The organism is Pseudomonas sp. S11P7 (assembly GCF_023195435.1).
GTDB classification, from domain to species: domain Bacteria; phylum Pseudomonadota; class Gammaproteobacteria; order Pseudomonadales; family Pseudomonadaceae; genus Aquipseudomonas; species Aquipseudomonas fluorescens_G.
In genome coordinates this window covers 4,165,434-4,274,615 of the sequence record NZ_JALPKS020000002.1, presented here as the reverse complement: position 1 = coordinate 4,274,615, position 109,182 = coordinate 4,165,434, and the positions used below count along the sequence as shown (strand labels likewise).

Sequence of the window (109,182 nt, the reverse complement as noted above, 5' to 3'; positions counted from 1 at the left end):
TGAAGGTCACGCGCGTTGATCATGACGACGACAACTTTGAGATGACCTGGGCTGGCCACGATTTTATTGAAGCCAACTAGCCGGCGATTAGCACCAGCCCTCTGTACCCTTTTCAAGCCTCGGCATCCGCCGGGGCTTTTTCGTTTCTGGAGTATCGGATGGACCCTACTGACCTCGGCCCAGGCACAGCTACCTGGCTGGGCGGTACCGGAACCGTATTGCTGGGCGCCTTCCTCTGGTTGCGCAAGTTCCTCTCGAAGGATGCTGCAGACCGAGCGATGGACAACGCCGATATCGGCACCGTCCGCCGCCTCAACGAACTCCTCGACTCAGAGCGCACCGCCCGGAAGGAAGCGGAGGCCCGTGCCGATCAGTTCGCCAAAGAGCGCAACGAGCTCGCCGCTGCGGTAGGTCGGATGGAGGGCAAGATTGAAGCCCTCACCAGTCACGTCGCACAGCTCACCGCAACGGTAACCTCGCAGAGCGAAGAAATCGCCCGTCTGCGTACCAAGCTGGGAGGCATCAACTGATGGACAGATGCGCAATGGAGTTCATTGCTCGCCGCTGGTGGCGCCGGGCTGAGATCTGGGTGATCGCCGCGCTGCTGCTCGCCGGCGGCCTGATCCTCGGTTACCAGGCTGGCGTGTGGTCAGCCAGCAGTGAGCAGACGAAGCAACTCGCCGAAGTGCGCCGCGCTTATGACGCTGCATTGGGTAAGCGTGACGTCCGGCTGAATAGCCTTGCCGAGAAGACACAAGACGCCGCAGTAAAGGTGCAAGAGGCATCGAACTCAGCAGTCCAGGCAGCCGACACGGCGAGCAAGGCAGCGGAGAAGGTCAACGAAGCCGTCGAGCGGCAAACACCATAGGTCGCGACACGTTTCGCGAGGGTGCAAATTGTGTCGCTACACGTAGGAATGTGGTTAGGCAGATCCGCGGCAGTCATGAATCACAGTACATCCGGTAGAGCTTTGTTAGTTCGCGCCTGTAAGCCTTTTCGTTGTACCTACGATGCAGCTTGTTGATTACCGATAGGACATCGGCGGCGACCATTACCGGATCGCGGTCGGATCTTCCCGCCCATTCACGGGCTGCTTGCACTACTTGATGTGCATCGACTTCACCGGCCATCTGCCGCGTCCTACTGCATGAATAGACAGACACCATAGACCAAGTAGAGCGTGAGGACGACGGGCCGCTCGAGTTGATCGAGACGCATGAGGCTACTTTGGCGAACGCATCCCCTTGGCACCATCTGTACAAGACGAAGCGCTGGTATCGATTGCGCTGGCACCAGCTGCAGGCAGAGCCAACCTGTCGCATGTGCCGAGCAATGGACGTTGTCGAAGCGGCCAACACCGTCGACCATGTCAAACCTCACAAGGGTGATGAGAGTCTGTTCTTTGATGCGTCGAATCTCCAGAGCCTGTGCAAGCCCTGTCATGACAGCGCCAAGCAGAGGCAGGAGAGGACCGGCATCCTGCCAGGGCACGACGTGGCAGGCATCCCAGTCGATCCGAATCATCACTGGAACCGCGATTGAGCGAATCCATGACGGGATCGGCTGAAGCACGTCAGTGCCCCCTAGGGGGAGGTCAAAATATGAGGTTTTTCGCCACATAGGACCGCCCTCGACCCTCTTCTTCATCTCTAACCCGGAAAACGCCGCCAAAACACAACGCGGCACGATTGAGAAAACCTATGACAGCCAAGCGCACCCGCTCCGATAGCGCGACATCGGCGGTTGCTGCTATGCAGGCCGCAGCCGCCGGGCCGCTGAAGCCACCCAGTTTCGTAAACATCCGCAAAGCCGACAAGCCGTTTTGGGATTCCATTGTGCGCGCGCGCACGCGAGAGAGCTGGACCGATTCCGACCTGGTCCTAGCCGGCAACCTTGCCAGATGTCTGTCTGACATTGAGCGCCTGCAGAAAGAGATCGATATCGAGGGTGATGTTCTGACCAATGATCGCGGTACTCAGGTGATCAATCCCAAGCACAACCTTCTGGAAACTTTGAGCCGTCGCGCCGTCGCCTTGAGTCGGACATTGCAAGTGCATGCCCAGGCCACTCAAGGCGAATCGCGCGACCAAGGCAAGAAGGCGACCAAGCAACGAGCAGCCGAGAAGGTGCTGGCGAATCAGGACGACGATGATCTGATCCCGAGAGCGATGCACTGATGGCGGCCCGGCGCAGAACGCGCGGTGAAAAAGTCATCGCGTTCATCGAGAAATATTGTCGTGTCCCGGAAGGCAAGCACGTTGGGCAGCCGCTGGTGCTGGATGACTTCCAAAAGGATTTCATCCTGGCCATCTACGACAACCAGGCCGGCACCAGCACGGCGTATTTGAGCATCGCCCGAAAGAACGGAAAGACCGGCCTGATCGCCGGGATTCTTCTGGCCCATTTGGTTGGTCCCGAGGCAGTGCTCAATACGCAGATCGTCTCTGGCGCAATGAGCCGAGATCAAGCTGGGGTCGTGTTCAAGCTGGCTGTGAAGATGATCCAGCTGAATCCGGATCTGAAAGAAATCATTCACATCGTCCCGAGCAGCAAACAACTAATCGGGCTTCCGCTCAATGTTGAGTTCCGTGCGCTTGCGGCAGAGGGCAAGACGGCGCACGGGCTGTCGCCAGTGCTGGCGATCCTTGATGAGGTAGGCCAGGTTCGAGGTCCCCAGAGCGATTTTATCGACGCGATAACAACCGCTCAGGGTGCTCACGATTCGCCACTGCTGATCGCAATCAGTACGCAGGCCGCGCAAGACAGTGACCTGTTCAGCATCTGGCTCGACGACGCCGAACGCTCGCAAGACCCGCACATTGTCAGTCACGTTTATCAGGCGCCGAAGGACTGCAAGCTCACTGACAGGGAAGCGTGGCGCGCGGCCAACCCGGCATTGGGGACGTTCCGCTCCCTGGAAGATTTGCAGAAACAGGCCGACAGGGCGAACCGAATGCCGGCGTCCGAGAACACTTTCCGCAACCTCTGCCTGAATCAGCGAGTGTCGACGGTTTCGGTGTTCGTTTCCAAAGGGGTGTGGGAGTCATGCGGAGGCGACCCGGATTCGCCGGACGGCCTTGATCTCTACGGTGGCCTGGACCTGTCATTCAGGACCGACCTTACCGCACTTGTCCTGATCGGCAAGCGCGACGGGGACTGGTGTGCGTGGGCGTTTTTCTGGACGCCGGAAGTTGGTTTGGCGGATCGCGCGAAACGCGACCGGGCGGCGTACGAGGTCTGGGCTCGCGAGGGATTGCTGATCACCACTCCGGGCGCCACCGTCGACTACGCGTTTGTTGCTGCAGACATCGCGCGAATCCTTGGCGAGCTGGGCGGCGACCTGGTGTCGCTCGCTTTCGACCGGTACCGCATCGACCTTTTCAAACGGGACGCTGAGGCGCAGGGCGTGTCGTTGCCGCTGGTCGAGTACGGCCAAGGCTTCAAGGATATGGCCCCGGCAATTGACGCGCTGGAGTCAGAGCTGCTGAACGGCCGGGTCCGGCACGGCATGCACCCAGTGCTGACGATGTGCGCGGCCAACGCGGTGATTCAGAAAGATCCGGCTGGCGGCCGCAAGTTCGCAAAGGACAAAGCTACCGGTCGCATCGACGGAATGTCAGCGCTCGCGATGGCGTTCGGCGCCACCCTGGGCGCTCCGCAAGAGAGCAAGGGCAGCATCGACGATTACCTCCAAAACGGATTTTCCGGACTTCTATAGGTTCAATATGGCGTCTCGCTGGTACAACCCAATGAGCTGGAGTTTCTTTGGCTTCAACGATCCCAAGACGGGCGAATACGTTGAAGTGCAAACGGACATCGGCGGCCAGACACGTTCTGGAGCAGTGATCACCCCCAAGAAAGCCATGGCAATCCCCATTGTCTGGTCCTGCATCAAGATCCTCAGTGAGACGGTTTCAGGGCTGCCTTTGAAGTTGTTCGAGGATCAGCCCGCCGGGCGGATTCTTGTGAAGGAAAACAAGCGTGCGTTACGGATTTTGGCCAAGCCAAACCCGTACATGACGATGCTGAACTTCATCAAGGCAGCCGTGGTGAACATGGCTCTGCGTGGCAACGGCTATGCGCTGATCGAGCGCGCTGACAATGGCGACTTCATCGGCCTGGTGCCGGTCGGCGCTGATGCCGTGGAAATCGATACCGAGGACGATCTGCTCTACTGGGTGACCCTCAACGGGAAGCGCTTCCCTGTCTCGCCTCAGAACATGCTGCATTTCAAGTTGTTCAGCGCTGATGGAATCTGCGGCCTTTCACCGGTTGAATTTCACAAGGAAGCCATGGGCCTGGCCAAGGCGGCACAGGACTGGTCAGCCCGCTTTATGCGAAAGGGCGGCTTCACCGGCGGTTACGTCATTTACGAGAACTTCCTCACCTCTGAGCAGCGCGACCAGGTGCTGAACAAATTTCCGAAGATCCGCGACGGAGACGTCGAGGACATCGGGAAAATGGGGTTGCTCGAAGGCGGCCCGACCATCGTGCCTGCTGGTATGACCCAGAAGGACAGCCAGTTCATCGAGTCCCAGCAGTTCCAGGAAGAAGCGCTCGCCGGCATCTGGGGCGTTCCGCTTTACCTGGCCAACCGCGCAGGCAAGACCTCAATCATGGGATCGAACCTGGAGCAACAAACCAGCGGCTTCATTACGTTCGGCTTGAGCCCCTACATCAAGGCTATCGAAGACGAGATCAACGACAAGCTGTTCGCAGGAACTGCCTTATTCGTCGAGTTCGTTGTCGAGGGGCTGCTGCGCGCAGATAGCGCGGGCCGGGCCACTTACTACAAGGGCGCCCTCGGCGGCTCCGGCGGCTCTGGCTGGATGACCATCAACGAGGTCCGCCGCAAAGAAAACCTTCCTCCGCTGGCTGGCGAAGAATACGACCGGGTCACCCGGTGGGAGATGCAGACCAATGTTCAGCAAGATTGAAGTGCCCTTTGAAGTAAAGGCCAGTGATGACGCCGGTAACTTCGAGGGATATGCAGCGGTGTTCAACAATGTTGACTTGGGTGACGACGTAATTCTCCCGGGCGCATTCACCAAGGTAAAGACCACTCGCGGCGGCCGTCTGAAGCTGGCGCTGTTTCACGACCTCACTCGACTGGTGGGTTCCGCAGACTTTACCCAAGACAGCCACGGGCTTTACATCAAAGGCAAAGTCAACTTGGCAGTGAGCTATGCCCGCGATGCTTACGAGCTGATGAAAGAGGGCACGCTCGACAGTATGTCGATCGGCTTCAACACGATCCTGGCGGCATACGAAGAGCGGGAAGGCCGGACCATCCGCATCATCAAGCAGGCAGAACTCTGGGAAGCATCTTTGGTGCCGTTCGGGATGAACCCAGAGGCGCAAGTGACCGACGTTAAGTCGGACATCAGAATTTTTGAGAAGGCCCTGCGCGATCGCATGGGCCTTTCTCAGAAGGAGGCGGCAGCAGTCGCCTCGCTCGGCTACTCCGCAGTGCACCGTGATGGTGGAACTGAGGCCACGGCGATCGTGGAAGGGCTGAAATCACTCTCCACCACTTTTGACAATTTTTTTAAGGTGTCGCCATGACCGATCCAATCCAAGAAGTAAAAGCCACGCTCGAAACTCAGTTGAAGGACGGCTTCACTGGTTTGCAGAAAAAGTACGACGCTGTTGCCGATGAACTGCAAAAGGGCAACACCGTCACCAGCGCGATGAAGGCTCAGATCGAAACCCAGAAGGGCGAAATCGAACGTGTCATCGAGCAGGTCCAGAAGCTGGAAGAAAAGGGCATCAAGCTGCGCAGTCAGCCCGGCGAGGCCAAGAGCTTCATCGACCTGGTCAAAAACGACGATGCTTATAAATCGTTGCAGGCGAAGAGCGTTTCCCTGGCCGATATCGAAGTGACCAAATCCGACATGGCCAGCATGAAGGAAATGAAGGTCACCAGCGCCGGTATCGTTGCGCCGAACTATGACCCGGTCATTCAGCCTGGAATCCGCCAGGAGCTGCGCATCCGCGATCTGTTGACCACCGTTCCGGTGTCCGGCCAGAACTACACCTACTTCAAAGAAAACCTGCACACCCGCGGCGCCGCACCAGTGGCGGAAGGTGGCTTGAAGCCAACCAGCAATGTGACCTTCACGACCCAGACCGACCGGGTCAAAAAGATCGCCGTCTGGATGCCCGTGACCGACGAGGCGCTGGACGATGTTCCTCAGCTGATGGCCTACCTGCAGGAGCTTCTGCGCTACGACCTCAAGCTCGAGGAAGAGCGTCAGATCCTGAAGGGCGACGGCACCGGTGAGAACCTGAACGGCCTGATGACCCAGGCCACCGTGTACAACGCGGAACTGACCAAAGCTGGCGATACCGCCATCGATCTGGTACGCCGCGCGATCTACCAGGTTCGCAAGCAATCGATGCTGTCCGCAGACGGCATTGTGATGACCGAGCTCGATTGGATGAACATTGAGCTGCAGAAGGATGGCGAGAACCGCTATCTGTTCGCGAACCTGCAAGGGTTGGTCACCCCGGTTCTGTGGGGGCGCCCGGTAGTTACCTCCGACAGTGTCGATGAGGGTGATGCCGACACCGGTGGCGAGTTCCTGGTGGCGAACTTCGCTCGCTCGTCGGTGCTGTTCGATCGCATGTCGTTCCTGTTCAAGATGGGCCTGATCAACGATCAGTTCATCAAGAACGAACGCGCGCTGCTGGTTGAAGAGCGCCTCGGCCTGGGCGTGCGCCGTCGTGAAGGTTTGGTCAAAGGCCGCTTCACCGTCGCGGCCTAACACCCGCAGCGTTCGATGGCCGGCCTTTGTGCCGGCCTTTTCGTTTCAGGAGGCAAGATGAAAATCAAAGCATTGTGGGGATTCGCCGGTAACGCGACGTTGCTGGGTGCCGACTCGAGTTCGGTGAGGGCTGGCCAAGTGTTCGACGAAGTCGATGATGAATACGGCCATACCCTGATTGGCAAGGGGCTGGCGGAGGAAGTCGACGGTGATGGCAAAACGAAGACTTCCGCGCCCAAGCAATCGAAGGCAACGGCCCCGAAAGAGAACAAGTAAATGATCGATCTGGCACGCGTGAAGCTCCACCTGCGAGTAGACGGCGACGACGAGGATTCGCTCATCACCGGTTACCTCGAGGCCGCAAAGGCGCACGTGGCCATGCACTGTGATCGCGAGCTCGTCGAATCGGCGCCGACCGGTCCTGAGCAAATGGCGTTCACCCCGGACGTCGAGCAGGCGGTACTGCTGCTCGTTGGGCACTGGTACGCCAACCGCGAGGCCGTGGTGATCGGCACTATCTCATCGGCTGTTCCGCTGGCCGTTGACCGACTTCTCTGGCCAAGGAAGCGTTTCTGATGAGAGCAGGCCCGATGCGTCACCGGTGCGCCATCCATAAAGAGGTGCGCACCCCGAACGGTTCCGGCGGCTTCAAAGTCGTCTGGACTGAAGTTGGAAAACTGTGGGCTGAGATAACCATCCCGACCGGGCGAATTGCACCGGTGGCCGAGCAGCTGAAGGCTGTGGTCACCGCCGAGATCCGCGTCCGGCCAAGGGCCGATGCCGTCGCAGGAAATCGCATCGTGCACACGGCGAAAGGAATCACCACCACCTACCTGATCGGCGCCGCGCTGATCGACAACGAGCACAGCATGCTCCGGCTGCTCTGCTCAAACGTCCCCAACCCTTGAGGGTGAATTTATGAAAGTTATTGCACTGGGTGCCTTGTCGGGCGCCACTGGCGATCGGGAAAAAGGCGAAGAGTTCGTGGTCGACGCCAAGCTCGGCGCCGACCTCATTCAGCGCGGGCTGGTGACGCCAGTAGCTGAGGCTGCTCCAGCGGATAAACCGGCCAAGGCCAAGGAGTAACCCATGGCCGCCCGCCGGTCGCGCATGTCTGGCGATTTCAAGTTGCGCAAAACGCTGCGCAACATCCACGCCACGATGGATAACGAATTGGTGGGCGTGATGCGGGAAGGCGCCGACCAGATCCTGGCAACGATGAGGCAACTCATTCCGAAAGACACCGGCGCCGCTTCCGCTGCGTTGAGGGTGTTCGTCTCCAAGAGTGGTCTAAATGCCGAGATCGGCATCCGAGGCAAGCGTGACACCCAGCGCTTCTTCTATCTGCGCTTCCTGGAGTACGGGACGAAGGGGTACAGCGGCACGCTATACCGTCGAGCGGACAGTAACGCCGTGGGCGGTGAGCACACCAACAACCGCGACAAGTCCAAGCTGTCCGGTCGGCGCAACGCATTGCGCGCGCGCGACACGAAGAACAAGTCCGACGGCTCCACGTTCTACGGCAAGTACCCGGACATTCCGGCCCGGCCGGCTCATCCATGGTTGCGACCAGCCAAGGACGTGAACCGCGAATTCGTGCTGGCCAACATCCGCGCCGCGGTATCCAGGACGCTGCGCAAAGCCAGCATGGGAGCGGGCAATGAGTGATCCGTCTGTTGCTCTGCAGGAAGCGGTATTCGCCAGGCTAGAAACTGAAGTTTCATGCCCGGTCTACGACGGTGCGCCGATGGACACCGACATGCCGTATGTCTCGATCGACCGCGAGATATCCACCAACACCTCACCGATCGCCGGGCGCAAGCGTCAGCAGCGCCTGATCTATCTGTCGGTCTGGTCAGACGCGCATGGCCAGGCCGAGGTAAAGCGGATCATCGGCGAGGTCGTTTCAGCACTGGACGAGCGCCGCCTGCCTCTGGCTGTTGGCCGGGCAGTATCGGTCAGGGTTGAGCAAGCGGACGCGCAGCGTGACGCCGACGGCGTGACGTACCAGGGATCGATCACGGTCCGCGTCATCACCACCCATTAAACCCAACACCGGCCGCACCGCGGCTTTATCCAATGTGCCTTTGGAGGATTACCCATGGCCGATGACAACCTCAACACAGCCGCCGGCTGCCGATTCTCGCTGGGCACCAAGTCCGGCGCCACGACCGAAACGGATTACAAAGCTGACACCTACGTCGAAGTGGGCGAGATCGAAGACCTCGGCGAGTTCGGCGACACCTTCAGCTCGGTGACCTTCACCTCGCTGCGCGACGGCCGGGTTCGCAAGTACAAGGGCACCGCGGACGCTGGCGACATGACCCTGACCGTAGGCCTCGACAATGGCGACGCCGGCCAAGCAGCGCTGAAGGTCGCGCACAAGGACCGCAGCAAGGGCGATTACAACATCAAGATCACCCTGAACGATGGCGACCCCGACGCAACGCCAGCGGTGCTGCCGACCACGTTCTACATGCGTGGCAAGGTCATGAACAACACCGTCGCCGCTGGCGCCGCTGACAACGTGGTTCGCCGCAACGTCACGATCGGCATCAACTCCGACATCCTCGAAATCCTCCCGGCGGCCGTTGCGCCGTAACCTGAGGGGCTTCGGCCCCGCTTTCCAAGGATCTGACGCATGAGCAAAACCCTCTACGGTACCGTTGAAGTCGAGCTGGATGGTGAGACCTACACACTGAAACCCACGCTTGAGGCCGTTCGCGCGATCGAGGCGCACTTCGGCGGTCTGCGCGGCGCGTCCCAGGCAATCAACGCGCTGAGCGTCGACGGCTGCGCGGTGATCATCGCCGGCGGCGCTGGCTTGAAGGGCAAGGACGCTGAGGCTGTCGCCGAACAGGTCTGGCAGGCCGGCGTTCTGGAAGTGTCAGTCCAGCTCAACGCTTACCTGGTGGCGCTGTACAACCCGCGCGGTACCGCTCCGGGAAAGACGAAGCCGGCGGCGGCGTAAGCGCTGTCGAGGATGGCAGCTACGTCGACCGGCTGTATGCAGTAGCCACTGGCTGGCTCGGCTGGTCGCCGGATCTGGCCTGGCGCACGCCCATGCCGGAGCTGTTCCTGGCCATGGACGCCAAACTCGAATGGACGCAAATGACCAACCCCTTCGGCGGCAAGGCTGCCGGGAAGAAGGAGAAGCCGAAGCCATCGACCGTTGCGGCGAAGTTGCGCCAGGCGCTGACGGGGCGGCAGGCTGCATGATTTGGTATCAAGAGCTTATTTGATAGGCTATCGGTTTGAATGGAGGCAAACCTGATGCAAGTTCTGATTGTCTTGTTGCTCTTGGTCATAGCCGTTGCTTTGGCGCCGGGCTTTTTCCTTGGACTTGCCGCACTGGTGTTGTCTGCTGGCAACGTAGTTCTGTTTTCGCTGACTTCGGTCGCGATCATTCTGGTGGCCGTCTACGTTTGGCAAAGGCGCTCGAGCGATCCAGCCAGACTACAGGCGAAGGAGGAACGCCGGATCCGAAAGATCACTGATGCAGCCAACAGGAAGAATTCCAATCAGCGATGACTTCCGAACTAATTACAAGATAGAACCCGCGACGGCGGGTTTTTTATTGCCTGGAGAAAAGCATGGCAGATACCGACGTACACGGGATGCTTGTTCGCATTGAGGCCACCACGGCGCAGTTGCGTCAGGAGATGGCTCGGGCGGATTCAACCGTCGGTCAGTCTGCTGGCAAAATCGACAAGAGTTTGGGGCGTATCGATACAGCATTTGATCGCGCGGGAGAGAGCGCCCAAGGCGCAGCGGGCGTGATCAAGAACGCCTTGGCAATCGCGGTAGGTGCCGCGTCGGTTGGCAAAATCATTGAAACTGCTGACTCCTTCAGCCAGATGTCCGATCGGATCGGCATGGCAACCGGCAGCGTCAATGAATACAACCTAGTACAGGATCGCCTTCTCGAAACGGCCAAGCGTACCTATCGGCCATTGGCTGAAGCCCAAGAGCTGTACATCCGAACGTCAGATAGCCTGAAGTCGATGGGTTATAGCACCAGCCAAGCGCTGGACGTGATGGACAGCTTCAGTTTCCTTTTGGTAACGAACTCTGCATCGGCGGACAAAGCCAGCTCGGCAATTGATGCATATTCGAAAGCGCTTCAGACCGGCAAGGTGGAGGCTGATGGGTGGCAGGCAATCCTCGCCGCTATGCCGACCGTGGTCGATACGATTGCTAAGTCTACCGGGAAGACAGCAGAAGAGATTCGCAGTTTGGGTGCCCAAGGTAAGCTGGCACTCGACATCCTCACCGAGGGATTGCAGAAATCGGCTCACGCCAACGGCTTGCTGGCTGACAGCATGGGCGTCGCTGTGCGCGATGCAATGCAGAACCTCAATAACGCGTTTTCGGTGTACGTGGGCCGGCTGAACGAGACCACTGATGGCACTGGAGTACTGGCCAAAGGTATCGGCGCGCTTGGGGATAATTTCGAAGTTCTCGCGGACATCGCTGGTGTTGTAGCTGTCGGTGCTCTGGCGGGTTATCTACGTCAACTCGCTGGATCTGCAGCAGCCTCAATTTCTGCGACCAAGGCTGCCGTTGCTGATGCGGTAGCGCGCAAGGCCCAAGCAGCCGCTGTTCTGCTTGCGGCCCAAGCCGACCAACAAAAAGCACAAACTTCCGTTTTTCTTGCAGAGAAAGAGGCAATTGCCGCGAGGGGCACAGCCGTGCAAGCGCAGATGTCGCTGCAGCTCGCCGAAGCAAGAATGGTGGAAACCCGGGCAACCAATGCTGTAGCCGCAGCTCAAGTTGCCGCAAGTCGTGCCTCTCTCGGTGTAATGGGAGTCCTTGGTGGACCTGCGGGTATCGCGGTGTTGGCGATTGGAGCCGCCACTGCGTTTCTCACGCTGCGCGACAACACGAGCGTACTCGAGAAGAAGCTTGGTGATCTCGGCGATCCCATTGATAAGCTGGTTGAGAGGTTCAACAAGCTCAACAGGGCAACGCAGTCTGTCACGCTCAGGGAGTTGAAAGCGTCCATCGAGGAAGCCGAGGGCGACCTGACTACGGCTGCCGGATCAATTGCTTTTGAGTTTCAGAGCAGTCTGACAAATGCCGGTCTCGCTGGCGCTTCCGGCTTCATGGGGGGATCGCTCCGCTACCTGCCGAGTTTCAGTCGGCAATGGACATCATCAAAAAGGCATCGAGTGATCAGTCTGCTGGAATGGTTGTCGACTGGAAGGCTGTAGCTGAACAGGTCCGAGAAATTCCCGGTGTGACTGCCGAGATGGTCGACGCTTTGGAAGAAAGCGGCGGTGCAGCAGCGGAAAAGGCCGCGCTGATTGCGCAATTGAAAACCGCACTGGCTGAGCTCACCGGCGAGACAGACGCTAATACTCGAGCGGAGCGTGAAAATGCTGCGGCCCGGGCTGGCGCAAACGAGGCCGGGCAAAAGTATCTTGATCAGTTGCTTAAGCAGCTGGCGTCGGCTCAGGACAAGACCAGTCTGGAAGCGGCAAATCGGTATATCGCCGAGAACAGTCTGCTTACAAAGGAAATGGTCGTTGCAATTCGCTCAGCTGCAGCGGCGAAGGACGCCCAGAAAGCATCTGATGATGCGGCCGCCAAAGCCGCGCGGAAGAACGCTACCGAGAGCACCTCTGCCGCCAAGCAGCAGCTCAAATCGTTCGATACTGCCGAGGAAGGCTACAAGCGCCAAATTGAGCTGATTAACACCACCGGTGACAAGCAGAAGGACGCCACCGAGGTTCAGAAGCTTTCGTTCGAACTTCAGGAAGGAAAGCTGGGCAAGCTCAGCGAGGCGCAGAAGAAAAAGCTGATGGGCATGGCGGCAGAGCTGGATGCTCTGAACAAGCTGAAGAAGGCCAACGAGGACGACCTGAAGCTGACCGCGTTCAAGAACGCGCAGGGGCTGACAACTCGTACGTCAAAGGACGGCTACGAACAGGAACTCGCCGGCGCCGGCATGGGCGACAAGGCGCGTGATCGAATGCGCGCCGACCTGGCAATGCGCCAAAAGTATGCGGCTGATGTCAACGAATTGGTAAAGCAGCGCAACAGTGGGGAAATCACCCCTCAGCTGTACAAGGATGAAACGGCGGTGTTGCAGGCCGAGTACGACAAACGATTGCAGTATCAGCAGGACTTCTACGCGGCCACCGATGAGCAGCAAGCCAATTGGATGAATGGCGTCAACGAGGCCTGGGCGAACTACGCGGACGCTGCCAGGGACTACTCGCAGATCGCTGCCGATGTGACCTCTACCGCGCTGAGCACCGGGACCAGTGAACTGGGCACCTTCTTCTCTGACGTGGCGAGCGGTGCTGAAGACGCCGGCGATGCGCTGGGGGATATGGTCGGCAACTTCGCGAAGTCGATGCTGAAGGCGCTGGGCGACATGGCGGCGCAGTGGCTGATCTACCAGGGCGTGCAAATGCTTGTCGGTAAAACCACGCAGGCGAGTGCCGCAGGCACGCTCGGCGCGAACGCCGCGGCCATGTCGTTGCAGGCTGGTCTGAACGCTTATGCCGCGACAGCCGCGATCCCGATCATCGGCCCGGCCGCTGCGCCGGCGGCGATGGCTACCGCTCTGACAGTAACAGGCCCGCTTGCTTCCGCCGTTGGCATGACCGCCATGGCTGGCGCTGGCTTCATGGAGGGCGGCTACACCGGTGACGGTCGTCGGGATGAGATCGCCGGACCGGTTCACCGTGGCGAATACGTGTTCAACGCAGACGCGACAGCGCGTATTGGAGTGGGCACCCTGGAAGCGTTGAGCAACGGGAAGGCCGCGTTGGTCGGGCAATCCGGCTCGAGCACCGGTAGTGGTTCGCCCGCGTCGGCGCCGGCGCCCATCATTTTCAACGCGCCAGTGACCGTTCAGGCTCAGCCAGGCATGAGCAATCAGGAAGCACAGGCGCAGGGCGATTCGATTGGTGCTGCGCTTGAGGCTCGGATGGGGCAGTTTCTTGATCGGGAGATGCGCCAAGGCGGGCGACTCTGGAGGCGAGGTTGATGGCCGAGGAATTTATCTACGATGTCGAGGTGGGCGCCGATGGCGACGTCTCTCAGCGGACCTGGGAAAACGAGTTTGGCGACGGTTACGTGCAGGCTGGCGGCATCGGCATCAACACGAAAAGCCAGGTCTGGAATCTCACGCACACCGGCTCGATGGAGCAGGGGGAGGAGCTGCCGCTGATCTGGGCGTTCCTCGATCGGCATGAAGGCTACAAGTCTTTCCTCTGGACGCCACCAGGTGGCGTCCGTGGGCGGTACCGGTGCAACGGATATAAACCCCGCTCTGTTGGCCCCGGACTATTCACTCTCACTTTCGCCTTCAAGCAGGTCTACACCCCCTGACTGAAAGCAATGACTGACCCCGTCCCGTGCGGGGTTTGTTGTTTCTGGAGTCCCATGAATTACAACACCGATATTCAAAAGCTCGAGCCGGGCAACCAGATCCGGCTGTTCGAGCTCGACGCTACACGCCTGGGTGCGAACCTCTGGCGGTTCCACGGTCATGCACAGGAAGGCGACATTGTCTGGCAGGGGCAGCTTTACTCGCCGCTCCAAATCACGGCCAAAGGTTTCGACATTCGCGGCGACGGGCGCCCCGCGGCGCCGACGTTGCAAATCGCCAACGAGCTTGGCGGCGTGCGCGGCGCGATCACTGCCCTGTGCTTGCAATTCCGCGACCTCGCCGGCGCGAAGTTCACGGTAATCGAAACCTTCCGCCATTACCTGGACGCGGCCAACTTCCCCGACGGCAACCCCACCGCAAGCAATCAAAGCCGGAAAAACATCTGGTACATCGAGCAGAAGACCGAGGAGACGTTCGACTCTCTGACTTTCTCGATGTCCAGTCCTACCGACATGGAAGGGCAGATGTTGCCGTCCCAGCAGATCACCAAGCTTTGCCGGTGGGCGTGCCGTGGTGGTTACCGCGGTGAGGCCTGCGCGTACATGGGGGCTGCGATGTTCACCAAGAAAAACGAACCCACCGACAACCCCGCGCTCGACCAGTGCGGCGGGTGGTGGAGCAGCTGCAAGCTGCGTGGCAACACGCGTCGCTTCGGCGGTTCCATGGGTGCAAGCCTTATCGCAAGTTCGAGGTAACCAATGCGTATCAATCAAAAGCTGCAGGACGAAATCCGCGCCCATGCGGAGCGCGCTTACCCGGGCGAAGCGTGCGGGCTGCTGGTGAAGACCGCGACCGGCCGCCAGTACGTGCCGTGCACGAATCGCGCGAAGTCGGAGCGAGAAAACTTTCAGATTGACGAGCGCGACCAGGCCGCCGCCGAGGACCTGGGCGAAGTGCTGGCAATCATCCATAGCCACCCGGACAAGGCGCCCACGCCGAGCATGGCGGACCGGGTCAGTTGCGAGCTTCACGAACTGCCGTGGGGCATCGTCGGCTGGCCTGGCGGTGAGTTCGAATGGTTCAAGCCGTCGGGCTTCGAAGCACCGTTGCTGGGCCGCGACTTCTCCCACGGTCTTCTGGACTGCTGGGGTGCCTGCCGCGATTGGTACGCGCGCGAGGGCGGTTTGCAGTTACCGAACTTTGAGCGTCACGACCTGTGGTGGGAGGACGAGAACGGGCCGAGCCTGTACGAGGACAACTTCAAGTCCGCGGGCTTTTACGAAGTTGAAGAGGCGCGGCGCGGCGACATGCTGGTGCTACAGGTGCCGACGATCGGGCGACCGTGTTTCCACCCAAACCATGCCGCCATCTATCTCGGTGACAACCCGCACTTTGCAAGCGAGCAAGCGCCGGCGCTCGGCGGGTCAGGTCCATTCATTTATCACCACATGCCTGGCCGGCTTTCCAGCCGAGAGGTTTACGGGTGGTCCATGGCCAACCGCGTAAAACTGATCCTGCGACACAGAGACTACCGACCATGACCATGACGACCATCAAACTCGGCGGGGTTCTGGGCAAGCGCTTCGGCCGCGAGTACCGGCTGGACCTCTTCGGCTTCCGGGACGCGATGAGCGCGCTCTGCCAGATGAAGCCGGGCTTCGAGAAGTTCCTACGCACCGCCGAGGAGCGCGGGCTGGTGTTTGCCGTGTTCCTCGACGAACGAAACATTGGCGAAGAGGAGCTCGACTTGCGCGGTGCTGGCGCGAAAGTTATCCGCATCATGCCGATCATTCAGGGCAGCAAGTCGGCCGGTGTGTTCCAAACGATCTTGGGTGTGGCGCTGATCGTGGCCGGCTTGTTCACCGGCGGCACCACCTCCGCGCTCGGCATGGGGCTGCTCGCCACCGGTGCGGCGGTCGGCTTGGGCGGCGTAGTGCAGATGCTGTCACCGACTACCAAAGCCAACACCGCCGACAAGAACGAAGACGGCAACAATCCAAGCTATGGCTTCGGCTCGGCGGTGACCACGATCGCCCAGGGAATCCTTATCCGCTGTTGTACGGCGAGCGTGAGATCGGCGGCGCCGTTGAGTCCGGGGGCATTTACACCCAGGACATTCTTTGAACTGTCATTCAGTTTTGTTCAGGGCGGTGGTGGCTTGGAAGATTGTGTCGAAGTCGAATTAGCCATCGCATCAGCCGGGCTTTCGGGTGTCTGTGCGGGTTTTGGTATTGGCGTAGTGGATTTGACTACCCCTTTCCAGGGCTTTACGACTTTCTCGGCAAGGGATGATCTCGTTGTTACGGTCTCATTATTCTTGGAGTAAACAACCTCTTTTTCTCTTTCCTTGCGCAAACCTTCCTTTACAGAATGTGCCTGTTTTATTCCGGCCAACATTACTTTTGCTGTTTCTGGATTTGTGCAAATGCAGTGTACGTAGTCCAGTTCTTGCACCACCCAAACATCACTGCCGGCCAGTGGCTCCCCGTCTTTATCAGTGGGGTGGATAAAAAATTCTACCGTCATGGTGGCCACGCTCCTGTTCTTGGTCTGCCTGTATATCAAAGGGGCCGCTGAATCAAAAGCTGATTCGGACTTCACTTAATTCAAGCATCAAGTACCACTCAACCCGCTTCGGCGGGTTTTTGCATTATGGAGGGCGCATGAGCGCAGCAGCAAAGAAGTCTTCGCGCACGGCGCCGAGAAAGCGACGCTCTGTCACTGGCAGCAAAGGCGGGCAGTCCAAGCCAAAGCAGCCAAGCATTGCGTCCAACAGCGTTCCGTCGCTGGCCACCGCCCGGCTGGTGTACATCTGGAGCTGGGGCCCGATTGTTGGGCCGGTCGACGGCCTGCGCTCCGTGCGGCTGGACGGGACGCCGATCCAGGCGCAAGACGGGACGATCAATTACCCCGGCGTGAAATGGCAGTTCCGCTCCGGCGAGCTTCACCAAGAGCGCTTGGCGGGGGTCACCGAGTCCAGCAACGAAATAGCTGTAGGCCAAGAGCTGCGCACGTCGACGCCTTGGCTGTATAGCATCAACAACTCCATCATCGACGCCGCGCGCGTGCGCCTGAGCTGGCCGACGCTTCAATCTCAGGACGCCAGCGGCAACATCAACGGTGTACGGATCGACTACGCCATCGATGTTTCAACCGACAACGGCCCCTACGTGACGGTGCTGACCTCGTTTGTCGATCGCAAGAACGTCACCAAGTACGAGCGCTCCCACCGGATCGAGCTGCCGGACGGCAACCAGTGGACGCTGCGGGCGCGCCGGCTCACTCCGGAAGCCAACAGTTCGCTGGTGCAGGACAGCATGTTCATCGAGGCTGTCGCCGAACTGGTCGACAGCGATCAGGAATACCCGCTCACGTCCGTCGGTTGTATTGAGTACGACGCCCAGCAATTTGGCGGCGATATCGCAAAAATCGCTGTGCTGATGCGCGGCCGTATCGTGCGCGTGCCTGCGAACTATGACCCGGTAACGCGCACATACGCCACCGGCGGCACAGGTACCAGTGGTGGGATCTGGGACGGCACCTTTAAGGAGGCCTACACCAACAATCCGGCTTGGGTTTTCTACGACCTGGTGCTTCATCCTTATTACGGGCTCGGCGAGCGCATCGATGCCACGATGGTGGATCGCTGGTCGCTGTACCGGATCGCGCAGTACTGCGACCAGATGGTGCCGGACGGGAAGGGCGGGCAGGAGCCGCGTTTCACCTGCAACCTGTATTTCCAAAAGCAGGCCGAAGCGTACGCAGTGCTGCAGGACTTGGCTTCGATCTTCCACGGCATGGCCTACTGGGATGGCAGCCAGATCGTCGTCAATGCGGATATGCCAGGCGATCCCGTTTTCAGCTACAGCCCGTCGCAGATCCTCAACAACGGTGCCATCAAATACGACGGCACCCGCTGGCGCGATCGGCACACCACGGCAATGGTGTCCTGGGACAACCCGGCGCAGGGATTTGAAACCGACAAGGAGCCGGTATTCGATAACGAAGCGATGAGTGAGCTCGGCTCCGTCCGCGAACTCAGTGTGGACGCGTTTGGATGCACGTCTCTCGGTCAGGCGCAGCGCGCGGGCCAGTGGGCGCTGGTAACTGAGCAACTGCAGACTCGCGGGGCGACGTTCCGTGTTGGTCTTGATGGCGGAATTCCCAAACCCGGCCAAATCATTTCCGTCGGCGATCCGATGCTGGCGGGGCGGGCGAATGGTGGGCGGGTATCTTCAGCGGCTGGACGCGTCATTACTCTCGATCGCGATCTGACTATCCCGACGGGCGCCAGGCTCTACGTCAACCTGCCCAGCGGCAAGTCCGAAGCGCGGGTAATCAGTTCGGTCAACGGCCGGGCAGTCACCGTGGCCGCGAATTACAGCGAAGTGCCAGAGCCGGAGTGCGGCTGGGTGATCGACTTCGACGACCTGAAGGTCATGCAGTTTTATGTCCGCAACGTTACGCGTCCCGAGTGGCATCAGTACCAGCTTGAGGTCATCCAGCATGAGCCGAGCAAGTTCGCGTTCATCGACAACGGTGCCGTCGTCGATACCCGCCCAATCAGTGGCATCCCGATCGGCACACAAGAGGCCCCTGCGCGAGTGCTGATCAGCCAGAACGTGGTGGTGGAGCAGGGTATCGCCGTCACCAGCATGAGCATCGCATGGGACGCCGCACCCGGCGCGGTAGGGTATGACGTCGAATGGCGCTGGGGTGCTCGGGAGTGGATCAAGGTTCCGCGCACCGGAGAGCTGATGGTGGATGTTCGCGGGATTTATTCAGGGCAGTATCTGGCGCGGGTTCGCGCGGTCAGCGCCATGAATGTCTCGTCGGTGCCGACCAACTCCGTGCTGACGGACTTGCTAGGCAAAACCGGCTTGCCGCCGGCGGTCACACATCTGACTGCGACATCTCTGCTTTTCGGGATCGAACTCAAGTGGGGTTTCCCCGCCGGCGCGGAAGATACGCAACGCACCGAGATCTGGTATGGCCCATCGCCGTCTCGAGAGGCTGCGACGAAGCTTGCTGATTTGGCCTACCCGCAGAGCGACTACAGCATGCAAAGCCTGCTTGCGGGCGCCACGTTCTTCTTCTGGGCGCGGCTGGTGGATCGTACCGGCAACGCCGGTCCGTGGTACCCGGAAGGGATTGGCGTGATGGGGCAGGCCAGCTCCAACGCCGGTCCTATCCTTGAGCTGATCAAAGGGCAGATCGGAGAGACCGAGCTCGGGCAGGACATCGTCGACAAAATAGATCTGATCCCAGGACTACAGGAGCAGATCGATGCCCTCGACGGGCTCAAGAGCTACAACCCTGATGACACCTACGAAGAGTACGACCTGGTGGTGCAGGGCAAGCGGATCTATCAGGCCACCGGCCCGGTACCGGTCGGAACTCCACCGCCGAACCCGCTCTACTGGCTCGACGTTGGGCAGACAGTGGAAACGGCGAATGGTCTTGCGCTGCAGGTAGCGACCAACACCACGGAGATCTCCGAACTCGACGGCGTGGTCACCGCTCAAGCCACAGCGTTCGAAGCCCTTCGCGCCTCCTCTCGGGACGATGACGGGGCTGGCGATCTCGCAGACGCGATCAAAAGCCACACCAGCACCGCGTCGCTCGCATCCGAATCGAAGGTTCGAGCCTCCCAAAACGAGGCAATGGCGGGACGCCTGACAACCTTCGACGCCAAAATCGGAGCGAACGCGGCGAACATCACCGAGCTTGAGCAGGTTGTTGTTACTAACCAGCAGGCAACAGCACAGCAACTGATTCAGCTGAGCACAACGGTCGGCAACCAGCAAACGGCGATTGAACAGAACACGTCGATCGTCAATGACGTGAATGGGAAAATCACTGCGAGCTGGTCGGTGAAGATGCAATACAACTCAGGCACAGGGCAGTACATCGCGGCCGGCGTTGGCCTTGGAATTGAAAACGGACCAGCCGGCTTGCAAAGCCAGTTCCTGGTCAGCGCCGACCGCTTCGCCATCGTCAACACCATCGCCGGCGGCGCCATTGCGGTGCCGTTCGCAGTGCAGGGTGGACAGGTGTTCATGAACTCGGCGTTCATCCAGGATGGAACGATTACCAACGCCAAGATCGGCAGCTACATCAGCTCCACGAACTACATCGCCGGCCAGCAAGGCTGGATTCTGAACAAAGACGGCACGCTTGAAATTAACGGCATCGTTCCAGGGCAGGGGCGCTTGGTGATCAACTCACTGAACGTCTCGGTCTACGACGCCAACAACGTCCTGCGTGTTCGTCTCGGCTATCTGGGGTAATCAATGGCGCTATTTGGACTGCGTGTCTTTAACGAGAGCGGTCAGCTCGCTATGGACACCAACAGCTTCACCTACCAGGTGATCTGGCAAGGCGTGATTGATTTCAGCGGGACCGTGCCCAGCTACACGCTGAATATCCCCGGCTTCAATCCAGCCAATTGTGTGTTCATGATCATCCCGACGAGGGCACAGGACGTGCAGCCTTCGGAGAACGACTCGTCGGGAAACATTCGCTCGTACCCTTTCGTGACCACCGCGGTAGGCCAGGTGGTTGTGCTCCCGAAAAACCCGTCATCCAGCGCCTCGACATTGCAGTCGCGGATCGTTTCGAAGGCCTACGCCATAAGGTTCGCGACATGAGCTTCGGATTCCAGAGCATCAATGATAACGCTTTCGTTCAGATCGACTCGGAGGCGCCGCGGCTTTGCATGCTGACGCGAGGATCTTATTCAGGGGTGGCCGCCGCAACGGCCACATTCCCGCGCGCGGTGACCAGCCAAGACCCGCCACTGGTCTTCATCCGGCCGGATCAGACCGGATTGATTCAGGTGCCGTATTCGGTGTGGTTCACCGGTGGTCCGGGTAACTGGACTGGCTTTTCGATGAACGCCTCGAAGGTCAATGAGTCCTTGAGCGGCCAGTATTTCGTCGCAGCATGGGCTTCGATGGGTACGGCCGCTTACGGTCTGCGTCTATGGGATGCGAGCGGAACGCTTTGTTACGACAGCGGCGCGCCCGCTGTGGTTGTGACCTTCGCCGCGGGTGACTGGACTTATCTCGGCGCCGAGCAACTGAGCGTGGGGCAGCGGTACATCTGGGGCATCACCAAGGCGCTTGGCGTCGGTGAATACGTTTCCATCAATCCATTCACCATGACCTGCCATAACAACTCGTCGGGTGGTGCATGCGCACTCGGCGTTGACTACGCCAACGGCCGAATCCTGATGTACAGCCTGGCCTCCAACGCTTGGACCAATCAGGGCCATCGCCCATTCCTCTGCGCCAAATTGCTGGCCTGACCCTTTTATTTCTGGAGATACACAATGCCCTGGTACAAGACGGGAACGGTCTCTGTCACCCAAAATTCCAATGCAGTGATCGGCGCAGGCACGGCATTTATTGCCAACAGCCGTGTCGGCGACGGATTTCGCGGCCCGGACGGGCGCTGGTACGAGGTGACCAATATCGCCAGCAACACCGCGTTGTCGATCGCGCCTGACTACGAAGGTCCTACAGCTACCGGTGGCTTCTACTCGATCATGCCGGTGCAGGGCTACCAGAAGGATCTATCCGACCAGGTGCGCGCCATTCTCAACGACTACGGCGAAAAGCTGGCCTTGCTCGGTACCACCGGCAATTACGACATCTTGCCGGTTGCCAAAGGTGGCACGGGGTCGGAAACGCTGAATTCGGATGTGGTACCAGAAGGCGCAACGAACAAATATTTCACCGGGGCCAGAGTACTGCAGTCGGTGCTGACCGGCCTGACCACTGCAACCTCGGCGGTCATTGCTTCGACAGACACTGTTCTGGCGGCGATGGGCAAGCTCCAGGCGCAAATCACCGGCCGTGCATTGAAGGGAGCCAACAGCGACATCACATCGCTTTCGGGTCTAACGACTGCACTTTCTATTGGGCAGGGTGGTACTGGCGCTAACACTGCTGCAGGAGCTCGTTCAAATATCGGGGCTGCATCAGCCGGAAACAATTCCGACATCATAAATATCACCGGTTTGAATTCGGCGAAAATCAACGGTTCGAACAACGCTAATGCCCAAGGGTTATGGCTCATGTGGAATACCGGAATCGTGGGGGCTTCCGGTACGGCCGACTTTATATGCAACCAAGGGGGAGGTAATGGCGGGTTTACGTGGCGATCCGTAAACATCAACAACACCGTCGGCGGCCCGACGATGTACTACACGTACTCGGGTAATTTGAACGTGCCGGGTGCGGTTTCGCAGGGTTCTGACCGGAGGCTGAAAAAGAACGATGTCGACATTGTCGATGGCCTTGAACGGATCATGCGGATTCGCCCTGTCGAGTTCGACCGTCGGGACTTTCTCGACTCGGAGGACTATCCGCACCATGAAGTAGGTGTAATTGCCCAAGAGCTTTTTGAGGTCACGCCATTGCTGGTTACTCCCGCAGACCCGGAAAATGAGCAGGATATCTGGCGAGTCAATTACACGGGGCTGATTCCGTATTTGGTGTCCGCGATAAAAACCCTGAAGGCCGAAATCGAAGTCCTGAAGTCGAACGCGCAATAAAGCAAGCTGAGTCGCAGAGCCCGCCATCGAGCGGGTATTTTTTTGCCTGGAGAAAGCCATGCCGATCACCCAGCAGCAGTTGCTGCAGATCCTGCCGAACGCCCGCACTCAAGCGGGCGTTTTTGTTTCCGCACTAAACACCGCGATGCAGCATTACCAGATCGTCGGGCCGAAGCGCGCGGCCGCGTTCATTGCGCAGGTCGGTCATGAGTCTGGCCAGCTGCGCTACGTCCGCGAGATCTGGGGGCCGACCGTTGCCCAGCGTGGGTACGAGGGGCGTGAAGACCTGGGCAATACCGTGCTGGGCGATGGTCGGAAGTATTGCGGTCGGGGGCTGGTCCAGATCACCGGGCGGGCGAACTATGCCAAGTGCGGAGAGGCGTTGGGCCTGGACCTGATCAATCACCCTGAGCTGCTCGAGCTGCCGCAGCATGCCGCGATGTCGGCGGCGTGGTTCTGGAAGCAGAAGGGACTGAACGATTTGGCCGATCGGGACGAGTTCAACACCATCACTCGGCGTATCAACGGTGGGTTGAATGGTTTGGCTGATCGGCTGGCGCTGTGGAAGAAGGCACGCGAGGTGCTGGCGTGACCGTGCCGTGGCGGTTGATCGGCGTGCTGGCTCTGGTGCTCGCCGGCTTCGGCAGCGCCTGGCAGTTTCAGGACTGGCGCTACGGCCGGCAGCTCGCCGAGCAGGCCAGACTGCACCGGGAGACGTTGAACCAACTTGTCACGGCCGGCGCCGAGGCGCAGAAGGCCGAGCATGACAAGCGGCTGGCGCTCGAGCAGAAGCTGGCGGCCAGTGAGCAAACCCATTACAGGAAATTGAGCGATGCCCAACGTGACCAGGATCGCCTGCGCGATCGCCTTGCCACTGCTGATCTGCGGCTGTCAGTCCTCATCGATGCGGATTCAGCCAGTGGCTGTGACATGCCAAAAGCCACCGGCGCCGGCGGCGTGGATCATGCAGCCGTACGAGCCCGACTTGACCCAACGCATGCTCAACGAATTATCGCCATCACCGACACCGGCGACCGTGGACTGATCGCGCTGCAGGCGTGCCAGGCTTAGATCAAGGAGTTGAGCCAGAACTAGCCAACTATCATGTTCTTAAACGACTCAGTCAAAAGCAGTGGCACCACTGGAGTTGCCACCGTGACTGCGTCGGAAATTCCGCCTAAAACATTGAGTATTTTTGAGCCGATAGTGGTTTCGCTGATGGCTGACCTATATTCGCTATCAAAAGCACTATGACCAAGCAGCGCATCAATAGATGAAGTTATCGGTATTTCCCCACCGAGACGGTACTCTTCCAGTGCGATGATGACTTTTCTGAGGGATCTAGCGAGGTACTCCCTTACTTTTTGTTCCAGCTCCCCAGATAAAACTTCCTCTATCAACTCATTAAGAGTCTTGATGAAGTTTTGAATCTGTGTGTCGGCTAACTTGTTCGGAGTTTTGAATTCAAGGAGGTCCGCAGCCGACGTCAAATGATCGATTGCCGTAGGGCTGAGATGCGCAATGAAAGTCTCAAATTGTCCGTTCATTTCCTGATGGAGGAAGCCTGTATCAAGAGCCGTCTTCCACGTCTGCGATGCTCTCGCTTGCCTAGGGAAGAGCTCATTAACCAGCAGGAATGCCTCTTCGGACAAGTTCATCACCTTTGCTAGCCGCTCATGCATCAAGGCCATGCTGGTCCCGGAATCAAGTATTTTGCTCCAAGCTTGCCGAGCGGTGATCGTCCTGCTGAGACCTTGAGCCTCGATTAAAACATCAAGGAGGCGCGCTGCCGGGTTTCCATTTTCCATAAAATTTCCGAGATGGATTGAGTGGCTTAAGCTGTCTAAAACTAGCTCACTCCATCCCGGTTTTACTAGGGAAAAATCAACTCAAATGACAGAAGAGTTTTAGACAGAGGAATGCTGAAAGCCACGGAGTACGGGGTCTATGCACTACTCCAGCCCATACTGCTGCATCATCGGAGTGTGGGAGGACAGGTCGGAGACGGCTTTATTCATCGGATTGTCGGGCAACTCGTTAAAAGGTGTAGGGCAAAAGCGCGGCGTCGGCCGGGCGTTTCCGCGATGGACGCAAGGTTACCATGGGCGCTCAATCGGACGCAGGCATCGCGGTCGATTGGCGGGTTTGTTCATCGAAATGTTGCTTTATGCATGATTTATGCAAAACAGCATTTGTCTTCGCAAAAAACTTCAAGCACTATGCGCGTTATGCAAAAACGCAACGTAGCCTCCGTCTTAAGAGCACTGCTCGATCAGCACGGGATCTCCCCCACGGAGCTCCACCGTCGCACCGGCGTGCCTCAATCCACTCTCTCGCGGATTCTCAGCGGGAAGATCGTCGACCCTTCGGATAAACATATTTCGAAGATCGCCGAATACTTCGCCGTGAGCACCGATCAGCTGCGCGGGCGCGCGGACGTCGCAGCGACGGCCAGCGCCGGGCGTGATGGCGTGCATGCGGAACTCAAGGACATAAGCCTGTGGGACGACGACACCCCCGTCGATGATGACGAGGTGTCGGTGCCCTTTCTTCGTGAGGTTGAATTGGCTGCTGGATCAGGAAGATTCGTCATCGAAGAGAGCGAACGCTCTAGCCTGCGCTTCGGCAAGCGCAGCCTGCGCCATAACGGTGTGCAGTTCGACCAGGCCAAATGCGTGACAGTACGCGGCAACAGCATGTTGCCGGTGCTGCGTGATGGTGCGACTGTCGGCGTCAACGCCGGCAAGTGCGGTATCGGCGACATCATTGATGGCGACCTGTATGCGATCAATCACAACGGCCAGTTGCGCGTGAAACAACTTTATCGCCTGCCCACCGGCATTCGTCTGCGCAGCTTCAATCGCGATGAGCACCCGGATGAGGACTACAGCTTCCAGGAAATCCAGGAAGAGCAGATCGTCATCCTTGGCCATGTCTTCTGGTGGGGCATGTACGCCCGCTAAGCCCTTTAGGTTCAACTGAAACCTGCCGCTCGGCAGGTTTTTTTCGCCTGCAGAAATCTCCCCACCCCTCGGCCCGCTTGGGTTTCATGCGTATGCGCAAATTTAATGCATAAATAAATGCATTTGCGCATTGACTGTATATGCATCTATGCATATTCTTGCCACCAAGCCGCTCGACAAAGCGGCTGGCAAGACAAGCTCTTTAGTTCCACAAGAACAGGCAGCGATGAACCGGCCTCAACGGTTCAGAGGGTTGGCAACTGACCCGGGTGTGCAGCGTAAAGCACCAGAAGCAGTTATCCGGCGGGCAGGGACCGCGGTCGGAGAAACAATTTGAATGGACTCGTACCGCGCCAGTAGCGCCGAAAAGTCAACTTCCTTCATGAACACAGGATTTGAAGGAAGGCGAAGGAGCGCATTACTGAAAAGCCTGGCGTGCAAGCGCCGGGCTTTTTGGGAATGCCTGCCGAATCAAACGCGACACCCCTATTGAAAAAAACACAGAACGAGGAATACCCATGAGTCTCTATGCATTGGTTGAATACAACAGAGTCGTCCAGCTAAAAGAAAGTGAAGCCATCCCCGAAGCGCCTGCTTCGCCAACCTCCACCTGGGTTGATGTAACCGGCAGCACGGATATACGGGTGGGCTGGGGGCGACGTTCAACGGCATCTGGACCTTCTCGGCACCCACCGATGAAGAGCTGCGAAACGACGCCGAACAACAAAAATGGCAACTTCTGAATGTCGCCGCCAATTGGCTGTTGATGAACTCATTGCAATTCAAGGTTGATCTGGCCGTGGCCAGCGCAGAAGAACAAGCCCGATTGCTGGCTCACAAGCAGTACTGCATTGCGCTCAGCGACATCGATAAGCAGTCGGGCTACCCGACAAACATCATGTGGCCGGTTGCTCCTTACTGACGCAACCAGTCTGCCGTGAAAAAGCAGACCCATTGCTCAGCCTGGCTCCCTGAGCCAGATGACATAAAACACTTTTCCAGATCTCACGGATGAAAAACAAATGTTGAACAAGAAAATCGCTGCGATTCTCGCTACCTTTGCACTGCTCGGCAGTGCCAACGCACTGGCAGACAATCTGCTTGTGAACGGCAGTTTCGAACAGTCAAGCTGCGGTGCCGGCTGCATTCTGGACACACCGGCAAAAGCCAACGCCATCACCGGCTGGACGACGTTTTTGTCTGGCGCTGAATACTTCAATATGCCCAATGCAATCGGTGGCTCTGTTGCGGCTGATGGCGTAATGATCGTTGACCTCGCCAACTACGTTTACGGCAATGGAGGCGGTATCCAGCAGAACTTTGCAACCACCGCAGGCGCAAAATATCGCTTGACCTTCAGCGCGGGCAACTCTCGGTTTGCCAGTCGTGCCGGGGATGGTGTCGTTCAGGTAAAAGTGGCCGGTCAAACAGCGACCTTCAATACGCCGACAGCGAAAGGTGTTGCCGTTGAGTGGGCCACCATCACCTACGATTTCACTGCAACTACCGCGCAGACCACACTGGCATTTTCCAATGAGCAAAACCCGTATGCCAACTACGCCTTTATCGACAATGTCACTGTCGAAAGGCTTTGAGCTTCGAGCAACGGGCGTTTCGGTGATCTCTCGAAACATGATGGTGAGACCTGTGCGTTGTCGCCTCCCATCCTGCTTACATCAACAAGTTCAGGAGGCGTGACATGACAAACGAGCAACAAGCGTTGGCGGACATGCCAATCTGGCTGGTCATCCTCCTGGCCGTTGTCGGCGGGGTGTCCGGCGAAATGTGGCGCGCGGACAAGGAGGGCGCCCGCGGCTGGTCATTGCTGCGGCGCCTGGCCTTGCGCTCCGGCGCCTGCATGATCTGCGGCGTGTCGGCGATCATGCTGTTGTATGCCGCAGGGCTGTCGATCTGGGCCGCTGGCGCATTCGGCTGCCTGACCGCCATGGCCGGCGCCGACGTCGCCATCGGTCTTTATGAACGCTGGGCCGCCAAGCGCATCGGCGTCTGCGAAGTGCCACCGCGCGATTCACAGTAACCCCCCACTTTTTGACTCGCTGCACGCCGTGCGGCGGGTTTTCGCGTGGACATTCGAAAAGGAGGTCATGCATGCCCACCCCGATCCAGCAGCCTTCGCAGCTATACACGGCGATGGCAACAACCTTGCGCAACAGCGCCGGACTCAACGTACAGGTCGGCCATCAGGAAGATTTCGGCGCACCTGGCGAACAGGCCTGGGTGTTGATCGATTTTGACCGCAATGCACCGGGCGTTCGCGCTGCTGATGGGCGTATCGCCCATGTGCTGACGCTGTCGCTGCAAGTCATCCCGGCGCTTGCAGCCAGTGCCTTCGCTGCCTGCGATCTGATCGCCGTGCTGAAAAATCTGATCACCGACAATCGCTGGGGCCTGCCCGGCGATCAGTGTGATCTGCCGATGAACATCGACGGCTTGCCGTCGATGTTCGGCCAGCAATACAAGGCCTGGACGCTGACATTCGAGCAGACCCTTTATCTGGGCCCGACCCTGCTAGACGACCCGCTGGGCATTCCGAAATTCGCCCGGACCTGGGAGGTCAGCAACATTGACGACCCCGACCAATACACCGCGCTGGAGGCCTGAGCGATGTTCGATGCACTACTGCGCATGCAACTGGGCCCGATCATCGAGCGCCTGGCAGAAATGGAAGCAGACATCGACGACCTGCACCGCCGCGCCGAGAGTTTCTGTCGGATCGGCCTGTGTCAGAGCGTCGATGCCGCCAGCAATACCTGCACGGTCAGCCACGGCGGTTTGCTCACCCCGGCGATCAAGTTCTTCAACCCCAGCGCGGGTGCGCAGAGCGAATCGCGGATTCCGTCGGTGGGCGAGCAATGCCTCCTGTTCAACTACGGCGGCGGCGAAAGCGGTGCGCAGAGCGTGGCATTGTTTGGCTTGAACAGCGACCGCTTTCCACCCACCGCCACGGTGCCGACGCTGACCCGTCGGGTGCACCAGGACGGCAGCGAAAGCGGTTATGACGACGCCACTCACACCTTGCACTGGCAAAACGGCCCGGCCGCGTTCAGCGGTTCTCGCGAGTCACTTGAGCTGAGCATCGGCGCGGCGCGACTGGCGCTGACGCCACAACTGATCAGCCTGCAACTGGGCGCCGTCGGCCTGAGCATCGACGCCTCGGGCGTGCATTTCAGCGGCCCGTTGGTCGACCACCAGGGCCGCGTCATCAGCCCCTGATTCAAGAGCCTTCCATGATCGGAATCGATAGAGACAGCGGGGCCACGGTCGACGACTGGCTGCAGTTTGTGCAGCGCGCGACCCGAGCCCTGACCACACCGCTGGGCACCCGGCAAAAACGGCCCTTGTACGGTTCGCTGATCCCCACGCTGCTCGGGCAGAACCTCGGCGACGACGTGCTGCTGCTGGCGCAGAGTCACGCGGCGCAAGCGTTCTACAACGTGCAGAACGGCATCGGCGATTTTCAACCGCAAGTGATCGTCGCCAGCCGTCAGGGCGCCGGTCTGCTCCTGCGTTTCGCCGGCACCTGGAAAAACCGCCAACAAACCTTCGAGGTCGTGACATGAGCATGTTGATTCCCGGCCAGAACCAATTGGCTGAACCGGCGTTGATCAAGGTCGACGCCTTCGAGGACCTGCTCGCCGAGTTCAAGGCCTTCGTCGTCGAGTACGTCTCGGCGCGCTCGCCGGGCAGCGCGATAAAACTCAAGACCAGCCTGGAGAACGAAAGCGAGCTGCTGACCCTTGCCCTCGAAGCATTTTGCGTACGGTTGCAAACCCACGAACGCAAATACAACGCCCGTATCAAGCAGATGCTGGCGTGGTGGGCGACCGGCAGCAATCTCGATGCGCGGCTGGCGGACATGGGCCTTGAACGGCAGTTGCTCGATCCCGGCGACCCGGCGGCATTCCCACCGGTGCCGGCGCTTTATGAAAGCGACGAGGATGCCCGTCTGCGCTATTACCTGGCACCCCACGCTCCGGCGGCGGGCTCGCGCATGCAGTATCGGCGCGAGGTGTTCACCCTCGGCGAGCGGCCAAAAGTGAGCGTCGAATCCAGCGATGCCGGCGTGGTGAATGTCACGTACACGTTCAACCCGGACGGCCTCGCTGCACAAGTCAAGGATGGCAACGGTCGCCGCACCGCGCCGGGCGAAGTCCAGGTCACGGTGCTTGCACGAGAGGGCGATGGTACCCCGTCCGCAGACTTGCTCGACGGCGTGCGCGCGCATTTTGCGCGGCCGGATGTTCGACCGGAAACCGACCTCGTCACCGTCAAGGGCGCCGACATTCAGCGCTACAAGATACGCGTCGTTGCGAGGATCAATTCCGGCCCTGATTCGGGCCTGACCAAAGTGGCGGCCGAACAACAATTGCAGGCTTACGCCGACAGTTGTCATCGCCTCGAAGGCCGGGTCGATCCGAGCTGGATCGACTACACGCTGCACAGCGCCGGTGCCGTGCAACTGCAGATTCTCGAGCCGCTAGTGCCGATCGTGACCACCGCGTTTCAGGCGCCGTATTGCACGGCGGTCGAAGTCGAGGTGCTGACCTTATGAGTGAACAAATACAACGCCCGACGCTGCTGCCGGCCAACAGCTCGGCACTGGAGCGCGGGCTCGATCTGGGCTTCGGCGCCTTGCTCGATCGCATTGCGCCGCCGTTCCCCGAGTTGATGAACCCCCGCGTGACCCCGGTGGCTTTCCTGCCGTATCTGGCGGCCGATCGCGGCGTCGCCGAGTGGAGCAGCGATGCGCCGCAAGCGGAAAAACGCCTGACCGTCGAACTGGCTTGGCCCACCGCGCGCCAGGCCGGCACTCGCAAAGCGCTGGAAAACGCCGCCAAGGGTTTGCAGCTGCGCCCGGAAATCCGCGCCTGGTACGAACAGACACCGCCCGGCGCGCCATACAGCTTTTCAGTGCGCGCCTTCACGGAACAGCCCTACAGCGAAGCCATCGATGCCCGTCTCGACCGACGTCTGGCCGATGCCAAAAGCGAGCGGGACATTCTCTCGGTGTCGGTGGGTTTGAGCGCGTTCGGCAATCACGTCATCGGCGCCGCGACGTTCTGCGGCGAGCTGACCACGGTTTACCCGGTGTTCATCGAAGGCCTGGAAACCTCTGGCGAGGCGTTCATGGCCGCCGCTTTGTACACCGTCGAAACATCCACTATTTATCCTCAGGGGGCCTGAATGGCTGACTATTACACCCTGCTCACCAACGCAGGGATTGCCTACGAAACGGCGTGCAAGGCCGCGGGTGTGCCGATCAAGCTGACGCAGATTTCGGTCGGCGACGGCAACGGCGCGGTCTACAACCCGGCCGCGACCGCCACCGCGCTGAAACGCGAAGTCTGGCGCGGACCGCTCAATGCGCTGTTCCAGGACGAGAAAAACCCGAGCTGGCTGCTCGCCGAAGTGACCATTCCGCCGGATGTCGGCGGCTGGTATGTGCGCGAAGCGGGGTTGTGGACCGACACCGGCATTCTCTACGCCATCGTAAAATATCCGGAGTCGTTCAAACCGGTGCTGGCGACGTCGGGCTCGGGTAAGGAGTTCTACATTCGCTCGATTTTCGAGACGAGCAATGCGTCCTTGGTGACCTTGTTGATTGATGACACGGTGGTCAAGGCCACGCGTGCCTGGGTCATGAGTTATCTGGCCGAAGAACTCGGCAAGCTCGATGGCAAACAATCGGTGCGGGTCGCGGCCACTGGCAATGTCGTGTTGAACGGCGCTCAACAGATTGATGGTGTGGCGGTGATCGCTGGCGACCGTGTGTTGCTGCCGAGCCAGACCCTGGCCAAGGATAACGGCCTGTGGATTGTTGCCAACAACGACTGGCAGCGCGCGACTGATGCCAACAGCAGCGCCAAAGTCACGCCGGGCCTGACGGTGATGGTCGAGGAGGGCACGGCGAACGGTGATTCGCTGTGGCACCTGACCACCAACGCGCCGATCACCCTCGGCACCACGGCGCTGACCTTCAAGATGCTCGCCGGACGAACCGGGATTGCTGCCGGGACTTATAAAAGTCTCACCGTCGATGAATATGGTCGCGCAACGGCTGGTGCCAATCCTGAAACGCTGGCCGGTTTTGGTATCAAGGATTCGTACACCAAGGCTGAAGTTGAAGCGCTGATTGCCAAGGCCTCGGCGTTGCCGGTGGGGTCGATTGTGGCGTTCCCGGTTGATGCGCCACCACCGGGGTTTCTGGAGCTGGATAACAGCGTCAAGAGCAGCGCGACTTATCCGGACTTGAGCGCTTATTTGGGCGGCAAGTTCAACAAGGGTGATGAAGGGGTTGGTAATTTCCGGCTGCCTGAAGCGCGTGGCGAGTTCTTGCGGGGTTGGGATCATGGGCGGGGGTGGACGCTGGCCGCACTCTTGGCAGCACGCAAACCGATAACTTAAAGGCACACAGCCATTACCTTCCGACAGGTTCCGGCGGTGGGCAAGCGGTTGATCCTAATGGTGAAATACCGTCCGTAGTGTTAAAGGATACCGCCGCGGACTGGGCGCTACGTTCTACGTTCGGAGGCGACAACGCTGAGCTGTCCATCGGAAGCGTCAGGACTTACAACTACGGCTCTGCCACTGAAACCCGCCCCCGCAACATCGCTGTCATGTGGTGCATCAAAGCCTGGAACGCCCCGGTTAATCAGGGAAACATCGACGTAGCAGCATTGGTCAAGGAAGTTTCTCGGCTTGGATCCGCCGTGCCGGTCGGCGCTGTGATGGCCTTTCCTACAGGCATCGTCCCACCTGGATTTCTGGAACTGGATGGCAGTGTGCAGAGTACCGCGACTTATCCGGATCTGGCGGCTTTCCTCGGCACCACTTACAACAAGGGCGATGAGGGCGCAGGTAACTTCCGGCTTCCTGAGTCGCGCGGTGAGTTTCTTCGTGGCTGGGATCACGGTCGTGGAGTCGATGCTGGTCGGGCAGTTGGCACTTGGCAGAAGGGGTCTGAACACATTTTCGACACCGGCACTTCGGTAGCGAATGTTTCAGACAGGAACTCTGTCACGTCACCAGTCACTGCCCTGTCTAATATGGGATACGACACTGTCAGTGCTTCGGATTACCCGGGAGCCGAATATACAGTCTCCACCCCAAACACAAATGCCCCCGTATCAAACAATGACCAGACAGCTTTTGGTGCGACACGCCCGCGTAACTTAGCCGTCATGTGGTGTATCAAAGCCTGGAACGCGCCGATCAATCAGGGAAACATCGATATAGCTGCGTTGGCTGTAATGGCCCAGCAAGCGACTGAACTCAATCAAGGCACGGCGAAAATCGCCACCCAAGCCCAGACAGAGGCGGGCACTGATGACAAAGCCATCGTCACTCCCAAAAAAATGCGCTGGGGATTTTCAATTGGCATTACTGAAAATCTGGGGAGTAGCTACGTGGTATTTCCCACTTGGCTTGGAGGTTTGATCATTCAGTGGGGGATGACGAACGCCATAGCATCCGGTGCGAATTACCTTCAGGCTTTTCCCGTAGCGTTCCCGTTGTATGTGCCAGCAGTGTTTACAACGTATCCCAATGCCGCAGTGGATGCACCGACGGGTTCGACCTATATCGGTCAGGTTCGGGCTCAAAGCAAGGCCAACGTGACCATCCGCAATATTGGACCCACCCCGGCACAATTTTATTATCTGGCGATCGGCCGTTAAGGCAGAGAAACAGTCGAGGGTTAACCATGAAGTTCGCAACATTTAGTGAGACCGGTGAATTGACGGGACGCTATGACACGGCCCTTCACTCAGTCATTCCTGAACAAGCGGTCGAATTGAGCGATGAAGTTTTTCTCGCGACCAGAACCGATCAATCGGGTGAGTGGAGACTGGTAGATGGGCAGGTCGTAAAAGTACCGTTTGCAATAGCGCAGCCGAACTATCCCGACCTCATCGCGGCAACGCGGTTCCTGCATGAAAAGCGCGGTGTCGCTGTAGAGGGGATGAAGGTAGAAACAACCCGTGACAGCCAGGCACTCATCGCCAGTACCGGACTGTCAGCGATTCTCGACCCCGAGTACCGCTGTAACTTCAAAACGCTGGATGGATTCGTCCATATCAACGCAACGCAAATTCTGGCTATTGCCAAAGCTGTCCGTGCTCACGTCCAAGCCTGTTTTGACCGGGAGCTGGAACTGTTGAATGCGCTTGAGTCCGGTACTTACACAGACGAAATGCTCGAGGAAGGCTGGCCCGACACTTCCGCAACCGAGTCAGTCGACGCGCTTCAATAAACGCCCCTGAGTCAGGGGCTTTTTCTTATCCGCGTTAAAACATTCAAAACCCGCCAAAGCCCCTCCCCGAGGGGCTTTCCCGTTTATGGAGAAACGAAAAATGGCAAACCGCCAAACCTACACCGTGCTCGTCCCGTTCCCCACAGGTCGTGGGCACTGGTCGAGCGTCGGTCAAGAGCTGGATCTGCTCGACGTCGAGGCCAGTGCCTTGCACAGCGCCGGGCGTCTGCAACTGAAAACATCTTCCACCCAGGCCAAAAAGGCCGCTGCCAAGAAGGCTGACTGAACATGGCTGAGGTTTTGAACTTCGAGCACAACGGCATTACCGTCAATGCCACCGAATCCCCCGAGGCCATGGGTGGCCTGGGTGACAACGTCATCGGTCTGGTCGGCACCGCGCCGAACGCCGATCCGCTGATTCCGCGGAACGCACCGTTTCGCATCAACAGTTTCACCACCCATGCGCTGCTCGATCCGAGCGGTGCGGAAGAGGGCACGCTGTACCACGCGGTCTACCAGATCCTCAAAGTGGTCAAGGTGCCGGTCTACGTGGTGATCGTCGAAGCGGGCGCGACCCTGGCCGATACGGTTAACGCGGTGATCGGCGGTGTCGAGCCGGCCACTGGCCGCAAGCTCGGTCTGGCTGCGCTGGGCAGTGTCCCGGAAGACCTGACCATCATCGGTGCGCCGGGCTTCACCGGCAGCAAAGCGGTGGCCGGTGAATTCGCCTCGTTCGGCAAGCGCATCAAGGCCCGTGTGGTGCTGGACGGCAAGGACGTTTCGGTGGCCGATCAGGTGCTGTACAGCCAGGAACTTGGCGGTGCAGAACTCGGTTTCGACCGTTGCCTGGTGGTGCACAACATGCCTGCCGTGTACTCGAAAGCGGCGAAGAAAAACGTCTTCCTCGCGCCGTCCAGCCTGGCGATCGCCGCGCTGGCCAAGGTCAAGCAGTGGGAAAGCCCGGGCAATCAGGTGACCTTCGCCGAAGACGTCTCGCGCGTCGTCGAATACAACATCCTCGACACCTCCACCGAAGGCGATCTGCTCAACCGCTACGGCGTCAGCTATTACGCTCGCACTGTGCTGGGCGGCTTCTCGCTGCTGGGCAACCGCTCGATCACTGGCAAGTTCATCAGCTACGTCGGCCTCGAAGATGCGATCAGCCGCAAGCTGGTCAAGGCCGGCCAGAAAGCCATGGCCAAGAACCTCACCAAGTCGTTCATGGACCAGGAGGTCAAACGCATCAACGACTGGCTGCAGACTCTGGTTGCCGACGAAACCATTCCTGGCGGCAGCGTCTATCTGCACCCGGAACTCAACAGCGTCGAGAAGTACAAGAACGGCACCTGGTACGTGGTCATCGACTACGGCCGCTACGCGCCGAACGAACACATGGTTTATCAACTCAACGCCCGCGATGAAATCATCGAGCAGTTCCTGGAGGACGTTCTCTAATGTTTACCAACCGTAATCGCCAGGCCATCGCGGCCACTCTGCAAGGCTTGCCGCTGTCGGCGACCGTAGAGGAATTCACCCCGCCGAAAATCGAATTCGACATGGAAGAAATGCGCGGCGGGCGCTTCATCGTTGAGGAGATGGCCAAGGGCGGTAAAGCGCTCAATGCCAAGCTGACCCTGCAAGGCCTCGGCGCCGAAGTCATGCTCGCACTGGGTGTGAAGCTGGGCGACGACATCCTGCTGAACGTGCGTGAAGCCGGTCAGGATCAGGACGGCAACACCTGGTTCACTTACCACACCGTGGGCGGTCAGCTGAAATCCCTTGAGGAGACCGCAGTGAAAATGGGCGAAAAGCCCAAGACCAATCTGGAGCTGTCCTGCCGCACCTACAACCGCCTGGAAAACGGCGTGCCGGTGATCGACATCGACGTGCGCACCCAGAAGTTCGTGCTCAATGGCGTCGACATCCTCGGTGATGCGCGGCGTGCGGTGCTGATGCCGTAACCCGGCAGCACATCACACACGCACACAAAACCTGTGGGAGCGGGCTTGCCCGCGATAGCGGTGGGTCAATCAACTCAATGTTGGAAGTGCCGACCTCATCGCGGGCAAGCCCGCTCCCACAAGGGATTTCAATAATTCCCAAAGAATCACCAAGGAATTCATACATGTCGTGGATGCCACCCCAACATGAGCTGCTGTCGCCGATCACCGGTGACGACGGTTCGCAAATCGAAACCCTGCAGCTCAAACCGCTGTTCTATGCCGCCCAAAAAGAAGCGCTGGAGCGCGCCGGCGATGACGAAGACGACCAGTTTTTTGAACTGGCACTGCTCGCCACCGGCCTGTCGGTCAAGGAACTCGACCAGCTCAAGCGCCCGGATTACGTGAGCGTTGCGCAGTACGTTCACGAGATGTCGACGCGCCCTGCCTCGTTCTTTCTGGAACAGGTCGAAGACGCCGAAAAGTCTGACGACCCTGATCAAGTGCAACTGCTGCAACCACTTGCCATTACCGGCCGCACCGTGACCTCGCTGAGCCTGGAAATGCCCGCGCTGCGCGCCACCAAAGTGATGAAGAAACTGAAAACGGCCAAGGAACGCGCCGAATTCATCACCGCCCATTGCACCGGCCTGATGATCCCCGATCTGGCCCACCTGAGCGTGCCGGACTGGACGCAATTGCAGGTGCGCATCGACGATTTTTTAAACCAGCCGGCGGCCTACTTTCGGAACGCGACATCGAAGTAATCCTCGATATCGTCCCGCTCATTTACCCGGTAAGTGAAGCGGAGATTCTGGAATGGGACGCCGAAAAGGCGTTGCGCCGCTACGACATAGCGATCACTCGTCTTGGCGTGAAACAGGAGTAGAGCGGCAATGGCAGTGAATCAATTTGCGCTGACGAATGCTGACGACAGCAAGCGCCTCGCGCTGGCCAATATCAGCCTGAGCGCAGCGACGCTGGGAGCAGCGCCCGGACCACTTATCGCCACAGACCAGACGGGCGGCCTGCATCAGGCGTTACTGACGGCCAGCGGCAAGATCAGTCTGCTCACTACGGCGATCGACGCGTTGAACGTGACGCTCGCGGCGCTACGTTCTTTGTCACTGGCGCCCAGTGCTGGAGCGAAGGGTGACTCATCCGGCGCGCACAAAGCCGAGGAAAAAACCTCAGCGAATGCTGAGCTTCCAGCAACCCGCAAGTCGGCGCTGGCAATGGATACGGCGGCGGCCGCACTCAGCAGCGTCGCCGGAATCTCGCGCAAGGATGGCAAGGACGTCGCCCAGTCCAGCCTGATCATGGCCAGCGCCCCGCTAGTAGCGGCGGGTGGCACCACCGGGGTGGATCTGGTCAATGTCGCAAGCGTGGCAGCCAAGGCAGTAATTGGCAGCCAGTACGCCAATGCTTCAGACAAAAAGCTCGAGTTGCTGACCTTTGCCAACGACGTGGCGATCACTGCGGCGGCGTTCAAGCTTCCGGCAATGGAAGTTGCCGAAATGGCGAAGGTTTGGCGGACCTCGATGAAGCTTACGCGGGACCAGGCCGTTGATCTGGCAGACGCGGTCAACCACCTCGGCAAGCTGCCCGGGGATGTCCAGTCAGCCGACATCGGTGCAGTCCTGCAACAGTCGGGTGAGTCAGCAGTAGCCGCCGGCCTGCAACCGGAAAAAGCAGCGGCGCTGTCGGCAGCACTGCTGAACACTGGCACGAAAAAGGAAGATGCCGGCGCTGCGCTGAAAAACATTTCCGATGCGTTGGCTAAAGGCGACCAGGCCTCCGCGGCTGAAGCGGCCGCCTGGCAAGAATTGAAGCTTGATCCCAAAGCTGTTGCGCAAGCCTTGCGCGATACCGATAACCAAGGCACACAACAAGGCGCTGTGCTGACGGTGCTGGCTGCGCTGAACGCCAAACCTGTCGAACAACGCACGGCATTGGCCCGCACGCTGTTCGCCGACAGCGGCAATGCCGCGCTCGCGCTCTCGCAGAACCTGGGACTGGTCAACGAAGCGTTTTTCCAGATAGCGGACAAACGTCAATATGCGACCTCGGCCCCGGGCGATAACTCCTCGGTGAAAGCGTCCGCGCTGGCGCTCTCCAATACTCAACAAGGACAGTTGAACATCAAGAATGCGCGAGAGGAGCGCTTGTCGGTCGCCAAAGGCAACGCACTGGCGCCCGACATCGAGAAACCGGGCGATACGCATTCGACCGATAAGTTGAGTGAGCTGGCCGAAACCTATCCGAAAACCACCGGTGCCGTTTTGACGGCGGCTGAGTGGGCCAAACCAGTGTTCGACTTTGTCCTCGAATCGGTTGCAGATCAACTCAAAGAGCGCTTAGGCAAAGGCATCGTCGATAAAGCCGCCAGCCGTATTCCTGATCGCTGGAAACCGGCTGGATCAGCGAGTGCAGCTGTGAACTCGCTTACTCAAGGGGCGGGCCCCGTCATTGCCAATCGGGCTTCCAGCGCCAGCAACGGGTTGAAGATATTCGAACCGGCGGCATGGCCCAGTGCTCCGCGCCTGGGCGTTGCGGCCGCTGAAATGCGGCCAGTATCACGGATGATGCCTTGGCCGGTGAAGGCGGCAATCGGCGCCGCCGATGTCGTCGAAGGCGTAGCCAGCGGTGACAAACGCAAAATGGCGACAGGCCTGGGTGCCGCTGGCGGTGGCTGGGCCGGTGCGGCCGCCGGTTCCGCCATGGGTGCATCGATAGGCAGCATCGGGTTGGCGCCGGGCATGGTGGTGGGCGGCCTCATTGGTGGGCTCATCGGTGGTTGGCTCGGCTCGGAAGGAGGCAGTTGGCTGGGAGAGAAACTGGTTGCGCCAACACCGGACAAGCTCGCTGCGCCCGAACAAGTCAGTAAAGAACTGACGACTGCTCAGCCTGCAGCGCAGCCGCTGACGTATGCACCGACTGTGCAGGTTTACTGCAGCGATCCCGGCAGCTCGGACAAGATCGGTCTGTTGGTCGCTCAGCATCTGCAAAACCAATTCATGCAAATCACCCCGTTGATGACCAACAACGCCCTCGCCACTCGTCGCGACGCAGCCCTCACCGATGGAGCCGCCACATGAAACAACAAATGGCATTGGGCAGTTTCATCTTCGGCCTGTCGCGCCAATTTGCGTACCACTCGCTGTTGCGCAAGTCCGATGGCGGCTGGACGGAAATCCAGATTCTCACCAGCAAACCGAAATCCAGCCAGACCGGCCAGAAGCCGGAAACCCTGACCATCACCGGCAAATCGATGTACGCCGTGGCCATGGACCGGCTCGATGAGTTGCGCGCCTTGCAGGCACTGCGTGCGCCGTTGCCGCTGATCGATGGCATCGGGCGCAACTGGGGCCTGTGGCGAATCAGCAATATTTCAGAAACCCAAAGCCAGATCATCGATGACGGCACGGCGATGGTCGTCGACTGGGTCATCGAACTGGCGGAGTTCAACAATGCGTAAGGTACGAAGCGTGGCCGGTGATTCGGTGAATTTGCTGCTCTACCGCGAAACCGGACGCAGTGATGACGCTGCCGAAGAAGCCCTGTGGAAACTCAACCCGAGCCTGGCCGAACACGGCCCGGTTCTGCCCGCAGGTGTCTGGGTCGTGCTGCCGGAACTCGACAGCAAACCCGCGGCGATAAAAGCGCTCACGGCCTGGGATTAAGGAGGTTGTATGGCATTGGGTTTTACCCCGGTCGTGCAGATTTATGGTGCAAACGCGGATCTTCTCAACCAGCGTCTGATCAGTTGGGAACACATTGATGCCGCCGGTATCGAGTCGGATCAGCTGACCCTGACCATCGATCTGGAAGGCCTCGAAGGGCTGCCGAACCTCGGCGGGAAAATCGGCCTGCGGGTGGGGTACCTGGAAATGGACGAGATGGTTGACAAGGGCCAGTTCAAAGTCACTCGCCTGACACCGACACTGTTTCCGTTTCGCCTGACCCTGGTGGCCACTGCAGCGCCGTTCAGCAAGGATGACGAGACCGGCTTCAAGCAGCGCCGCACCGCCAGTCATGGCCCGACGACGCTCGGTCAATTGTTCAGCAAACTGGTGTCGCAGCACGGTTTTTCATCGCGTGTCGCTGCGGACGTGTCGATGATCAAGATCGCCCACGTCGACCAGACCAATGAAACTGACATGGGCTTTCTGACGCGGCTGGCAAAGAAGTACAACCTGGTCGCCAAACCTTATGGCGATGCGTATGTGCTGGCGCGGCCCGGTCAGATCAAATCAATCTCGGGGCAGAAACTGCAGGATGTGACGTTGTCGGTGACCCACGACAATCGTCCCGGCGATCACGCCTTCATCAGCGCCACGCTGGAAGAGGCCGCCCGCGAACAGGCCAAGGGCTGCAAGACCTGCTTTGTCGATGCCGTTACCGGCGTTTTGCATTGGATCGAAACGGGACTGGCGCCGTTCAAAACCATCCGCCAGAAGCAACCCAGTGAAGCCGACGCCATTGCCGTCGGAGAAGGCGAAGTGCGCAAGATGCTTCGGCAAAAGTTCAAGTTGAAGATCACCTGCCCGGGCGATCCGCGCCTGGCCGCCGAAGGCCTGCTCCTGCTCGATGACACCTGGCCGGATTTCATGCGCGGGCGCTGGTCGATCGACAAGGTCACCGCCAGCGGCAATCGTGAAACCAGCTATCGCTGCCTGATCGATGCGAGCGGCCTCGATCCCAAGGCTGAATCCAAAGACTGATTTACCACGACCTCACAGCGAGGAAAATCCCTGTGGGAGCGGGCTTGCCCGCGATGGCGGCGTGTCAGTCAACTCTCTTCCGAATGTGCTGGCCTTTTCGCGGGCAAGCCCGCTCCCACAAGGATTCGCAGTGTTCTGCGAGCCCTTATTCTTTCCGGACCCCCCCATGAAGATCACCCCGATCCTCACGCAGTTGCGTGGGCAATGCCCAAGTCTTGCCAATCACATTTCGGTGGGCGCCGATCTGGCCTTGCTGCAAGGCAACGCGGATCTGCCAACACCCTCTGCCCACGTGCTGCCACTGGCCGATCTGGCCGGCAACAGCACGGCCCAAAACCTCACCCGCCAACCGATCCGCGACCGCTTCGAAATCGTCCTCGTGCTTGACGCCAGCGACGCGACAAAAGCGCTGGATCTGTTGCATGAGCTGCGCGCCGAACTGTGGCGCGCACTGGTGGGTTTCAAGCCCGATTTCGACTACAGCGCCATCGTTTATGACGGCGGCGAACTGGTCTCGCTCAACAGCAGCCGCGCGTTTTACCGGCTGCGCTTTTTTGCCGAGTTCCAGCTCGGCCGCAATCTGCCAAGTCAGCCTGCGCAGAGCTGGCATGAACGCGAACTGGACGGCTTGTCGTCCTTTACCGGGGCCACTGTGCGGGTCGATGCGATCGATCCGGCCGACCCCAACCTGCAACGCCCGGGCCCCGATGGGCGCGTGGAAATGACTTTCTCTGGAGACGTAACCCCATGAGCAACCGCATCACTGTGCTGCCGGCCGCCGGCCGCGTCGTACCTGACCCGGAGGCCGGCGACCTGCTGCCGCCAGAAGGCCGTGAAGTGCCCGACAGCGCCTGGTGGCGCCGCCGTCTGGCCGACGGCGACATCACCCTCAAAACCGCAACAGCCAAACCAAAGGGAGCCAAATAATGGCGATCGGATTCAGCAACATCCCGGCGGACATTCGTGTACCGCTGTTCTATGCCGAAATGGACAATTCGGCCGCCAACAGTGCGACCTCGGCCATGCGCCGTCTGATCGTCGCACAGGTCAACGACAACATCGCCCCGAGCGAGGTCGGCAAGCTGGTGCTGGTCTCCAGCGTGGCGCTGGCAAAAAGCATCGGCGGTCAGGGCTCGATGCTCGCCTCGATGTACGAAACTTTCCGCAAGGCCGACCCGATCGGCGAGATCTGGTGCCTGCCGCTGCACAACGCTGAAGGCGCGATCGCCAAGGGCGTGCTGACCCTGACCGGCGCCGCCACTCAGGCCGGTGTGCTCAACCTGTATGTCGGCGGCGTGCGGGTGCAGGCCACCGTGGTCAACGGGGCCACCGCCGCGCAAGCAGCCACCGCGCTGGCGCAGAAAATCAACGCCACCGCCGACCTGCCGGTCAGCGCTGCAGCAGCTGAAGGTGTAATCACCCTGAGCGCCAAATGGACCGGCGACAGCGGCAATGACATCAGCCTGCAATTCAATCGCCTGGGCAAGAGCAACGGCGAAGAAACCCCGGCCGGCCTGACCACTGCGATCACCGCCATGACCGGCGGCGCCGGTGTGCCGGATCAAGTGGCCGCGGTGGCGGCACTGGGCGACGAGCCGTTCGAATTCATCGCGCTGCCGTGGTCCGATCTGTCGACCCTCAACACCTGGCAAGCGGTCATGGATGACAGCACTGGTCGCTGGTCGTGGGCCAAGCAACTGTTCGGTCACGTCTACAGCGCCAAGCGCGGCACCGTCGGTACGCTGGTTGCAGCAGGCCAGGCGCGCAACGACCAGCACATGACCATTCAGGCGCTGGAGCCGGGCGTTCCACAACCGTTCTGGGTCCAGGCGGCGGCACTGGCGGCACGCACCGCCGTGTTCATCTCGGCGGACGCCAGCCGTCCAACGCAAAGCGGCAGCCTGCCGGGTGTCGATCCGGCGCCGGCGAGTGAGCGTTTCACCCTGACCGAGCGGCAGTCGCTGCTCAACTACGGCATCGCCACCGCCTACTACGAAGGCGGTTACGTGCGCATCCAGCGCTCGATCACCACCTACCAGAAAAACGCTTACGGCCAGGCCGACAACTCCTATCTGGACAGCGAAACCATGCACCAGTCGGCGTTCATCGTGCGCCGTCTGCAAAGCGTGATCACCAGCAAATACGGGCGGCACAAACTGGCCTCCGACGGCACCCGTTTCGGCGCCGGCCAGCCGATCGTCACCCCGGCGACCATTCGTGGCGAGCTGATTGCGCAGTACGCCAAGCTTGAGCTGGAAGGCCATGTGGAGAACGCCGAACTGTTCGCCGAGCACCTGATCGTCGAGCGCGACGTGCAGGACCCGAGCCGCGTGAATGTGCTGTTCCCGCCGGATTACATCAACGGTCTGCGCGTGTTCGCACTGCTCAACCAATTCCGTCTGCAGTACGACGACGCGGCTTGATCGCCGCGTTTGACCGTAAGCATTCAGCCCACCTCGCGTGGGCTTTTTTATTTGAAGGGAGTAACACCATGGGTCAACTGATTGCAGGCACCTGCTACGTCAAGGTCGACGGCGCACAACTGACGATCAACGGCGGCTGCGAAGCCCCGCTGATGGCGGTCAAACGCGAAACCGTCGTGCCCGGTTTCTACAAGGAAACCGACATCGCGCCGTCGTTCAAAGTGACTGCGCTGCACACCGCCGATTTCCCGCTGAAGAAGCTGATCGAAGGCACCGACATCACCGTCACCTGCGAATTCAGCAACGGCAAAGTCTATGTGCTGGCTGGCGCCTACCTGGTCGAAGAACCTGTTTCCAAAGGCGATGACGCCACCATCGAATTGAAATTCGAAGGCATCAAGGGGACCTGGCAATGAGCGCCGCCGTGAAGCTTCAGGTTGCGATCGAAGCTCACGGCGAGCCCCTGACCGAACTCGTCCTGCGCCGCCCGACGGTGCAGGAAGTGCGAGCGATCAAGGCGCTGCCGTACAAGATCGACAAGAGCGAAGAAGTCAGCCTCGACATGGACGTGGCGGCCAAATACATCGCCGTCTGCGCCGGCATTCCGCCGTCCTCGGTCAACCAGCTCGATCTGGCTGACCTCAACGCGTTGAGCTGGGCCGTTGCGAGTTTTTTCATGAGTGCGGCGTCGGCGCCATCACCGACCTGATTGCCGTCGCCTATGACCTGGCCTGGTTCTGGAAGGTTGACCCCGAACAGATGATGGCCAGGCCACTGGATGTGCTCCGCGAATCGCTGGAGCACGCGCAACGGATCAATGCGATGCAGCAGGTGCAGTGATGGCAGACGAAGAGAAGAAAACCCCGAAACCGGTGCTGATCACCGGCATCGATGAACTCTCGCCCAAACTCGGCGCCCTGCGCGTGAAGGTCGAGAGCTTCAAGAACAATCTTGAGCAGACCGGCCTCGGCAAACTGGACATCAGTGGTCTGTTCAAGGGCGGCAGCGTGATCACGCCGTTCGTGGAAGGGATCAAGTCGGCGGCGGCGTTCCAAGGCAAATTGAACGAAGTCAGCGACACGGCGAAAACCGTCGAGCTGCCCGCCGCGCCGAAAGCCGCCGCGCAGAACATGAATGTGTTCAGTGCCTCGATGGAAAAGGTCTCGGCCTCGGTCGACGCCGCGCTGGTGCCGGCCGTCGGGGCGCTGGTGGTCGGTCTGGAGCCGATGCTGACCCAGGTCGGCAGCCTGCTCGCCGACAATCCGCAACTGGTCGAAGGCCTGGCGGCGGGGGCTATCGCCTTTTCGGCGATGCAAACCGCAGTGACCGGCGCCACGCAGGTCTTCGATGTGATGAGCATGGTGCTCAAGACCAATCCGATCATGCTGATTGCCATGGGCATTGCCGTGGCGGCCGGTTTGATCGTGGCCAACTGGACGCCGATCAGTGTGTTCTTTACCGGGATGTGGGAGGGCATCAAGAACGTCGGGGCGCGGGCGATGGCGACGTTGCGCTCGGTGCTCGACTGGCGACCGATGGCCGCATTGGCGGCGCTGTGGGAACCGCTCGGCGGGTTCTTTGCGGGCGTCTGGGACAAGGTCAAAGCCGTCACCGCGCCGCTGACGGATTTCTTGCGATCGGTGTTTTCCTGGTCTCCGGCCGGCATGATCATTGAAAACTGGGGGCCGCTGACCGGCCTGTTCGCGGCGATCTGGGACTTGCTCAAGGCCTTGAGTGTGCCGGTGATGGCGTTTCTCAGAAACCTGTTCGACTTCTCGCCGATGCAGATGATTACCGAGGCGTGGGGTGGTGTTGTCGCGTTCTTCGAACCGATGTTCACGAAGCTGCAATCGGCCGTACAAAGTACCCGGGAGATTTTGCGCACGCTGTTCGATTTTTTCCCGATGGACATGCTCACCAGCGCCTGGGGTGGGATTGTCGGGTTTTTCGAACCGATCTGGATGGCGCTGCAAACGTCGGTGCAACGGGTCAGAGGCTTTTTCACTGACTTGTTCGAGTGGTCGCCGCTGGAGCAGATTGCCCAGTATTGGCAGCCGATCGGTGAGGTCTTTTCGGCGATCTGGGGCGTTGTGCTGGCGCTGTCCGCGCCGGTCGTGGATTTTCTGCACGGCCTGTTCGAATGGAAACCTCTGGATCAGATCATCGCGAGTTGGGGGCCGGTCACTGAGTGGTTCGGCGAGTTGTGGCAAAAGCTGCAAACCGTCATCGCGCCGATCAAGGAATTGTTCGACGGCGGCTTTGCCGGTTTGATCGCCAAGGTCACCGGCAAGGTTGAAACGCTGACCCAGGCGCAACGCCAGACCAACACCGAAGGCAAGGGTGAGCTCGCACCGGCATTCTTCGGCGCGAGCCCGGCGACTGCCGGCAATGGCACTTTGCAAAGCGGCTCGTTGCAGCAGGGTTCAGGCGCGCTGATTCAACAAAGTGCAATCAACAACCGCACGCAACTCGAAGGCGGCCTGACCGTGCGCTTCGAAAATGCGCCGGCAGGGTTGCGCACCGAACAACCGCAAACCAATCAACCGGGCCTGGCCGTGGCGTCGCGCATCGGCTATCGCTCGCTGTCGATGGGAGGTTCTCAATGAACTGGCGTGACCGTTTGTTGCCGGCATCCTTTCGCGGTGTCGGCTTCTGGATCGACCAGGCGAAAACCCCGGTCGGTCGCAAGGGGCAATTGCACGAATACCCGCAACGTGACCTGCCGTATTTCGAAGACCTCGGCCAGCAGGCGAAGATTCACGACATCACCGCCTTCATCGTCGGCGCCGATTGCCTGGAGCAGCGCGACAAGCTGCTCAAGGCTTTAGAGGCGGGCAGTGGCGAGCTGGTGCATCCGTGGCTCGGTCGTTTGCAGGTCAAGGTCGGCGAATGCGACATGACCCACACCCGCCAGGACGGCGGGCTGGTGACCTTTGCGCTGAAGTTCTATCCCGACAAACCGTTGCCGTTTCCTACCGCGACCGTCAGTACCCAAAAAGTGCTGTTGGCCAAGGCTGACACGCTGCTCGGGTCGGCGGTGGCACGGTTTGAACAGGCGATGACGCTGATCAAGGCTGCGCGGATCGGCATCGCCAATCTGCGCAATAGCCTGACCGGGGTTTATGAGGTGATCAAGGAACAGCTCAAACCGCTGATCGAGCAGTACCGGCAGATCACCGAACTGGTCAAGGCCGTGAAGGAGTTGCCCAAGGAAGTGGCGGCAGAGTTCAAAGGCTTGCTCGGCGATATCAAGGAGCTGAAGGCGTTCGCGAAGGAGGGTTACCGTGGCGTGATTGCCGACGTGTCGCAACAACTCGAAGCGATTCGCAAGGCCGATGCGCCGAAGATCACCACCGGCAAGGACACCAACGCGGCGGCGCAAGCCATGGCCGATCTGGTGCAGGACACGCTGTTGGTCAAAGTGGCGCAATGGGTGGCGTCGATGCCGGTTGCGAGCCCTGCGGTAAAACTCCTTTCGACCCCTTCGGTGGCGCATCAGGCGGATCGACCGGTGACCCGTCAGGAAGTGCCGGTGACCGAGGAAATGAAAGCGCTGCAGAAAGCGGTCGGGGCGGCGATTGACCCGATGCTCGACAAGGCCGATCCCAAACACCACCAGGCCATCAATGACGTGAAGGAAGCGCTGCTTGCGCATCTCAAGGCCGTGGCGTCTTCGGGGGTGCGACAGGTCAGCAAATCGTTTCAGGAAAGCTTGCCTGCACTGGTGGTGGCCTACCGGCAATTTGCCGATGCCACGCGGGTGACTGAAGTGACACAGAGCAACGCGATGAACCATCCGGGCTTTGCCCCCAACGACGTCAAAGTCTCCAGGGAGTGAGCCATGAGCGAGATGGACAACCATGTCACGCTGACCGTCAACAACTTGGAGTACGGTGGTTGGAAAAGCGTGGAAATCAGTGCTGATCTGGAGCGCCAGTTCCGCACCTTCAAACTCGACATCACCTGGCAGTGGCCGGGGCAGACGGTGGATCAGCGGATCAAACCGGGTGACCCCTGCGAAGTGAAAATCGGCCAGGATCTGGTACTCACCGGCTACGTGTTCAAGGCGCCGATCCGCTATGACGGCCGGCAAATCAGCCTGACCATCGAAGGCAGTTCCAGGACTCAGGATCTGGTCGATTGTGCTGCCCGCAACCTGCCCAGCCAATGGCAGCAGCAGCCATTGCTGAACATCGTTCAGGATCTGGCCAGGGAATATGGGTTGTCGGTGGTTAACGAAATCAGCGAAACCACACGCCTGACCAAACACACGATCGTGCCCGGTGAAACAGCCTTTCAGTCGATCGATCGGCTGCTCTCGCTGCTGCGGGTGTTTTCCACCGACAACGAGCTGGGCCAACTGGTGCTGGCCAAACCCGGCAGTGGCGGGCGGGCCAGTGATGTGCTCGAACTGGGCAAGAATATTCTGTCGGCCAACGCGCCCATGGATTACAGCCAGGTGTTCTCTGAGTACCGGGTGATAGGCCAGCAAAAAGGCTCGGACAAGCAGAGCGGGGCGGCGGTCAGCGAAGTCGAATCGACGGCCGCCGACCTGACCTTCAAGCGTCGGCGCACCACGGTGATCAATGAAGGCACGCAACTGACCTTTGAATTGGCGCAGCAGCGTGCCCAATGGGAAAGCGCCACCCGCATGGGCCGGGCGCAGACCACCACCTATCAGGTGCAGGGCTGGCGTCAGGCCAACGGCGATCTGTGGCGGCATAACACCTTGGTGCGGGTGAAAGATCCGGTGCTGGGTTTCGATGGCGACATGCTGATTTCCAAGGTCACCTATTCGCTGTCGGCGCAGGGCTCGGTAACCACCTTGCAGGTGGCACCGCCGCATACCTTCGATGCTGATCCAACGCCCCCGAAAAAACCCCAGACCTGACACTGGATCCGGCTGACACCACTAGCCCCTGTGGGAGCGGGCTTGCCCGCGATATCGGTGGTTACTGCAAACATTTCTTTGCCTGACACGCCGCCATCGCGGGCAAGCCCGCTCCCACAGGATCCGTGTCGACAAATTCTCCAGGACACCCCATGAGCCTACTGACACGCCTGCTGGCGCGCGGCACTGTCGTGCTCGCCAATTCGGCTTCCAAGCTGCAATCACTGCAAATGCGCCTCACCGCCGGCGAAGTGAACGACGACCTCGAACATTTCGAACCCTACGGTTTCACCAGCCATCCATTGGCCGGCGCCGAAGGTGTCGTCACTTTCATCGGCGGCGATCGTTCCCATGCCATCGCCCTGGTCATCGCCGACCGCCGCTATCGCCTGCAATCGCTCGCCGCCGGTGAAGTGGCGATCTACACCGACGAGGGCGACCGGATTCATTTCAAGCGCGGACGGATCATCGACATTCAAACCGCCACGCTGAACATCCGCGCCAGCAGCGCGGTGAACTTCGATACGCCCGTCATCAACCAGACCGGCAAGATCGTTTCCTCCGGCGACCAGCTCGCGGGCGGCATCAGCCAGATCAACCATGTGCACGTCGGCGTTCAGGCCGGCAACGGTCAGACCGGCGCGCCGGCAGGAGGCAAATGATGCTGATCAGCCCGAACCTGCATGCCGCGTTGACCCGCGCGGTGCTGATCAGTCTGTTCACCTGGCGCCGCGCCGCCGATGACGACGCCCTCGATGACGACGAGCGCTTCGGCTGGTGGGGCGACAGCTTTCCCACCGTCGCTGACGATCGCATCGGTTCACGGCTGTGGCTGCTGCGCCGGGTCAAGCTGACCCGACAGACCCAGATGGACGCCGAATTCTATGCCCGCGAAGCCTTGCAATGGCTGATCGACGACGGCCATTGCAGCGCCATCGACATCCTCAGCGAACGCCTCGACGCCCAGCGCCTGAACCTGCGCACGGTCCTGACCCTGGCCGACGGCGAACGTCTGGACATCAACCCCGATAACAGTTGGCAGGTGATCTATGCCGTTTGAAACCCCTTCGCTGCCGGTGCTGATCAAGCGCACCCAAAGCGACCTGGCCGGCGATTCGCTGCGCCAGTCCGATGCGCAAGTTCTGGCCCGCACCCTCAGCGGCGCCGCGTATGGTCTGTACGGCTACCTCGACTGGATCGCCGAACAGATCCTGCCGGACACCGCCGATGAATCGACCCTTGAACGCATCGCCGCCCTGCGTCTGAACCAGCCGCGCAAACCCGCGCAAGTCGCCAGCGGCAGCGTCAGTTTCAGCGCCACGGCCGGCGCGCTGCTGGACGTCGACACGCTGCTGCAATCAAGCGATGGCCGTACCTATAAAGTCACTAGCGCACGCACCGCAATTAACGGCAGCAACACCACGACAATCGCAGCGCTCGAGGCCGGCAGCCTCGGCAATGCCGACGCCGGGCTGGCGCTGACGCCTGTGCAGCCGATCGCCGGCGTGGTCGGCAATAGCTTCGTCGTCCTGGCGCCAGGCCTCAGCGGCGGCGTCGCGCGGGAAAGTCTCGAATCGCTGCGCTCGCGGGTGATTCGCTCGTACCGGATCATTCCCCACGGCGGCTCGGCCGACGATTACGAAACCTGGGCGCTGGAAGTGCCCGGCGTCACCCGCGCCTGGTGCCGCGGCGGCTTTCTCGGCCCCGGCACCGTCGGCGTGTACATCATGCGTGACGACGATCCACAACCGGTGCCCAACGCCGAGCAACTGGCGCAAGTGCAGGCGTACATCGAACCGTTACGCCCGGTGACCGCCGAAGTGCATGTGCGTGCGCCGATTCAGGTGCCGGTGACCTATCGCCTGAAACTTACGCCGGACACCAGCGCCGTACGTGCGGCGGTCGAAACCCAGTTGCGCGATCTGCACAACCGCGAGGCCGACCTCGGCGAGGATCTGCTGATCAGCCACATTCGCGAAGCCATCAGCAGCGCTGCCGGTGAAACCGATCATGTGCTCAGCGCCCCGGTCGCCAACGTCACCGCCAAGGACAGCGAGCTGCTGACGTTCGGAGGCTGCGTATGGGGGGCATAAGAACCGCCGCGCAATACCAGGCGCAACTGCGCGCCTTGCTGCCCAGCGGCCCGGCGTGGGACCCGGAACGTGTGCCGGAGCTCGAAGAAGTGCTGCAAGGCGTCGCCGTTGAACTGGCGCGCCTCGACGCGCGCGCCGCTGATCTGCTCAACGAGATGGACCCGGCCGGCGTCAGCGAACTGGTGCCGGACTGGGAGCAGGTGATGAACCTGCCCGACCCGTGCCTGGGCGCCACGCCGCTGTTCGACGACCGCCGCCTCGCGGTACGCCGCCGCTTGCTGGCGGTCGGCAGCCAGGCTATCGGCTACTACCTCGACATCGCCAAAAGCCAGGGCTACCCCAACGCCACCATCACCGAACACGAAGCCCCGCGCATGGGCCGTGCCCGTTTCGGCTCGGCGCATTGGGGCACCTGGGAAGCGCAATTCATGTGGACGCTCAACACCGGCGGTCGCCTGCTGCTCGGCCGGCGTTACGGCGCGAGCTACTGGGGCGAGCGCTTCGGCGTCAATCCCGGCTCGGCGCTGGAATGCCTGATTCACCGCAGCGCACCGGCACATACCAAGGTGCACATCAATTATGACTAGGGAGAAATAAGGGATGGATTATCCGAACAGTGTGCCCAGCGCCGGTCTGGTGAATGGCAAGTTTGTCGATGAAAACCCGCTGACCGGAACGCCGGGGTCGTTGATTCCGGCGGATTGGGGTAACGGGGTCACGCTGGAAATTCTCAACGTGATCAATGCCGCAGGGATTACGCCGGACGAGAAGAAATACGATCAGTTGTTGCAGGCGATTCAGAGCGTTGCGGCCAAGGGCTGGAATCTCGATTCGGCATTGCCGATTGGCGCGTTGCCAACCGCTACAGTCGCAACAACAGACGGGCGACTGCCTATCACCCCGACTGCGGTTGCCACCAGTGGCGGTCGGGTATCGATTCTTTCCGGCGTCCTGCTCAGCCTGGGTCAAGAGGTGCTGGCTGGCCAGTTGGGTCGTCTGCGCACGTTTACGACACAAGCCTGGAGCAGTGCCGACCTGTCGCCGAACACGGGTTACTTTTTGCGCGCGCAAGTGGTGGCTGGCGTGCTGACCTTCTATATGCAGCGCGGCACGATTTATGACGCTGCTCCGGAAGGTTTGAAGGGCACGATCAATGGTGCGGCCGGCGGTGGTTTTCAGTCCACGCCGCTGGATCTCTGTCTGGCGTGGGTGGTAACGACCGGCCCCGGTTCGGTACCGATTGTCCGGCCGATCTATAACCGCGGTCGCCTGTCGTGGACACAGACGGTCAACGGCAATGGTGTGGTGTATCTGCCGCTGGACCCGCATGCCCGGGCCGCGCGTCTGGTGGTGGGCAATCCGACGCCGCATCCGACGGGTATTACTGCCGTTACATTTGCCCCAGGGGGATGGTTGGGCGGTAACTACAGTTTTCTGAATCCGACTGTTAATTACGCAAACAATTGGGATGGTTGGGGAACAGCCGGGGCATCGGTGGGGATTTTTACCAGCAATGTCGTCAACGACACGACAGTTTCAACGCTCACGGCGAGCTTCGATCATTCCGAATTGCGCTCGCTGTGGCAGGTTTATCAGGCCGAACACACCTATAGCGCAGGGAACGCCGCCAGTGATGAGTTGTTGTTCGGTATGGGAATAAAAGGTTTTTCGCAGGCTGATTATTCAAATGGCATCGCCATCAATTTTGCCTCCGCGGTGAATGTCCATTTATCGTGGGAGTTGATCCGATGATCATCATTCAAGAACTGCATCAGTTCGAAGATGGCTTGCGGGCAGCGCGACCTTCTCCTGCACATGAGTGGGACGGTGAAACGTGGCAGCTGAATGCGGCCAGAGTTGCCGAGCTGGAACTGCAGGAAGCTGAAAGCCTCTGCAGCAAAATCGACACCGCCGCTGACAGCGCCCGCGCCACACTGGCCGGCGACCCGCTCAAGGCCATGGAATACGCCCAGGCCGCCGCCGACGCGCAGGCTTATCAAGACGCCGGCTACCCGAAAAAGGAAGTTCCGCTGTCGGTCGCAGCCTGGGTCGTCAAAGGCCGCACCGCGAAACAGGCAGCCGAGCAGATTCTCGCCAAGGCCGATCAACTCACCGACCACTTGTTGGGCCTGCGCACTTTGCGCCTTAAAGCCAAGGCGCAGATCCGAGCGAACGCGGGCAAGGGCAAGATCGATCTGGCGCGCAGTGCTGCCGATGATGCGTTAGTGGCGATTCGTGACCTCGTCAGCGGTATTTCCAGCTAGACCCCAAGACTCAGTTCGTCGTCACCCGAGCCCACTTCAACGTGGGCTTTTTTTATTTCGCACACAGACCGCCACGGCGACCGGCCCGACGCGGTTCATGTGTCATTTACCAGAGAAGCAATAACCCATGGACTATCCAAAAAGCGTCCCCAGCGTCGGTCTGGTCGATGGCCGTTTCGTCGATGAGAACCCGGTGGCGGGCACGCCCGGTTCGTTGATTCCGGCGGTGTGGGGCAACAGCGTTACGCAGGAAATTCTCAACGCGATCAAGGCTGCCGGATTGACGCCGGATGAAGCCAGAACCGATCAACTGGCGACGGCGATCGGTGCCTTGGTCGATTTCACCAGACTGAAGAACACCCCGACGACTTTGAGTGGCTACGGCATCACGGATGCGGTGGGACGGCTGTTGGCTGTTCGACAGATCGAGACGGTAGGGATCACGTTGTATGTGCCGAATCCGAAAGCCAAACGCATTCGCGTGCGATTGGTCGGCGCGGGTGGATCTGGCGGTGGTTGCGCGCCGGTGCCGGCCGGCAGCCAGATCCTCGGTGGTGGAGGTGGCTCAGGTGGCTATGCAGAAAGCCTGTATGACGTGACGGCGCAAATGTCCGCCGGGGTGCCCGTCTCTCTGGGGGCGGGTGGTGCTGTCAGCAACAGCACAGGCATGTCGGGAGGCGGCGCATCTTTTGGCGCTTACATGAGCGTTTCAGGAGGCGGCGGCGGGCAAAAGCTCGCCATTGTCGTCACGGGCACATCATCCGGTTTCATTCAAGGTGGCGTAGGCGGGACGGTAACGGGCGGCAATCTTTGCAATGCTCGGGGTGTTTCGGGCGGATTTGGCATGAGCAACGCCAATTGGGGTTTGCTCTCCGGTTGCGGAGCGGCCAGTGCCTTTGACGGAGGCGGTCCGTTCACGGGCTCGAACACCAACGGCAGCGCCGGTATCCGTGGCTCCGGTGGCAGTGGTTCATGCTCGGTCAACGCAACGGCCTCGGTGGTGAGCGGCGCCGGCGGCAACGCTTTCTGCGAAATCTGGGAGTACGAATAATGGCTATTTATGCTCGGGTTGAAAACGGCGTGGTGGTCGAACGGATCGACACCGGTAACTACGCCATCAACCAGTTGTTTGCACCGTCCTTTGTCGAGTCGATGGTTCTGGTTCCGGACGACCAGCAAATCGAAATCGGCGCGCCGCTCGACGCGCTTCCGGCCGCAGATGAGCCAACGTTGACAGCGCAGAATTCGCGGCTCCTGCAGACGTCCACCAGTGCAGAAACCGAATCAGCGCCATCCGCACGCGCCTGGCGCCAGGCGTCGCTGGCAGCGACCGAATGGCTGGTCACGCGCCATCGTGACGAGCAGGCGCTGGGACGCGGCACCCACCTCCAGGCCGCGCAATATCTGCAACTGCTCGAATACCGCCAGGCGCTGCGTGACTGGCCCGGTTCGCCAGGCTTCCCGGCGATGGATTCCCGGCCGGCAGTGCCGCAGTGGCTGACTCATTCGATCGATTGAGTCGTCGCACAATTTCAATCAAGGAGATGAACATTGGACTATCCCAAAAGTGTGCCCAGTGTCGGGTTGGTCAATGGCCAATTCGTTGATGAAGACGTAGTTGCCGCTACACCCGGCTCGCTGATCCCGGCGGCGTGGGGTAATGGTGTGACGCAGGAAATCCTCAATGTCGTCCAGGCGGCGGGAATGACACCCAGCGAGGCATCCAACAATCAATTGTTGGCAGCGTTGCGCAGCGCGGCGCTGTTCACCACCGCTACGCAGTTTGACAGTGGTCGGTCGGTGGCAACCACCGAATTCGTGCAGCGAGCACTGGGCAGCTACGCCAGCGCGCGAGGCATTGCGGGTGCTGCGCAATTGACGGCGGCGGATGTCGGCTGCTCGATCGGACTGGGCGGCAATGCCGCCTACACCGTGACGCTTCCGGATGCCGCTGCGGTACCGAGTGGCGCCACCATCAGCTTGCATTGCCGCAACAGTGCGGCGGTTACGGTGGCCAGTAAAACAGGCACGCAGATCAGCCCTCAGGGGGCGTATCTGGCGTCGATTGTGATGAACAGTGGTGAGAGCGCGAATTTTGTCAGGGAGTCGGGGGTGTGGGTGATGTATGGCACCGCCGGCATCAAGTATTCAGCTGCCTTCGGTGCCCAGATGAATTCGCCGGGTTATCAAAGACTGCCCAGCGGTTTGATTACGCAGTGGGTGGTCGGGGCTTCTGATGCCAACGGCAATATGACGCTATCGCTGCCAATCAGGTTTCCTTCGTCCATTTTGGGTGGCATCGCCAACGAGGCCAATCCGGCTGGCTGGAGTGCCAGCAATGCGACCGTTTGGGCATTGGACGTTGGGGCTTCGACAACATCGGTTGTGGTCGCGCGCGTGAGGAATATCGACCCGACCGGAATAAAGCCGTCGTCGGGTATTTCAGGTCGCGTGTTGGTCTGGGGATATTGAAATGACTATTTACTTTTACGCTCAGACCCTCGGTTTCGACCGGGTCGAAGGTTCGCTGACCGAAGTGCCTGAGGGCGCGGTGGAAATTACCCAGGCGCAATATGCCGAGCTGTTTGCCGGGCAGGCAGCCGGTAAACGCATCAGCGCGAGCGCCACTGGCCAGCCTGTGCTGATCGATCCGCTTATCTCTCCAATCGCCCTCGCCAACCGGGAGCGCGCCTGGCGCAACCAGGTGCTTCAGAGCACCCAATGGCTGGTTTTGCGTGATGCCGAAGAACTGGAGACCGGCGAGGGCACAACCCTGCACGCCGAGGAGTTCAAGCAACTGCTTGCCTATCGCCAGGCGCTGCGCGACTGGCCCGATCAGCCTGAGTTTCCGGATGCGCATTCGCGCCCGATTGAACCTGACTGGCTCGGCGCTCTGATTTTATAAGGAATCAATCGTGGATTATCCGAAAAGCGTTCCCGGCGCGGGCCTGGTCAACGGCAAGTTCGTTGACGAGGACGCCGTCGCCGGTACACCCGGCTCGCTGATTCCAGCGAGTTGGGGCAACAGCGTTACGCAAGAAATACTCAGCGCGATTACCGCAGCGGGGCTGAGCCCGGACGAACAGCAGACAGATCAATTGGCTCAAGCGATTCGGCAACTGTCCAAGCCAGATCCGATGCAACAGTTTCCGGTGCAGGTTTACCGCAGGAATCTGCTGATCAATGGCGGATTTGATATCTGGCAGCGCGGGACAACAAATCAGGCACCGAATGTCGGCGGCTACGTGGCTGATCGTTTCCGTTGTGACTGGAACGGCAATGCTGCGGTGAATATTTCTCGGCAGGATTTCGCGCCAGGCCAATCCGAAGTGTCGGGCGAGCCCGCTTGTTTTTTGCGTTGGCAGCAGACAACAGCCGGTGTCGGTTCCACTGAACACAAAATTTCTCAATATATCGAGTCGGTCAGAACACTGGCCGGTAAAACCGCCACCGTGACCTTTTGGGCGCGCTCCGATGCGGCGCGGCCGTTAAAAGTATTCGTAACCCAGTACTTCGGAGCGGGTGGCTCGGAGCCGGTGATGAAAGCGGTCGAGGTCTTTCAATTGACCACGGCTTGGACCATGTACACGGCCACTTTTCAGGTACCTGTGATCGCCGGAAAAATGCTCGGTGCCAATGATTGTCTGAGGCTGAGTTTCGATCTCCCGCTGAATGTGATTCAAACGGTTGACCTGGCAAGAATTCAGCTGGAAGAAGGGCCGGTTGCTACCCCCTTCGAGATCCGTCCACCTGCGGAAGAGCTGATGTTATGTCAGCGCTACTTCGAGAAGTCTTTTGCCAGCCGTTTGCCTATTCGGGCGAACAACGGCGCAAGTACCTGTATCGCTACGTTCACCCAGGCCGCTGCCGCGAAGTCGCCCCAGTCCGGGATGGCGGTAACCATGCTGGTTCAGAAGCGCGTTCAGCCTACGGTCACGATGTATTGCCCCGGCGAGGCCAGCGGCGAAGTCTGGAATTATTCACTTATAAAAGCATGCACTGGATCCATCGTGCAGAGTGTGACCGAGCGCAGTTTTGCCTTTGGCACAACGACGCCGGTCGACAGTGTTCCCGGACAGATACTGCAAATCGAATGGACAGCTGATGCCGAGCTCTAGGAGAAACCATGAATTATCAATTGACTGGATGCGGCGTACTTAGGCTGAGCGATGCAGCGTATATCCCGCAAGATACAACAAATCGCGATTGGCTTGAGTATCAGCAGTGGCTGTTATCGGGCGGCCAAGTATTGCCGGCCAATGAACCGCCAAACAACCCTGCATTGAACAGCCCTCTGAAAACTCTGGCAAATAAATGGCTGGCACGCAGCAACCGCCAGCCATGATTCAATCGGGGCAATCTAGGGAGGACCAAGCATCATGCAAATAACCGAAAACAACCTTATCGACATCATGCCCAACGCCCGCTCCCAAGCGGGCGTTTTTGTTTCTGCACTCAACAGCGCGATGGCTCGCCGTCATATCGACTCGCCCAAACGTGTCGCGGCGTTTCTCGCGCAAGTCGGCCATGAGTCGGGGCAACTGCGTTACGTACGCGAACTGGGCAACAACCAATACCTGAGCAAGTACGACACCGGCACGTTAGCGCTGCGCCTGGGTAACACGCCGGAGGCTGACGGCGACGGGCAAAAATACCGAGGGCGCGGGTTGATCCAGATTACTGGCCGTTCGAATTACCGCCAGTGCAGTCTTGGCCTGTTCGGCGATGAACGTCTGTTATCCCTGCCCGAACTGCTTGAGCAGCCGCAATGGGCAGCCGAATCCGCGGCATGGTTCTGGGAGCAGAAGGGCCTGAATGAGCTGGCTGATCGTGATCAGTTCAACATCATTACCCGACGCATCAACGGCGGGTTGAACGGCCTGCAGGATCGCCTGGACATCTGGGCGCGCGCGAGGGCGGTACTATGCCAATCCCCGGCCGAATGATCGGCGTTGTTTTGCTGGCTGCCGCTGCTTTTGCGGCAGCCTGGCAAATTCAGGACTGGCGCTACGGGCGGCAGCTGGCCGATCAGTTGCGGTTAAACGCTGAATCCGTCAATCAACAGAACCTAGCCGCCGCTACTGCACAACAGGCCGAGCAGGATAAACGCCTGGCGCTTGAGCAGCGGCTCGCCGCCAGTGAACAAACCCATTTTCGAGCGCTGAGCGATGCCCAACGTGATCAGGATCGCCTGCGCGATCGTCTTGCTACTGCTGATGTGCGCCTGTCAGTCCTTCTCGACGCCGGCGACGTTGCCCAAGGCTGCAACCTGCCAGCCACCACCGGCGCCGGCGGCGTGGATCATGCAACCGTACGCGCCCGACTTGACCCGGCGCATGCTCAACGAATTGTCGCCATCACCGACAGCGGCGACCGCGGACTGATTGCGTTGCAGGCCTGTCAGGCGTATGTCAGAGCGCTGGCGCCTGCACATTTTGAATGATTGTGTGTATTGAAAGAGCAACCGGCTCGTGTACGGTGGTACGCATTCCACACGATCCGGAGTGCGCCGTGAAAGAGATCACCCAACTGGCCGCCGAACTTGGCCGACGTCTGCAAGTGCTCAACGCTCATGTGACCACCGCCGAGTCCTGTACCGGTGGCGGTATCGCCGAAGCGATTACCCGGATTCCGGGGAGTTCGGCGTGGTTTGAAGCCGGTTACGTGACCTATTCCAACCGGCAGAAGACCCAGCAACTGAATGTGCCGGCCGAGCTGTTCGAGACGGTGGGCGCGGTCAGTCGCGAGGTGGTCGAGGCGATGGTGCGTGGCGCGCAGGACCAAAGCCTGGCGCGTTTTGCCGTGGCGGTCAGCGGCGTGGCCGGGCCGGACGGCGGCTCGCCGAACAAACCGGTCGGCACGGTGTGGCTGGCATGGGCAGTGGGCGATGCGGTTTCCAGCGAGGTTAAGCACTTCGCCGGCAACCGTGACGAGGTCCGCCGACAAACGGTGAGGGCCGCGCTAGAGGGGCTGTTGCGACTAGCGGCACGAGAAATCGAAAATCAGGGGTAGGCGATCTTCGAACGCTGTGGAATAATACTGGCTACTTATACAGGTGTTGGCCGTCAGGCCTTATTGATTACGTGAGGACTTTAATGGACGACAACAAGAAGAAAGCCTTGGCTGCGGCCCTGGGTCAGATCGAACGTCAATTCGGCAAGGGTGCCGTAATGCGTATGGGCGATCAGGACCGTCAGGCGATTCCGGCCATCTCCACTGGCTCTCTGGGTCTGGACATTGCACTCGGCATCGGCGGCCTGCCAAAGGGTCGTATCGTTGAAATCTACGGTCCTGAATCTTCCGGTAAAACCACGCTGACGCTGTCGGTGATCGCCCAGGCGCAAAAAGCCGGCGCGACCTGCGCATTCGTCGACGCCGAACACGCCCTCGATCCCGAGTACGCTGGCAAACTGGGCGTCAACGTCGATGACCTGCTGGTCTCCCAGCCGGACACCGGCGAGCAGGCACTGGAAATCACCGACATGCTGGTGCGCTCCAACGCCGTTGACGTGATCATCGTCGACTCCGTGGCTGCACTGGTGCCGAAGGCTGAAATCGAAGGCGAAATGGGTGACATGCACGTGGGCCTGCAAGCCCGTCTGATGTCCCAGGCGCTGCGTAAGATCACCGGTAACATCAAGAACGCCAACTGCCTGGTGATCTTCATCAACCAGATCCGCATGAAGATCGGCGTGATGTTCGGTAGCCCGGAAACCACCACCGGTGGTAACGCGCTGAAGTTCTACGCCTCTGTTCGTCTCGACATCCGCCGTACCGGCGCGGTGAAGGAAGGCGACGAAGTGGTCGGCAGCGAAACCCGCGTCAAGGTTGTGAAGAACAAGGTCGCTTCGCCGTTCCGTCAGGCCGAGTTCCAGATTCTTTACGGCAAGGGCATCTACCTCAACGGCGAGATGATCGATCTGGGCGTATTGCACGGTTTCGTTGAAAAATCCGGCGCCTGGTATGCCTACGAAGGCACCAAGATCGGTCAGGGCAAGGCCAACTCGGCCAAGTTCCTGGCGGACAATCCGGAAATCGCCGCGAAGCTCGAGAAGCAACTGCGTGACAAGCTGCTGTCGCCAGCAGTGATTGCTGATTCCAAGGCTTCCGCTGTCAAGGAAACCGAAGACGATCTGGCTGACGCTGATATCTGATCGCAGCGATGACCACCGTCGTACTCGATACACTCGTCGCAGTGCGACGAACCGCCATGGACCTGCTCGCACGCCGCGAGCATGGTCGAGTCGAGCTGACGCGCAAGTTGCGCCAGCGCGGCGCTGAAGCGGAGATGATCGAAACAGCCCTCGACCGCTTGACGGAAGAGGGACTGCTTTCCGAAGCCCGTTACCTCGAAAGTTTTGTTTCGTACCGTGCCCGTTCTGGCTATGGCCCTCTGCGGATTCGTGAGGAGCTGAGCCAGCGTGGTCTGCAGCGTGCCGATATCGAGCTCGCCCTGCGCGAAAGCGGTATCAACTGGCAGGAGCAACTTCAGGAAACTTGGCGGCGCAAGTTCTCAGGACATCTACCGATTGATGCGAAAGAGCGGGCCAAACAAGGCCGGTTCCTAGCGTATCGGGGCTTCTCGATGGAAACGATCAACCGCTTGTTCAGCGGTCGCGGCATGGATGACTAGAACGATTCAATAAAAAACGGCCCGCTATGAAAATAGCGGGCCGTTTTTTTGCTCTCAAATTGCCTTAGAGGGTTCCCGGTTGCGCTGAGCGGCTTGTGGTTGAGAATGAGCCCAATTTTCCGGCAGGTTGATATAGTCAATCAACTCCCTCAGACGCCCGTGGGTGCGAGCGTTAAAGGCGAACGCCAGCCGCGCCAGATGGCTGAATTGGGCGTCATCGTGCTCTTCGCCGGCATAGGCGTGTTGGTGAAACCGGTCGCTCAGGCACAGATCGGCAAAGGCTTCCTGCATGTGTTCCAGCGCTTGATCGCTGAGTTTGTGATTCATGCGGATCACGAACTGACGTTTGAGCCAGCGACTGGAGTGGAAGTTGCTGTAGAACTGATTGATCTGCTCCACTGCCTCTTCAACGCTATAGACCAGTCGCATGAGTTTCAGGTCGGTCGGCAGGATGTAACGGTTGGCCTCCAGTTGCTGGCGAATGAAATCCATCGCACCCTGCCAGAATGTACCGCCCGGCGTATCGAGCAGCACCACCGGCACCAAAGGGCTTTTGCCAGTCTGAATCAGCGTCAGCACTTCCAGTGCTTCATCCAGCGTGCCGAAACCGCCCGGGCATAGAACCAGCGCATCAGCTTCTTTGACGAAGAACAACTTGCGGGTAAAGAAGAAGTGGAAAGGCAACAGGTTGCCAGTGCCGTCCACGGTCGGGTTGGCGTGCTGCTCGAAGGGCAGGGTGATGTTGAAACCGAGGCTGTGATCGCGACCGGCCCCTTCGTGGGCGGCCGCCATGATGCCGCCCCCGGCACCGGTGATGACCATCATTTCAGACCGTGCCAGTGCGGCGCCCAGCTCACGGGCCATGGCATACAAAGGATGTTCAAGTGGCGTGCGCGCCGAGCCGAATACCGTGACCTTGCGCCGCCCCTTGAATTGTTCGAGTACGCGAAAGGCCTGTTCCAGTTCGCGCAGGGCCTGCAGGGTGATTTTGGCGTTCCAGCGGTTGTGGTCTTCCTGGGCCATGCGCAGCACGGTCAGGATCATGTCGCGGTAGATCGGGATGTTCGGGCTGTTGGGGGAAACGCGGTTGAGTTGTTCTTCGACCTTGCTGATGAGGTCGGGGCCGCTTTCCTGAAAATGACGACTCAAGTGGTCATTCGGTTGGTAAGGCATTCAATGTCTCCTTTGTGCACAGAGCGGTTGGCCCTGACGAGCGGCGTCAGTGCCGCGCTGCAAAAACACACCTCTGGGCAGTTCCTTGGCTGCCGTCAACAGATGATCGGGAATACTCTGAATCTAGACCTTCGCGCAGCATTACGCTGTGACTTCTTTTGTAAGCAACCGAGAATGGCTCAGCGAGAAACGTTACCGCTCGTCCGAACGCCTACCGGGCAGTCAGCTCTCTGATTAACTGATTTACAGGCGTTATGCGACAACTTCGCGGCGATCAGGTGCGCAAGTGACAGGCTATTAAAGGATTTGCGGGTGGCAAGGAGGCGGGACACATGGCCAGAGTAATTCTGGAAATCGATACGCAATTGTATCGAATGTTACTGGCAGCGGCCGAGACCAGTCAGATCAGTCTCGAAGAGGAGTGTTGCCGACGTCTGGCTGGCGGCGAGCGCCGATCCCGGTATCTGCAGGCCTTGCTGGCCGAACTGCGCGCCGAGGATGAACAGCGGCGCGCCAATTCGCGGTGATTACTTCTTCTTCGCCGGGGCGGCTTTCGGGCAGTCGGATTCCTGATAGCTCGCGGAGCCGATCGCCTTGTTGGTTTTAACTTCCGTGAAGTCGTAACGCATGATCGCGCCCTTGGCCATCAACTTGCGGTACGACGGGTTGTTGCACACCGAGGCGCCCAACTGGAAGTACACGGCTTTGGGGTCAGCACGCATCTTGTCGGCGTGGCTCTTTTGTACGCTCAGGTGGTTGATCAACTGAGTGCCTTCGACGGTGTAGCCCTGATCGAGAATGTCTTCATTGATTGCCCGAGGCGTGCCGACGCTGCTCTGGGCGGCGACATTGCGCAGCTCTCTGTTCAGATTCTGCTCACTCAGGGACGCCGCCTGAGCGGTGAAGGACGACGCCAGCAGAATGGCAGCGGTGGGAACGATAAGGCGCAGCATGAAACTCTCCTGGTTCAGTGACTGGTGGTTCGACCCGTCACGTGACTGTGCGTTCAGTGGCGGCGAATTATAGGGGAGCCGGTCGGGAGGGTACAGGCTTGTGCCGCGCGCTCTGGTAAACTGCCGGCCTTTATTGCCCTGCCGAGTGTTGTTCGTGTCGAGTTTCCCTGCCTGCCGGCGTTGCCTGCGATGAATCACGCCCCTAACGCTGTAGCCCGCTTGCGCGACCAGCGTGAAGATGAAGGCATCAAGCCGATTCAGGCCCGGGGCTTTCGCTCCGAGCGTTGCCGCGACTGCCGGGTGATCATCAGCCATTGCCTGTGCGCCTGGCGGCCGAGCGTTGAGACGCGTTCGGCGGTGTGCCTGATCATGACTGGCAAAGAGGTGTTCAAGCCGAGCAACACCGGTTGGCTGATTGCCGATGTGGTGCGCGACAACCATGCGTTCATCTGGTCGCGCACCGAGCCAGACCCGCAATTGCTGGCGCTGCTCAACGACCCGCAGTGGCAGCCGTATCTGGTGTTCCCGGGTGAATACGTCGAGCCGTCGCGGGTGAGCAACACCGTCGCCGCCGATAGCAGCAAGCGTCCGCTGTTCATTCTGCTGGATGCGACCTGGACCGAAGCGCGGAAGATTTTCCGCAAGAGTCCGTATTTCGATCGACTGCCGATCTTGAGCCTGTTGCCCGACAAACTGTCGCGTTACCGCTTGCGCCGCTCGACCCGCAGCGAGCATCTGTGCACCGCGGAAGTGGCAGCGCTGTGCCTGGAACTGGCCGGTGATGCGGATGCCGCTTCGGCGCTGGACGCGTATTTCGACGTGTTCAGCCAGCATTACCTCGGCGCCAAACAGCAACTGGACAAGAACGAGTCGACACCGGCCCATGCCGAGTTGCAGCGCTATATACCAAAGCCGCAGGCGGAGTTGGCGCAATAGTGGCCCATACTGTACGAGCCAGCGGCCGCGCTGCTTGACCACCCCGGCTTCGCTGGGCATGCTTGGCGCCGTTCTGGGTGCGGCCAAGGTTTGAAACGCCGTGTTTGCTGTTGATTGGCGTTGAACGTGCCCCTGTGGATATCGCTTGCGAGCGGCATCTCGAGTTGCTTTGGTCTGACCGGAATGCACCGGCCGGCCATCAAAAACAGGATCATTTGAAAAATGGCCACATACGACATCCTGATTGCCGATGATCACCCGCTGTTTCGCAGTGCCCTGCATCAAGCGGTGACGCTGGGCCTCGGCCCGGATGTGCGGCTGGTGGAAGTGGCGAGCATCGCCGAACTGGAAGCGCGCCTGACCGAAAAGGCTGACTGGGATCTGGTCCTGCTGGACCTGAACATGCCTGGCGCCTACGGTTTTTCCGGATTGGTCCTGTTGCGCGGGCAATATCCACAGATTCCGGTGGTGATGGTTTCGGCGCAGGAAGAAGCTTCGGTGATGGTCAAATCCCGCGAGTTCGGCGCCAGTGGCTTCATTCCCAAGTCCAGCGATCTGAGCGTGATTCAGCAAGCTGTGCGCAAAGTCCTCGATGGCGACGTGTTCTGGCCGCCGCAAGCGTTCGAGGCAGTCAGCGTTTCCGACGAAGCCAAGGCCGCCAGTGATGGCCTCGCCAGCCTGACGCCGCAACAGTTCCGCGTATTGACCATGGTCTGCGAAGGCCTGCTGAACAAGCAGATTGCCTATGAGCTGAGTGTGTCGGAAGCGACCATCAAGGCCCACGTCACGGCGATCTTTCGCAAATTGAATGTGCGCACCCGCACGCAAGCGGCTTTACTGCTGCAACAACTTGAGTCAATTCCTAGCCAGTGATGGCTGGCGGTTTCACGCTTTTTTGACTTTCGTTGATCTAGCTTCCCCACTCCTTTTTGGTTGGTCTCTTCCATATGTCACCTTTCAAGGGCCAGACCGGCCTGAAACGTATCCTCAACGCCTCCGGTTATTCGCTCGATGGCCTGCGCGCGGCGTTCACTGGCGAAGCGGCGTTTCGCCAATTGGTGCTGCTCAATGTCGTGCTGATTCCGCTGACGTTCTTTCTCAACGTCAGCCGGGTCGAACAAGCGGTATTGATCGCTGTGTGCCTGCTGGCGCTGATCGTCGAGCTGTTGAACTCGGCCGTAGAAGCGGCCATTGATCGTATTTCGCTGGAATTGCATCCGCTGTCAAAAAACGCCAAGGACATGGGCAGCGCCGCGCAGTTCGTGGCCTTGAGCATGATTGCGCTGGTGTGGGCGGTAATTCTGCTTTAAGCGATGGTCGGCAAAACGATCTCGTCGCTGCGCTGCACTCCAGCGGTGAATGCGCGGCACAGTTCGAGAAACTCGCGCATCGCCGAGGTCTGGTATTTCTGCTTGTGCCAGATGAAGTAAAACTGCCGGGCCAGGTCCAGGTCCGGCGTCTCCACCGGCACCAGGCTGCCGCGGCGAAACGCATCACGCAGCGCCAGGCGTGAAATGCAGCCAATCCCCAGCCCTGATTCCACCGCGCGTTTGATCGCTTCGGTGTGTTCCAGCTCCAGACGGATATTCAGCGCACTACGGTGGTGGCGCATGGCTTGATCGAAGGTCAGGCGCGTGCCGGAACCCTGTTCCCGCAGAATCCACGCCTCGTGGGTCAGTTCCTCCATGCTCGCACTGCGGCGTTGAGCCAGCGGATGCTGCGGCGCGCAGAAGACCACCAGCTCATCCTCGACCCAGCTTTGCACTTCGATGTCCGGGTGGCTGCAATCGCCTTCAATCAGACCCAGATCAATTTCATAGTGCGCGACTTGTTGCACGATATTGGCGGTGTTCTGCACATGCAGCTTCACCTGGCTTTCCGGGTGGCGCTGCATGAAACTGCCGATCAGCAGGGTGGCCAGGTAGTTGCCAATGGTCAGCGTTGCCCCCACTGATAGAGAGCCGAAACCGGATTTGCCATTGAGCAGGTCTTCGATTTCCTTGGCCTGATCGAGCAGGGCCACTGCTTGCGGCAATAGCTGTTTGCCCAAGGCGTTGAGGCTCAGCCGTTTGCCGGCGCGGTCAAACAGCTGGCAGCTGGACTGGCGCTCGAGTTCGGTAATCGACGTGCTGGCCGCCGATTGCGAGAGGTTGAGCAGACCCGCAGCACGGGATACGCTTTCCTGCTGGGCGACGGCGACGAAGACTTGCAGTTGACGGAGAGTAAATCGCATATCGATATAACCGATAACCCTTATCTTGATAATCCAGTTAACAGATATTGTCGTCGCTATTAGAATGCGATGCAATTGCGCGCTATGGCCTTGGTGGGCCTGCGCAGACCCAATCTCCAGGAGTCAAACGTACATGAGCAACATGAACCACGAGCGTGTCCTCAGTGTTCATCACTGGAACGACACTCTGTTCAGCTTCAAGTGCACCCGCGATCCGGGTCTGCGCTTCGAGAACGGTCAGTTCGTGATGATCGGCCTGCAGCAGCCCAACGGCCGCCCGCTTATGCGCGCTTACTCGATCGCCAGCCCGAACTGGGAAGAGCATCTGGAATTCTTCAGCATCAAGGTGCAGGACGGTCCGCTGACCTCCCAGCTGCAGCACCTGAAGGAAGGCGACGAGATCATCATCTCGAAAAAGCCTACCGGCACGCTGGTTCTTGACGACCTGAACCCGGGCAAGCACTTGTACCTGCTCAGCACCGGTACTGGTCTGGCGCCGTTCATGAGCGTGATTCAGGACCCGGAAACCTACGAGCGATTCGAGAAAGTGATCCTGGTTCACGGCGTGCGTTATGTCAACGAAGTCGCCTACCGCGAATTCATCACCGAGCACCTGCCGCAGAACGAGTTCTTCGGCGAAGCGCTGCGTGACAAGCTGATCTACTACCCGACCGTAACCCGTGAGCCGTTCGAGAATCAGGGCCGTCTGACTGACTTGATGCGCAGCGGCAAACTGTTCAGCGATATCGGCCTGCCACCGATCAACCCGCAGGACGACCGCGCGATGATCTGCGGCAGCCCGAGCATGCTCGACGAGACCAGCGAAGTGCTCGACAGCTTCGGCCTGAAGATCTCGGCGCGGATGCGCGAGCCGGGTGATTACCTGATCGAGCGCGCGTTCGTCGAAAAATAACCTGCGATACCTGTGGGAGCGAGCCTGCTCGCGAATGCGGTCCGTCATCAATGTTGATGTTGCATGACACGACGCCTTCGCGAGCAGGCTCGCTCCCACAGTTGGTTTTTGGGTGTGACAGTAAAAGCCCGCGTTGCCTGAGAAGGCAGCGCGGGCTTTTTCGTTTTCGGGGTTTACGCTGAGGCCGGGATCACTTCCAGCACGCAAATCCGCTCAGGCTTTGGATAATGCCAGCGCACATCCAGATCCCAGAACTGCGCACCGTATTCACGCTCTGGCGCCGGTGTCTGATAGGCCGGGCGCGGATCCTGCGCCAGGCATTGCTCGATCAGCTCAACCAACGGCTCGCCGAGGCGCTGCGCATGGGTATGCGCCTGTTGTAGGGCTGAATCGGTCCACTGCACGTCAATCAGATGCGGCGCGGCGCTGGCGATACTGTTGGCGGCGCCCGGAATGATATCGGCGTAAGGCACATACGGTTTGATGTCGAGCACCGGGGTGCCATCGAGCAGATCGATGCCGGAAATGAACAACCGATCAGCTTCAACTTTGTCGAGTTTCACCACCGATTGGCCAATGCCGTTCGGTCGATGCGTCGCGCGGGTGGCGAACACGCCCATGGACTTGTTGCCGCCCAGCCGTGGCGGACGGACTTTCAGCCGCGGTTTGTCTTCCAGCGCTTGATGAAACAGGAACAGCAGCCAGACGTGGCTGACTTGCTCCAGACCCTGCACGGCATCGCCCTGATCGAACGGCGCCACCAGCTCTAGCACGCCACGGGCGGCGGGGGCCAGCTGTGGCTGGCGGGGGATGGCGAACTTCTCCTTGAAGCAGGAGCGCACGAAGCCGATGGGGGAGACGCTGTAAGTCATGGTTTGCAATCGAAGCGGGGCAGGGTGGGCATGATAACCCGGCAGGCTTCAAGTCTGGTGGTGGCTGGGCTTGCGCTATCGGGAGCAGGCTCACTCCTACAGGAGTTTTCAGTGAACGCAAATTTTGTGTACATCCATGACCTGTAGGAGTGAGCCTGCTCGCGATAGCTTCACCGCCGATCTCAGAGACTGAACCCACCATCCAGCGGAATGATATTTCCGGTCATGTAAGCCCCAGCCGTACTCGCCAGGCTGATTGCCAACGCCGCCATCTCTTCCTCTCGTCCCCAGCGCTTCATCGGAATCAGGGCCGTGTCCTCGGCCAGCGCCTGCTCATCGTTGCCGATATGCTGGGTCATCTTGCTCGGAAAGCGCCCCGGCGCAATCACGTTGACGTTGATGTGCTGGCTGACCAGTTCCCGCGCGAGAATTCGCGACAACTGGTGCAGGGCCGCTTTACTCGGCCCGTAGGCATACGCCTGTTCACCAAACGAAGAAATCCCCGCCACCGAACCGATATTGATGATCCGTGCCGGATTCGCTGCCGAGCCGGCCTTGCGCAACAGCGGCAGAAATTGCTGGATGCAACTGAACACCGACGTCACGTTGAGCTGCATGACCTTCTCCCAGCCCTTGACCGGGTAACTTTCCAGCGGCGCACCCCAGGTCGTACCCGCGTTGTTCACCAGAATATCCAGATGGGTAATTTGCTCGCCCAGGCGCGCAGCCAGTTCCTGCACACCTTCCTCGGTTGCCAGATTCGCCGCCACGCCATGGCAGATGCCCAAGGCGCCAAGTTCTTCAGCGGTTTGATGACAGGCTTCAGCGTCACGAGAGCAGACGTAGACGCGGGCGCCAGCCTCGACAAAGGCTTTGGCGATCATCTTGCCGATACCACGGGTGCCGCCGGTCACCAGAGCGGTGCGGCCTTGCAGGGAAAAGTAGGGATGCATGGCGAGTCCTGAAGATTAGGGATCAGTACACCCTAGTCGTCAGTCGCGAAAAGCGGAGCCATTATTTTTGCAGAGAATGAGGGGCCATGCGGCCAGCTTCGAGTTGCAAGCCACAAGCGGCAAGTTAAAGCGGGGCGGTAACTTGCAGCTTGCAGCTTGCAGCTGCTTTACGCTCTCACGCGAAGCGTGAGCCCTTTGAGGAAATTGCGCAGCAACTGATCGCCACACGGGCGGTAGTTGGTGTGGCCGACCTTGCGGAACAGCGCGCTCAGCTCAGGCTTGGACACCGGAAACTCGGCGGCCTTGAGGATCGCATGCATGTCGTCTTCCTTCAGTTCGAAGGCCACGCGCAGCTTTTTCAGGATGATGTTATTGGTCACTGGCACTTCGATTGGCTGCGGCGGACGGCTTTCGTCCTTGCCGCGCTTGAAGATCACCAGGCCGTCGAGGAAGTGTGCGATGACTTCGTCCGGGCAGCGTACGAAACCTTCTTCGTCTTCTTCTTTCTTGTCGAGCCAGGTCACCACGTCGGCGAGGGTCACGTCCATGCCGCCGAGTTTGATGATCTCGACAACCTTCTTGTCGCTGATGTCGAGCATGTAGCGCACGCTGCGCAGTACGTCGTTATGAACCATGTCGGTATTCCTGATGCGTGATGGGCAGCGCCCACGGGCGTTGCCGAAATGTGTGGCGGCGGTGGAAGCGTCAGAACTTCTCTTTGCCGGACAGGTAGCGCCATTGGCCGACCGGGACCTTGCCGATCGACACACCGCCGATGCGGATGCGACGGATGCCGACGACTTTCAGGCCGACCGCTTCGCAGAACTGCGCGATGATCCCCGGTTGCGGGTTTTTCATGGCGAAGCGCAGGCGGTTTTCGTTCTGCCAGCTGGCCTTGACCGGCGGAAGTTCCTTGCCTTTGTGGGTCAGGCCGTGCTGCAGGCGATTGAGGCCGTGGGCGACCATCTCGCCTTCGACTTCGACCACGTATTCCTGCTCGATCTTCGCCGCGTCAGCGGTGAGCTTGCGCAGGATTTTCCAGTCCTGGGTGAACACTAGCAGGCCGCTGGCCCTGGGCTGCAGATCGGCGCTGGCGGTCAGGCGCAGGAAGTGCCCGCGAAGCGGGCGCTTGCTGTAGCGATGCTCTTCGCTGAGGGTCTCGGCGCTGAGCGATTGCATGGCGGTTTCAACGTCCATGCCGGCCGGCGCGTTGAGCAGGATGGTCACCGGCTCCGGCGCGGTGGCCTTGGCGTCCTTGTCGAGCTCGACCTTTTGCTCGCCGACCTTGAATTGCGGCTCATCGATGACTTCGCCGTCCACGGTGACCCAGCCGCCCTCAATGAACAGCTCGGCCTCCCGGCGGGAGCAACCGACCAGTTCGATGAGGCGTTTGGAGAGGCGAATCGGGTCAGTCATGACAGGGCCGTAACAAAAAAGGGGTGGGCATTGTACCTGTGTGGCGCCGGTTAAGCCCGGTTCCATTTACACGGTGTCCGTATTCCCTGTGGGAGCTGGCTTGCCAGCGATGGCATCACTTCGGTGGATCTGTCAGACCGAGGCGTCTGCATCGCTGGCAAGCCAGCTCCCACAGGGGTTCCTTGGTGTGTCAGGCGTGGCTTGAGCGTTGCTGGTCTTGCCGTAGGCGCATGTGCAAAAGCGGATACGGCTGCCCCATGCCATCGACTTCCGAGCGGCCAATCACCTCGAAACCCTGCTTGAAGTAGAACCCCAGCGCCTGCGGGTTCTGCTCGTTGACGTCCAGCTCATCGGCATTCAGATGCTGCATGGCATAGTTCAGCAGTTTTTTGCCCAAACCCTGACCGCGATGCTCGGGATCGATAAACAGCATTTCAATCTTGCCCGCCGCCACACCGGCAAACCCGGTGATGCGCTGCTGGCGGTCTTTGGTGCAGATCAGCATGACCGCATCGAGATAGCGGGTGAGCACCAGGTTGCGCAACAGCTCGATGTAGCTGTCCGGCAGGAACTGATGAGTCGCACGGACCGAGGCCTCCCAGACCCGGGTCAGTTCTTCGTAATCGCTGATTTTCGGTGTGTGGATGACCGAATGCTGACGCATGTGCGTGTGCCTCTTGTGCGGTTCAAGGGAGTCCGTCCCCCGCTAAACGATAGCCGCAAAAAAGCCCCGTATCTCGGAAAAGAGCGGGGCTTTTTGGATTTGTTGCGGTGTCTGGCTGGCTATTTCTGTCGCCAGCAAGATCTCTCCCCCTCACCCCAACCCTCTCCCCCAAGGGGGCGAGGGGGAAGGGAGCAGATCTTCGTGCTTTTCAAATTTGCGTTCGGCTCATATTTCAAGTCACCGCAATTCGAAAGAACAACCCGATCAGTCCCCTCTCCCTTGGGAGAGGGCTAGGGTGAGGGGCTTTTGATGTTCAGATCAGATCTGCTCAGCCCACAGATCGTATTCGTCAGCATCCGTCACCTTGCACCAGACCTTGTCGCCCGGCTTCAGGTTGCTACCGTTGTCGATAAACACGTTACCGTCGATTTCCGGCGCATCGAAGAAGCAACGGCCAACCGCACCTTGCTCGTCAACTTCATCCACCAGCACCTCAATTTCACGGCCGATGCGCATTTGCAGGCGGGCCGAGCTGATGGCTTGCTGGTGCGCCATGAAACGCTCCCAGCGGTCCTGTTTGACATCGTCCGGCACCACTTCCAGGTCCAGATCGTTGGCCGGAGCACCGTCCACCGGCGAGTACTGGAAGCAGCCGACGCGGTCGAGCTGCGCTTCGGTCAGCCAGTTCAGCAGGTACTGGAAGTCTTCTTCGGTTTCGCCCGGGAAGCCGACGATGAAGGTCGAACGGATGATCAGGTCCGGGCAGATCTCGCGCCAGTTCTTGATCCGCGCCAGGGTCTTGTCTTCGAACGCCGGGCGTTTCATCGACTTGAGCACTTTCGGGCTGGCGTGCTGGAACGGGATGTCCAGGTACGGCAGGATCTTGCCGGCAGCCATCAGCGGGATCAGCTCGTCGACGTGCGGGTACGGGTAAACGTAGTGCAAGCGCACCCAGACGCCCAGCGTGCTCAAGGCTTCGCACAGCTCGGTCATGCGGGTTTTCACCGGCGCGCCGTTCCAGAAACCGGTACGGTATTTCACGTCGACGCCGTAGGCGCTGGTGTCTTGCGAGATCACCAACAGCTCTTTAACGCCGGATTTGACCAGGCGCTGCGCCTCGTCGAGCACGTCGCCAACCGGACGGCTGACCAGTTTGCCGCGCATCGACGGGATGATGCAGAACGAGCAGCTGTGGTTGCAGCCTTCGGAAATCTTCAGGTACGCATAATGACGTGGGGTCAGCTTGATGCCTTGCGGCGGCACCAGATCGATCAGCGGGTTGTGATCCTGACGCGGCGGCACCACTTCGTGCACGGCGTTGACCACTTGCTCGTACTGCTGCGGACCGGTCACGGCCAGCACGCTCGGGTGCACGTTGCGGATATTGCCTTCTTCCACGCCCATGCAACCGGTGACGATCACCTTGCCGTTTTCCTTGATCGCTTCACCGATCACTTCCAGCGACTCCGCCTTGGCCGAGTCGATGAAACCGCAGGTGTTGACCACCACCACGTCGGCGTCCTGGTAAGTGGACACCACGTCATAGCCTTCCATGCGCAGCTGGGTCAGGATGCGCTCGGAGTCGACCAGTGCTTTCGGGCAACCCAGAGATACAAAGCCAACCTTTGGATTGGCCGGCGCAGGAGTGGTGGACATGTCTAACCTCGGTGTTTTGTGACGTCGCTGGCCACGCGCGGCAGCTGACGGATGGGCGCTTAAGGCGCGCCTCTGATCAAAAAGTGCGCAATTCTAGCGGCGGGCAGCGCACTTGACCAGCTTTATGCAGGGAAATACGACGAGTGCTGCGCTATGCTTCGCGCCGTTGAGCTTTACCGATTTCTTGCAGTCAACAAAACGTCTGTAACAACAGGTAAAACAGCGCATGCTGCACCACAAAGCATAGTGCTTCATTCGAAGAAGCCGGTATTGAGATCAGGAGTGTTGGATGGGTCAGGCAAGTAGTCATGCGGCAGGCGCCGAGGGTTCGGCCTCCAGGCCGCTGAGCATGCTGGTCGCGGCGGTCGGGGTAGTTTACGGCGACATCGGCACGAGCCCGTTGTACACCCTCAAGGAAGTGTTTTCCGGCGGTTATGGCGTCCCGGTCAATCACGACGGCGTGCTCGGCATTCTGTCGTTGATCTTCTGGTCGCTGATCTGGGTGGTCTCGATCAAATACATGATGTTCGTGCTGCGCGCCGACAACCAGGGCGAGGGCGGGATCATGGCGCTCACGGCGCTGGCGCGGCGAGCGGCGGGGCATCGACGCAAGTTGCGCTCATTGCTGGTGGTCTGCGGCCTGATCGGCGCGGCGCTGTTTTACGGCGACAGCATGATCACCCCGGCGATCTCGGTACTGTCGGCAATTGAAGGTCTCGGTTTGGCTTTCGATGGCATCGACCATTGGGTCGTGCCACTGTCGTTGGTCGTGCTGGTTGCTTTGTTCCTGATCCAGCGCCACGGTACCGCGCGCATCGGCATTCTGTTCGGGCCGATCATGGTCACCTGGTTTTTGGTGCTCGGCGCACTCGGCGTGTACGGCATCAGCCATACGCCGGAGGTGCTGCACGCGCTGAATCCGGCGTGGGCGGTGCGGTTTTTCATGGTGCACACCGGCATGGGCGTGGCGATTCTCGGCGCGGTAGTGCTGGCGCTGACCGGCGCCGAAGCGCTGTACGCCGACATGGGCCACTTCGGCCGCAAGCCGATCGCCCGCGCCTGGTTTCTGCTGGTACTGCCGGCGCTGGTGCTCAACTATTTCGGGCAGGGCGCCTTGCTGCTGGACAACCCCGACGCGGCGCGCAACCCGTTCTATCTGCTGGCACCGAGCTGGGCGCTGATTCCGCTGGTCGGCCTGTCGACCCTGGCCACGGTGATCGCCTCGCAAGCGGTGATTTCCGGCGCGTTCTCCCTGACCCGCCAGGCGATCCAGCTCGGCTACATTCCGCGCATGTACATCCAGCACACCTCCAGCGACGAGCAGGGCCAGATCTACATCGGCGCGGTGAACTGGGCGCTGATGGTCGGCGTGGTGCTGCTGGTGATCGGCTTCGAATCCTCCGGCGCCCTGGCTTCGGCCTACGGCGTGGCAGTGACCGGCACCATGCTGATGACCACTATCCTCGTCTCCGCCGTCATGTTGCTGTTGTGGAAATGGCCACCGATCCTCGCGGTCCCGGTCTTGCTCGGCTTCTTGTTGGTCGATGGCCTGTACTTCGCCGCCAACGTGCCGAAGATCATTCAGGGCGGCGCCTTCCCGGTGATCGCCGGTATTGCCCTGTTCGTGTTGATGACCACCTGGAAGCGCGGCAAGCAACTGCTGGTCGAACGCCTCGACGAAGGCGCGTTGCCATTGCCGATCTTCATCAGCAGCATCCGCGTGCAACCGCCGCATCGCGTACAGGGCACCGCCGTGTTCCTGACCGCCCGCTCCGACGCCGTGCCGCATGCGCTGTTGCACAATCTGCTGCATAACCAGGTGTTGCATGAGCAGGTGGTGCTGCTGACGGTGGTCTACGAAGACATCCCGCGCGTACCGCCATCGCGACGTTTTGAAGTTGAGGCCCACGGCGAAGGCTTCTTCCGGGTGATCCTGCACTTCGGCTTCACCGATGAGCCGGACGTGCCACAGGCACTGAAGCTGTGTCATCTGGATGAACTGGATTTCAGCCCGATGCGCACCACCTACTTCCTCAGCCGCGAAACGGTGATCGCCTCAAAACTCGAAGGCATGGCGCGTTGGCGCGAGGCGTTGTTTGCGTTCATGTTGAAGAATGCCAATGGCAATTTGCGCTTTTTCAATTTGCCGTTGAACCGGGTGATTGAATTGGGGACGCAGGTAGAAATGTAAGCCTGGCCTCAACTGAAAGAGCCCCCGACAGCCTTTTGGTTGGCGGGGGCTTTTTTATGTCTGCTGATAAACCTCAAATCCCACCACTAATCCCCTGTGGGAGCTGGCTTGCCAGCGATAAGGCCGGCACATTCAGAATCAATGTCGACTGAATCACCGCCATCGCTGGCAAGCCAGCTCCCACAAGGTTATGAGGTGGGTTCAGCCCGTTCGGTTTCGGATTCGGTCTTCGTCCGCGCAGGTCGTGGCATCAGTGTCTGTATCACATCATCAACCAAGGCTTTGCCCATCACTGTCAGGTAATGCGCAGCCCAGGCATGGCGGTCAGTGTCTCTGGTGAAGGCGGCGTCCTCGGCGAAGGATTTGGCGAGGGATAGCAGGTCGGAGGACCGGGACAAGGCATCGATGATCGGGATGCCAGAACGGACGTTGAAGAACGCTTGATCTGATTGGTAGAGGAAAGGGGTGAAGCCGATCGTTTTAAGATCTGATGGATTGTTCATTGTCAGTTCCCTTGATTTCGAGAGCTGCCGCATCCGATACCAAGCGAATGGGTGGCAGCTGTGCGCAGGTTGGTAAACCGGGGAATCAAGGAAACCGGCACGCTCGAAAGCGTCCCACACACAGCTGCCATAACACAGGGGCTCGGACGGGATTTCGCCTGAGCCGTGTCGGGTGCGCTGTTGCGCCTTATTCCACCGGGTTACCAAGCCCGATCGCTGAATGGGTCAGCGACGTCTGGAGAGTATCCCGTCAAAAAACAGCGCAATAGTGCGGCACAGCGCCCCAACAAGAGTTTCGGAGTTTGCCTACAAGGTCTGTGGGCGTCATCTGATATTGCGAGACTGGAAGTAAACAAAACTACACGTCGGACACGCAATTCCTTGTAGGAGTGAGCCTGCTCGCGATAGCGGCGTGTCTGTTGGCAAATAGGTGGCTGATACTCCGCTATCGCGAGCAGGCTCACTCCTACAGAGGAATGGGGTCATCGTCCGAGATGTAAAAGCCCCTGCAACCGTGAAGTTGCAGGGGCTTTTTGTGGGGGCTCAGATCACTCTTCGGCGACCGAGTCCTTGCTCTGGCGCTTCTGAATCAAGTCCACCAAACGCTTGGCCAGCGCCGGGTAGTTCTCGTCGAAGTGATGCCCGCCAGGCAATTTCACCGGCTCACCCACTGCAGTCTTGTCCGTGCAGCCACTCTCATCGGTTTCCTCTTCCCCGTAGATGCACACCACCTTGGCCGCAGGCAGCTTCGCCATTTCCGGCCCGGTGGCGGCTTCTTTGCCGGCGTTGCCGAGCCAGCCTTCGACTTCGATTTCGAAGCTGCCGGTGCGGGCGAAGGCGAGCAGGATGATTGCGTCGACGCGCTGCTGTTCGTTCTCCGGCAGGCGGTTATAGATCGCCGGGAGGACGTCAGCGCCGAACGAGTAACCGGTGAGGATGAAGCGTTTGGTGCCCCATTTCTGCCGGTAGTGCTGCATCAGTTCGGTGAGGTCCAGGGCGCTTTGCTCCGGGCTCTTGTGCTGCCAGTAATAGCGCAGGGTGTCGATGCCGACCACCGGATAGCCGATCTTGGCCATTTCGCCCGCGACATCGCGGTCGAGGTCGCGCCAGCCGCCGTCGCCGGAAAGGAACAGCGTCACCGTGTCGTTAGCCTGGCCGGCCGGGACTTCGACCACCGGGATCGCCAGACCGCCGTTGGCCTTGTCGCCGCCGACGAGGATTTTGCGCAGTTCGTTGTTCAGCACTTGCGGCAGGTTGATGTCGTAGTCGCTGATGCTGGTTTCGGCGTTCGGTTGATCGCGCACGAAGCCTGCGCTGGCGTCATCCGGGTTGTCGTTCCACGCCACCAGCCAGTGGCCGTGAGCGGCGGACTTCGGCAGCAGGTGGGTGCAGCCGGGTTTTTCCAGCGCGAGGTCGACGGAGATGGCTTGAGCCTTGTCGTTTTTCTGCTCGGCCAACCAGCGCCAGGCCAATACGGCGCCCGGGCCGATGCCGCTGACCAGCGTGGCCGGGCCGTTCAGTTCACGCAGGCCCGATTGCAGGGCACGGCTTTGCAGCAGGCAGTCCTTGGGCAGAATCACCTGAACGATCTGCGCCGAGGCGCTACGGCTGAGGGTGGTCAGCTGTTTCTCGGAGAGTTTCTGTTCGTCGGTGACGGCCACCAGCACCTGAGCCTTCGGCTTGCTGCCCGGGATTACTCGGGTCATCGCCGCGCCGTCGGCCGGTTTGAGCTGTTCGACGGTCGGTTCCGGTGCCGGGCGTTTGAGGTACCAGAAACCGCCGCCGGCAATCACGGCCAGCACGATCAGTGCGGCCAGGATGTACTTCAGGGAGCGTTGAATCATCAGCGTTTCACCAATCCAGTCAAGCCGCCCGCGATCAGGGCAGCAGTATCGGCCAGCGCCACGAGCGGATCGAGTCCGGCGGGCACGGCCATATAACGGGGTTCCCAGTCAGGCTGGAACTTGTCTTTGAAGCGGCGCAAGCCTTGGAAGTTGTACAGCTGCTCACCACGGCGGAACACCATCGAGCCCAGACGCTGGGTCAGCGGTGCACCGCGCCGGGGTTGCAACCCCGACAACGGCACCATGCCCAGGCTGAAACGCGCGTATCCGTGACTCTTATAATGTTGAATCAGGCCAACCATCATGAATTCCATGGTCAGCTTCGGCGCGTCCGGGTGCGCACGCATCAGGTCGAGGCTGGCCAGATCGTGGCTGTAAGTCTCGAGCAGATTGGCGAACGCCACCGGGCGGCCTTCGAAGCGAATCACCGCGATGCGGAAATGCTTGAGGTAATCGTCGCTGAAGCGGCCGAGAGAGAAACCTTTCTCGCGCACGTTCTTGCCGGTCAGCCAGGCATCGGAAATCACTTTCAGCTCGTCCATCGGCGCCTGGCCCGGTTCATGGATTTCCAGCGACAGACCATCGCGAGTACCACGGTTCCAGGTGTAGCGCAGATCCTTCATCTCCTTGCCCTTGGCTTCGAGATCAAAGCGCTGCAGATCGACCCGGGCTTCTTCGCCCAGCTTGATCGCGGTCAGGCCGATGTCCATGTAGTACGGCAGATTCTCCGCACGCACCTGGTAGAACACCGGCCGGGTGTGATGGATATCGCACAGATCACGGAACTGCCAGATCATTTCCGCACGTTGCTGGCTCGGCCCGATCGGGTCGTACAGGGCCACCAGACTACGGCCACGGCGGGCGTACATCAGGAACGCCTCGTCGTTGGGGTGAAACAGCAACGCCTTGTCACCGGTCAGCGCGAGGCCGCCGTCGGGTTGCGACGACGCCATGAGGATTTTCGCCGCGCGAGCGAGTTCGTCCGGTGTCGGCAGATGAATCACCGGGCGTGCGGTCCGCAACAGCCAGGTCAAGGCAATCACCAGCAACAGCACGGCAGCGCCGAGCAGCGAACGCAAGCCGCGCGGGGCATCAGCATCAAGGGTGAACTGCCACCAGAGCTGATGGCTATACGGCACGTCCTGATAGGCGAACAGCAGCAGCCAGGTCGACGCACCGAGGACGCACAGGCTGGCGACCAGATACAGCGGCGAGAATGGCAGCTCGGTCAGGCGGCTCGGGCGATAGAACGAGCGACGGAAGACGCCGAGCAGTGCCGCCGTCAGGGTCATCAACGTGGCTTCTTCCCAGTCGAAGCCCTTGAGCAGCGAGAGCAGGGCGCCGACCAGCAACAGAATGGTGGTCAGCATCCACGCCGCCGACAGACGTCGGCGCAGGCCTTGCGCGAGCAGCAGGCACAGCACGCCAATCAGGCTGGCGCCGAAGTGCGAAGCGTCGACCAGACGATGCGGGATCAGAAAGCCGATGTGCTCCAGGCGAGTGTCGATTTCAGGAGTGGCGCCGGAAAACAGCAGCACCACGCCGGACAGAAACACCAGCACCGCCAGAATCGGCGCGGCCAGACCGGACGCGGCGCGCATGGTCTGGGTCTGGAACAGGCGCTGGCCTTCGTTGATCAACAACAGTACGCAGGCAACCAGCAGCGGCAGCACCACATAAATCAGGCGATACAGCAGCAGCGCCGCGGCCAGTGGCGCCGCGCCGAGTTTGTCGGCGAACGCGGCGAGCAGAATCGCTTCGAACACGCCAACGCCGCCCGGCACATGGCTGAGCACACCGGCGGCCAGCGCCAACAGGTACACCAGCAGGAACGGCGCGAAGGGCGGCGCTTCCGGCAGTAATAAATAGAGAACGGTGGCAGCAGCTGCGACGTCGAGTGCAGTGATCACCAGTTGCAGGAACGTCAGGCGGCGACCGGGCAGGCGCAGGGTGCGACGCCCGGCCCTGACCAACAGATTGTCGGGGTAGGGTTGTTCCGGCAGACGACGGCGATAAATGCCGATGGCTAATACCGCGCCGAGGATCAGCACGACGGCAGCGACGCAGCCGAGCAACGCCTCGGACAGGCCAAGCGCTTGCGAAGCGGCGGGCAGGTTGCCCAGGGTCGCCAGCGCGGCCAGCGGCGGCAAGGCGCAGCCCAGCGAAAGACTGGCGAACAGGGTCATGTGCGCGACTTCCGACGCACCGACGCCCAACCGTGCATATAAACGATAGCGGACCGAGCCGCCCGACAGCAGGGACAGGCCGATCGCATTGCCGATCGCAAAGGCGGTGAAGCCGCCGAGGGCAAGCATGCGCGGTGGCAAGGTCACGCCGGCATAGCGGCTGGCCGACCATTCATATCCAAGCAGAATGATGAAGCCGACCACGGTCGCACCGATGGCGCCGAGCAATGCCGGTTTCGGCACGTCGAGAATCGAGTCGTGCAGCGCGTCGAGATCAAGCTCGGCGAGCAGATGGCGACAGGCAATCAGGGCAATGGCAAACAGCAGCAACGTCACGGCCAGACCGATCGGCTGGCGGTATTTGCTTAACCGATCCAGCCAGCGCAAACGCTCGGGTTTGATCGGTTGTTCTGCTGTGACGGTGTCTTGTGGATCAGACGAGTTGGCGCGCATCAATCACCTCTTGGATTGTGCGCGACAGGATGGAGGTATCCAGCCAAGTTACCAATCCCTGTAGAAAAAAATAATCACAAAATATTACGCCTCTCACCGGGTGTCGGCGAGGGCAGTCATGGATTGCAGGCGTCTTGTCCGCGACTGAAGCATAGTCGTAACTCGGCGATCCTGAGATCCTGGACGATTCACTGCACGATGACAGCTCATTGTTGCGAAAGGACTTTTTCCACAGATACAAAAAAGGCCACTCTTTCGAGTAGCCTTTTTTGATGTTTGGTTGCGGGAGCCGGATTTGAACCGACGACCTTCGGGTTATGAGCCCGACGAGCTACCAGACTGCTCCATCCCGCGTCTGTGTGGCGGCATTCTACAGGCGAACGGCGAGGTGTCAACCGCTAATCCCGTAAAGAACCAAATAAGTGCGAAATCGCGGCAAACGGTCGCAGGGGACGCGTAAGTTTCGGAAATGCAACGAATTACCGTTTCGCTATGGAGAGAGCAGGGGCGGCTGTTTGCAAAATAGACGCGCACAAAAAGGCCACTCTTTCGAGTAGCCTTTTTTGATGTTTGGTTGCGGGAGCCGGATTTGAACCGACGACCTTCGGGTTATGAGCCCGACGAGCTACCAGACTGCTCCATCCCGCGTCTGTGTGGCGGCATTCTACAGAGCTTTGCTGATGTGTCAACAGCCGATTGGGATAAATCTGTTCAGGTTCAATTGGTTAGCGTTTTTCAGTGAGAGTTTTTCGGCCCGCAGGGCAGGCGCAGCAAGGGTTTCGGCTCTATTGGAGGACTTCGTTTGATTGAGAAATTAAATTCAACGGTTGTTTCCTACAGCCGGTCAGGAACATTCAACACCACTGGTGCTATATACAGGTGTCAGTGAGATACTGCCGGTCTGGCTCGCCACGTTCCCTTTTCTGACATGACTCAGCGAAAAATCATCCACATTGACTGCGACTGCTTTTATGCCGCCATCGAAATGCGCGATGACCCGCGTCTGGCTGGCAAGCCCTTGGCAGTGGGCGGTTCGGCGGATCGGCGCGGGGTGATTGCCACCTGCAACTATGAGGCGCGCGCCTACGGTGTGCGCTCGGCGATGGCTTCGGGGCACGCGTTGAAGCTGTGCCCGGATCTGACCATCGTCAAGCCGCGCATGGATGCCTACCGCGAAGCGTCCAGGGAAATTCACACGATTTTTGCCGATTACACCGACCTGATCGAGCCGCTGTCGCTGGACGAGGCTTATCTGGACGTATCGGACAGTGCGCATTTTGGCGGCAGTGCCACGCGTATCGCCCAGGACATTCGCCGACGTGTCTCCAATCAATTGCACATCACCGTGTCCGCCGGTGTGGCGCCGAACAAGTTTCTGGCAAAGATCGCCAGCGACTGGAAGAAACCCAACGGCCTGTTCGTGATTACGCCGGATCAGGTTGAAGATTTTGTCAGTGGCTTGCCGGTGAGCAAGCTGCACGGCGTCGGCAAGGTCACTGCCGACAAGCTGGGTAAACTCGGCATTGTCGATTGCGCACATTTGCGTGAGTGGGGAAGGCTGGCGCTGGTACGTGAATTCGGCAGTTTTGGCGAACGCCTGTGGAATCTTGCCCGGGGTATCGACGACCGGCTGGTGCACAACGACAGTCGTCGGCAGTCGATCAGCGTGGAAAATACCTACGACGCTGATCTGCCGGATCTGCGCAGCTGTCTCGACAAGTTGCCCGAATTGCTCGACACCTTGAAAACCCGCATGGCGCGGATCGACAGCAGCTATCGGCCGGGCAAGCCGTTCGTCAAAGTGAAATTCCATGATTTCACCCAGACCACGCTGGAGCAGACCGGGGCAGGGCGGGATCTGGGCAGTTATCAGTTGATGCTGACGCAGGCGTTCAATCGCGGCGGCAAACCGGTGCGGTTGCTTGGGGTTGGAGTGAGGCTGGAGGATTTGCGCGGCGGGTTTGAGCAGATGGAGTTGTTTGAGCGATAGATTTGCGGCGTATGTCAGATAGTCATCGCGGGCAAGCCTGCTCCCACAGTGTTCGATGGTGAAACACATATAGTGTGAACATCCATAACCCTGTGGGAGCGGGCTTGCCCGCGACGCCTTTAGCTTTTAATTCGGTCCCGGATCCGCGACCAGACGCCCGGCATCCCGAGTCAACGACTTGAGAAACTCAGCCTGTAACTCAGGATCGTTGCGCGTCAGTTCGATCAGGCTTTGTTCCAGTTCGCTGGCCTCTTCTTCCAGGCCCAGCTCCGAGAGACGTTTGACCCGGTGCACCCACTGGCTTACTTCATCGTCTTCCAGATCGTCATAAATCAGCCCGTGCGCTTCCAGTAACTTGTCACGCAGATGGGTGCTGAGCATCAGCGTCGAATCGGAATGCACGTCATCCTTGGCGTCCTCGACACTGATCTGCAAGCGGCCGACATGATTCAGATCGTTTTCGGCAAACGGACTGTCGAGCAGGTTCAGTCGCAGTACGCCGTTACGATCGGTGGTCATGTCGAAAGTCTGCTTGCCAGCCTTGACCTGTACCGGCCGCTCGCTCCACGGCAAGCTCGAATATTCCGTGCGCTTGTCGCGCTGGACTTCGTCGATACCCGCCAGATTCTGCTGCGCGCGCCCGTTGGATTGCGCATTCATGAATGGATTGAGCCCGGCGAAACCGTAGCTGAACCAGTCCTTGGTCACGCTGTCCGGCAGGTTGCCCAGCGCAAACACGTTGACCACGTTGGCACCGACACCACCGACCACGGCGACCGCGCCCAGCGGAATCTCATAGACTTCGCGCCAGGGTTGGTAAGGCGTGTAACGGTCGTAATGACGGGTGACTTCGAACTCGGTGACCTCGAAGGTCTTTTGCTCGTTGATCTTCACGCGTCGTTGCGGCAGCTCGAGCACCTTGGGCTCGCCGACATCGATCTGCAGGCTGTGATCGAGCAGCTTTCGCTCGACCCGCTCTTCGTGCTCGCTGCGCTGCGACATGTGATTGGCGCAGCCGCTGACCAGCAGGGCGCCGCACAGGGCGGCGCCACCGAGGCCTAAGGTGTTTCGCTTGAACATGACGTCTCTATCTGGTTTCAGCGGCGGATACGGGCCTGCAGGAAGGACAGTACGTCGGCGACCGGCAATGCTTGCGCTTCGCCTTCGGTACGACTCTTGTATTCCAGGTTGCCTTCGGCGAGGCCGCGGTCACTGACCACGATCCGGTGTGGAATGCCGATCAGCTCCATGTCCGCGAACTTGATGCCCGGGCTGGTCTTCTTGTCGCGATCGTCCAGCAGCACTTCGAAGCCGGCGGCCGTCAGTTCGGCGTACAGCTTGTCGGTGGCTTCGCGTACCTGCTCGGTTTCATAGCGCAGCGGCACCAGAGCGATCTGGAACGGCGCCAGGGTGTCACTCCAGATGATGCCGTTCTCGTCGTTGTTCTGCTCGATCGCCGCTGCAACCACGCGGGACACGCCAATGCCGTAGCAACCCATTTCCAGGGTCACCGGCTTGCCGTTCTCGCCCAGCACTTCGCACTTCATCGCCTTGCTGTACTTGTTGCCCAGCTGGAAGATGTGCCCGACTTCGATGCCGCGCTTGATTTCCAGCGTGCCCTTGCCGTCCGGGCTCGGGTCGCCGGCCACGACGTTACGCAGGTCAGCGACGGTCGGAACCGGCAGGTCACGCTCCCAGTTCACGCCGAAGTAGTGCTTGTCGTCGATGTTCGCGCCAATCGCGAAGTCGCTCATCAGCTCGACCGAGCGGTCGATGATGATCGGCAGCGGCAGGTTCAGCGGGCCGAGCGAACCGGCGCCGGCGCCAATCGCGTCACGCAGGTCGGCATCGGTGGCCATGACCAGCGGGCTGGCCACGCCAGGTTGCTGGGCAGCCTTGATTTCGTTGAGTTCGTGATCGCCACGAACGACCAGCGCGATCAGCTTGCCTTCTTCCTCGGCGCGCACGATCAGGGTCTTGATGGTCTTTTCAATCGGCAGACTGAATTTCTCCACCAGGGCCGCGATGGTCTTGGTGTCTGGCGTATCGACCAGACGCAGCTCTTCGGTCGGAGCCGGACGCGAAGTTTCCCGTGGCACGGCTTCGGCTTTCTCTATGTTCGCCGCGTAGTCGGAACCGTTGCTGAAGACGATATCGTCTTCGCCGGACTCGGCCAGTACGTGGAACTCGTGCGAACCAGCGCCGCCGATCGAACCGTTGTCGGCTTCAACCGGACGGAATTTCAGGCCCAGGCGAGTGAACACGTTGCAGTAGGCCTGGTGCATGCGGTCGTAGGTGACCTGCAGCGAGGCCTGATCGGCGTGGAAGGAGTACGCGTCCTTCATGATGAATTCGCGGCCGCGCATCAAACCGAAGCGCGGGCGGATTTCGTCACGGAATTTGGTCTGGATCTGGTACAGGTTGATCGGCAGCTGCTTGTAGCTGCTCAACTCGTTGCGCATCAGATCGGTGATCACTTCTTCGTGGGTCGGGCCCGCGCAGAAGTCGCGACCGTGGCGGTCTTTGATGCGCAGCAGCTCAGGGCCGTATTCTTCCCAGCGCCCCGACTCCTGCCACAGTTCGGCCGGTTGGGTGCTCGGCATCAACACTTCCAGAGAGCCGGCCGCGTTCATTTCTTCGCGAACGATGGCTTCAACCTTGCGCATCACTCGCAGGCCCATGGGCAGCCAGGTGTACAGGCCCGAGGCGAGTTTGCGGATCATGCCGGCGCGCAGCATCAGCTGGTGGCTGATCACGACCGCATCGGAAGGCGTTTCTTTCTGTGTGGCGAGCAAAAATTGACTGGTGCGCATGGTTGGCCGTTGTCGGTTGCTTTGACTGGAAATGACGGAGCAGTGTACCGGCGAGTTTTGTCGACGTACAGGCGTGCGGCCGCTGGTGAGGTCCGACGGCGGGATTCCTCCCGCCGTCGGCGAAACGTCTTACGATTCTTCGGCGACCGGGGTCGGTGCAGGTTCGGGCGTCGGCGTCGGGCCTTCGCGGCGGCTCTCCTGGAACCAGTGCAACGCGATCAGGATCAGCGTCGGCACGCCGAGCAGGGCGGTGATGAGGAAGAAACTGTGATAACCGAACTTTTCCACCAGCACGCCGGAGTAGCCGCCCATCAGTCGCGGCAGCAGCAGCATGATCGAACTGAGCAGGGCGTACTGAGTGGCCGAGAACTTCAGGTTGGTCAGGCTCGACAGGTAGGCGACGAACGCCGAGGTCGCCAGGCCGGAACTGAAGTTGTCCAGCGAGATGGTCACCACCAGCATCTGCAGGTTCGGGCCCATGTCGGCGAGCATCACGAACAGCAGGTTGGTTCCCGCCGAGGCTACACCGCCAATGAACAGAATTGGCAAGATGCCAAAGCGCACGATCAGCAGGCCGCCCATGCCGGCACCGACAAGGGTCATGATCAGGCCGAAAATCTTGCTGACGCTGGCGATCTGATCCTTGGTGAAACCCTGGTCGATGTAGAACACGTTGGCCATGACGCCCATGACCGTATCCGACATGCGATAGGTGGCGATCAGGCCGAGCAGCAGCAACGCCTGCCAGCGGTAACGCAAAATGAAGTCGTTGACCGGGGTGAGTACCGGCGCCAGGCCGCGGCGGCCCATGGCTGAAAGACACAGACCGGTCAGCAAGGTGTATAGAATTGCACGCAGAAACGCGCGGTCTTCCAGCAGCAGGTCGAGCGGGCTCATGTCGCCGAACAGCACGCTGGCAAAGTCGGTGTTGTACAGCTGGGTAAACATCGCCGGCACGGACACCAGCAGGATGATCAGCACGAACACCGACATCAATTGATGCATGAAGGTGTAACGCCCAGCCTGCAATTGCGTGCGCAGCGGCACGGGCGGTTCACGCATGAACAGCGAGGTCAGCAGCGCGGGCACCATCAACACGCCGAACAGCACATAAGTACCGGTCCAGGCTGAATGCTTATAGTTGAAACCCGTGGAGCCGAAACCTTCAGCGAAGAACAGCGCGCCGGCGGTGGCGAGCAGGGCGGCGACGCGGTAGCCGGACATGTAGCTGGCGGCCAGCGCGGCTTGCCGGCTGTCATCGGCGATTTCCAGGCGATAGGCGTCGACGGCAATGTCTTGCGTGGCGGAGGCGAAAGCGACCACTACGGCAATCGCGATCAACCAGGACAGGTGTTTTTGCGGATCGCAGAAGCCCATGCCGATCAGGCCGAGAATCACCAGTGCCTGCGAAAGCACCAGCCATGAACGGCGACGGCCGAGCTTGCCGAGCAACGGCAGGCGCCATTGGTCGAGCAGCGGCGACCAGACCCATTTGAACGCATAGGCCAGGCCGATCAGGCTGGCGTAGCCGATGGTTTCACGGGCGACACCGGCTTCACGCAGCCAGACTGAAAGCGTTGAGAACACCAGCATGTACGGCAGGCCGGCGGCAAAACCGAGCAACAACAGCACGAGCGTCGAAGGACTGGCATAGGCGGCGAGCGCGGCGCGCCAGGTTTTACGGGGCATGGGCTGAAGTCTGCCTCAAGATTGCGAAAACAAAGCGCGCACTCTAACCGCTGTGCTCTACCGGACGCCAGCCATGGCGCCGAATATCCACACGATTGTTCTGGACGGTGATGCCTTCCAGGCGCAATCGCGCCCGTTGCTCATCGCCGGACGCGCTGCCCACGGGCAGACTGATCCGCCCGCCAGCGCCCAGCACCCGGTGCCATGGCAACCGGGTATCGGCGGGCAACTGACTCAGCGTCCGTCCTACCCAGCGCGCGGCGCGCCCCAAACCGGCCAATTCGGCCAACTGACCATAGCTGACCACTTTGCCCTCGGGCACTTGCGCGAGCGTGGAGTAGAGCGCCGTGCGTCGGATTTGCGCTTCGCTGTGATGATCGTCGGTGGGGGCTGTCACGGGCGTGGTTCCTGAGCAGGGTCTTTTTCAAGGCGTTCAGAGTAATCCGTTGCTGCGCAGTTGAGAAATGAACTCATTGGAAATCGCCCGGTCAGTCCTTGTCAGGGTCTTATTCCTACGGATAATGCCGACCTTTTTCCGATAACTTGAGCCCTCGACTCGCCTATGTTTTCCAGATCCCTGCTGTGCCTTGCTGTTTTCAGTGCGTCCACGCCCCTGCTTGCCGACACCGTCTGGTTGAAGAACGGTGACAAGTTGAGCGGCACCATCAGTGTCTTCGATGGCGGCAAGCTGTTGATCCAGACCAAGTATGCCGGTGCGGTCACGATTGACTGGAAAGAGGTCAAGACCCTGGAGAGCGAACAGCACCTGCTGGTCAAGCAGGACGCCTACACCGGCGAAGTTTCCAAGTCGCTGACTGCGGCGGACGACGGCAAGGTCACGCTGGCCAACGGTGACGCGCCGAAAACCGTCGAGCTGGCGAGCATCCAGCAGATCCTCAAGCCCAAACCGATCGTCACCGACCTGGTGTGGAAGGGCAACGTCGATCTGGCGCTGGATTATCAGCGCGCCGAGAAAGACACCGATGACTACGATGTCGCGTTCAAAACCTCGGCGCGCCACGGTCGCTGGCGCCATACCGCCGAAGGTGAGTACAACCGCGAAGTGCAGGACGCTGAAACCACGACCAACAACTGGCGCGCCGAGTATTCCCTCGACCGCTTCATTACCGATAAGTGGTTCTGGCAGGGCCGCCTGAACTACAAGCGTGATCACGTCGAAGAGCTGGCGCGCCAGCGGGTCGTCGGTACCGGTCCGGGCTACCAGTTCTGGGACGATGAGTTGGGTGCATTCTCGCTGGGCTCGTTGCTCAACCGCACCGATTACGAATACCGCGATGGCAGCAAGGACAACTTCTATTCCGTTGCCATGAAGTGGGACTACAACCGCTACCTGATCGGCAAGAAAGTCGAGTTCTTCACCAACGGTGAAGTCGGCAAGCCGTTGTCGGGCGTGGCCGATTATGCACTGGATGCCGAACTGGGCCTGCGCTACAAGGTCACCGACTGGGCCTCGCTCAACCTCAAGGCGGAGCGCGACATCATCAGCGGTACCAACGATGCAGATCTGAACAAGACGCGCTATACCGCAGGGTTTGGCGTGGCCTGGTAAGTCATCGATAAAAAATCGCAGCCGTTATCGAGCTGCGATTTTTTTTGCCTGCACAAAACAGACGCCCACAAAAAAGCCCCGCTTTTGAGGGCGGGGCTCTTTTCTAAAGAAGCTACAAGTTAGATAACTTGTACTTCTTCAGCTTGCATGCCTTTCTGACCGCGGGTAGCGATGAAAGAAACCTGTTGGCCTTCTTTCAGGCTTTTGAAGCCGTCGGATTGGATAGCTTTGAAGTGAACGAACAGGTCGTCACCGGATTGTGGAGTGATGAAGCCGAAGCCTTTTTCATCGTTGAACCACTTAACGGTACCGGTTTGGCGATTAGACATGGTGTAACTCCTTGAACAAAGATAACTGCGACTCAGGAAGAACCCTGGCCGAGACTGAGTGCAAAGAGCAGGAAAAATTCTTGTAGATGGTTGGATCGAAATTCAACATATCGTGTAGAGATTCTCAGTGACACAAGCAACACAGTGACGCCACCTTAACCCTTTTTCCGGAACGTGCCAATGCTTGTTGCAAAGGTTTCTGTGTTTTCGGGATCGGCGGTGCGACGGTTCGTCGCCACATCGCGTAAATACGGGGTGTTCGCCGAGAATTGCAGTGCGCACTTTGAACGGGGCGGCGCGCCCGGTAAGATGCCGGACAGAATTTTTCCACCTCGCTATTCAGGACAAACCCGCCATGAGCATCAAATCGGACAAGTGGATTCGCCGCATGGCGCAGGAACACGGCATGATCGAACCGTTCGTCGAGCGCCAGATGCGCGGCAGCGACGACAGCCGGGTGATTTCCTACGGCGTATCGAGCTACGGCTACGATGTGCGTTGCACCAACCACTTCAAGGTGTTCACCAACATCAACTCGGCCATCGTCGACCCGAAGAACTTCGACGCCGGCAGCTTCGTCGACATCCACAGCGACGTCTGCATCATCCCGCCGAACTCGTTCGCGCTGGCCAGCACCGTCGAATACTTCCGCATTCCACGCAACGTGCTGACCATCTGCCTGGGCAAAAGCACCTACGCGCGCTGCGGCATCATCGTCAACGTCACGCCGCTGGAACCGGAGTGGGAAGGCCACGTCACGCTGGAGTTCTCCAACACCACCAACCTGCCGGCGAAAATCTACGCCAACGAAGGCGTGGCGCAGATGCTCTTCCTCGAATCCGATGAGGAATGCGAAGTGTCCTATAAGGACCGTGGCGGCAAATACCAGGGCCAGCGTGGCGTGACCCTGCCGCGCACCTGATCGGTCTTCCGACAGAACGCGGGAATTCTTTGGCGGGCAGGCACTCTATGAGGTGTACTGCCCGTTTTTGTTTCCAGCGAAACGGGCCTTCGCCGAGGAGTGCCCTATGAAGATCGATCCGCAAATCACTGCCGAACTGGCAAGGCTTGAGCCCAATCAGGTTGGCGTATTGGCCTGGTCCTTGTTGGCGCATCCGCCTCTGAGCGCGGCTGGCGGAGTTCCCGGTCAGCCCGATCCCGATACTCCCAATGAACAACCGACCGAACCCGGCGAGCCGACCCTGCCGGACGAACCGCCTCCGGCGCCTGTCGCCTGACCCACTGTCACCGGTATGGCCCGTCAGCGACTAACTGACGGGCCATATTTCGTTGTCACCGATCACGAAGACTCTGCAGGTTTGGTCGCGCTCGACCTGAAAGCCGCCAGTGAACGCCCCGAATGCCGGCATCAGGCTGATGCGTTCACCCAGCCTGAAACAGGCCAGACGCAAGCTCTGCCGCCCTTTACCGTGCAGTCGATAGACCGGGTGCACATGGCCGGCGAGTACGTGCCGCTCGGGATGCGGGTCGGGTTCATGCTGCAAGGCGAACGGGCCCAGCAGCATCGGTTCTGGCACCACGCGAATATTCAGCGAGACCGGCGGGTCGCCCGCGCGTTTGTCGTGATTGCCGCGAATCAGCGTCATCGGCAGATCAGCGTGCCGCGCCCGCCATTCGGCCAACGCGTTCAGCGTATTCGGCGCGTGTGAGCCGGGCCCGTGGAGAAAATCGCCGAGGAAGATCAACTGCCGGCACGGCAGCCTCGCGAGCAACCCATCGATCACCGCGATATTGCTCGCAGTGGTGCCGTGCGGCACTGGTTGGCCGAGGCTGCGATAGGCCGCTGCTTTGCCGAAATGTACGTCGGCAATCAGCAGTGCCTCCTGCGCTGGCCAGTACAGGGCTTTCTCCGGCAGCAACCACAATTCTTCACCGGCCAGGCGCACCGGATATGCCGCACTCATGACGACTTGCCGTTGTCAGCGGTTTTTTCCAGATCACCGACCATTCTTCTGATCCTGTCAGCCAGTTTTTCCGAACTCATGCTTTCACGCATGCGCTCGACCAAGAGCGGAAAGCCCAGCGGTGTTGGACGTTTGATCAAATGCACATCGAGCTTCATTCGGTTGATCCGCTGCAAGGTCTGCTCCAGTCGAGCGATATCCAGTTCTTCACGCAATACTTCCTCCCCGGCTTGGGCCAGCAGCAGGTTGTCGGCGTCGTATTGTTTGAACACTTGAAAGAACAAACCGCTCGACGCCTGCACCTGGCGGGTGCTTTTCGGCGCGCCGGGGTAGCCGGCGAAAACCAGCCCGGCGATCCGCGCGATCTCGCGAAAGCGCCGTAGCGCCAGTTCGCCGGCATTGAGGCTGGCCAGCACGTCGGCCAATAAGTGATCGGCATTAAACAGCGCGCCATTCAAATGTTCAGCCCAATCGACGGGCGTGGCACTGAGCAGTTCCAGTCCGTAATCATTCACCGCTATCGAGAACGTCACAGGTTGGCGCTGGCTGACCCGCCAGGCCAACAGGCTGGCCAGTCCCAGATGCACCTGACGCCCGGCGAACGGGTAGAGAAACAGGTGCCAGCCTTCGCGGGATTTCAGTACCTCGGCCAGCAGATTTTCCGCGGTGGGCAGGCCGGACCAGCGCATCTGCGTGTCCAGCAAGGGCCGCAAGGCGTGCATTTCCGGCCCGGTGAATTCGCCTTGAGCGGCCGCGGTGAAGCGCCTGACCACAGCTTCGGCCAGCTCGTTGGAAAGCGGCATGCGCCCGCCATTCCAGCGTGGCACGGCGGCTTTTTTCGCGGTGCTGCGTTTGACGTAGGCGGTCATGTTTTCCACGCGCACCAATTCCAGCAAGCGCCCGGCGAACAAGAAACCGTCTCCCGGTTTAAGCCGGGCGATAAAGCCTTCTTCGACGCTGCCCAGTTGCTTGCCACCGCCGCCCTTGCTCCAGAATTTCAGATTGATGCTCGCATCGCTGACGATGGTGCCGATGCTCATCCGGTGGCGCCGCGCCAGACGCGCATCCGGCACCCGCCAGACGCCATGTTCGTCGGGCTCGACCCGGCGATAATCCGGATAGGCTGTAAGAGACATCCCGCCATGGCGTACGAAAGCCAGCGCCCAGGCCCAGTCGGCCAGGGTCAGGTCGCGATAAGCCCAGGCGCCACGGACTTCTTCGTACAACTCTTCAGGAATAAACCCACCGCCAAGGGCCATGCTGACCAGATGCTGCACCAGTACATCCAAAGGCTTGTGTGGCGACAGGCGCGGCTCGATGCGGCGCTGCTCGACCGCATCGCGGGCGGCCACTGCTTCGATCAGTTCCAGGCTGTGAGTTGGCACCAGCGTCACGCGCGAGGTGCGCCCCGGTGCGTGACCGGAACGCCCGGCCCGTTGCATCAGACGTGCGACGCCTTTGGCTGAACCAATCTGCAGCACGCGCTCGACCGGCAGAAAGTCCACACCCAGGTCCAGACTGGAGGTGCACACCACGGCTTTCAGGTGGCCGTCCTTCAGTGCCTGCTCCACCCAGTCACGGGTATCGCGCGACAGCGAGCTGTGATGCAAGGCGATCAACCCCGCCCAGTCCGGTCGCGCTTCCAGCAGGGCCTGATACCAGATCTCCGATTGCGCCCGGGTGTTGGTGAACACCAGGCTGCTGGCGCAGGCATCCAGTTCGGCGACCACTTGCGGCAGCATCTTCAGCCCGATGTGCCCGGCCCAGGGAAAACGGTCGATGGCCGGTGGGAGCAAGGTGTCGACGGTCAGGGCTTTTTCGCTTTGTCCTTGCACACTCACGCCGCCACCCTGTGGGATCAGCACCTGTTCAGCGTGGGATTGATTACCAAGCGTGGCGGAAACACCCCAGACGATCAGTTCCGGCTGCCAATGGCGCAGGCGCGCGAGGGCCAGTTGCAATTGCACGCCGCGCTTGTTGCCGAGCAGTTCGTGCCATTCGTCAACGACGATCATGCGCAAGGTCGACAGCGCGGTGCGCGCATCGGCGCGGGCAAGCAGCAGGGTCAGGCTCTCTGGCGTGGTGATCAGCGCGGTCGGCAGGCGCCGGCCCTGACGGGCGCGCTCGCTGCTGCTGGTGTCGCCAGTGCGCAGACCGATGCTCCAGGGCAGTTGCAGATCATCGACCGGTGCCTGCAAAGCGCGCGCGGTGTCAGCGGCCAGCGCGCGCATGGGGGTGATCCACAGCACGGTCAGCGGTTCGGCGGGTGGTTTGCGTTTGCGCGGTGTTTCGACGGCAGGTCGCGCACGGGCGTAGCGGTTGAGCGCAGCGAACCACACGGCATAGGTTTTACCGGCACCGGTGCTGGCATGCAGCAGCCCGGACTCGCCATTTTTTACCGCAGCCCACACCTGTTTCTGAAACGCGAACGGCTTCCAGCCGCGGGCGCTGAACCAGGTTTTTGCAAGGTCGGGGGATTTCGCCATGCCGGCTGCGTGCGCTCTGGAGGGGTTTTTTCAGAGACAGCGGAGCGGGGGGACAAGTTTGATTTTTAAGGCTGACACGGACCGCTGTAGGAGTGAGCCTGCTCGCGATAGCGGTGTAACAGTCACACATGCATCGACTGGTATGACGCTATCGCGAGCAGGCTCACTCCTTGTATGTTGCCCTCACACCAGTCGATTGAGATCTAAGCTCGCTGGTGCGGACATACGAAGATGTGTTTCTGGGGAGACCGATCACTCCTAAAGGCAGGACTTGCTCCTGACCTTGTCTGTAGAGAGGTCCCCCGCCTCATTGCCCACCACGAAGAGTATCGAGAAGCCGACAAGTCGGACTTCGCATTACAAGGTTGCAGTGGCATGAAGTTCGAGGTCAGGGGAACCAGGATACATTTCTAACCCAGTTCACTCGGAGTTGAAAGCATGAGCATGCATGTCGGTTTGGATGTGGGGTCTCGCACGACCGCCATGGGCTGGCGCAAAGACGGCCGTTTTGCAGGTGCCTGCAACATCGACCAAACGCCCGCCGGGCGCAAAGCAGCGGTCAACAGATTGCTCGAGCTCAAGCCTTTATCCGTAGTGATGGAGGCCACCGGCATCTATTACCTGGATTTGGCCATGGAACTCACTGCGGCGGGTTTGCCCGTTTCGGTTATCAACCCGAAGAGCTTTCATAACTTTGCCAAGCTGATGTTGAAAAACAGCAAAACCGATGCGATCGATGCCCAGCTGCTAGCTGAATACGGCGAACGCATGAGTCCAAAATTGTGGACGCCGCCCACGACCATACAGCTGGAACTGCGGGCTATCGGAAGGCATATCAATCGTTTGACGTGTCATCGCACCCGAGCCAAGAACGAGCTGCATGCGCTGAAAGCTACTCAAACAACCGTGAAAATGCTGATTGAAGACGAAGAAGAAGCCATTGAAGCTTTTGACAAGCGAATCGAGCGTTTCAGGCTCGCAGGTCGGGCGCTGATCGACAATTGCCCAACCCTAAGCGCCCAGTTCGGGCACATGATCGCAGCGCCAGGCATGGGCGAAATTTCAGTATTTTCGGCATTGGCTGAATTGACGACCTTGCCAGTGACGCTTAAGTCCGCCCAGGTCAGCCGACATGCAGGGCTCGATGTGCGGCTTACGCAATCAGGTACCAGCATCGATAAACCTGGACGGATAAGTAAGGGCGGAAACGCCTACCTACGCTCAGCGATGTATATGCCAGCGCTGACTGCCATACGTTGCGACAGTAACGTGAAAGCCTTTACGAAGCCTTGATCGGGCGAGGGAAAAGAAAGATGCAGGCCATCATCGCCGTCATGCGCAAATACCTGACCGGCTTGTGGGCCTGTATGCGAGCCGGCGAAGATTTCAATACGGCCAAGCTTTTTAGCGAGAAACACCTCGCAAAAGCTTGACCGTGAACAGAGTATCTACAGGGGGTTGTGTACGGCGTTATTTCAGGTTGCCGCTGAGGAACTGCTTCAGCCGTTCGCTTTTCGGATTGCCCAGCACATCCTCCGGCGCACCTTCTTCTTCGACCAGGCCCTGATGCAGGAACAGCACCTGATTCGAAACCTTGCGCGCGAAGCTCATTTCGTGGGTGACCATGATCATGGTCCGGCCTTCTTCGGCCAGGCCCTGAATCACCTTGAGTACTTCGCCGACCAGTTCCGGGTCCAGCGCCGAGGTGGGTTCGTCGAACAGCATCACTTCCGGTTCCATCGCCAGCGCCCGGGCAATCGCCACGCGCTGCTGCTGGCCGCCGGAGAGAAACGCCGGGTATTGCTCGGCGACGCGCGCCGGCAGGCCGACCTTGTCCAGATAGCGCCGGGCGCGGTCGTCGGCCTCCTGTTTGCTGCAACCCAGCACCCGGCGCGGGGCCATGGTGATGTTTTCCAGCACGGTCATGTGGCTCCACAGATTGAAATGCTGGAACACCATGGCCAACCGGGTGCGCAGGCGTTGCAGCTCGTTGGCGTCGGCGACGTGCATGCCGTGGCGGTCAGTGATCATGCGGATCGACTGGCCGTCGAGGCTCATGGCGCCGTCGTTGGGTTGCTCGAGAAAGTTGATGCAGCGCAAAAACGTGCTTTTGCCCGAGCCACTGGCGCCGATCAGGCTGATCACGTCGCCGGTTCTGGCCTTGAGCGAAACGCCTTTGAGCACCTGATGGTCGCCATAGCTTTTATGCAGGCCTTCAACGGTCAGTTTGTACATGGGACGAACATCCTCAAGGCGAAAGTAGGTAGCCGCTGCGGTAGGCTTCGGCGCCCGCAACGTGGGCGATGACCATGCCGGCAGTGGCCATGCGCCGCAGCGAGCGTGCGTAGAGCAGGCCGGCGGCGGTGCAATGAATGGGGGTGACGCGATCGTGGATCGGGTCGATGATTTCGGCGATCTGCTGACCCGCTTCCAGGTACTGCCCGGCGGTGGCGGTATACACCAGCAGGCCACCGACCGGGGTGGTCACCGGTTCGACGCCGGCCAGCGGCGTAGCAGGGTACGGCAAGGACGGTTGTGGCTTGGTTTCGCCGACGATTGCATCGAACTGGATCAGATAATCGATCAGCGCCTGGCAGTCGCGGCTGGCCAGCGGATGAGTAACGTCACCCTGACCGCGCAACTCGACGGTGACCGAGAAACTGCCCAGCGGAATCTCGAAGTGTTCGCCGAAGCGCTCCTTCAGTTGCCACCAGAGCAGGGTGAAGCATTCGTCAAACGACTGACCGCCAGAGTCAGTAGCGAGCAGGCTCGCCTGCGCACCGATGTAGCGCGCCAGCGGTTCGACCTGCGGCCAGGCTTCCGGCGTGGTGTAGAGGTGCACCACCGATTCGAAATCGCAGTGCAAGTCGAGCACCATGTCGGCGTCGCAGGCCAGCCGTTGCAGGGTCAAGCGCTGCGATTGCAATTGCGTGCTGGCGGTCTGGCGGGCGAGGGCGGCGCGCAGGCTGGCGCGGATCAGTTCGAGGTTGTGTTGCGGGTCGTCGCTGAGCTGACCTTCGATGGCGTTGCCGATTTCCTCGCTGAGGTCGACGAACCAGCGGTTGAAGTTCTGCCCGCTCTCCAGTTCGTAGCGACCCAGCGGCACGTCCATCAGCACTTGCTCAAGGCCGACCGGATTGGCCACCGGTACCAGCACGATCTCGCTGCGCAGGCGGCCGGCGGCTTCCAGCTCGGCCAGCCGTTGCTTGAGGTGCCAGGCCACCAGCATGCCGGGTAATTCGTCGGCATGCAGCGAAGACTGGATATACACCTTGCCCTTGGCCTGCTCCGGGCCGAAGTGGAAGCTGTGAATCTGTCGAGCGGTCCCCGGCAGCGGGGCCAGCAAGTCATGAATCAGGTGGCGCATTGTTTATCTCTTTTTTTCCTGAGCTGGGCCTAGTGCGTCGGCCCGAGGAAGGCCAGCCAGCGCCGTTCGGCGAGACGGAACAGGCCGACCAGCGCAAAGGTGATGGTCAGGTAGATCAGCGCGGCAATGCCGAACGACTGGAAGGTCAGGAAGGTCGCCGAGTTGGCGTCCCGCGCGACTTTGAGGATATCGGGAATGGTCGCGGTGAAGGCCACTGTGGTCGAGTGCAGCATCAGGATCACTTCGTTGCTGTAATACGGCAACGACCGGCGCAACGCCGACGGCATGATCACGTAAGCGTACAGCTTCCAGCCGGTCAGACCGTAAGCCTTGGCCGCTTCGACTTCGCCGTGGTTCATGCTGCGGATCGCCCCGGCGAAAATTTCCGTGGTGTAGGCGCAGGTGTTCAAGGCAAAGGCGAGGATCGTGCAGTTCATCGCATCGCGGAAGAAACTGTCGAGCAGCGGTTGCTCACGCACGGCCGCCAGGCTGTAGATCCCGGTGTAGCAGATCAGTAACTGGATATACAGCGGCGTGCCCCGGAACAGATAAGTGTAGAACTGCACCGGCCAGCGAATGTAGAAGTGCGGCGAGACGCGGGCGATCGACAGCGGAATCGAGACGATGAAGCCGATGCAGATCGAGGCGGTCAGCAGCCACATCGTCATTGCCAGCCCGGTGATGTTCTGGCCGTCGGTATAAAGGAAGGCGCGCCAGTATTCCTGGAGGAGTTCGATCATCGCACGGCCTCCCGGGCACCGGCCGCGTAGCGACGTTCGAGCCAGCGCAGAATGAAGTTGGACGCACTGGTGATCAGCAGATAGATCAACGCGGCAAGGACCAGGAAGTAGAACAGTTGATAGGTGCTTTTGCCGGCGTCCTGCGCTGCTTTGACCAGATCGGCCAGGCCAATGATCGACACCAGCGCGGTGGCCTTGAGCATCACCATCCAGTTATTGCCGATACCCGGCAGGGCGAAACGCATCATTTGCGGAAACACCACGAAGCGAAAGCGCTGGCCGCGTTTGAGGCCATAGGCGGTGGCCGCTTCGACCTGCCCGCGCGGCACCGCGAGGATCGCGCCACGGAAGGTCTCGGTGAAATACGCGCCATAAATGAAGCCCAGGGTCAGGACGCCGGCGCTGAACGGGTCAATCTCGATGTATTCCCATTCCATGTAGTCGGTCAGCGACGTCAGCCAGGTTTGCAGGCTGTAGAAGATCAGCAGCATCAGCACCAGGTCCGGCACGCCGCGGATCAGCGTGGTGTAGAGCTGGGCGGGCAGGCGCAGCAGTTTGACTTTCGACAGTTTGGCACTGGCGCCGAGCAGGCCGAGCAACACGGCCACCAGCAGCGACATCGCCGATAATTTGATGGTCATCCAGGTGCCTGCCAGCAGCAACGGGCCGAAGCCCTGCAGACTGAAGGAGGCCAGCCCCAGATTTTGCAGAAGGGTTTCAAACATAAATCAGCAACCTGAACGGATGGAAAAGGCGCCCATCGAGGATGGGCGCCGGGGCATTATTTGCCGCTGTACAGATTCAGATCGCCAAAGTGTTTCTTTTGAATCTCGGCGTATTTGCCGTCGTCGTGTAACGCTTTGATACCTTTATCCAAAAGCGCTTTCAGCTCAGTGTTACCTTTCTTGATACCGACAGCCGTTTTGGCTGGCAGCAATTCGCTGTCGACCGGCTGGCTGATTTCGTAATCGGCGCCTTTAGGCGACTTCAAAAAGCCCAGTTCCGCTTGCAGCATGTCCTGGATACCGGCGTCGAGACGACCGGAAGTCAGGTCGGAGTAAACCTGATCCTGGTTCTGATAGGCCTGGGTTTTTACGCCAGCCTTGTCCAGCACGGCTTTGGCGTAGGCTTCCTGAATGGTACCTTGCTCGTAACCGACGGTTTTACCCTTCAGCGACGCGGCATCTGCAGTGACGCCAGAGCCTTTCTTGAACACATAAGCCGTCGGGCCGGAAAACAGCTCGCTGGAGAAGTCGATAACTTTCTCGCGGGCCGGGGTCACGGTCATCGACGAGATCACACCGTCGAACTTGTTGGCCTTGAGGCCCGGAATCATGCCGTCGAAATCGCTTTCGACCCACTTGCACTTGACCTTCAGTTCGGCGCAGATCGCGTTACCCAGGTCGATATCGAAACCCACCAGGCTGCCATCGGCCGCTTTCGACTCGAACGGTGCGTACGAAGGGTCAACGCCAAAGCGCAGCTCTTTGTATTCCTTGGCCAGCGCGGAGCCGGCGGCCATGCACAACGCCAGTGCAGAAAGGGTCAGCAATGCTTTTTTCATTATTCAATCCCTAAGAACCAATATGAGCGCTTGTGGCGCAGAATTATTGTTACTGCAACGCTTACGACCTATAGAAAGTAGCAATTTCCGAACCAGAGTGCCGAACAGGTGTTTTAAAAGATTGAGACACGAGGGCGAGCACGCGATTGGTGCGTGCGCGTGGCTGGGTCTGGATTCTTGCACAGTTTTGGGTCTTTACACTGCCCGGCGCTCGACTGCTCACCTTGATCGTTCCCACGCTCTGCGTGGGAATGCCTCAACGGACGCTCCGCGTTCGGCTTTGGAAGGGACGCAGAGCGTCCCGGGCTGCGTTCCCACGCAGAGCGCGGGAACGATCATTGCGATCATTGCGATCACCGCGATCACCGGGGCGGGGCCAGGATCAGGCCAGCAGATCCTGCAAGGTAGCGAGGCTGTCAGCCTCTTCGACGGTTTTGTCCTTGCGCCAGCGCAGCATGCGCGGGAAGCGCACGGCAATTCCGCTCTTGTGCCGCCGTGACAGGGCGATGCCTTCGAAGCCCAATTCAAATACCAGGCTCGGTTTGACGCTGCTGACCGGGCCGAACTTCTCGACGGTGGTCTTGCGCACGATGCTGTCGACCTGGCGCATTTCCTCGTCGGTAAGCCCCGAATAGGCCTTGGCAAACGGCACCAGCGAACGCTGACTCGACTCCGGCGGGCCGTCCCACACGGCGAAGGTGTAATCGCTGTACAGACTGGCGCGGCGACCATGTCCGCGCTGTGCATAGATCAGCACCGCATCGACACTGAACGGGTCGACTTTCCACTTCCACCACACGCCCATGTCCTTGGTGCGCCCGACGCCATACAACGCATCGCGCGCCTTGAGCATCATGCCCTCGACCCCGAGGCGCCGCGAGGCTTCGCGCTGCTGGGCAAGGTCGGCCCAGTCGCTGCCGGTCAGCACCGGCGACGGCAACAGCACCGGGCTGTTGCAACGGGCGATCACCGCTTCCAGTTGTTCGCGGCGTTTGGCCTGCGGCTGGTTGCGCCAGTCTTCGCCCTGCCATTCCAGCAGGTCGTAGGCGAGCACCACCACCGGCACGTCTTCGAGGATCTTCTTGTCGAGGGTCTTGCGGCCGATGCGTTGTTGCAGCAGGGCGAAGGGCTGCACTGCTGGCGGTGCCATGGACTGCGGATTGAAGGCGTCTTCGGTGCTCGGATGGCTGCTTTTCCAGACGACAATTTCACCGTCGATTACGGTGCCATCCGGTAAACCCTGCACCAGCACGTCGAGTTCGGGAAAACGCTCGGTGACCAGTTCTTCGCCCCGCGACCAAACCCACAAACGGCCGTCACGCTTGACCACCTGTGCACGAATGCCATCCCACTTCCATTCCACCTGCCAGTTGTCGACCGGACCGAGCAGCGCTTCGAACTGGTCAACCGGTTGTGACAGGGCATGCGCGAGGAAAAACGGGTAGGGCTGGCCGCCGCGCTGGGCATGTTCGTCAGCCGACTCAGGGGCGATCAGTTTCAGATAGCTGGCGGCGTTCGGTCGGTTGGACAGGTCGGTGTAGCCGACCAGACGCTGGGCGACGCGTTTGCTGTCGAGCCCGGCCATCGCAGCCAACGCGCGGGTGACCAACAGTTTCGACACGCCGACGCGAAAGCTGCCGGTGATCAGTTTGATGCATAGCATCAGGCTGGCCCGATCGAGTTGCGCCCACAGTGCTGGCAGTTGTCGCGCGAGATAATCCGGCGTTTCTCCGCGCAGCGGCAGCAGTTTGTCTTCAATCCACTCAGCAAGGCCGGCTTCAGAGCTGTGCAGGTTCTCCGGCAACACCAGCGAAATGGTTTCCGCCAGATCGCCGACCGCTTGATAGCTTTCCTCGAACAGCCACGGTTCCAGCCCGGAAACCTCGACCGCCAGCTCTCGCAGGATTTTTACCGGCACCAGTTGCCGGGGCCGGCCGCCGGAAAGAAAGTACACCGCCCACGCCGCATCCTGAGGTTCGGCCTGGGCGAAGTAAGCCTGCATCGCCGCCAGTTTGGCGTTGCTTGAGGTGGTCGCGTCGAGTTCGGCGTACAGCTCGGCAAACGCTTTCATGTCGGCACCTCGGCAAGCGCGGGCTCGCTGGCGCCGCTTTCTTCTTCGTCATCGCCGTACTCGGTGCTGAAGCCTTGCGCATCCAGGCCTTTTTCGCGCAGGTGACGCACCAGTACGCCAATCGAGCCGTGGGTGACCATCACCCGTTCCGCACCGGTCTGTTCGATGGCCCACAGCAGGCCCGGCCAGTCGGCGTGGTCGGAAAGCACGAAGCCGCGATCGACGCCGCGCCGCCGCCGAGTGCCGCGCAAACGCATCCAGCCGCTGGCAAAACCGTCGCTGAATTCGCCGAAACGACGCACCCACGTACTGCCGCCGGCCGAGGGCGGGGCGATGACCAGCGCCTGGCGCATGATCGGGTCGCTTTTCTTTATGTCTCCGGCGTAGAGCGTCGGGGGCAGATACACGCCGGCCTCGCGATAGACCCGGTTCAACGGCTCGACCGCGCCGTGACTGAGGATCGGTCCGAGGCTGGCGTCGATGCCGTGGAGAATTCGTTGAGCCTTGCCGAATGAATAGCAGAGCAACACGCTGGCTTTGCCGGCGGCAATATTGGCCGCCCACCATTGATTGATCTCGGCGAAAATCTGCGCTTGCGGCTGCCAGCGGTAGATCGGCAGGCCGAAGGTCGATTCGGTGATGAACGTGTGGCAGCGCACCGGTTCGAACGGCGCGCAGGTGCCGTCCGGCTCGACCTTGTAATCGCCCGACGCGACCCAGACTTCGCCGCCGTATTCCAGACGTACCTGTGCTGAACCGAGTACGTGGCCGGCCGGGTTAAAACTCAAGGTGACACCGTGATGCGTCAGACGCTGGCCGTAGGGCAGGGTCTGCAGGTTGATGTCTTGCCCCAGCCGTGCGCGCAAAATCCCTTCGCTGGCGCTGCTGGACAGATAGTGCTGGTTGCCGGTTCGTGCATGGTCGCCGTGCGCGTGGGTGATGACCGAACGTTCGACCGGGCGCCACGGATCGATATAGAAATCCCCGGCGGGGCAATAGAGACCTTCAGGTCGGGCGATAACAAGATCCATGTCGTGACCGGAATGGGGGGCTTGTTAGTTATGAGGCGGGCGTGAGGCTGGAAGTTCGATCGGTTTTGGCGCGCTACCCTCACCCCAGCCCTCTACCGGAGGGAGAGGGGGCCGAGCGAAGTGTCTTACGAGGTATATCAACCTGATTCTGATCATTCCCATGCTCTGCGTGGGAATGCAGCCCGGGACGCTCTGCGTCCCCTCCAGAGCCGAACGCGGAGCGTCCGTTGAGGCATTCCCACGCGGAGCGTGGGAACGATCAGTGCCGGTTTCGGCAAAATGAAATCCATGCCGGATTCGGCCTCGCTCGATCAGGTCGGCGAATTACCCAAGCATCCCCCAATCAGTCCCCTCTCCCTTTGGGAGAGGGCTAGGGTGAGGGGCTCTTGATCCGTGCCCTATTTCCCGGGAGTAAGTGTCAATCGGGTCTTGCCATACACCCGGTCAAAGTTCTGCGGCTGCATCGGCAAGCCGATGTATTGCCCTTTGAGCCACGCGTCGATGCCATTGAGGTAATTCGGGCTGAGCGGATTACCCGACTGTCCCGTTCCGTTCTGCCCCATCAGCGGTTCCGCTTGGCCGAAGTCGACGATGAAACGCATCGACGGTGCCCGCGTGGTCGCAAAATCCTGCCCCCAGGCGTACGCCGCCGTATTCAGCGTTGTGTGATCGCCACCCGCCGCCAGCGGCCCGCGCACAGTCTGGCCGTTGGCATTACTCCACTGGTAGCTGTGCAACTTGCCCCACTGCCAGGCGCGGTGATCGCCGCCCAACTGACTGTCGCCCGCACTGATCGCAGCGGCGAGGCTGCGAGCGAGAATCTGCGCCTTGTCTTCTTTTTGCGCAGTGCGCAGGTCATCCCAGAACGGGCTGTCCTCGCGACCGAGCAAATGGTCGGCTTGCGCCGCGTAGGACGTATCCCCGTTGGCGACAAACGCCTTCCACGCCGGGCTCGACTGCGGGCCGAGTTCGTCGAGGAAAATCTGCTTCATGCTTTCCTGCAGGAACAGTTCATACAGCGCCGCATCTGCCGAGGTCGGGCTGAGCTTGCCGTCGAACGCCATCAACCGCGTAAAGGCTTCGCGGGCCTTGCTGCGCTCGGCTTCCGGCAGGGCATCGATCGCCTGCTTCAGCGGTTGTTTCATGCCCGGCGCTTCAAAGACTTTCTTCAGCTTGGCAGCGAAGGTCGTGGTCTGGTCGTATTGCATGGCGATCACGCTGCGGCTGTCGTGTTTGCTGGCGCCAGCCAGTTCCGCCAGGCGCTCGCCGCGCTCCGGCGCCGCCCAGGATTTCGACAACTGCATGCCGTAACCGTCGGGGATCACGCGCTGGTTGGCGGTGCCGAGCCAGCCTTGCGCCGGATCCTGATCGTAGGGGTGCAGCATCGGGTCGGCGTAACCGTCCCAATCGTATCGACCTTCCCAGCCCGGCGACGGCAGCAGGCCTTCGCCTTCACGGCGGTTGGGGAAGCGTCCTGTAACCTGCCAGCCAATGTTGCTTGCATCAGCGAACACCAGATTGGCGGTGATAGCCCGGATTTCGCGGCTGGCGTCGGAAGCACGTTCAACCGTTTGCGCGCGGGTCAGGTCAAAAAACGCGTCCAGGGATTTATCGTCGGTGAAGCTCGGGGTCTGCAAGGCCAGGCCGAAACCGCTGCCTTGCGCGGCCGCTTGAGCGCTGTTGAGCAGCGCGCCGTGACGGGTTTCGTACACCGCTTCACGAATCGGACGCTGACCTTTGACGAAATAGGTTTCGTTGCGCACGCCCAGTGGCTGCCATTTGCCATTGACCTCGTAGGTCAGGCTGCTGCCCTGGCGGCGGATTTTTTCCAGGAACAGGTCCTGATTGTCGCCGAGCACGCTGGTCATGCTCCACGCGACCTTGCCGTTGAAGCCGCCCAGCACCATCGGCAAACCGGCGATGGTCACCCCGGCCGCCTGGTATTTCGGCGCGCGGATCTGCACGAAGCTCCACAGCGACGGCGCCATCAGCGGCCCGTGGGCATCGCTGGCCAGCAGGCTCTTGCCGCTGCGACTGCGTTGCGGGGCGATCGCCCAGTTGTTCGCCGACGTCGCACCGAGCAGGTTCAGCGTCGACAGTTGCTGGCTGGCACTGCTCAGCTCGCTCAGCCCGGGAATCTGCCCGTTGAGCTTGAGTCCTTGCAGCTTGTCGGCCTCGGCCAGCGGCAGGTTTTCGTCCGGCGCGGAGGGCGTCAGCCAGGCAAGTTTGTCGCTGCTGACGGTTTGTGCGAGCAGCAGCGACTGGATTTCTTCCGGCAGGTTGGCCGACTGGCTGAAATTCAGCAGGGCGAAGATCAGCGCCGAATCTTCCGGTTTCCAGTATTCAGGCTTGTAGCCGCTGGCGGCGAGATCGCCCGGCAGCTTGTCGGCATAGCGGAACAGGTAAGCGTTGACGCCCCGCGCATAGACTTCGAAGAAGCGTTTGAGGCGCGGCGACGAGGCCTTGTACAGCTCGCCGGCGCTCTTCTTCAGATTGACTGCCCGCATGTAGCGGTCGGCATCGAGCAACGAGGCCCCGGACATTTCTGCCAGACGGCCCTGCGCCAACAGACGCAGCGTGACCATCTGGTTGATGCGGTCGCTGGCGTGGATATAGCCGAGACTGAACAGCGCGTCGTGAAAGGTGTTGCTCTCGATCAACGGCATGCCCATGGCATTGCGGCGCACCGACACGTTCTGCGCCAGGCCCTTGAGCGGCTGCACGCCGGCGGTCGGTGGCAGGCTGTCTTGCGCGTTCCACGTCTGGCAACCGGACAGGCCCAGGACACCGGCCACTGCTGCGGCAACGCCGAACCGGGGAAAGAAATGTGTGAGGGCTGGCGAGGCCATGGCGAAGCTCCTGGGATACAAAAGGCTGGGGGCGCAATAAAGGCGCTACGTTAGTGAGCAGGCGAGGGCCGCGCAAGCGGGGTGAGCGGTTATTTCTTCAGTGGTGCTGCGGTCAGTCGGAGCGTTTGCAGTTGCCTGAGGCGAAGCGGTGATGGTGAACTGAGGAAAACCGATCAAACCTCGTGAGAAAAATCGCCATGGAGCTCAAGGGCAACGCTGCATTGATCATCATTGATCAACAGAAAGGCATTCTGCATCCGCGTCTCGGGCGCAGAAATAACCCGCAGGCGGAAGAACGGATCCTTGATTTGTTGGCGCTGTGGCGCCGGACCGCACGCCCGGTGATTCATGTACAGCATCTGTCGCACTCGCCGGAATCGGTGTTCTGGCCGGAGCAGGAGGGTGTGGAGTTCCAGCAGCTATTTGTGCCGCAGCAGGGCGAGTGGCTGATCCAGAAGCAAGTGCCGGATGCGTTTTCTGCCACCGGGCTGGAGGCGCGATTGCACGAGGCGGGGATAGGACAATTGGTGATTGTCGGCGTAGCCACTCACAACTCGGTGGAATCAACCGCGCGCACTGCCGGTAATCTCGGGTTCGATGCCTGGGTGGTGGAGGACGCGTGTTTTACGTTCGACAAGGTGGATTATTTCGGCACACCGCGAACGGCTGAGGAGGTGCATGGTATGTCGCTGGGGAATCTGCACGGGGAGTATGCGACGGTGGTCAGCAGTGCCCGGGTTCTGGCGGCTGGCTGAATGTCTCTATTGGAGATGCCGGCGTCATCGCCAGCAGGCTGGCTCCCACAGGGGACCGTGTTCTTCCGGATGGAATGCATTCCAAATGTAGGAGCTTGCCTGCAAGCGATGGCTTTCTTTCAGGCGCAGGTTTTTTTTGGTTGCTGTGTACATATCCGTTGCTTCGGGTGCTGCGGCTGGCGGTTTCGCCTGACGGCGACTCACTTTTTTCAAACGCCCGGAGTGCCGGCCCAGAAAAAAAATAAGCAAAAAACGCTTGCTCCTGCGTTCGGCCCTCGCAAGCTCAGGTCCCTTCGCTCCGGGATCGATCCGGGCGCCGCGGCTACGGTTTGCTTCGCTGCACCTACTTACGCTGTGTCTGGCTGCGCCAGACGGTCGCTGTGCTCCCACGCCCGGATCAATCCCTGCGCTCAGCCTTCCGACGTCGCCGGTGACGCAAGATCAAGATCAAAGGCACTCGAGCTAACGCTCATTGTTGAGTGGGTAGAAGCGGGTGGTTGGCTGTTGATCTGCGGTGTGGCTGCCCCTCACCCCAGCCCTCTCCCCCTGGAGAGGGAGCCGACTTATGGGCCGTTCAAAAATTGCGTCCGACTCGGTATTGCGGGTCGACGTACATCTTCCAATCACCACGGTCAGTTCCCTCTCCCTCGGGGAGAGGGCTAGGGTGAGGGGCTTTTGATTTTCAGGCTCCGAAGCCTTCGACATCGCCGGTGATCGAGATCAACAGCAAACAGCAGGCGAGCTGACACTCGGCCTGAGAAAGGGGCGGTTTTTTTGGGGAGCTTGCCTGCAAGCGATGGCGGTGTAACAGGCGACAACCCTGCTGGATGTGCCGGCCTCATCGCGAGCAGGCTCACTCCAGGGGACCGTGTTCCAGGTGAAGAACGCAGTCAAAGGTGGGAGCGAGCCTGCTCGCGATGGCGGTCTAACGGGCGAAGAAAGGCTTCGCCTGGCGGATCAGGCGCCGTGGCACTTCTTGAATTTCTTGCCGTTGCCGCAAGGGCACGGGTCGTTGCGGCCGACGTCTTTCAGGGCGTTGCGCACCGGTTCCTGGTGGGCGTGGCCGCAGTTCGGGCCGTGCACGTGGCCGTGGTCATGCTCGTGATGATGGTCGTGATCGTGGTTGCAGTCAGGGCCGTGGACATGGGGTTGCTGGGTCATCGGTGTTGCTCCGGAATTAAATCGGCGGGGATTATCACGCCATTGCGCTTCAGGTGCACGTAGTGGGCGATGAATAAACCGGTTTCCATTTCGCCCTCCAAGCGATAGGGAATCTGCTGATCGGTTTTTTTCAGCATTTTCACCACGTCCTTGACCTTCGGCCACAGGTTGGTGCGGATCGGCACCTTGAAATACGCGCTGTGCTTCGGCCTGACGGTAAACCAGTGTTCGTGCTCACCCTCAGCCAGCAGCATGTCGGCCAGATGGATGCGGTATTCCAGACCACGCACGGTCAGCTCGCTATCGTTGGGGTTATCGACGCGAAAATGCAGGATGAATCTCTGTTCGAGCAATTTCGCCCGCACCACTTCGACTTTCACCAGATGCACGGCGGGGTCGACGCTGTCGTCGCTGAACCACGACGCGCAACCGCCGAGGTTCAACACCAGCATCAGAAGCAGCCATCGCAGTGTGTGACGTTGACCGAGCATCGAGCAGAACTCCCTTTGACCCCAGTCTAGTCGCCGGCCCGTCTACGCGCCGAAATACCCCGAGCAGCACTTCTTGAATTTCTGCCCGCTGCCACACAGGCAATGGTCATTGCGCCCCAGCTTCACCGACACGGTCGGGTCGATGAAATACCAGCGTCCGCCGTTCTGTACGAACGATGAACGCTCGCGGTGACTGTGCTCGCCCTGGTCGTCATGCCAGCGCGCGGTGAAGGTGACGAAGGCGTGTTCCGGCTGACCGCCGAAGACTTCCGAGCTTTCGACTTCAAGACCGAGCCAGGTGCTTTGCGCGCTCCAGTTGCTGATCGACTGGCGATCCAGCCCCGGCTGCTGCGCGGGCAGGGTGGTTGCCACCAGATAATCGATCAGCCCCAGCACGTAGGCGCTGTAGCGCGAACGCATCAGCGCTTCGGCGCACGGTGCCGGTTGGCCTTCGTGATAATGGCCGCAGCAGGCTTGCAGCAGATTGCCGCTGCCGCACGGACAAATGGCTGTACTCATTGCATTACCACCAGTATTTCCCGAAGTTTTCCGGATTGGCCCAGAACCGCGAATTGAGCCAGTCGGGGACTTGTTTGTAGTCAAGCAGATCGTAGGTGAACAGGGTCAGCACCTGATCGTCGCGCTGGAAACGTTCACTGGCCTGCAGCGCCAGTGAGTAGAAGTCGGTTTCCTGCCAGCCGCTGGCTGAGGTCCGCCAATACCGCGATGCGGCTGGCGTTGAGGTTACGGATGCCACCCAACAGGTTCAGGCCGTCGCGCTTGGGCAAATGTTCCAGGCAATCGACGATCAGTGCCAGATCAAAGCGCTGCGCCGCCAGTTCGGCGGGCAATGCGCCTGGTGCGGCGTGGGCGACGACGGTGTCCGGATGCGCGTCTTTAAAAGCGCTCAAGGCCGGAAATTCGCTGGCGCCGATCAACAGCAAGCGCGCCGGCGCGTAGCGATCCAGCAAGGCAGCCAACGCCTGTTGCGGCGTGCGGGAAGAAATGGCGACGTTCATCAAGGCTCCTCAATCAGACCGCCAAGACTAGCCTGCCTGCGCGCGGTGGCAAAGCGCTGCGTCGGTGCGCTTGCCCGCCAATCTGGCGAAGCCCTGTGAACACGGTCGCAAACAGCAATGGCCTATTGCTGGCGGAGATTAAAACTCCGGTCTTTACTCCCTGAATCGGTTTTAAGCCGATCCCTCAGGAGAAAACTAGATGAGCATAGTTCGGACAGCATTACCCTTGGTTCTGCTAACCAGTGTGTTGACTGGTTGTGCAGGTTTGCAGAAAACCGACTGGCCGACCTGTGCGGCGGTCGGTGGTGTGGTCGGTGCCGGTCTCGGTGCGACAGAAAGCGCTTCGTGGGCCGGTTACGGTGCGCTGATCGTCGGTGGTACGGCCGCAGCCTATTGCTGGGTGCACGGTGATGGCGACGAGGATGGCGATGGCGTGCCGGACAGTCGCGACAAGTGCCCGGGCACGCCTAAAGGCGTCCAGGTCGACGCTGACGGTTGCCCGCCACCGGCCCCTGCGCCCGTGGTTGAAGAAGCGGTAGTGGTCAAGGAAGAAACCATCGTCATCCGTGATGTGCACTTCCAGTTCGACAAGGCCACGCTGACTGGTCCTGACAAACAGGTACTGGACAAGGTTGCCGACCGCCTGAAACAGGAATCCTCGACTGCGCAACTGACCGTAACCGGTCACACCGACAGCGTGGGCAGCGATGCCTACAACAAGAAACTGTCGGATCGCCGTGCGCATTCGGTGGTGGAGTACCTGATCCAGCAAGGTGTGCCACGCGCCAGCTTCGTCTCGGTCTCCGGCCTTGGTGAAAGCCAGCCAGTGGCGGATAACAAGTCGGCCGATGGTCGCGCGCAGAACCGCCGTACCGAAATCAAAATCGTCCGCTAAGCCCTCTCGCATCCGCGGCTTGTGCAGTCGCGGATGCGGGTCTTTACTCCTGTGTAACCGGTATGGGCCGGTGACACAGGAGCTTTCACCATGACTGTTTTCGCAAGGTCCGTCTTGCCGGTACTGCTGCTCGGCAGCCTGCTCACCGGTTGCGCCACGCACAGCGATGGCACTGCACCCCTCAATCAACGTACATGGCCAATCTGCAGCCTTCTTGGCGGGCTGGTCGGTGGCGGCCTCGGCGCTATCGAAAGTGGCGGTTGGGCCGGTGGCGGCGCAGCGCTGGGGATTTTGACTGGCGGACTGATCTGTTACGCCCAGGACGGCGATGAAGACAGCGACGGCGTATTCGACCGCCGCGACCGCTGCCCGGATACCCCGGAAAACACCGAGGTCGATCATCGCGGTTGCCCGCTGCCGGTGTACCCCGCGGCGACCAAAGCGCCGGAGCCGGCGCCGCAAACTGAAGTCATCACCCTCAGCGATGCTGGCGACGTGCTGTTCGATTTCGACAAGTCTGACCTGACCCCCGCCGCGACGGCGCAGCTCGATACGCTGATGGACAAGTTGCGCAACGCCGATGTGGTCAGCATCAAGGTCATCGGTCACACCGACAGCAAGGGATCGGATGCGTATAACCAGGCCTTGTCGGAACGCCGGGCCAGCAGCGTTGCGTCCTATCTGCTCAGTCAGGGCCTGGCGCCAGGCAAACTGACCAGCGAAGGCCGTGGCGAAAGCGAGCCGGTGGCGGATAACGCCACAGACGAAGGGCGCGCGCAGAACCGTCGTGTGGAACTGCACATCAATCGCTAGGGCGCCGCTGCAGGGCGCAGGCTAGAGCTGCCGGGCGATCGTTATCGCTCCGGCAGCCATTTAGCGGCATGGCGAAGTTTTTTCATTTGACCCTCTGGCTTATCCCCCGTAGAAGCCGGTACTGTGCGCGCAAAGAATAATTCGCAACACGGGGGGCGTATGAAAGTGTTCTGGTGGCTGGGGCGGTTGTTGACCCTGCTGTTCTGCTGCGTGGTGCTGGCCAATCAACTGGTGCCGTTCGTTCATCCGCTGCACCTGCTGGTCAATCTGGCCGGTGGTCTGTTGTTGCTGATCCACGTACTCGAAGTGCTGCTGTGCAACCGCAGCCTCAAAGGTCGCCCGCATCCCTGGCGTGATCGTGGCCGCATTCTCTTGTTCGGCATCTTCCACCTGCAAACCATCCCGGCCCCGGCCGCTCCGGAGGCTTCTTCCCATGCGTAAACTCTGCCTGCTCGCTGCATTCATCAGTCCTTTGGCCTGCGCCCAGGTGGTCAGCGTCGAAGCCAACTCGCTGATGCGTTTGCCCAACACTGCCAGCACCTTGCAGCTGGAGAAGCTTGAAGTAGCCGATTACGGCACCTTGCTGATCCCGTCGAACGTGACCGAATTGAACGTCGGTGAATTGCGTTTGGGCCATGAAGCGCGCATCGCGATCGTCCCGGCCGAACAGGCGCTGGAAATGAAAGTGGCGCGCGCTGACCTCAGCGAAGGCAGCCAGATCACCGCGCGCGGGGCACCGGGCACTTATGAAAAGGCTGCCCGTGCCGGACGCAATCTGAATCTGCAATTCAAGGCGCTGAACG

General features: G+C 60.1%; 121 protein-coding genes, 2 tRNA genes and 4 pseudogenes (2 of these 127 running past the window's edge). 92 read left to right on the top strand and 35 right to left on the bottom strand.

Annotated features, from left to right (window positions below; translation table 11 throughout):
* The 25 genes and pseudogenes from M0746_RS19780 to M0746_RS19660 all read left to right on the top strand — a co-directional run.
* A protein-coding gene (locus M0746_RS19780; protein ID WP_258450329.1) for a DUF2513 domain-containing protein crosses the window boundary here: on the top strand, positions 1–80 show its end. The gene continues 184 nt to the left of window position 1, outside the view; the window shows 80 of its 264 coding nt (coding positions 185–264); its start codon lies off the left edge, out of view; it ends in the stop codon at positions 78–80.
* 78 nt (positions 81–158) lie between these two features.
* The gene (locus tag M0746_RS19775) at positions 159–530 is read left to right on the top strand and encodes a DUF3450 domain-containing protein (RefSeq protein ID WP_258450328.1); all 372 of its coding nucleotides are present in this window, start codon (positions 159–161) and stop codon (positions 528–530) included.
* Positions 530–868, top strand: a complete 339-nt coding sequence (locus M0746_RS19770) for a hypothetical protein (protein WP_252885320.1) — start codon at positions 530–532, stop codon at positions 866–868. Before M0746_RS19775 ends, M0746_RS19770 begins: the two co-directional genes overlap by 1 nt.
* A gap of 452 nt (positions 869–1,320) precedes the next feature.
* A complete protein-coding gene (locus M0746_RS19765) occupies positions 1,321–1,542 on the top strand; it encodes an HNH endonuclease (protein WP_342454968.1) in 222 nt (73 codons plus the stop codon).
* A gap of 158 nt (positions 1,543–1,700) precedes the next feature.
* Positions 1,701–2,177 carry a TerS protein gene (locus tag M0746_RS19760; RefSeq protein WP_127648860.1) on the top strand — a complete coding sequence of 159 codons (477 nt, stop codon included), beginning with the start codon at positions 1,701–1,703 and terminating at the stop codon, positions 2,175–2,177.
* On the top strand, positions 2,177–3,718 hold the full coding sequence (locus M0746_RS19755) for a terminase large subunit (protein WP_258450327.1): 1,542 nt from the start codon (positions 2,177–2,179) through the stop codon (positions 3,716–3,718). The genes M0746_RS19760 and M0746_RS19755 overlap by 1 nt, the downstream gene beginning before the upstream one ends.
* 7 nt (positions 3,719–3,725) lie before the next feature.
* Positions 3,726–4,937, top strand: coding sequence for a phage portal protein (locus tag M0746_RS19750; protein ID WP_258450326.1), 1,212 nt, complete (start codon positions 3,726–3,728; stop codon positions 4,935–4,937).
* Positions 4,921–5,565 carry an HK97 family phage prohead protease gene (locus M0746_RS19745; protein ID WP_258450325.1) on the top strand — a complete coding sequence of 215 codons (645 nt, stop codon included), beginning with the start codon at positions 4,921–4,923 and terminating at the stop codon, positions 5,563–5,565. Before M0746_RS19750 ends, M0746_RS19745 begins: the two co-directional genes overlap by 17 nt.
* Positions 5,562–6,767, top strand: a complete 1,206-nt coding sequence (locus tag M0746_RS19740) for a phage major capsid protein (protein ID WP_258450324.1) — start codon at positions 5,562–5,564, stop codon at positions 6,765–6,767. Before M0746_RS19745 ends, M0746_RS19740 begins: the two co-directional genes overlap by 4 nt.
* Positions 6,768–6,824: 57 nt before the next feature.
* Entirely contained in the window at positions 6,825–7,043 is a 219-nt protein-coding gene (locus M0746_RS19735; protein ID WP_160055715.1) for a DUF7302 family protein, read from the top strand.
* Positions 7,044–7,343, top strand: coding sequence for a head-tail connector protein (locus M0746_RS19730; RefSeq protein ID WP_160055717.1), 300 nt, complete (start codon positions 7,044–7,046; stop codon positions 7,341–7,343).
* Positions 7,343–7,675, top strand: coding sequence for a head-tail adaptor protein (locus tag M0746_RS19725; protein WP_076565740.1), 333 nt, complete (start codon positions 7,343–7,345; stop codon positions 7,673–7,675). Before M0746_RS19730 ends, M0746_RS19725 begins: the two co-directional genes overlap by 1 nt.
* Positions 7,676–7,685: 10 nt before the next feature.
* The gene (locus M0746_RS19720) at positions 7,686–7,853 is read left to right on the top strand and encodes a hypothetical protein (RefSeq protein ID WP_258450323.1); all 168 of its coding nucleotides are present in this window, start codon (positions 7,686–7,688) and stop codon (positions 7,851–7,853) included.
* Between the two features lie 3 nt (positions 7,854–7,856).
* Positions 7,857–8,435: an HK97-gp10 family putative phage morphogenesis protein gene (locus tag M0746_RS19715; RefSeq protein ID WP_258450322.1), complete on the top strand. Its 579-nt coding sequence runs from the start codon at positions 7,857–7,859 to the stop codon at positions 8,433–8,435.
* The gene (locus M0746_RS19710; protein ID WP_258450321.1) at positions 8,428–8,814 is read left to right on the top strand and encodes a DUF3168 domain-containing protein; all 387 of its coding nucleotides are present in this window, start codon (positions 8,428–8,430) and stop codon (positions 8,812–8,814) included. The genes M0746_RS19715 and M0746_RS19710 overlap by 8 nt, the downstream gene beginning before the upstream one ends.
* A gap of 54 nt (positions 8,815–8,868) precedes the next feature.
* Positions 8,869–9,369 carry a phage tail protein gene (locus tag M0746_RS19705; protein ID WP_258450320.1) on the top strand — a complete coding sequence of 167 codons (501 nt, stop codon included), beginning with the start codon at positions 8,869–8,871 and terminating at the stop codon, positions 9,367–9,369.
* 39 nt (positions 9,370–9,408) lie between these two features.
* Positions 9,409–9,738: a hypothetical protein gene (locus M0746_RS19700; RefSeq protein WP_258450319.1), complete on the top strand. Its 330-nt coding sequence runs from the start codon at positions 9,409–9,411 to the stop codon at positions 9,736–9,738.
* A gap of 92 nt (positions 9,739–9,830) precedes the next feature.
* Positions 9,831–9,986 carry a hypothetical protein gene (locus M0746_RS19695; protein ID WP_258450318.1) on the top strand — a complete coding sequence of 52 codons (156 nt, stop codon included), beginning with the start codon at positions 9,831–9,833 and terminating at the stop codon, positions 9,984–9,986.
* A 54-nt stretch (positions 9,987–10,040) separates the two neighbouring features.
* On the top strand, positions 10,041–10,298 hold the full coding sequence (locus M0746_RS19690) for a hypothetical protein (RefSeq protein WP_258450317.1): 258 nt from the start codon (positions 10,041–10,043) through the stop codon (positions 10,296–10,298).
* 62 nt (positions 10,299–10,360) lie between these two features.
* Positions 10,361–11,980 (top strand): tape measure protein, encoded by a 1,620-nt coding sequence (locus tag M0746_RS19685; protein ID WP_258450316.1) that lies wholly within the window; start codon positions 10,361–10,363, stop codon positions 11,978–11,980.
* Positions 11,914–13,767 carry a phage tail tape measure protein gene (locus M0746_RS19680; protein ID WP_258450315.1) on the top strand — a complete coding sequence of 618 codons (1,854 nt, stop codon included), beginning with the start codon at positions 11,914–11,916 and terminating at the stop codon, positions 13,765–13,767. Before M0746_RS19685 ends, M0746_RS19680 begins: the two co-directional genes overlap by 67 nt.
* Complete coding sequence (locus tag M0746_RS19675) at positions 13,767–14,111, top strand: phage tail protein (RefSeq protein WP_159245089.1); 345 nt, start codon at positions 13,767–13,769, stop codon at positions 14,109–14,111. Before M0746_RS19680 ends, M0746_RS19675 begins: the two co-directional genes overlap by 1 nt.
* Positions 14,112–14,165: 54 nt before the next feature.
* A complete protein-coding gene (locus tag M0746_RS19670) occupies positions 14,166–14,867 on the top strand; it encodes a phage minor tail protein L (protein WP_258450314.1) in 702 nt (233 codons plus the stop codon).
* Between the two features lie 3 nt (positions 14,868–14,870).
* Complete coding sequence (locus tag M0746_RS19665; protein ID WP_258450313.1) at positions 14,871–15,653, top strand: C40 family peptidase; 783 nt, start codon at positions 14,871–14,873, stop codon at positions 15,651–15,653.
* Positions 15,650–16,236: pseudogene (locus M0746_RS19660) on the top strand (tail assembly protein). The gene M0746_RS19665 and the pseudogene M0746_RS19660 overlap by 4 nt, the downstream one beginning before the upstream one ends.
* A gap of 18 nt (positions 16,237–16,254) precedes the next feature.
* Here M0746_RS19660 and M0746_RS19655 read toward each other — a convergent pair.
* The gene (locus tag M0746_RS19655) at positions 16,255–16,638 is read right to left on the bottom strand and encodes a hypothetical protein (protein ID WP_258450312.1); all 384 of its coding nucleotides are present in this window, start codon (positions 16,636–16,638) and stop codon (positions 16,255–16,257) included.
* Positions 16,639–16,775: 137 nt separating this feature from the next.
* On the opposite strand from M0746_RS19655, the gene M0746_RS19650 reads away from it, so the two are divergent.
* The 6 genes from M0746_RS19650 to M0746_RS19625 are packed head-to-tail and all read left to right on the top strand — an operon-like array spanning position 16,776 to position 23,743.
* Positions 16,776–20,402, top strand: a complete 3,627-nt coding sequence (locus M0746_RS19650) for a phage tail protein (protein ID WP_258450311.1) — start codon at positions 16,776–16,778, stop codon at positions 20,400–20,402.
* A 51-nt stretch (positions 20,403–20,453) separates the two neighbouring features.
* On the top strand, positions 20,454–20,762 hold the full coding sequence (locus M0746_RS19645) for a hypothetical protein (RefSeq protein WP_231990992.1): 309 nt from the start codon (positions 20,454–20,456) through the stop codon (positions 20,760–20,762).
* On the top strand, positions 20,759–21,421 hold the full coding sequence (locus M0746_RS19640) for a hypothetical protein (protein WP_076565764.1): 663 nt from the start codon (positions 20,759–20,761) through the stop codon (positions 21,419–21,421). The genes M0746_RS19645 and M0746_RS19640 overlap by 4 nt, the downstream gene beginning before the upstream one ends.
* A 24-nt stretch (positions 21,422–21,445) precedes the next feature.
* Positions 21,446–22,672 (top strand): tail fiber domain-containing protein, encoded by a 1,227-nt coding sequence (locus M0746_RS19635; protein ID WP_258450310.1) that lies wholly within the window; start codon positions 21,446–21,448, stop codon positions 22,670–22,672.
* Positions 22,673–22,730: 58 nt separating this feature from the next.
* The gene (locus tag M0746_RS19630) at positions 22,731–23,264 is read left to right on the top strand and encodes a glycoside hydrolase family 19 protein (RefSeq protein WP_258450309.1); all 534 of its coding nucleotides are present in this window, start codon (positions 22,731–22,733) and stop codon (positions 23,262–23,264) included.
* Positions 23,261–23,743, top strand: a complete 483-nt coding sequence (locus M0746_RS19625) for a lysis protein (RefSeq protein ID WP_258450308.1) — start codon at positions 23,261–23,263, stop codon at positions 23,741–23,743. The genes M0746_RS19630 and M0746_RS19625 overlap by 4 nt, the downstream gene beginning before the upstream one ends.
* A gap of 20 nt (positions 23,744–23,763) precedes the next feature.
* On the opposite strand, the gene M0746_RS19620 is transcribed toward M0746_RS19625, so the two are convergent.
* Positions 23,764–24,480 carry a hypothetical protein gene (locus M0746_RS19620; protein WP_258450307.1) on the bottom strand — a complete coding sequence of 239 codons (717 nt, stop codon included), beginning with the start codon at positions 24,478–24,480 and terminating at the stop codon, positions 23,764–23,766.
* Between the two features lie 420 nt (positions 24,481–24,900).
* On the opposite strand from M0746_RS19620, the gene M0746_RS19615 reads away from it, so the two are divergent.
* The 45 genes and pseudogenes from M0746_RS19615 (at position 24,901) to recX (ending at position 59,875) form a co-directional block, all read left to right on the top strand.
* Positions 24,901–25,635 carry an XRE family transcriptional regulator gene (locus M0746_RS19615; RefSeq protein WP_258451504.1) on the top strand — a complete coding sequence of 245 codons (735 nt, stop codon included), beginning with the start codon at positions 24,901–24,903 and terminating at the stop codon, positions 25,633–25,635.
* A gap of 518 nt (positions 25,636–26,153) precedes the next feature.
* Entirely contained in the window at positions 26,154–26,378 is a 225-nt protein-coding gene (locus M0746_RS19610) for a hypothetical protein (RefSeq protein ID WP_258450306.1), read from the top strand.
* A complete protein-coding gene (locus tag M0746_RS19605) occupies positions 26,285–26,557 on the top strand; it encodes a tail fiber assembly protein (RefSeq protein WP_342454992.1) in 273 nt (90 codons plus the stop codon). Before M0746_RS19610 ends, M0746_RS19605 begins: the two co-directional genes overlap by 94 nt.
* A 100-nt stretch (positions 26,558–26,657) precedes the next feature.
* On the top strand, positions 26,658–27,230 hold the full coding sequence (locus M0746_RS19600) for a DUF642 domain-containing protein (protein WP_258450305.1): 573 nt from the start codon (positions 26,658–26,660) through the stop codon (positions 27,228–27,230).
* A 104-nt stretch (positions 27,231–27,334) separates the two neighbouring features.
* Positions 27,335–27,673: a phage holin family protein gene (locus tag M0746_RS19595; protein WP_186550225.1), complete on the top strand. Its 339-nt coding sequence runs from the start codon at positions 27,335–27,337 to the stop codon at positions 27,671–27,673.
* 71 nt (positions 27,674–27,744) lie between these two features.
* The gene (locus tag M0746_RS19590; protein ID WP_258450304.1) at positions 27,745–28,257 is read left to right on the top strand and encodes a hypothetical protein; all 513 of its coding nucleotides are present in this window, start codon (positions 27,745–27,747) and stop codon (positions 28,255–28,257) included.
* A 3-nt stretch (positions 28,258–28,260) separates the two neighbouring features.
* Positions 28,261–28,869: a phage baseplate assembly protein V gene (locus M0746_RS19585; protein ID WP_208938522.1), complete on the top strand. Its 609-nt coding sequence runs from the start codon at positions 28,261–28,263 to the stop codon at positions 28,867–28,869.
* A 14-nt stretch (positions 28,870–28,883) separates the two neighbouring features.
* A complete protein-coding gene (locus tag M0746_RS19580; RefSeq protein WP_208938521.1) occupies positions 28,884–29,216 on the top strand; it encodes a phage baseplate protein in 333 nt (110 codons plus the stop codon).
* Entirely contained in the window at positions 29,213–30,208 is a 996-nt protein-coding gene (locus M0746_RS19575; RefSeq protein ID WP_258450303.1) for a baseplate J/gp47 family protein, read from the top strand. The genes M0746_RS19580 and M0746_RS19575 overlap by 4 nt, the downstream gene beginning before the upstream one ends.
* Complete coding sequence (locus M0746_RS19570; RefSeq protein WP_258450302.1) at positions 30,205–30,840, top strand: phage tail protein I; 636 nt, start codon at positions 30,205–30,207, stop codon at positions 30,838–30,840. The genes M0746_RS19575 and M0746_RS19570 overlap by 4 nt, the downstream gene beginning before the upstream one ends.
* Positions 30,841–33,332 (top strand): annotated as a pseudogene (locus tag M0746_RS19565) (phage tail-collar fiber domain-containing protein).
* 26 nt (positions 33,333–33,358) lie between these two features.
* Positions 33,359–33,907: a DUF4376 domain-containing protein gene (locus M0746_RS19560; protein ID WP_258450301.1), complete on the top strand. Its 549-nt coding sequence runs from the start codon at positions 33,359–33,361 to the stop codon at positions 33,905–33,907.
* 100 nt (positions 33,908–34,007) lie between these two features.
* Positions 34,008–34,193: a hypothetical protein gene (locus M0746_RS19555; RefSeq protein WP_208938516.1), complete on the top strand. Its 186-nt coding sequence runs from the start codon at positions 34,008–34,010 to the stop codon at positions 34,191–34,193.
* Between the two features lie 2 nt (positions 34,194–34,195).
* Positions 34,196–35,362 carry a phage tail protein gene (locus M0746_RS19550; protein ID WP_258450299.1) on the top strand — a complete coding sequence of 389 codons (1,167 nt, stop codon included), beginning with the start codon at positions 34,196–34,198 and terminating at the stop codon, positions 35,360–35,362.
* Positions 35,362–35,868 (top strand): phage major tail tube protein, encoded by a 507-nt coding sequence (locus M0746_RS19545; RefSeq protein ID WP_090282036.1) that lies wholly within the window; start codon positions 35,362–35,364, stop codon positions 35,866–35,868. Before M0746_RS19550 ends, M0746_RS19545 begins: the two co-directional genes overlap by 1 nt.
* A 164-nt stretch (positions 35,869–36,032) precedes the next feature.
* Positions 36,033–36,614 carry a phage tail assembly protein gene (locus tag M0746_RS19540; RefSeq protein WP_258450298.1) on the top strand — a complete coding sequence of 194 codons (582 nt, stop codon included), beginning with the start codon at positions 36,033–36,035 and terminating at the stop codon, positions 36,612–36,614.
* Positions 36,615–36,944: 330 nt separating this feature from the next.
* Complete coding sequence (locus tag M0746_RS19535; protein ID WP_258450297.1) at positions 36,945–38,945, top strand: phage tail tape measure protein; 2,001 nt, start codon at positions 36,945–36,947, stop codon at positions 38,943–38,945.
* The gene (locus M0746_RS19530; protein WP_258450296.1) at positions 38,942–39,325 is read left to right on the top strand and encodes a phage tail protein; all 384 of its coding nucleotides are present in this window, start codon (positions 38,942–38,944) and stop codon (positions 39,323–39,325) included. Before M0746_RS19535 ends, M0746_RS19530 begins: the two co-directional genes overlap by 4 nt.
* Complete coding sequence (locus tag M0746_RS19525) at positions 39,318–39,530, top strand: tail protein X (RefSeq protein WP_258450295.1); 213 nt, start codon at positions 39,318–39,320, stop codon at positions 39,528–39,530. The genes M0746_RS19530 and M0746_RS19525 overlap by 8 nt, the downstream gene beginning before the upstream one ends.
* A 9-nt stretch (positions 39,531–39,539) precedes the next feature.
* A complete protein-coding gene (locus M0746_RS19520; protein ID WP_258450294.1) occupies positions 39,540–40,571 on the top strand; it encodes a phage late control D family protein in 1,032 nt (343 codons plus the stop codon).
* 166 nt (positions 40,572–40,737) lie between these two features.
* A complete protein-coding gene (locus M0746_RS19515) occupies positions 40,738–41,322 on the top strand; it encodes a phage tail terminator protein (protein ID WP_258450293.1) in 585 nt (194 codons plus the stop codon).
* On the top strand, positions 41,319–41,498 hold the full coding sequence (locus M0746_RS19510; protein WP_208938508.1) for a DUF2635 domain-containing protein: 180 nt from the start codon (positions 41,319–41,321) through the stop codon (positions 41,496–41,498). Before M0746_RS19515 ends, M0746_RS19510 begins: the two co-directional genes overlap by 4 nt.
* Positions 41,498–42,994, top strand: coding sequence for a phage tail sheath subtilisin-like domain-containing protein (locus tag M0746_RS19505; RefSeq protein ID WP_258450292.1), 1,497 nt, complete (start codon positions 41,498–41,500; stop codon positions 42,992–42,994). The genes M0746_RS19510 and M0746_RS19505 overlap by 1 nt, the downstream gene beginning before the upstream one ends.
* A gap of 68 nt (positions 42,995–43,062) precedes the next feature.
* On the top strand, positions 43,063–43,410 hold the full coding sequence (locus tag M0746_RS19500) for a phage tail tube protein (RefSeq protein WP_007908779.1): 348 nt from the start codon (positions 43,063–43,065) through the stop codon (positions 43,408–43,410).
* Positions 43,407–43,703: a phage tail assembly protein gene (locus M0746_RS19495; RefSeq protein ID WP_024011858.1), complete on the top strand. Its 297-nt coding sequence runs from the start codon at positions 43,407–43,409 to the stop codon at positions 43,701–43,703. The genes M0746_RS19500 and M0746_RS19495 overlap by 4 nt, the downstream gene beginning before the upstream one ends.
* A 130-nt stretch (positions 43,704–43,833) precedes the next feature.
* Positions 43,834–45,600, top strand: coding sequence for a phage tail protein (locus M0746_RS19490; RefSeq protein WP_258450291.1), 1,767 nt, complete (start codon positions 43,834–43,836; stop codon positions 45,598–45,600).
* Positions 45,597–46,832: a DNA circularization protein gene (locus M0746_RS19485; protein WP_208938505.1), complete on the top strand. Its 1,236-nt coding sequence runs from the start codon at positions 45,597–45,599 to the stop codon at positions 46,830–46,832. Before M0746_RS19490 ends, M0746_RS19485 begins: the two co-directional genes overlap by 4 nt.
* A gap of 3 nt (positions 46,833–46,835) precedes the next feature.
* Positions 46,836–47,885, top strand: coding sequence for a phage baseplate assembly protein (locus M0746_RS19480; RefSeq protein WP_258450290.1), 1,050 nt, complete (start codon positions 46,836–46,838; stop codon positions 47,883–47,885).
* 152 nt (positions 47,886–48,037) lie between these two features.
* Complete coding sequence (locus M0746_RS19475) at positions 48,038–48,547, top strand: phage baseplate assembly protein V (protein ID WP_258450289.1); 510 nt, start codon at positions 48,038–48,040, stop codon at positions 48,545–48,547.
* A complete protein-coding gene (locus M0746_RS19470) occupies positions 48,547–48,945 on the top strand; it encodes a phage GP46 family protein (protein WP_258450288.1) in 399 nt (132 codons plus the stop codon). The genes M0746_RS19475 and M0746_RS19470 overlap by 1 nt, the downstream gene beginning before the upstream one ends.
* A complete protein-coding gene (locus M0746_RS19465) occupies positions 48,935–49,978 on the top strand; it encodes a baseplate J/gp47 family protein (protein WP_258450287.1) in 1,044 nt (347 codons plus the stop codon). Before M0746_RS19470 ends, M0746_RS19465 begins: the two co-directional genes overlap by 11 nt.
* On the top strand, positions 49,966–50,565 hold the full coding sequence (locus M0746_RS19460) for a YmfQ family protein (RefSeq protein WP_258450286.1): 600 nt from the start codon (positions 49,966–49,968) through the stop codon (positions 50,563–50,565). The genes M0746_RS19465 and M0746_RS19460 overlap by 13 nt, the downstream gene beginning before the upstream one ends.
* Positions 50,566–50,578: 13 nt before the next feature.
* Positions 50,579–51,730, top strand: a complete 1,152-nt coding sequence (locus M0746_RS19455; protein ID WP_208938500.1) for a phage tail protein — start codon at positions 50,579–50,581, stop codon at positions 51,728–51,730.
* Positions 51,727–52,242 (top strand): phage tail protein, encoded by a 516-nt coding sequence (locus M0746_RS19450; RefSeq protein ID WP_258450285.1) that lies wholly within the window; start codon positions 51,727–51,729, stop codon positions 52,240–52,242. Before M0746_RS19455 ends, M0746_RS19450 begins: the two co-directional genes overlap by 4 nt.
* 127 nt (positions 52,243–52,369) lie before the next feature.
* A complete protein-coding gene (locus tag M0746_RS19445) occupies positions 52,370–53,293 on the top strand; it encodes a hypothetical protein (RefSeq protein ID WP_208938498.1) in 924 nt (307 codons plus the stop codon).
* Positions 53,293–53,760 (top strand): phage tail assembly chaperone, encoded by a 468-nt coding sequence (locus M0746_RS19440; protein ID WP_258450284.1) that lies wholly within the window; start codon positions 53,293–53,295, stop codon positions 53,758–53,760. The genes M0746_RS19445 and M0746_RS19440 overlap by 1 nt, the downstream gene beginning before the upstream one ends.
* Before the next feature lie 33 nt (positions 53,761–53,793).
* Positions 53,794–54,714 carry a gp53-like domain-containing protein gene (locus M0746_RS19435; protein WP_208938496.1) on the top strand — a complete coding sequence of 307 codons (921 nt, stop codon included), beginning with the start codon at positions 53,794–53,796 and terminating at the stop codon, positions 54,712–54,714.
* 1 nt (position 54,715) lies between these two features.
* Positions 54,716–55,147: a phage tail assembly chaperone gene (locus M0746_RS19430; protein ID WP_258450283.1), complete on the top strand. Its 432-nt coding sequence runs from the start codon at positions 54,716–54,718 to the stop codon at positions 55,145–55,147.
* 10 nt (positions 55,148–55,157) lie between these two features.
* Entirely contained in the window at positions 55,158–56,360 is a 1,203-nt protein-coding gene (locus tag M0746_RS19425) for a carbohydrate-binding protein CenC (protein WP_258450282.1), read from the top strand.
* 8 nt (positions 56,361–56,368) lie between these two features.
* Positions 56,369–56,587: a hypothetical protein gene (locus M0746_RS19420; RefSeq protein WP_258450281.1), complete on the top strand. Its 219-nt coding sequence runs from the start codon at positions 56,369–56,371 to the stop codon at positions 56,585–56,587.
* 34 nt (positions 56,588–56,621) lie between these two features.
* Positions 56,622–57,188: a glycoside hydrolase family 19 protein gene (locus M0746_RS19415; RefSeq protein ID WP_258450280.1), complete on the top strand. Its 567-nt coding sequence runs from the start codon at positions 56,622–56,624 to the stop codon at positions 57,186–57,188.
* Complete coding sequence (locus M0746_RS19410) at positions 57,167–57,685, top strand: lysis protein (protein WP_258450279.1); 519 nt, start codon at positions 57,167–57,169, stop codon at positions 57,683–57,685. Before M0746_RS19415 ends, M0746_RS19410 begins: the two co-directional genes overlap by 22 nt.
* Before the next feature lie 68 nt (positions 57,686–57,753).
* The gene (locus M0746_RS19405) at positions 57,754–58,254 is read left to right on the top strand and encodes a CinA family protein (RefSeq protein ID WP_258450278.1); all 501 of its coding nucleotides are present in this window, start codon (positions 57,754–57,756) and stop codon (positions 58,252–58,254) included.
* 83 nt (positions 58,255–58,337) lie between these two features.
* A complete protein-coding gene (gene recA, locus M0746_RS19400) occupies positions 58,338–59,396 on the top strand; it encodes a recombinase RecA (protein WP_090282065.1) in 1,059 nt (352 codons plus the stop codon).
* Positions 59,397–59,404: 8 nt separating this feature from the next.
* Entirely contained in the window at positions 59,405–59,875 is a 471-nt protein-coding gene (gene recX / locus M0746_RS19395) for a recombination regulator RecX (RefSeq protein ID WP_258450277.1), read from the top strand.
* A 54-nt stretch (positions 59,876–59,929) separates the two neighbouring features.
* On the opposite strand, the gene M0746_RS19390 is transcribed toward recX, so the two are convergent.
* A complete protein-coding gene (locus M0746_RS19390; RefSeq protein WP_258450276.1) occupies positions 59,930–61,048 on the bottom strand; it encodes an LOG family protein in 1,119 nt (372 codons plus the stop codon).
* Positions 61,049–61,380: 332 nt separating this feature from the next.
* Here M0746_RS19390 and M0746_RS19385 point away from each other — a divergent pair, with 332 nt between their 5' ends.
* Positions 61,381–61,575 (top strand): hypothetical protein, encoded by a 195-nt coding sequence (locus M0746_RS19385; RefSeq protein ID WP_208938487.1) that lies wholly within the window; start codon positions 61,381–61,383, stop codon positions 61,573–61,575.
* Here M0746_RS19385 and M0746_RS19380 read toward each other — a convergent pair whose 3' ends face one another.
* Entirely contained in the window at positions 61,576–62,001 is a 426-nt protein-coding gene (locus tag M0746_RS19380) for a PA3611 family quorum-sensing-regulated virulence factor (protein ID WP_007908738.1), read from the bottom strand.
* A gap of 189 nt (positions 62,002–62,190) precedes the next feature.
* On the opposite strand from M0746_RS19380, the gene M0746_RS19375 reads away from it, so the two are divergent.
* The 3 genes from M0746_RS19375 (at position 62,191) to M0746_RS19365 (ending at position 64,247) form a co-directional block, all read left to right on the top strand.
* Positions 62,191–62,937: a tRNA-uridine aminocarboxypropyltransferase gene (locus M0746_RS19375; protein WP_208938486.1), complete on the top strand. Its 747-nt coding sequence runs from the start codon at positions 62,191–62,193 to the stop codon at positions 62,935–62,937.
* Between the two features lie 222 nt (positions 62,938–63,159).
* Positions 63,160–63,810: a response regulator transcription factor ErdR gene (erdR, locus tag M0746_RS19370; protein ID WP_123443004.1), complete on the top strand. Its 651-nt coding sequence runs from the start codon at positions 63,160–63,162 to the stop codon at positions 63,808–63,810.
* 74 nt (positions 63,811–63,884) lie between these two features.
* The gene (locus M0746_RS19365) at positions 63,885–64,247 is read left to right on the top strand and encodes a diacylglycerol kinase (protein ID WP_042607041.1); all 363 of its coding nucleotides are present in this window, start codon (positions 63,885–63,887) and stop codon (positions 64,245–64,247) included.
* Here the strand turns inward: M0746_RS19365 and M0746_RS19360 are convergent.
* On the bottom strand, positions 64,244–65,170 hold the full coding sequence (locus tag M0746_RS19360; RefSeq protein ID WP_258450275.1) for a LysR family transcriptional regulator: 927 nt from the start codon (positions 65,168–65,170) through the stop codon (positions 64,244–64,246). The two genes, M0746_RS19365 and M0746_RS19360, sit on opposite strands and share 4 nt — an antisense overlap.
* Before the next feature lie 133 nt (positions 65,171–65,303).
* Here M0746_RS19360 and fpr point away from each other — a divergent pair, with 133 nt between their 5' ends.
* Positions 65,304–66,083 (top strand): ferredoxin-NADP reductase, encoded by a 780-nt coding sequence (gene fpr / locus M0746_RS19355; RefSeq protein ID WP_007908723.1) that lies wholly within the window; start codon positions 65,304–65,306, stop codon positions 66,081–66,083.
* A 173-nt stretch (positions 66,084–66,256) separates the two neighbouring features.
* Here the strand turns inward: fpr and tsaA are convergent, their stop codons facing one another.
* The 6 genes from tsaA to rimO all read right to left on the bottom strand — a co-directional run bounded on the left by tsaA (position 66,257) and on the right by rimO (position 71,644).
* Positions 66,257–66,955: a tRNA (N6-threonylcarbamoyladenosine(37)-N6)-methyltransferase TrmO gene (tsaA, locus tag M0746_RS19350; RefSeq protein WP_258450274.1), complete on the bottom strand. Its 699-nt coding sequence runs from the start codon at positions 66,953–66,955 to the stop codon at positions 66,257–66,259.
* A 182-nt stretch (positions 66,956–67,137) separates the two neighbouring features.
* The gene (locus tag M0746_RS19345; RefSeq protein WP_258450273.1) at positions 67,138–67,908 is read right to left on the bottom strand and encodes an SDR family oxidoreductase; all 771 of its coding nucleotides are present in this window, start codon (positions 67,906–67,908) and stop codon (positions 67,138–67,140) included.
* 167 nt (positions 67,909–68,075) lie between these two features.
* A complete protein-coding gene (locus M0746_RS19340; protein WP_123465197.1) occupies positions 68,076–68,543 on the bottom strand; it encodes a DUF1456 family protein in 468 nt (155 codons plus the stop codon).
* Between the two features lie 70 nt (positions 68,544–68,613).
* Complete coding sequence (locus M0746_RS19335; RefSeq protein ID WP_258450272.1) at positions 68,614–69,324, bottom strand: rRNA pseudouridine synthase; 711 nt, start codon at positions 69,322–69,324, stop codon at positions 68,614–68,616.
* 190 nt (positions 69,325–69,514) lie between these two features.
* Positions 69,515–69,988: a GNAT family N-acetyltransferase gene (locus M0746_RS19330; protein WP_258450271.1), complete on the bottom strand. Its 474-nt coding sequence runs from the start codon at positions 69,986–69,988 to the stop codon at positions 69,515–69,517.
* Between the two features lie 318 nt (positions 69,989–70,306).
* A complete protein-coding gene (gene rimO, locus M0746_RS19325) occupies positions 70,307–71,644 on the bottom strand; it encodes a 30S ribosomal protein S12 methylthiotransferase RimO (protein WP_041478077.1) in 1,338 nt (445 codons plus the stop codon).
* A gap of 349 nt (positions 71,645–71,993) precedes the next feature.
* On the opposite strand from rimO, the gene M0746_RS19320 reads away from it, so the two are divergent.
* Positions 71,994–73,835 carry a potassium transporter Kup gene (locus M0746_RS19320; RefSeq protein ID WP_394599281.1) on the top strand — a complete coding sequence of 614 codons (1,842 nt, stop codon included), beginning with the start codon at positions 71,994–71,996 and terminating at the stop codon, positions 73,833–73,835.
* A 188-nt stretch (positions 73,836–74,023) separates the two neighbouring features.
* Here the strand turns inward: M0746_RS19320 and M0746_RS19315 are convergent, their stop codons facing one another.
* The 5 genes from M0746_RS19315 to M0746_RS19295 all read right to left on the bottom strand — a co-directional run bounded on the left by M0746_RS19315 (position 74,024) and on the right by M0746_RS19295 (position 79,469).
* On the bottom strand, positions 74,024–74,338 hold the full coding sequence (locus M0746_RS19315) for a DUF3077 domain-containing protein (protein WP_258450269.1): 315 nt from the start codon (positions 74,336–74,338) through the stop codon (positions 74,024–74,026).
* Between the two features lie 548 nt (positions 74,339–74,886).
* Positions 74,887–76,182, bottom strand: coding sequence for a virulence factor family protein (locus M0746_RS19310; protein ID WP_258450268.1), 1,296 nt, complete (start codon positions 76,180–76,182; stop codon positions 74,887–74,889).
* A complete protein-coding gene (gene mprF / locus M0746_RS19305) occupies positions 76,182–78,821 on the bottom strand; it encodes a bifunctional lysylphosphatidylglycerol flippase/synthetase MprF (protein ID WP_258450267.1) in 2,640 nt (879 codons plus the stop codon). Before mprF ends, M0746_RS19310 begins: the two co-directional genes overlap by 1 nt.
* Before the next feature lie 277 nt (positions 78,822–79,098).
* A tRNA-Met gene (locus M0746_RS19300) sits at positions 79,099–79,175 on the bottom strand.
* Between the two features lie 217 nt (positions 79,176–79,392).
* Positions 79,393–79,469: transfer RNA gene (locus M0746_RS19295), tRNA-Met, on the bottom strand.
* Between the two features lie 280 nt (positions 79,470–79,749).
* Here M0746_RS19295 and dinB point away from each other — a divergent pair.
* A complete protein-coding gene (gene dinB / locus M0746_RS19290) occupies positions 79,750–80,811 on the top strand; it encodes a DNA polymerase IV (protein ID WP_258450266.1) in 1,062 nt (353 codons plus the stop codon).
* Positions 80,812–80,937: 126 nt separating this feature from the next.
* On the opposite strand, the gene M0746_RS19285 is transcribed toward dinB, so the two are convergent.
* The 4 genes from M0746_RS19285 to M0746_RS19270 form a co-directional block, all read right to left on the bottom strand.
* Positions 80,938–81,891, bottom strand: a complete 954-nt coding sequence (locus M0746_RS19285) for a hypothetical protein (RefSeq protein WP_258450265.1) — start codon at positions 81,889–81,891, stop codon at positions 80,938–80,940.
* Positions 81,892–81,908: 17 nt separating this feature from the next.
* A complete protein-coding gene (locus M0746_RS19280; RefSeq protein WP_208938472.1) occupies positions 81,909–83,624 on the bottom strand; it encodes a proline--tRNA ligase in 1,716 nt (571 codons plus the stop codon).
* 129 nt (positions 83,625–83,753) lie between these two features.
* Complete coding sequence (locus M0746_RS19275; RefSeq protein WP_258450264.1) at positions 83,754–85,313, bottom strand: AmpG family muropeptide MFS transporter; 1,560 nt, start codon at positions 85,311–85,313, stop codon at positions 83,754–83,756.
* Positions 85,314–85,356: 43 nt separating this feature from the next.
* Positions 85,357–85,710, bottom strand: coding sequence for an MGMT family protein (locus M0746_RS19270; RefSeq protein ID WP_258450263.1), 354 nt, complete (start codon positions 85,708–85,710; stop codon positions 85,357–85,359).
* Positions 85,711–85,875: 165 nt separating this feature from the next.
* Here M0746_RS19270 and M0746_RS19265 point away from each other — a divergent pair, with 165 nt between their 5' ends.
* Positions 85,876–86,883 (top strand): DUF481 domain-containing protein, encoded by a 1,008-nt coding sequence (locus tag M0746_RS19265; RefSeq protein ID WP_258450262.1) that lies wholly within the window; start codon positions 85,876–85,878, stop codon positions 86,881–86,883.
* 119 nt (positions 86,884–87,002) lie between these two features.
* Here the strand turns inward: M0746_RS19265 and M0746_RS19260 are convergent, their stop codons facing one another.
* The gene (locus M0746_RS19260) at positions 87,003–87,212 is read right to left on the bottom strand and encodes a cold-shock protein (protein WP_002554837.1); all 210 of its coding nucleotides are present in this window, start codon (positions 87,210–87,212) and stop codon (positions 87,003–87,005) included.
* 355 nt (positions 87,213–87,567) lie between these two features.
* Between M0746_RS19260 and dcd the strand changes: the two genes are divergently transcribed.
* Together dcd and M0746_RS19250 are read left to right on the top strand one after the other, a co-directional pair.
* Positions 87,568–88,134, top strand: a complete 567-nt coding sequence (gene dcd, locus M0746_RS19255) for a dCTP deaminase (RefSeq protein ID WP_007940589.1) — start codon at positions 87,568–87,570, stop codon at positions 88,132–88,134.
* 106 nt (positions 88,135–88,240) lie between these two features.
* On the top strand, positions 88,241–88,450 hold the full coding sequence (locus tag M0746_RS19250; RefSeq protein WP_090282088.1) for a hypothetical protein: 210 nt from the start codon (positions 88,241–88,243) through the stop codon (positions 88,448–88,450).
* A gap of 30 nt (positions 88,451–88,480) precedes the next feature.
* Here the strand turns inward: M0746_RS19250 and pdeM are convergent, their stop codons facing one another.
* Together pdeM and M0746_RS19240 are read right to left on the bottom strand one after the other, a co-directional pair.
* Complete coding sequence (pdeM, locus tag M0746_RS19245) at positions 88,481–89,137, bottom strand: ligase-associated DNA damage response endonuclease PdeM (protein WP_258450261.1); 657 nt, start codon at positions 89,135–89,137, stop codon at positions 88,481–88,483.
* Entirely contained in the window at positions 89,134–91,623 is a 2,490-nt protein-coding gene (locus M0746_RS19240; protein ID WP_258450260.1) for a ligase-associated DNA damage response DEXH box helicase, read from the bottom strand. The genes pdeM and M0746_RS19240 overlap by 4 nt, the downstream gene beginning before the upstream one ends.
* A gap of 438 nt (positions 91,624–92,061) precedes the next feature.
* Between M0746_RS19240 and M0746_RS19235 the strand changes: the two are divergent.
* Positions 92,062–93,056: pseudogene (locus M0746_RS19235) on the top strand (IS110 family transposase).
* Between the two features lie 37 nt (positions 93,057–93,093).
* Here M0746_RS19235 and M0746_RS19230 read toward each other — a convergent pair.
* The 8 genes from M0746_RS19230 to M0746_RS19195 form a co-directional block, all read right to left on the bottom strand.
* Positions 93,094–93,858: an ABC transporter ATP-binding protein gene (locus tag M0746_RS19230; RefSeq protein ID WP_258450258.1), complete on the bottom strand. Its 765-nt coding sequence runs from the start codon at positions 93,856–93,858 to the stop codon at positions 93,094–93,096.
* Between the two features lie 13 nt (positions 93,859–93,871).
* Entirely contained in the window at positions 93,872–94,990 is a 1,119-nt protein-coding gene (locus M0746_RS19225; RefSeq protein WP_090282092.1) for a succinylglutamate desuccinylase/aspartoacylase family protein, read from the bottom strand.
* A 29-nt stretch (positions 94,991–95,019) separates the two neighbouring features.
* The gene (locus tag M0746_RS19220; RefSeq protein ID WP_090282093.1) at positions 95,020–95,730 is read right to left on the bottom strand and encodes an ABC transporter permease; all 711 of its coding nucleotides are present in this window, start codon (positions 95,728–95,730) and stop codon (positions 95,020–95,022) included.
* On the bottom strand, positions 95,727–96,455 hold the full coding sequence (locus M0746_RS19215) for an ABC transporter permease (RefSeq protein ID WP_090282094.1): 729 nt from the start codon (positions 96,453–96,455) through the stop codon (positions 95,727–95,729). The genes M0746_RS19220 and M0746_RS19215 overlap by 4 nt, the downstream gene beginning before the upstream one ends.
* A gap of 56 nt (positions 96,456–96,511) precedes the next feature.
* The gene (locus M0746_RS19210; protein WP_258450257.1) at positions 96,512–97,294 is read right to left on the bottom strand and encodes a transporter substrate-binding domain-containing protein; all 783 of its coding nucleotides are present in this window, start codon (positions 97,292–97,294) and stop codon (positions 96,512–96,514) included.
* 382 nt (positions 97,295–97,676) lie between these two features.
* Complete coding sequence (locus M0746_RS19205) at positions 97,677–99,365, bottom strand: ATP-dependent DNA ligase (RefSeq protein WP_258450256.1); 1,689 nt, start codon at positions 99,363–99,365, stop codon at positions 97,677–97,679.
* Positions 99,362–100,396 (bottom strand): ligase-associated DNA damage response exonuclease, encoded by a 1,035-nt coding sequence (locus M0746_RS19200; RefSeq protein WP_258450255.1) that lies wholly within the window; start codon positions 100,394–100,396, stop codon positions 99,362–99,364. Before M0746_RS19200 ends, M0746_RS19205 begins: the two co-directional genes overlap by 4 nt.
* Positions 100,397–100,794: 398 nt before the next feature.
* A complete protein-coding gene (locus tag M0746_RS19195; RefSeq protein WP_258450254.1) occupies positions 100,795–103,245 on the bottom strand; it encodes a penicillin acylase family protein in 2,451 nt (816 codons plus the stop codon).
* 197 nt (positions 103,246–103,442) lie between these two features.
* Here M0746_RS19195 and M0746_RS19190 point away from each other — a divergent pair, with 197 nt between their 5' ends.
* Positions 103,443–104,000 carry a cysteine hydrolase family protein gene (locus tag M0746_RS19190; RefSeq protein ID WP_258450253.1) on the top strand — a complete coding sequence of 186 codons (558 nt, stop codon included), beginning with the start codon at positions 103,443–103,445 and terminating at the stop codon, positions 103,998–104,000.
* Positions 104,001–104,957: 957 nt separating this feature from the next.
* Here the strand turns inward: M0746_RS19190 and M0746_RS19185 are convergent.
* The 4 genes and pseudogenes from M0746_RS19185 to M0746_RS19170 all read right to left on the bottom strand — a co-directional run bounded on the left by M0746_RS19185 (position 104,958) and on the right by M0746_RS19170 (position 106,671).
* Positions 104,958–105,161 (bottom strand): SEC-C metal-binding domain-containing protein, encoded by a 204-nt coding sequence (locus M0746_RS19185; protein WP_034154967.1) that lies wholly within the window; start codon positions 105,159–105,161, stop codon positions 104,958–104,960.
* The gene (locus M0746_RS19180; RefSeq protein WP_258450252.1) at positions 105,158–105,652 is read right to left on the bottom strand and encodes an LEA type 2 family protein; all 495 of its coding nucleotides are present in this window, start codon (positions 105,650–105,652) and stop codon (positions 105,158–105,160) included. Before M0746_RS19180 ends, M0746_RS19185 begins: the two co-directional genes overlap by 4 nt.
* Before the next feature lie 42 nt (positions 105,653–105,694).
* Positions 105,695–106,171, bottom strand: coding sequence for a YchJ family protein (locus tag M0746_RS19175; protein WP_258450251.1), 477 nt, complete (start codon positions 106,169–106,171; stop codon positions 105,695–105,697).
* A 4-nt stretch (positions 106,172–106,175) separates the two neighbouring features.
* Positions 106,176–106,671, bottom strand: a pseudogene (locus tag M0746_RS19170) (DUF6231 family protein).
* A gap of 199 nt (positions 106,672–106,870) precedes the next feature.
* Here M0746_RS19170 and M0746_RS19165 point away from each other — a divergent pair.
* From M0746_RS19165 to M0746_RS19150, 4 genes are all read left to right on the top strand, one after another.
* Positions 106,871–107,566: an OmpA family protein gene (locus M0746_RS19165; protein ID WP_208938454.1), complete on the top strand. Its 696-nt coding sequence runs from the start codon at positions 106,871–106,873 to the stop codon at positions 107,564–107,566.
* Positions 107,567–107,656: 90 nt separating this feature from the next.
* Positions 107,657–108,379, top strand: a complete 723-nt coding sequence (locus M0746_RS19160; protein WP_258450250.1) for an OmpA family protein — start codon at positions 107,657–107,659, stop codon at positions 108,377–108,379.
* 159 nt (positions 108,380–108,538) lie between these two features.
* Positions 108,539–108,820 carry a DUF1145 domain-containing protein gene (locus tag M0746_RS19155; RefSeq protein ID WP_208938452.1) on the top strand — a complete coding sequence of 94 codons (282 nt, stop codon included), beginning with the start codon at positions 108,539–108,541 and terminating at the stop codon, positions 108,818–108,820.
* A protein-coding gene (locus M0746_RS19150) for a collagen-like protein (RefSeq protein ID WP_258450249.1) crosses the window boundary here: on the top strand, positions 108,813–109,182 show its 5' portion. It continues 389 nt past the right edge of the window; the window shows 370 of its 759 coding nt (coding positions 1–370); its start codon is at positions 108,813–108,815; its stop codon lies beyond the right edge, outside the window. The genes M0746_RS19155 and M0746_RS19150 overlap by 8 nt, the downstream gene beginning before the upstream one ends.

Excerpts from the sequence above, each read along its gene's own strand:
- M0746_RS19410 (WP_258450279.1), top strand. The coding sequence starts at position 57,167 with ATGCCAATCCCCGGCCGAATGATCGGCGTTGTTTTGCTGGCTGCCGCT.
- M0746_RS19705 (WP_258450320.1), top strand. The coding sequence starts at position 8,869 with ATGGCCGATGACAACCTCAACACAGCCGCCGGCTGCCGATTCTCGCTG.
- rimO (WP_041478077.1), bottom strand. The coding sequence starts at position 71,644 with ATGTCCACCACTCCTGCGCCGGCCAATCCAAAGGTTGGCTTTGTATCT.
- M0746_RS19540 (WP_258450298.1), top strand. The coding sequence starts at position 36,033 with ATGTCGTGGATGCCACCCCAACATGAGCTGCTGTCGCCGATCACCGGT.
- M0746_RS19215 (WP_090282094.1), bottom strand. The coding sequence starts at position 96,455 with ATGTTTGAAACCCTTCTGCAAAATCTGGGGCTGGCCTCCTTCAGTCTG.
- M0746_RS19735 (WP_160055715.1), top strand. The coding sequence starts at position 6,825 with ATGAAAATCAAAGCATTGTGGGGATTCGCCGGTAACGCGACGTTGCTG.
- M0746_RS19335 (WP_258450272.1), bottom strand. The coding sequence starts at position 69,324 with ATGACTGACCCGATTCGCCTCTCCAAACGCCTCATCGAACTGGTCGGT.
- M0746_RS19165 (WP_208938454.1), top strand. The coding sequence starts at position 106,871 with ATGAGCATAGTTCGGACAGCATTACCCTTGGTTCTGCTAACCAGTGTG.
- erdR (WP_123443004.1), top strand. The coding sequence starts at position 63,160 with ATGGCCACATACGACATCCTGATTGCCGATGATCACCCGCTGTTTCGC.
- M0746_RS19175 (WP_258450251.1), bottom strand. The coding sequence starts at position 106,171 with ATGAGTACAGCCATTTGTCCGTGCGGCAGCGGCAATCTGCTGCAAGCC.
- M0746_RS19195 (WP_258450254.1), bottom strand. The coding sequence starts at position 103,245 with ATGGCCTCGCCAGCCCTCACACATTTCTTTCCCCGGTTCGGCGTTGCC.
- M0746_RS19275 (WP_258450264.1), bottom strand. The coding sequence starts at position 85,313 with ATGCCCCGTAAAACCTGGCGCGCCGCGCTCGCCGCCTATGCCAGTCCT.
- dcd (WP_007940589.1), top strand. The coding sequence starts at position 87,568 with ATGAGCATCAAATCGGACAAGTGGATTCGCCGCATGGCGCAGGAACAC.
- M0746_RS19620 (WP_258450307.1), bottom strand. The coding sequence starts at position 24,480 with ATGGAAAATGGAAACCCGGCAGCGCGCCTCCTTGATGTTTTAATCGAG.
- M0746_RS19580 (WP_208938521.1), top strand. The coding sequence starts at position 28,884 with ATGATCGGAATCGATAGAGACAGCGGGGCCACGGTCGACGACTGGCTG.
- recA (WP_090282065.1), top strand. The coding sequence starts at position 58,338 with ATGGACGACAACAAGAAGAAAGCCTTGGCTGCGGCCCTGGGTCAGATC.
- M0746_RS19190 (WP_258450253.1), top strand. The coding sequence starts at position 103,443 with ATGGAGCTCAAGGGCAACGCTGCATTGATCATCATTGATCAACAGAAA.
- M0746_RS19615 (WP_258451504.1), top strand. The coding sequence starts at position 24,901 with ATGCAAAAACGCAACGTAGCCTCCGTCTTAAGAGCACTGCTCGATCAG.
- M0746_RS19675 (WP_159245089.1), top strand. The coding sequence starts at position 13,767 with ATGGCCGAGGAATTTATCTACGATGTCGAGGTGGGCGCCGATGGCGAC.
- pdeM (WP_258450261.1), bottom strand. The coding sequence starts at position 89,137 with ATGAGTGCGGCATATCCGGTGCGCCTGGCCGGTGAAGAATTGTGGTTG.
- M0746_RS19475 (WP_258450289.1), top strand. The coding sequence starts at position 48,038 with ATGAGCCTACTGACACGCCTGCTGGCGCGCGGCACTGTCGTGCTCGCC.
- M0746_RS19555 (WP_208938516.1), top strand. The coding sequence starts at position 34,008 with ATGGCAAACCGCCAAACCTACACCGTGCTCGTCCCGTTCCCCACAGGT.
- M0746_RS19240 (WP_258450260.1), bottom strand. The coding sequence starts at position 91,623 with ATGGCGAAATCCCCCGACCTTGCAAAAACCTGGTTCAGCGCCCGCGGC.
- M0746_RS19515 (WP_258450293.1), top strand. The coding sequence starts at position 40,738 with ATGAAGATCACCCCGATCCTCACGCAGTTGCGTGGGCAATGCCCAAGT.
- M0746_RS19525 (WP_258450295.1), top strand. The coding sequence starts at position 39,318 with ATGCGTAAGGTACGAAGCGTGGCCGGTGATTCGGTGAATTTGCTGCTC.
- tsaA (WP_258450274.1), bottom strand. The coding sequence starts at position 66,955 with ATGACTTACAGCGTCTCCCCCATCGGCTTCGTGCGCTCCTGCTTCAAG.
- M0746_RS19685 (WP_258450316.1), top strand. The coding sequence starts at position 10,361 with ATGGCAGATACCGACGTACACGGGATGCTTGTTCGCATTGAGGCCACC.
- M0746_RS19320 (WP_394599281.1), top strand. The coding sequence starts at position 71,994 with ATGCTGGTCGCGGCGGTCGGGGTAGTTTACGGCGACATCGGCACGAGC.
- M0746_RS19200 (WP_258450255.1), bottom strand. The coding sequence starts at position 100,396 with ATGGATCTTGTTATCGCCCGACCTGAAGGTCTCTATTGCCCCGCCGGG.
- M0746_RS19415 (WP_258450280.1), top strand. The coding sequence starts at position 56,622 with ATGCAAATAACCGAAAACAACCTTATCGACATCATGCCCAACGCCCGC.
- M0746_RS19730 (WP_160055717.1), top strand. The coding sequence starts at position 7,044 with ATGATCGATCTGGCACGCGTGAAGCTCCACCTGCGAGTAGACGGCGAC.
- M0746_RS19380 (WP_007908738.1), bottom strand. The coding sequence starts at position 62,001 with ATGCTGCGCCTTATCGTTCCCACCGCTGCCATTCTGCTGGCGTCGTCC.
- M0746_RS19445 (WP_208938498.1), top strand. The coding sequence starts at position 52,370 with ATGGACTATCCAAAAAGCGTCCCCAGCGTCGGTCTGGTCGATGGCCGT.
- M0746_RS19770 (WP_252885320.1), top strand. The coding sequence starts at position 530 with ATGGACAGATGCGCAATGGAGTTCATTGCTCGCCGCTGGTGGCGCCGG.
- M0746_RS19570 (WP_258450302.1), top strand. The coding sequence starts at position 30,205 with ATGAGTGAACAAATACAACGCCCGACGCTGCTGCCGGCCAACAGCTCG.
- M0746_RS19750 (WP_258450326.1), top strand. The coding sequence starts at position 3,726 with ATGGCGTCTCGCTGGTACAACCCAATGAGCTGGAGTTTCTTTGGCTTC.
- M0746_RS19330 (WP_258450271.1), bottom strand. The coding sequence starts at position 69,988 with ATGCGTCAGCATTCGGTCATCCACACACCGAAAATCAGCGATTACGAA.
- M0746_RS19260 (WP_002554837.1), bottom strand. The coding sequence starts at position 87,212 with ATGTCTAATCGCCAAACCGGTACCGTTAAGTGGTTCAACGATGAAAAA.
- M0746_RS19430 (WP_258450283.1), top strand. The coding sequence starts at position 54,716 with ATGACTATTTACTTTTACGCTCAGACCCTCGGTTTCGACCGGGTCGAA.
- M0746_RS19645 (WP_231990992.1), top strand. The coding sequence starts at position 20,454 with ATGGACACCAACAGCTTCACCTACCAGGTGATCTGGCAAGGCGTGATT.
- M0746_RS19440 (WP_258450284.1), top strand. The coding sequence starts at position 53,293 with ATGGCTATTTATGCTCGGGTTGAAAACGGCGTGGTGGTCGAACGGATC.
- M0746_RS19210 (WP_258450257.1), bottom strand. The coding sequence starts at position 97,294 with ATGAAAAAAGCATTGCTGACCCTTTCTGCACTGGCGTTGTGCATGGCC.
- M0746_RS19550 (WP_258450299.1), top strand. The coding sequence starts at position 34,196 with ATGGCTGAGGTTTTGAACTTCGAGCACAACGGCATTACCGTCAATGCC.
- M0746_RS19665 (WP_258450313.1), top strand. The coding sequence starts at position 14,871 with ATGCGTATCAATCAAAAGCTGCAGGACGAAATCCGCGCCCATGCGGAG.
- M0746_RS19700 (WP_258450319.1), top strand. The coding sequence starts at position 9,409 with ATGAGCAAAACCCTCTACGGTACCGTTGAAGTCGAGCTGGATGGTGAG.
- M0746_RS19725 (WP_076565740.1), top strand. The coding sequence starts at position 7,343 with ATGAGAGCAGGCCCGATGCGTCACCGGTGCGCCATCCATAAAGAGGTG.
- M0746_RS19160 (WP_258450250.1), top strand. The coding sequence starts at position 107,657 with ATGACTGTTTTCGCAAGGTCCGTCTTGCCGGTACTGCTGCTCGGCAGC.
- M0746_RS19640 (WP_076565764.1), top strand. The coding sequence starts at position 20,759 with ATGAGCTTCGGATTCCAGAGCATCAATGATAACGCTTTCGTTCAGATC.
- M0746_RS19745 (WP_258450325.1), top strand. The coding sequence starts at position 4,921 with ATGTTCAGCAAGATTGAAGTGCCCTTTGAAGTAAAGGCCAGTGATGAC.
- M0746_RS19720 (WP_258450323.1), top strand. The coding sequence starts at position 7,686 with ATGAAAGTTATTGCACTGGGTGCCTTGTCGGGCGCCACTGGCGATCGG.
- M0746_RS19285 (WP_258450265.1), bottom strand. The coding sequence starts at position 81,891 with ATGTTCAAGCGAAACACCTTAGGCCTCGGTGGCGCCGCCCTGTGCGGC.
- M0746_RS19775 (WP_258450328.1), top strand. The coding sequence starts at position 159 with ATGGACCCTACTGACCTCGGCCCAGGCACAGCTACCTGGCTGGGCGGT.
- M0746_RS19310 (WP_258450268.1), bottom strand. The coding sequence starts at position 76,182 with ATGATTCAACGCTCCCTGAAGTACATCCTGGCCGCACTGATCGTGCTG.
- M0746_RS19480 (WP_258450290.1), top strand. The coding sequence starts at position 46,836 with ATGAGCGAGATGGACAACCATGTCACGCTGACCGTCAACAACTTGGAG.
- M0746_RS19585 (WP_208938522.1), top strand. The coding sequence starts at position 28,261 with ATGTTCGATGCACTACTGCGCATGCAACTGGGCCCGATCATCGAGCGC.
- M0746_RS19250 (WP_090282088.1), top strand. The coding sequence starts at position 88,241 with ATGAAGATCGATCCGCAAATCACTGCCGAACTGGCAAGGCTTGAGCCC.
- M0746_RS19225 (WP_090282092.1), bottom strand. The coding sequence starts at position 94,990 with ATGCGCCACCTGATTCATGACTTGCTGGCCCCGCTGCCGGGGACCGCT.
- M0746_RS19760 (WP_127648860.1), top strand. The coding sequence starts at position 1,701 with ATGACAGCCAAGCGCACCCGCTCCGATAGCGCGACATCGGCGGTTGCT.
- M0746_RS19345 (WP_258450273.1), bottom strand. The coding sequence starts at position 67,908 with ATGCATCCCTACTTTTCCCTGCAAGGCCGCACCGCTCTGGTGACCGGC.
- M0746_RS19595 (WP_186550225.1), top strand. The coding sequence starts at position 27,335 with ATGACAAACGAGCAACAAGCGTTGGCGGACATGCCAATCTGGCTGGTC.
- M0746_RS19560 (WP_258450301.1), top strand. The coding sequence starts at position 33,359 with ATGAAGTTCGCAACATTTAGTGAGACCGGTGAATTGACGGGACGCTAT.
- fpr (WP_007908723.1), top strand. The coding sequence starts at position 65,304 with ATGAGCAACATGAACCACGAGCGTGTCCTCAGTGTTCATCACTGGAAC.
- M0746_RS19495 (WP_024011858.1), top strand. The coding sequence starts at position 43,407 with ATGAGCGCCGCCGTGAAGCTTCAGGTTGCGATCGAAGCTCACGGCGAG.
- M0746_RS19455 (WP_208938500.1), top strand. The coding sequence starts at position 50,579 with ATGGATTATCCGAACAGTGTGCCCAGCGCCGGTCTGGTGAATGGCAAG.
- M0746_RS19460 (WP_258450286.1), top strand. The coding sequence starts at position 49,966 with ATGGGGGGCATAAGAACCGCCGCGCAATACCAGGCGCAACTGCGCGCC.
- M0746_RS19690 (WP_258450317.1), top strand. The coding sequence starts at position 10,041 with ATGCAAGTTCTGATTGTCTTGTTGCTCTTGGTCATAGCCGTTGCTTTG.
- M0746_RS19740 (WP_258450324.1), top strand. The coding sequence starts at position 5,562 with ATGACCGATCCAATCCAAGAAGTAAAAGCCACGCTCGAAACTCAGTTG.
- M0746_RS19670 (WP_258450314.1), top strand. The coding sequence starts at position 14,166 with ATGAATTACAACACCGATATTCAAAAGCTCGAGCCGGGCAACCAGATC.
- M0746_RS19340 (WP_123465197.1), bottom strand. The coding sequence starts at position 68,543 with ATGGTTCATAACGACGTACTGCGCAGCGTGCGCTACATGCTCGACATC.
- M0746_RS19280 (WP_208938472.1), bottom strand. The coding sequence starts at position 83,624 with ATGCGCACCAGTCAATTTTTGCTCGCCACACAGAAAGAAACGCCTTCC.
- M0746_RS19465 (WP_258450287.1), top strand. The coding sequence starts at position 48,935 with ATGCCGTTTGAAACCCCTTCGCTGCCGGTGCTGATCAAGCGCACCCAA.
- M0746_RS19530 (WP_258450296.1), top strand. The coding sequence starts at position 38,942 with ATGAAACAACAAATGGCATTGGGCAGTTTCATCTTCGGCCTGTCGCGC.
- M0746_RS19485 (WP_208938505.1), top strand. The coding sequence starts at position 45,597 with ATGAACTGGCGTGACCGTTTGTTGCCGGCATCCTTTCGCGGTGTCGGC.
- M0746_RS19710 (WP_258450321.1), top strand. The coding sequence starts at position 8,428 with ATGAGTGATCCGTCTGTTGCTCTGCAGGAAGCGGTATTCGCCAGGCTA.
- M0746_RS19180 (WP_258450252.1), bottom strand. The coding sequence starts at position 105,652 with ATGCTCGGTCAACGTCACACACTGCGATGGCTGCTTCTGATGCTGGTG.
- M0746_RS19420 (WP_258450281.1), top strand. The coding sequence starts at position 56,369 with ATGAATTATCAATTGACTGGATGCGGCGTACTTAGGCTGAGCGATGCA.
- M0746_RS19390 (WP_258450276.1), bottom strand. The coding sequence starts at position 61,048 with ATGCCTTACCAACCGAATGACCACTTGAGTCGTCATTTTCAGGAAAGC.
- M0746_RS19360 (WP_258450275.1), bottom strand. The coding sequence starts at position 65,170 with ATGCGATTTACTCTCCGTCAACTGCAAGTCTTCGTCGCCGTCGCCCAG.
- M0746_RS19185 (WP_034154967.1), bottom strand. The coding sequence starts at position 105,161 with ATGACCCAGCAACCCCATGTCCACGGCCCTGACTGCAACCACGATCAC.
- M0746_RS19600 (WP_258450305.1), top strand. The coding sequence starts at position 26,658 with ATGTTGAACAAGAAAATCGCTGCGATTCTCGCTACCTTTGCACTGCTC.
- M0746_RS19510 (WP_208938508.1), top strand. The coding sequence starts at position 41,319 with ATGAGCAACCGCATCACTGTGCTGCCGGCCGCCGGCCGCGTCGTACCT.
- M0746_RS19230 (WP_258450258.1), bottom strand. The coding sequence starts at position 93,858 with ATGTACAAACTGACCGTTGAAGGCCTGCATAAAAGCTATGGCGACCAT.
- recX (WP_258450277.1), top strand. The coding sequence starts at position 59,405 with ATGACCACCGTCGTACTCGATACACTCGTCGCAGTGCGACGAACCGCC.
- M0746_RS19220 (WP_090282093.1), bottom strand. The coding sequence starts at position 95,730 with ATGATCGAACTCCTCCAGGAATACTGGCGCGCCTTCCTTTATACCGAC.
- mprF (WP_258450267.1), bottom strand. The coding sequence starts at position 78,821 with ATGCGCGCCAACTCGTCTGATCCACAAGACACCGTCACAGCAGAACAA.
- M0746_RS19545 (WP_090282036.1), top strand. The coding sequence starts at position 35,362 with ATGTTTACCAACCGTAATCGCCAGGCCATCGCGGCCACTCTGCAAGGC.
- M0746_RS19385 (WP_208938487.1), top strand. The coding sequence starts at position 61,381 with ATGGCCAGAGTAATTCTGGAAATCGATACGCAATTGTATCGAATGTTA.
- dinB (WP_258450266.1), top strand. The coding sequence starts at position 79,750 with ATGACTCAGCGAAAAATCATCCACATTGACTGCGACTGCTTTTATGCC.
- M0746_RS19520 (WP_258450294.1), top strand. The coding sequence starts at position 39,540 with ATGGCATTGGGTTTTACCCCGGTCGTGCAGATTTATGGTGCAAACGCG.
- M0746_RS19500 (WP_007908779.1), top strand. The coding sequence starts at position 43,063 with ATGGGTCAACTGATTGCAGGCACCTGCTACGTCAAGGTCGACGGCGCA.
- M0746_RS19635 (WP_258450310.1), top strand. The coding sequence starts at position 21,446 with ATGCCCTGGTACAAGACGGGAACGGTCTCTGTCACCCAAAATTCCAAT.
- M0746_RS19265 (WP_258450262.1), top strand. The coding sequence starts at position 85,876 with ATGTTTTCCAGATCCCTGCTGTGCCTTGCTGTTTTCAGTGCGTCCACG.
- M0746_RS19715 (WP_258450322.1), top strand. The coding sequence starts at position 7,857 with ATGGCCGCCCGCCGGTCGCGCATGTCTGGCGATTTCAAGTTGCGCAAA.
- M0746_RS19315 (WP_258450269.1), bottom strand. The coding sequence starts at position 74,338 with ATGAACAATCCATCAGATCTTAAAACGATCGGCTTCACCCCTTTCCTC.
- M0746_RS19655 (WP_258450312.1), bottom strand. The coding sequence starts at position 16,638 with ATGACGGTAGAATTTTTTATCCACCCCACTGATAAAGACGGGGAGCCA.
- M0746_RS19575 (WP_258450303.1), top strand. The coding sequence starts at position 29,213 with ATGAGCATGTTGATTCCCGGCCAGAACCAATTGGCTGAACCGGCGTTG.
- M0746_RS19630 (WP_258450309.1), top strand. The coding sequence starts at position 22,731 with ATGCCGATCACCCAGCAGCAGTTGCTGCAGATCCTGCCGAACGCCCGC.
- M0746_RS19155 (WP_208938452.1), top strand. The coding sequence starts at position 108,539 with ATGAAAGTGTTCTGGTGGCTGGGGCGGTTGTTGACCCTGCTGTTCTGC.
- M0746_RS19650 (WP_258450311.1), top strand. The coding sequence starts at position 16,776 with ATGAGCGCAGCAGCAAAGAAGTCTTCGCGCACGGCGCCGAGAAAGCGA.
- M0746_RS19490 (WP_258450291.1), top strand. The coding sequence starts at position 43,834 with ATGGCAGACGAAGAGAAGAAAACCCCGAAACCGGTGCTGATCACCGGC.
- M0746_RS19365 (WP_042607041.1), top strand. The coding sequence starts at position 63,885 with ATGTCACCTTTCAAGGGCCAGACCGGCCTGAAACGTATCCTCAACGCC.
- M0746_RS19450 (WP_258450285.1), top strand. The coding sequence starts at position 51,727 with ATGATCATCATTCAAGAACTGCATCAGTTCGAAGATGGCTTGCGGGCA.
- M0746_RS19505 (WP_258450292.1), top strand. The coding sequence starts at position 41,498 with ATGGCGATCGGATTCAGCAACATCCCGGCGGACATTCGTGTACCGCTG.
- M0746_RS19755 (WP_258450327.1), top strand. The coding sequence starts at position 2,177 with ATGGCGGCCCGGCGCAGAACGCGCGGTGAAAAAGTCATCGCGTTCATC.
- M0746_RS19205 (WP_258450256.1), bottom strand. The coding sequence starts at position 99,365 with ATGAAAGCGTTTGCCGAGCTGTACGCCGAACTCGACGCGACCACCTCA.
- M0746_RS19470 (WP_258450288.1), top strand. The coding sequence starts at position 48,547 with ATGCTGATCAGCCCGAACCTGCATGCCGCGTTGACCCGCGCGGTGCTG.
- M0746_RS19765 (WP_342454968.1), top strand. The coding sequence starts at position 1,321 with ATGTGCCGAGCAATGGACGTTGTCGAAGCGGCCAACACCGTCGACCAT.
- M0746_RS19375 (WP_208938486.1), top strand. The coding sequence starts at position 62,191 with ATGAATCACGCCCCTAACGCTGTAGCCCGCTTGCGCGACCAGCGTGAA.
- M0746_RS19695 (WP_258450318.1), top strand. The coding sequence starts at position 9,831 with ATGCCGGAGCTGTTCCTGGCCATGGACGCCAAACTCGAATGGACGCAA.
- M0746_RS19610 (WP_258450306.1), top strand. The coding sequence starts at position 26,154 with ATGAGTCTCTATGCATTGGTTGAATACAACAGAGTCGTCCAGCTAAAA.
- M0746_RS19590 (WP_258450304.1), top strand. The coding sequence starts at position 27,745 with ATGCCCACCCCGATCCAGCAGCCTTCGCAGCTATACACGGCGATGGCA.
- M0746_RS19680 (WP_258450315.1), top strand. The coding sequence starts at position 11,914 with ATGGACATCATCAAAAAGGCATCGAGTGATCAGTCTGCTGGAATGGTT.